The organism is Sphingomonas sp. 320_CC (assembly GCF_059691795.1).
Genome location: NZ_JCAWAE010000003.1, coordinates 513223 through 627091, shown reverse-complemented (window position 1 = coordinate 627091; position 113869 = coordinate 513223). Strand labels below are relative to the sequence as shown.

107 protein-coding genes and 1 pseudogene (2 of these 108 running past the window's edge) are annotated in these 113869 nt (G+C 65.7%); 58 read left to right on the top strand and 50 right to left on the bottom strand.

Annotated elements, in window-relative coordinates; translation table 11 throughout:
* Nucleotides 1–20: the beginning of an isochorismatase family protein gene (locus AC59GX_RS14375; protein ID WP_426281246.1), read on the bottom strand. 595 nt of this gene lie to the left of the window's left edge; only the first 20 of its 615 coding nucleotides appear in the window; the start codon lies at nt 18–20; its stop codon lies off the left edge, out of view.
* Nucleotides 21–102: 82 nt separating this feature from the next.
* On the opposite strand from AC59GX_RS14375, the gene pncB reads away from it, so the two are divergent.
* Entirely contained in the window at nt 103–1407 is a 1305-nt protein-coding gene (gene pncB / locus AC59GX_RS14370) for a nicotinate phosphoribosyltransferase (RefSeq protein ID WP_426281247.1), read from the top strand.
* A gap of 158 nt (nt 1408–1565) precedes the next feature.
* Nucleotides 1566–4490, top strand: a complete 2925-nt coding sequence (locus AC59GX_RS14365; RefSeq protein ID WP_497301949.1) for a TonB-dependent receptor plug domain-containing protein — start codon at nt 1566–1568, stop codon at nt 4488–4490.
* A 180-nt stretch (nt 4491–4670) separates the two neighbouring features.
* On the opposite strand, the gene AC59GX_RS14360 is transcribed toward AC59GX_RS14365, so the two are convergent.
* Together AC59GX_RS14360 and epsC are read right to left on the bottom strand one after the other, a co-directional pair.
* Nucleotides 4671–5009, bottom strand: coding sequence for a DUF2794 domain-containing protein (locus AC59GX_RS14360; RefSeq protein WP_426281249.1), 339 nt, complete (start codon nt 5007–5009; stop codon nt 4671–4673).
* A gap of 13 nt (nt 5010–5022) precedes the next feature.
* Nucleotides 5023–5715: a serine O-acetyltransferase EpsC gene (epsC, locus tag AC59GX_RS14355; protein WP_056057758.1), complete on the bottom strand. Its 693-nt coding sequence runs from the start codon at nt 5713–5715 to the stop codon at nt 5023–5025.
* Nucleotides 5716–5877: 162 nt separating this feature from the next.
* On the opposite strand from epsC, the gene AC59GX_RS14350 reads away from it, so the two are divergent.
* Complete coding sequence (locus tag AC59GX_RS14350) at nt 5878–6645, top strand: sulfite exporter TauE/SafE family protein (protein ID WP_056052944.1); 768 nt, start codon at nt 5878–5880, stop codon at nt 6643–6645.
* A gap of 115 nt (nt 6646–6760) precedes the next feature.
* Here AC59GX_RS14350 and ahpD read toward each other — a convergent pair whose 3' ends face one another.
* Both ahpD and AC59GX_RS14340 read right to left on the bottom strand, forming a co-directional pair.
* The gene (gene ahpD / locus AC59GX_RS14345) at nt 6761–7279 is read right to left on the bottom strand and encodes an alkylhydroperoxidase, AhpD family (RefSeq protein WP_056051403.1); all 519 of its coding nucleotides are present in this window, start codon (nt 7277–7279) and stop codon (nt 6761–6763) included.
* A gap of 128 nt (nt 7280–7407) precedes the next feature.
* A complete protein-coding gene (locus AC59GX_RS14340) occupies nt 7408–7953 on the bottom strand; it encodes a peroxiredoxin (protein ID WP_055879693.1) in 546 nt (181 codons plus the stop codon).
* 147 nt (nt 7954–8100) lie between these two features.
* On the opposite strand from AC59GX_RS14340, the gene AC59GX_RS14335 reads away from it, so the two are divergent.
* The 3 genes from AC59GX_RS14335 to AC59GX_RS14325 all read left to right on the top strand — a co-directional run bounded on the left by AC59GX_RS14335 (nt 8101) and on the right by AC59GX_RS14325 (nt 10676).
* Nucleotides 8101–9003: a hydrogen peroxide-inducible genes activator gene (locus AC59GX_RS14335; RefSeq protein ID WP_056057748.1), complete on the top strand. Its 903-nt coding sequence runs from the start codon at nt 8101–8103 to the stop codon at nt 9001–9003.
* Between the two features lie 234 nt (nt 9004–9237).
* Nucleotides 9238–9870 (top strand): fasciclin domain-containing protein, encoded by a 633-nt coding sequence (locus AC59GX_RS14330; RefSeq protein ID WP_497301945.1) that lies wholly within the window; start codon nt 9238–9240, stop codon nt 9868–9870.
* Nucleotides 9871–10004: 134 nt separating this feature from the next.
* The gene (locus AC59GX_RS14325; protein WP_497301943.1) at nt 10005–10676 is read left to right on the top strand and encodes a fasciclin domain-containing protein; all 672 of its coding nucleotides are present in this window, start codon (nt 10005–10007) and stop codon (nt 10674–10676) included.
* Between the two features lie 112 nt (nt 10677–10788).
* Here AC59GX_RS14325 and AC59GX_RS14320 read toward each other — a convergent pair whose 3' ends face one another.
* Genes AC59GX_RS14320 through pgsA form a run of 3 tightly spaced genes read right to left on the bottom strand, consistent with a single transcriptional unit; the run spans nt 10789 to nt 12046 of the window.
* A complete protein-coding gene (locus tag AC59GX_RS14320) occupies nt 10789–11238 on the bottom strand; it encodes a molybdenum cofactor biosynthesis protein MoaE (protein WP_426281252.1) in 450 nt (149 codons plus the stop codon).
* Nucleotides 11235–11492 (bottom strand): molybdopterin converting factor subunit 1, encoded by a 258-nt coding sequence (moaD, locus tag AC59GX_RS14315; protein WP_426281253.1) that lies wholly within the window; start codon nt 11490–11492, stop codon nt 11235–11237. The genes AC59GX_RS14320 and moaD overlap by 4 nt, the downstream gene beginning before the upstream one ends.
* 2 nt (nt 11493–11494) lie before the next feature.
* Nucleotides 11495–12046, bottom strand: coding sequence for a CDP-diacylglycerol--glycerol-3-phosphate 3-phosphatidyltransferase (gene pgsA, locus AC59GX_RS14310; protein ID WP_056489286.1), 552 nt, complete (start codon nt 12044–12046; stop codon nt 11495–11497).
* A 114-nt stretch (nt 12047–12160) separates the two neighbouring features.
* Here pgsA and AC59GX_RS14305 point away from each other — a divergent pair, with 114 nt between their 5' ends.
* The gene (locus tag AC59GX_RS14305) at nt 12161–13486 is read left to right on the top strand and encodes an MFS transporter (RefSeq protein WP_426281254.1); all 1326 of its coding nucleotides are present in this window, start codon (nt 12161–12163) and stop codon (nt 13484–13486) included.
* A gap of 40 nt (nt 13487–13526) precedes the next feature.
* On the opposite strand, the gene AC59GX_RS14300 is transcribed toward AC59GX_RS14305, so the two are convergent.
* Nucleotides 13527–13691: a hypothetical protein gene (locus tag AC59GX_RS14300; RefSeq protein WP_165895150.1), complete on the bottom strand. Its 165-nt coding sequence runs from the start codon at nt 13689–13691 to the stop codon at nt 13527–13529.
* 195 nt (nt 13692–13886) lie between these two features.
* On the opposite strand from AC59GX_RS14300, the gene AC59GX_RS14295 reads away from it, so the two are divergent.
* Both AC59GX_RS14295 and AC59GX_RS14290 read left to right on the top strand, forming a co-directional pair.
* The gene (locus AC59GX_RS14295) at nt 13887–15005 is read left to right on the top strand and encodes a DUF47 family protein (RefSeq protein WP_056057730.1); all 1119 of its coding nucleotides are present in this window, start codon (nt 13887–13889) and stop codon (nt 15003–15005) included.
* A 168-nt stretch (nt 15006–15173) separates the two neighbouring features.
* A complete protein-coding gene (locus AC59GX_RS14290) occupies nt 15174–16172 on the top strand; it encodes an inorganic phosphate transporter (protein ID WP_056057726.1) in 999 nt (332 codons plus the stop codon).
* A gap of 119 nt (nt 16173–16291) precedes the next feature.
* On the opposite strand, the gene AC59GX_RS14285 is transcribed toward AC59GX_RS14290, so the two are convergent.
* Nucleotides 16292–16738, bottom strand: a complete 447-nt coding sequence (locus AC59GX_RS14285) for a phasin family protein (RefSeq protein ID WP_426281255.1) — start codon at nt 16736–16738, stop codon at nt 16292–16294.
* A 131-nt stretch (nt 16739–16869) separates the two neighbouring features.
* Here AC59GX_RS14285 and AC59GX_RS14280 point away from each other — a divergent pair, with 131 nt between their 5' ends.
* The 7 genes from AC59GX_RS14280 (at nt 16870) to AC59GX_RS14250 (ending at nt 25955) form a co-directional block, all read left to right on the top strand.
* A complete protein-coding gene (locus AC59GX_RS14280) occupies nt 16870–18171 on the top strand; it encodes a UDP-glucose dehydrogenase family protein (RefSeq protein ID WP_426281256.1) in 1302 nt (433 codons plus the stop codon).
* 64 nt (nt 18172–18235) lie between these two features.
* On the top strand, nt 18236–18850 hold the full coding sequence (locus AC59GX_RS14275) for a TetR/AcrR family transcriptional regulator (protein ID WP_426281258.1): 615 nt from the start codon (nt 18236–18238) through the stop codon (nt 18848–18850).
* A 315-nt stretch (nt 18851–19165) separates the two neighbouring features.
* Complete coding sequence (locus AC59GX_RS14270) at nt 19166–19564, top strand: hypothetical protein (RefSeq protein WP_333929425.1); 399 nt, start codon at nt 19166–19168, stop codon at nt 19562–19564.
* On the top strand, nt 19561–20838 hold the full coding sequence (locus AC59GX_RS14265) for an efflux RND transporter periplasmic adaptor subunit (protein WP_426281260.1): 1278 nt from the start codon (nt 19561–19563) through the stop codon (nt 20836–20838). The genes AC59GX_RS14270 and AC59GX_RS14265 overlap by 4 nt, the downstream gene beginning before the upstream one ends.
* 147 nt (nt 20839–20985) lie before the next feature.
* On the top strand, nt 20986–24165 hold the full coding sequence (locus tag AC59GX_RS14260; RefSeq protein ID WP_426281261.1) for an efflux RND transporter permease subunit: 3180 nt from the start codon (nt 20986–20988) through the stop codon (nt 24163–24165).
* Between the two features lie 10 nt (nt 24166–24175).
* Nucleotides 24176–25588 (top strand): efflux transporter outer membrane subunit, encoded by a 1413-nt coding sequence (locus tag AC59GX_RS14255; protein WP_107953855.1) that lies wholly within the window; start codon nt 24176–24178, stop codon nt 25586–25588.
* Between the two features lie 91 nt (nt 25589–25679).
* Nucleotides 25680–25955 carry a hypothetical protein gene (locus tag AC59GX_RS14250; protein ID WP_253070794.1) on the top strand — a complete coding sequence of 92 codons (276 nt, stop codon included), beginning with the start codon at nt 25680–25682 and terminating at the stop codon, nt 25953–25955.
* Between the two features lie 21 nt (nt 25956–25976).
* Here AC59GX_RS14250 and AC59GX_RS14245 read toward each other — a convergent pair whose 3' ends face one another.
* Nucleotides 25977–26234: a hypothetical protein gene (locus AC59GX_RS14245; RefSeq protein ID WP_056489263.1), complete on the bottom strand. Its 258-nt coding sequence runs from the start codon at nt 26232–26234 to the stop codon at nt 25977–25979.
* 137 nt (nt 26235–26371) lie between these two features.
* On the opposite strand from AC59GX_RS14245, the gene AC59GX_RS14240 reads away from it, so the two are divergent.
* Nucleotides 26372–26524, top strand: coding sequence for a hypothetical protein (locus AC59GX_RS14240; protein ID WP_156362382.1), 153 nt, complete (start codon nt 26372–26374; stop codon nt 26522–26524).
* A gap of 48 nt (nt 26525–26572) precedes the next feature.
* Nucleotides 26573–27619 carry a lactonase family protein gene (locus AC59GX_RS14235; RefSeq protein ID WP_426281263.1) on the top strand — a complete coding sequence of 349 codons (1047 nt, stop codon included), beginning with the start codon at nt 26573–26575 and terminating at the stop codon, nt 27617–27619.
* Here the strand turns inward: AC59GX_RS14235 and AC59GX_RS14230 are convergent.
* The 7 genes from AC59GX_RS14230 to AC59GX_RS14200 all read right to left on the bottom strand — a co-directional run bounded on the left by AC59GX_RS14230 (nt 27616) and on the right by AC59GX_RS14200 (nt 37040).
* Complete coding sequence (locus tag AC59GX_RS14230; RefSeq protein WP_497301938.1) at nt 27616–27888, bottom strand: hypothetical protein; 273 nt, start codon at nt 27886–27888, stop codon at nt 27616–27618. The two genes, AC59GX_RS14235 and AC59GX_RS14230, sit on opposite strands and share 4 nt — an antisense overlap.
* Nucleotides 27889–28024: 136 nt before the next feature.
* Entirely contained in the window at nt 28025–29569 is a 1545-nt protein-coding gene (locus tag AC59GX_RS14225; RefSeq protein ID WP_107953850.1) for a DHA2 family efflux MFS transporter permease subunit, read from the bottom strand.
* Nucleotides 29570–29843: 274 nt separating this feature from the next.
* Entirely contained in the window at nt 29844–31007 is a 1164-nt protein-coding gene (locus AC59GX_RS14220) for an HlyD family secretion protein (RefSeq protein WP_426281267.1), read from the bottom strand.
* On the bottom strand, nt 31004–32413 hold the full coding sequence (locus tag AC59GX_RS14215) for an efflux transporter outer membrane subunit (RefSeq protein ID WP_426281268.1): 1410 nt from the start codon (nt 32411–32413) through the stop codon (nt 31004–31006). The genes AC59GX_RS14220 and AC59GX_RS14215 overlap by 4 nt, the downstream gene beginning before the upstream one ends.
* Nucleotides 32410–32880, bottom strand: coding sequence for a MarR family winged helix-turn-helix transcriptional regulator (locus AC59GX_RS14210; RefSeq protein ID WP_426281269.1), 471 nt, complete (start codon nt 32878–32880; stop codon nt 32410–32412). The genes AC59GX_RS14215 and AC59GX_RS14210 overlap by 4 nt, the downstream gene beginning before the upstream one ends.
* A 202-nt stretch (nt 32881–33082) precedes the next feature.
* Nucleotides 33083–36667: an autotransporter domain-containing protein gene (locus AC59GX_RS14205; protein WP_497301935.1), complete on the bottom strand. Its 3585-nt coding sequence runs from the start codon at nt 36665–36667 to the stop codon at nt 33083–33085.
* A gap of 172 nt (nt 36668–36839) precedes the next feature.
* A complete protein-coding gene (locus tag AC59GX_RS14200; RefSeq protein ID WP_426281271.1) occupies nt 36840–37040 on the bottom strand; it encodes a hypothetical protein in 201 nt (66 codons plus the stop codon).
* Between the two features lie 131 nt (nt 37041–37171).
* Between AC59GX_RS14200 and AC59GX_RS14195 the strand changes: the two genes are divergently transcribed.
* Together AC59GX_RS14195 and acnA are read left to right on the top strand one after the other, a co-directional pair.
* Entirely contained in the window at nt 37172–37522 is a 351-nt protein-coding gene (locus AC59GX_RS14195; RefSeq protein ID WP_426281272.1) for a hypothetical protein, read from the top strand.
* A gap of 204 nt (nt 37523–37726) precedes the next feature.
* A complete protein-coding gene (gene acnA / locus AC59GX_RS14190) occupies nt 37727–40411 on the top strand; it encodes an aconitate hydratase AcnA (RefSeq protein WP_060526615.1) in 2685 nt (894 codons plus the stop codon).
* Between the two features lie 576 nt (nt 40412–40987).
* On the opposite strand, the gene mtnP is transcribed toward acnA, so the two are convergent.
* From mtnP to AC59GX_RS14145, 9 genes are all read right to left on the bottom strand, one after another.
* Nucleotides 40988–41857, bottom strand: a complete 870-nt coding sequence (gene mtnP, locus AC59GX_RS14185) for an S-methyl-5'-thioadenosine phosphorylase (RefSeq protein WP_426281273.1) — start codon at nt 41855–41857, stop codon at nt 40988–40990.
* Nucleotides 41854–43245: an amino acid permease gene (locus AC59GX_RS14180; protein WP_426281274.1), complete on the bottom strand. Its 1392-nt coding sequence runs from the start codon at nt 43243–43245 to the stop codon at nt 41854–41856. The genes mtnP and AC59GX_RS14180 overlap by 4 nt, the downstream gene beginning before the upstream one ends.
* 306 nt (nt 43246–43551) lie before the next feature.
* Nucleotides 43552–43905 carry a HesB/IscA family protein gene (locus AC59GX_RS14175; RefSeq protein WP_056057673.1) on the bottom strand — a complete coding sequence of 118 codons (354 nt, stop codon included), beginning with the start codon at nt 43903–43905 and terminating at the stop codon, nt 43552–43554.
* Between the two features lie 111 nt (nt 43906–44016).
* Nucleotides 44017–44478, bottom strand: a complete 462-nt coding sequence (locus AC59GX_RS14170; protein ID WP_056057670.1) for an SUF system Fe-S cluster assembly protein — start codon at nt 44476–44478, stop codon at nt 44017–44019.
* On the bottom strand, nt 44475–45689 hold the full coding sequence (locus AC59GX_RS14165) for a cysteine desulfurase (protein WP_426281275.1): 1215 nt from the start codon (nt 45687–45689) through the stop codon (nt 44475–44477). The genes AC59GX_RS14170 and AC59GX_RS14165 overlap by 4 nt, the downstream gene beginning before the upstream one ends.
* Nucleotides 45686–46909, bottom strand: coding sequence for a SufB/SufD family protein (locus AC59GX_RS14160; RefSeq protein ID WP_426281277.1), 1224 nt, complete (start codon nt 46907–46909; stop codon nt 45686–45688). The genes AC59GX_RS14165 and AC59GX_RS14160 overlap by 4 nt, the downstream gene beginning before the upstream one ends.
* Nucleotides 46906–47649 carry a Fe-S cluster assembly ATPase SufC gene (gene sufC / locus AC59GX_RS14155; RefSeq protein WP_056489234.1) on the bottom strand — a complete coding sequence of 248 codons (744 nt, stop codon included), beginning with the start codon at nt 47647–47649 and terminating at the stop codon, nt 46906–46908. Before sufC ends, AC59GX_RS14160 begins: the two co-directional genes overlap by 4 nt.
* A 241-nt stretch (nt 47650–47890) precedes the next feature.
* Nucleotides 47891–49381, bottom strand: a complete 1491-nt coding sequence (sufB, locus tag AC59GX_RS14150) for a Fe-S cluster assembly protein SufB (RefSeq protein ID WP_497301932.1) — start codon at nt 49379–49381, stop codon at nt 47891–47893.
* Nucleotides 49382–49511: 130 nt separating this feature from the next.
* A complete protein-coding gene (locus AC59GX_RS14145) occupies nt 49512–49940 on the bottom strand; it encodes an SUF system Fe-S cluster assembly regulator (protein WP_060523825.1) in 429 nt (142 codons plus the stop codon).
* A 298-nt stretch (nt 49941–50238) separates the two neighbouring features.
* Between AC59GX_RS14145 and AC59GX_RS14140 the strand changes: the two genes are divergently transcribed.
* The 3 genes from AC59GX_RS14140 to AC59GX_RS14130 all read left to right on the top strand — a co-directional run bounded on the left by AC59GX_RS14140 (nt 50239) and on the right by AC59GX_RS14130 (nt 55207).
* On the top strand, nt 50239–51264 hold the full coding sequence (locus tag AC59GX_RS14140) for a quinone-dependent dihydroorotate dehydrogenase (RefSeq protein WP_426281278.1): 1026 nt from the start codon (nt 50239–50241) through the stop codon (nt 51262–51264).
* A 187-nt stretch (nt 51265–51451) separates the two neighbouring features.
* Entirely contained in the window at nt 51452–53188 is a 1737-nt protein-coding gene (ggt, locus tag AC59GX_RS14135) for a gamma-glutamyltransferase (RefSeq protein ID WP_497301929.1), read from the top strand.
* 231 nt (nt 53189–53419) lie between these two features.
* Nucleotides 53420–55207, top strand: coding sequence for an AMP-dependent synthetase/ligase (locus AC59GX_RS14130; protein WP_426281280.1), 1788 nt, complete (start codon nt 53420–53422; stop codon nt 55205–55207).
* Between the two features lie 164 nt (nt 55208–55371).
* Here AC59GX_RS14130 and AC59GX_RS14125 read toward each other — a convergent pair whose 3' ends face one another.
* Nucleotides 55372–58284, bottom strand: a complete 2913-nt coding sequence (locus AC59GX_RS14125) for a M16 family metallopeptidase (RefSeq protein WP_426281282.1) — start codon at nt 58282–58284, stop codon at nt 55372–55374.
* A 285-nt stretch (nt 58285–58569) separates the two neighbouring features.
* Between AC59GX_RS14125 and AC59GX_RS14120 the strand changes: the two genes are divergently transcribed.
* The 16 genes from AC59GX_RS14120 (at nt 58570) to AC59GX_RS14045 (ending at nt 71433) form a co-directional block, all read left to right on the top strand.
* Nucleotides 58570–59307: an aspartyl/asparaginyl beta-hydroxylase domain-containing protein gene (locus AC59GX_RS14120; protein WP_426281840.1), complete on the top strand. Its 738-nt coding sequence runs from the start codon at nt 58570–58572 to the stop codon at nt 59305–59307.
* A gap of 122 nt (nt 59308–59429) precedes the next feature.
* A complete protein-coding gene (locus tag AC59GX_RS14115; RefSeq protein WP_426281283.1) occupies nt 59430–60455 on the top strand; it encodes a patatin-like phospholipase family protein in 1026 nt (341 codons plus the stop codon).
* A gap of 151 nt (nt 60456–60606) precedes the next feature.
* Complete coding sequence (locus AC59GX_RS14110) at nt 60607–61179, top strand: NifU family protein (protein WP_093398839.1); 573 nt, start codon at nt 60607–60609, stop codon at nt 61177–61179.
* Nucleotides 61179–61772 carry a malonic semialdehyde reductase gene (locus AC59GX_RS14105; protein WP_426281284.1) on the top strand — a complete coding sequence of 198 codons (594 nt, stop codon included), beginning with the start codon at nt 61179–61181 and terminating at the stop codon, nt 61770–61772. Before AC59GX_RS14110 ends, AC59GX_RS14105 begins: the two co-directional genes overlap by 1 nt.
* Nucleotides 61773–61893: 121 nt before the next feature.
* Entirely contained in the window at nt 61894–62511 is a 618-nt protein-coding gene (gene tsaB / locus AC59GX_RS14100; RefSeq protein WP_497301926.1) for a tRNA (adenosine(37)-N6)-threonylcarbamoyltransferase complex dimerization subunit type 1 TsaB, read from the top strand.
* A complete protein-coding gene (locus tag AC59GX_RS14095; protein ID WP_056489215.1) occupies nt 62511–62999 on the top strand; it encodes a GNAT family N-acetyltransferase in 489 nt (162 codons plus the stop codon). The genes tsaB and AC59GX_RS14095 overlap by 1 nt, the downstream gene beginning before the upstream one ends.
* Nucleotides 63000–63073: 74 nt before the next feature.
* On the top strand, nt 63074–63496 hold the full coding sequence (locus tag AC59GX_RS14090) for a Fur family transcriptional regulator (protein WP_056047123.1): 423 nt from the start codon (nt 63074–63076) through the stop codon (nt 63494–63496).
* A gap of 31 nt (nt 63497–63527) precedes the next feature.
* Nucleotides 63528–64214 carry a lysophospholipid acyltransferase family protein gene (locus AC59GX_RS14085; protein ID WP_426281286.1) on the top strand — a complete coding sequence of 229 codons (687 nt, stop codon included), beginning with the start codon at nt 63528–63530 and terminating at the stop codon, nt 64212–64214.
* A 217-nt stretch (nt 64215–64431) separates the two neighbouring features.
* Entirely contained in the window at nt 64432–65748 is a 1317-nt protein-coding gene (miaB, locus tag AC59GX_RS14080) for a tRNA (N6-isopentenyl adenosine(37)-C2)-methylthiotransferase MiaB (protein ID WP_426281287.1), read from the top strand.
* A gap of 349 nt (nt 65749–66097) precedes the next feature.
* A complete protein-coding gene (locus tag AC59GX_RS14075) occupies nt 66098–67102 on the top strand; it encodes a PhoH family protein (protein ID WP_093398834.1) in 1005 nt (334 codons plus the stop codon).
* Between the two features lie 50 nt (nt 67103–67152).
* The gene (locus AC59GX_RS14070; RefSeq protein ID WP_056057611.1) at nt 67153–67407 is read left to right on the top strand and encodes a type II toxin-antitoxin system VapB family antitoxin; all 255 of its coding nucleotides are present in this window, start codon (nt 67153–67155) and stop codon (nt 67405–67407) included.
* A complete protein-coding gene (locus AC59GX_RS14065) occupies nt 67404–67799 on the top strand; it encodes a type II toxin-antitoxin system VapC family toxin (protein ID WP_426281289.1) in 396 nt (131 codons plus the stop codon). The genes AC59GX_RS14070 and AC59GX_RS14065 overlap by 4 nt, the downstream gene beginning before the upstream one ends.
* 9 nt (nt 67800–67808) lie before the next feature.
* Nucleotides 67809–68318 carry an rRNA maturation RNase YbeY gene (ybeY, locus tag AC59GX_RS14060; RefSeq protein WP_426281291.1) on the top strand — a complete coding sequence of 170 codons (510 nt, stop codon included), beginning with the start codon at nt 67809–67811 and terminating at the stop codon, nt 68316–68318.
* An 8-nt stretch (nt 68319–68326) separates the two neighbouring features.
* On the top strand, nt 68327–69223 hold the full coding sequence (locus AC59GX_RS14055; RefSeq protein WP_107953806.1) for a hemolysin family protein: 897 nt from the start codon (nt 68327–68329) through the stop codon (nt 69221–69223).
* Between the two features lie 73 nt (nt 69224–69296).
* Nucleotides 69297–69890: an outer membrane protein gene (locus AC59GX_RS14050; protein ID WP_426281292.1), complete on the top strand. Its 594-nt coding sequence runs from the start codon at nt 69297–69299 to the stop codon at nt 69888–69890.
* 214 nt (nt 69891–70104) lie between these two features.
* The gene (locus AC59GX_RS14045; RefSeq protein ID WP_497301921.1) at nt 70105–71433 is read left to right on the top strand and encodes a PQQ-dependent sugar dehydrogenase; all 1329 of its coding nucleotides are present in this window, start codon (nt 70105–70107) and stop codon (nt 71431–71433) included.
* Nucleotides 71434–71639: 206 nt separating this feature from the next.
* Here AC59GX_RS14045 and AC59GX_RS14040 read toward each other — a convergent pair whose 3' ends face one another.
* Both AC59GX_RS14040 and AC59GX_RS14035 read right to left on the bottom strand, forming a co-directional pair.
* Nucleotides 71640–71837 (bottom strand): putative signal transducing protein, encoded by a 198-nt coding sequence (locus AC59GX_RS14040; RefSeq protein WP_056047072.1) that lies wholly within the window; start codon nt 71835–71837, stop codon nt 71640–71642.
* Nucleotides 71834–72394 (bottom strand): pyridoxamine 5'-phosphate oxidase family protein, encoded by a 561-nt coding sequence (locus AC59GX_RS14035; protein WP_426281295.1) that lies wholly within the window; start codon nt 72392–72394, stop codon nt 71834–71836. Before AC59GX_RS14035 ends, AC59GX_RS14040 begins: the two co-directional genes overlap by 4 nt.
* A 49-nt stretch (nt 72395–72443) precedes the next feature.
* Between AC59GX_RS14035 and AC59GX_RS14030 the strand changes: the two genes are divergently transcribed.
* A complete protein-coding gene (locus AC59GX_RS14030; RefSeq protein ID WP_426281296.1) occupies nt 72444–72689 on the top strand; it encodes a type II toxin-antitoxin system CcdA family antitoxin in 246 nt (81 codons plus the stop codon).
* Nucleotides 72690–72980, top strand: coding sequence for a CcdB family protein (locus AC59GX_RS14025; protein WP_426281297.1), 291 nt, complete (start codon nt 72690–72692; stop codon nt 72978–72980).
* Here the strand turns inward: AC59GX_RS14025 and tldD are convergent.
* Complete coding sequence (gene tldD, locus AC59GX_RS14020) at nt 72977–74404, bottom strand: metalloprotease TldD (RefSeq protein WP_426281298.1); 1428 nt, start codon at nt 74402–74404, stop codon at nt 72977–72979. The genes AC59GX_RS14025 and tldD overlap by 4 nt on opposite strands.
* An 18-nt stretch (nt 74405–74422) precedes the next feature.
* Complete coding sequence (locus AC59GX_RS14015) at nt 74423–74656, bottom strand: zinc-finger domain-containing protein (protein ID WP_056047052.1); 234 nt, start codon at nt 74654–74656, stop codon at nt 74423–74425.
* 285 nt (nt 74657–74941) lie between these two features.
* Here AC59GX_RS14015 and AC59GX_RS14010 point away from each other — a divergent pair, with 285 nt between their 5' ends.
* The 3 genes from AC59GX_RS14010 (at nt 74942) to AC59GX_RS14000 (ending at nt 78670) form a co-directional block, all read left to right on the top strand.
* Complete coding sequence (locus AC59GX_RS14010; protein ID WP_426281299.1) at nt 74942–75865, top strand: ABC transporter ATP-binding protein; 924 nt, start codon at nt 74942–74944, stop codon at nt 75863–75865.
* Nucleotides 75862–77439 (top strand): L-aspartate oxidase, encoded by a 1578-nt coding sequence (gene nadB, locus AC59GX_RS14005; RefSeq protein ID WP_426281300.1) that lies wholly within the window; start codon nt 75862–75864, stop codon nt 77437–77439. Before AC59GX_RS14010 ends, nadB begins: the two co-directional genes overlap by 4 nt.
* A 118-nt stretch (nt 77440–77557) precedes the next feature.
* On the top strand, nt 77558–78670 hold the full coding sequence (locus tag AC59GX_RS14000; RefSeq protein WP_426281301.1) for a serine hydrolase: 1113 nt from the start codon (nt 77558–77560) through the stop codon (nt 78668–78670).
* 181 nt (nt 78671–78851) lie between these two features.
* Here the strand turns inward: AC59GX_RS14000 and AC59GX_RS13995 are convergent, their stop codons facing one another.
* The 5 genes from AC59GX_RS13995 to hflK all read right to left on the bottom strand — a co-directional run bounded on the left by AC59GX_RS13995 (nt 78852) and on the right by hflK (nt 85585).
* Nucleotides 78852–80081: a M20 metallopeptidase family protein gene (locus AC59GX_RS13995; RefSeq protein WP_426281302.1), complete on the bottom strand. Its 1230-nt coding sequence runs from the start codon at nt 80079–80081 to the stop codon at nt 78852–78854.
* Between the two features lie 81 nt (nt 80082–80162).
* Nucleotides 80163–81806 (bottom strand): helicase HerA-like domain-containing protein, encoded by a 1644-nt coding sequence (locus tag AC59GX_RS13990; RefSeq protein WP_497301917.1) that lies wholly within the window; start codon nt 81804–81806, stop codon nt 80163–80165.
* Between the two features lie 111 nt (nt 81807–81917).
* The gene (locus AC59GX_RS13985; RefSeq protein ID WP_426281304.1) at nt 81918–83474 is read right to left on the bottom strand and encodes a Do family serine endopeptidase; all 1557 of its coding nucleotides are present in this window, start codon (nt 83472–83474) and stop codon (nt 81918–81920) included.
* A 114-nt stretch (nt 83475–83588) separates the two neighbouring features.
* The gene (hflC, locus tag AC59GX_RS13980) at nt 83589–84455 is read right to left on the bottom strand and encodes a protease modulator HflC (protein ID WP_235518904.1); all 867 of its coding nucleotides are present in this window, start codon (nt 84453–84455) and stop codon (nt 83589–83591) included.
* Nucleotides 84452–85585, bottom strand: a complete 1134-nt coding sequence (gene hflK, locus AC59GX_RS13975; RefSeq protein WP_056057565.1) for a protease modulator HflK — start codon at nt 85583–85585, stop codon at nt 84452–84454. Before hflK ends, hflC begins: the two co-directional genes overlap by 4 nt.
* Before the next feature lie 70 nt (nt 85586–85655).
* Here hflK and AC59GX_RS13970 point away from each other — a divergent pair, with 70 nt between their 5' ends.
* The 4 genes from AC59GX_RS13970 to AC59GX_RS13955 all read left to right on the top strand — a co-directional run bounded on the left by AC59GX_RS13970 (nt 85656) and on the right by AC59GX_RS13955 (nt 87967).
* A complete protein-coding gene (locus tag AC59GX_RS13970) occupies nt 85656–86606 on the top strand; it encodes an Mrp/NBP35 family ATP-binding protein (protein WP_426281305.1) in 951 nt (316 codons plus the stop codon).
* Between the two features lie 99 nt (nt 86607–86705).
* Nucleotides 86706–87137 (top strand): CoA-binding protein, encoded by a 432-nt coding sequence (locus AC59GX_RS13965; protein ID WP_426281307.1) that lies wholly within the window; start codon nt 86706–86708, stop codon nt 87135–87137.
* A 55-nt stretch (nt 87138–87192) separates the two neighbouring features.
* Entirely contained in the window at nt 87193–87528 is a 336-nt protein-coding gene (locus tag AC59GX_RS13960) for a hypothetical protein (protein WP_426281308.1), read from the top strand.
* 10 nt (nt 87529–87538) lie between these two features.
* Nucleotides 87539–87967, top strand: coding sequence for a hypothetical protein (locus tag AC59GX_RS13955; protein WP_426281309.1), 429 nt, complete (start codon nt 87539–87541; stop codon nt 87965–87967).
* Between the two features lie 327 nt (nt 87968–88294).
* Here the strand turns inward: AC59GX_RS13955 and AC59GX_RS13950 are convergent, their stop codons facing one another.
* Nucleotides 88295–89584: a homoserine dehydrogenase gene (locus AC59GX_RS13950; RefSeq protein WP_426281310.1), complete on the bottom strand. Its 1290-nt coding sequence runs from the start codon at nt 89582–89584 to the stop codon at nt 88295–88297.
* A gap of 91 nt (nt 89585–89675) precedes the next feature.
* Between AC59GX_RS13950 and AC59GX_RS13945 the strand changes: the two genes are divergently transcribed.
* Nucleotides 89676–92423: a [protein-PII] uridylyltransferase gene (locus tag AC59GX_RS13945; RefSeq protein ID WP_426281312.1), complete on the top strand. Its 2748-nt coding sequence runs from the start codon at nt 89676–89678 to the stop codon at nt 92421–92423.
* 164 nt (nt 92424–92587) lie between these two features.
* On the opposite strand, the gene AC59GX_RS13940 is transcribed toward AC59GX_RS13945, so the two are convergent.
* From AC59GX_RS13940 to AC59GX_RS13925, 4 genes are all read right to left on the bottom strand, one after another.
* Nucleotides 92588–95500 (bottom strand): TonB-dependent receptor, encoded by a 2913-nt coding sequence (locus tag AC59GX_RS13940; protein WP_426281314.1) that lies wholly within the window; start codon nt 95498–95500, stop codon nt 92588–92590.
* Nucleotides 95501–96053: 553 nt separating this feature from the next.
* Nucleotides 96054–96584, bottom strand: coding sequence for a translation initiation factor IF-3 (infC, locus tag AC59GX_RS13935; protein ID WP_031396176.1), 531 nt, complete (start codon nt 96582–96584; stop codon nt 96054–96056).
* 100 nt (nt 96585–96684) lie between these two features.
* A complete protein-coding gene (gene thrS / locus AC59GX_RS13930) occupies nt 96685–98676 on the bottom strand; it encodes a threonine--tRNA ligase (RefSeq protein ID WP_426281315.1) in 1992 nt (663 codons plus the stop codon).
* Nucleotides 98677–98751: 75 nt separating this feature from the next.
* A complete protein-coding gene (locus AC59GX_RS13925) occupies nt 98752–99567 on the bottom strand; it encodes an LD-carboxypeptidase (protein ID WP_426281316.1) in 816 nt (271 codons plus the stop codon).
* 52 nt (nt 99568–99619) lie between these two features.
* On the opposite strand from AC59GX_RS13925, the gene AC59GX_RS13920 reads away from it, so the two are divergent.
* The 7 genes from AC59GX_RS13920 to AC59GX_RS13890 all read left to right on the top strand — a co-directional run bounded on the left by AC59GX_RS13920 (nt 99620) and on the right by AC59GX_RS13890 (nt 104576).
* Complete coding sequence (locus AC59GX_RS13920) at nt 99620–101014, top strand: UDP-N-acetylmuramate--L-alanine ligase (protein ID WP_426281317.1); 1395 nt, start codon at nt 99620–99622, stop codon at nt 101012–101014.
* Between the two features lie 24 nt (nt 101015–101038).
* Nucleotides 101039–101293 (top strand): DUF6356 family protein, encoded by a 255-nt coding sequence (locus tag AC59GX_RS13915; protein ID WP_120299855.1) that lies wholly within the window; start codon nt 101039–101041, stop codon nt 101291–101293.
* 201 nt (nt 101294–101494) lie between these two features.
* Nucleotides 101495–101902 (top strand): hypothetical protein, encoded by a 408-nt coding sequence (locus AC59GX_RS13910; RefSeq protein WP_056057533.1) that lies wholly within the window; start codon nt 101495–101497, stop codon nt 101900–101902.
* A complete protein-coding gene (locus AC59GX_RS13905; protein WP_426281321.1) occupies nt 101899–102102 on the top strand; it encodes a helix-turn-helix transcriptional regulator in 204 nt (67 codons plus the stop codon). The genes AC59GX_RS13910 and AC59GX_RS13905 overlap by 4 nt, the downstream gene beginning before the upstream one ends.
* 1 nt (nt 102103) lies before the next feature.
* On the top strand, nt 102104–103033 hold the full coding sequence (locus tag AC59GX_RS13900) for an alpha/beta fold hydrolase (RefSeq protein WP_426281323.1): 930 nt from the start codon (nt 102104–102106) through the stop codon (nt 103031–103033).
* 20 nt (nt 103034–103053) lie between these two features.
* Nucleotides 103054–103821, top strand: coding sequence for an alpha/beta hydrolase family protein (locus tag AC59GX_RS13895; RefSeq protein ID WP_426281324.1), 768 nt, complete (start codon nt 103054–103056; stop codon nt 103819–103821).
* Complete coding sequence (locus AC59GX_RS13890) at nt 103818–104576, top strand: tetratricopeptide repeat protein (RefSeq protein ID WP_497301912.1); 759 nt, start codon at nt 103818–103820, stop codon at nt 104574–104576. The genes AC59GX_RS13895 and AC59GX_RS13890 overlap by 4 nt, the downstream gene beginning before the upstream one ends.
* 45 nt (nt 104577–104621) lie before the next feature.
* Here the strand turns inward: AC59GX_RS13890 and AC59GX_RS13885 are convergent, their stop codons facing one another.
* A complete protein-coding gene (locus AC59GX_RS13885; protein ID WP_497302053.1) occupies nt 104622–105731 on the bottom strand; it encodes a fatty acid desaturase family protein in 1110 nt (369 codons plus the stop codon).
* A gap of 177 nt (nt 105732–105908) precedes the next feature.
* On the opposite strand from AC59GX_RS13885, the gene AC59GX_RS13880 reads away from it, so the two are divergent.
* On the top strand, nt 105909–107060 hold the full coding sequence (locus AC59GX_RS13880; RefSeq protein WP_426281326.1) for an N-acetyltransferase: 1152 nt from the start codon (nt 105909–105911) through the stop codon (nt 107058–107060).
* 123 nt (nt 107061–107183) lie between these two features.
* On the opposite strand, the gene AC59GX_RS13875 is transcribed toward AC59GX_RS13880, so the two are convergent.
* The 7 genes and pseudogenes from AC59GX_RS13875 to AC59GX_RS13845 all read right to left on the bottom strand — a co-directional run bounded on the left by AC59GX_RS13875 (nt 107184) and on the right by AC59GX_RS13845 (nt 113628).
* Entirely contained in the window at nt 107184–107510 is a 327-nt protein-coding gene (locus AC59GX_RS13875; RefSeq protein WP_426281327.1) for a hypothetical protein, read from the bottom strand.
* Nucleotides 107511–108299, bottom strand: a complete 789-nt coding sequence (locus AC59GX_RS13870; protein WP_426281328.1) for a transporter — start codon at nt 108297–108299, stop codon at nt 107511–107513. It abuts the gene before it with no gap.
* The gene (xth, locus tag AC59GX_RS13865) at nt 108296–109066 is read right to left on the bottom strand and encodes an exodeoxyribonuclease III (RefSeq protein WP_056057510.1); all 771 of its coding nucleotides are present in this window, start codon (nt 109064–109066) and stop codon (nt 108296–108298) included. Before xth ends, AC59GX_RS13870 begins: the two co-directional genes overlap by 4 nt.
* Nucleotides 109067–109073: 7 nt before the next feature.
* Nucleotides 109074–109412, bottom strand: coding sequence for an iron-sulfur cluster insertion protein ErpA (gene erpA, locus AC59GX_RS13860; protein WP_056057508.1), 339 nt, complete (start codon nt 109410–109412; stop codon nt 109074–109076).
* A 46-nt stretch (nt 109413–109458) separates the two neighbouring features.
* Nucleotides 109459–110055, bottom strand: a pseudogene (locus tag AC59GX_RS13855) (M23 family metallopeptidase); the annotation flags it as partial.
* Between the two features lie 443 nt (nt 110056–110498).
* Entirely contained in the window at nt 110499–110951 is a 453-nt protein-coding gene (locus tag AC59GX_RS13850; RefSeq protein WP_426281329.1) for a peroxiredoxin, read from the bottom strand.
* Nucleotides 110944–113628, bottom strand: coding sequence for a bifunctional [glutamine synthetase] adenylyltransferase/[glutamine synthetase]-adenylyl-L-tyrosine phosphorylase (locus AC59GX_RS13845; protein WP_426281330.1), 2685 nt, complete (start codon nt 113626–113628; stop codon nt 110944–110946). Before AC59GX_RS13845 ends, AC59GX_RS13850 begins: the two co-directional genes overlap by 8 nt.
* A 76-nt stretch (nt 113629–113704) precedes the next feature.
* Between AC59GX_RS13845 and AC59GX_RS13840 the strand changes: the two genes are divergently transcribed.
* Nucleotides 113705–113869, top strand: partial view of a hypothetical protein gene (locus tag AC59GX_RS13840; RefSeq protein WP_056057498.1) — the 5' portion only. Its footprint extends 18 nt past the window's final position; 165 of the gene's 183 nt are visible here — the first part of the coding sequence; its start codon is at nt 113705–113707; its stop codon lies beyond the right edge, outside the window.

The window sequence follows — 113869 nt, the reverse complement described above, 5'->3', positions numbered from 1 at the left end:
ACGACCACGAACCGCGCCATCGCCCATCTCCTTTGGCTGCTGCTTGACACAAACGCGTCTTCTCGGACACCCGGCCCCTACGCAACGCAGGAGCCCATGTGCATGGCCGTGACCGATATCGCCACCCGGACGTACAATCACAATTTCCGGCTCGATCCGATCGTCCGCAGCCTGCTCGATACCGATTTCTACAAGCTGTTGATGTTGCAGATGATCCGGCAGGTCTATCCCGACGTCAGCGCCACCTTCGCGCTGATCAACCGGACCAAGACCGTGCGGCTCGCGGAGATCGTCGACGAGGACGAGCTGCGCGCGCAGCTCGATCACGCGCGGACGCTGCGGTTCGCAAAGAAGGAGTTGATCTGGCTCGCGGGCAACAGCTTCTACGGCAAACAGAAGATGTTCGGGCCCGAGTTCCTCGCATGGCTCGCCGAGTTTCAATTGCCTTCGTACGACCTACGCAAGGTCGACGGGCAATATGAACTGCATTTCGAAGGGCCGTGGAGCCACACGACGATGTGGGAGATACCCGCGCTGACGATCATCAACGAGCTGAAGTCGCGTGCGGCCCTGCGCGATCGCGGTCGGTTCGCACTCGACATCGTCTACGCGCGCGCCAAGGCCAAGCTGTGGGAGAAGGTCGAGCGGTTGCGCGAACTGCCCGACCTCGTGCTGTCGGACTTCGGCACGCGGCGCCGGCACGGATTCCTGTGGCAGCGCTGGTGCGTCGAGGCGCTGAAGGAAGGGCTTGGCGACCGGTTCATCGGTACGTCCAATGTGCTGCTGGCGATGGACGCCGACCTGGAGGCAATCGGCACGAACGCGCACGAACTGCCGATGGTGACCGCCGCGCTGGCGAACAGCGACGCAGACCTCGCCGAAGCCCCGTACCGCGTGCTCGAGCATTGGCGGCAACATTATAACGGCAATCTCCTGATCGCCCTCCCCGATGCGTTCGGGACGACCGCGTTCCTGCGCAACGCGCCGCACTGGCTGGCGGAGTGGACCGGCTTCCGTCCCGACAGCGCGCCGCCGATCGCGGGCGGCGAGCAGATCATCCGCTGGTGGGAGGAGCAGGGCGTCGATCCCAAGACCAAGCTGCTGATCTTCTCCGATGGGATGGACATCGACACGATCGAGCAGACCTATCGCCATTTCCACGGCCGCGTGCGGATGAGTTTTGGCTGGGGGACCAACCTGACCAACGACTTCCGCGGCTGCGATCCCGATGGCGCGGCGGCGCTGGAGCCGATCTCGCTGGTCTGCAAGGTGATCGCTGCGAATGGCCGCCCGGCGGTAAAACTGTCCGACAATCCGGCGAAGGCGACGGGCGAACCCACGGAGATCGCGCGGTATCTGCGTGTGTTTGGGGAAGCGGATCGCGCCGCGGCACCCGTTTTAGTCTGATCACCTGCGTGTCCTGCGCGCAACACGCAGGACACATATCGCAACAAAATTGTCGCATCACGCAATCTTCCCTTGCTTCGTTACGCCCCTGAGCCATCATTCGCACACATAAGATAAGAGAGCGGATGTTTGCTGGGGCGCGGACAAGGGGAAAAATGTTGAAGCGTGGGTTCAAGACGTTCACGGGCGCGAGCAAATATGCCGGCGCCAGCGGGTTGGCATTGGTGGCGATGCTCGCAGCGATGCCGGCCTTCGCACAATCGGTGACGACACCGGCCGCGGAGGGCGTGCAGGCTGCCGACCCATCCGTAGACCAGGCTGGCGGAGACGAGATCGTCGTGACCGGATCGCGCATCCGCCGTAGTCCGCTCGACCAGCCCTCCCCCGTCGTCACGGTCGATGCACAGTCGATCCAGCGCACCGGGCTTTCGTCGGTCGCCGACGTTCTCCAGCGGCTGCCGAGCGCGGCGGGCGGGCTCAATTCGAAGGTCAACAATTCGGGTAACATCGGCAATCCGCCCGACGGCGGTGGCGTCGGTGCAGGGTCGGCCGAGATCGACCTCCGCTATCTCACCGCCAAGCGGACGCTGGTGCTGGTCGACGGTCTTCGCTTCGTCAACGGCGCATCGGCGAGCGGCATCCCCTCGACCGTCGATCTGAACACGATCCAGGTCGGCTCGATCGAGCGGATCGAAATCCTCCAGTCGGGCCAGTCGCCGCTTTACGGATCGGACGCGCTGGCCGGCGTCGTCAACATCATCACCAAATCGCAGCAAAAGGGCCTCAAGGCGTCCGCGCAGTTCGGCACGTTCCGCCAGGGCGACGGCCATACGCAGGACTATAACGTCAGCTACGGCATCCAGGCGCCGCGCACGAGCGTGGTGTTCGGCGGCAGCTACGTGAAGCAGGAGGCGGTCAGCACGCGCGATCGAAAGATTTCGCAGTTCCCCAACCCTGGCCAGACAAGTTGCTCGGACGTCATTGGTGGCTGTTCGGGCGCTACCCCCAACGGATTCTTCCAGGTCGGTGGCCGGAACCTGACGTTGAAGTCGGCGCCTATCCTCGGGCGGCCACGCTACGACGCCGCCAATCCGACCGGCCCGAACAGCGATTTCAAGGAATTCACGTCCGCCGACCGCTTCAACTTCTCGCCGTTCAACTATTTCCTGACCCCGTCGGAGCGCTACGGCTTCTTCGTCAGCGCCAAGCAGGAACTCACCGACAACGTGAACCTGCGCGTGAAGATGAACTACACGCGACGCAATTCGCAGAACCAGGCGGCGTTCCTGCCGCTCGTGATCGGGCCGGACGCTGGCAACGGCAACCTGCTCGACACGATCTCGGTCGATGCGACCAACCCCTTCAATCCGTTCGGCTACACGCTGTCGGCGGGCGGCGCGGGCAATGGTCCGGCGAACTATTCGACGGTGCGTCGACGCCTCGTCGAGGCTGGGCAGCGGACCTATTCGCAGACCGTCGACACGATGTCGGCGACCGCGACGCTCGACGGTTCGTTCAACGTCGGCAGCCACAAATTCTACTGGGACGTCAACGCCGTCCTCGGCTTCAACGATGCCAAGCAGCTGTTCACGGGCAACATCAACGCGGCCAATCTGGCCCAGGCACTAGGCCCGGTCGCGAACTGCACCGGGGCATGCGTACCGTTCAACATCTTCGGCGGTGCAGGCTCGGTTACGCCCGCGATGCTGGGCTTCATCGCGTTCGACGAGCGTGCGCGCAGTTCGCAGAGCCTGGAAGACTATACCGCCAATATCTCGGGCGACCTGTTCGACCTTCCCGCCGGCGCCGTGGGTCTCGCCGCGGGCTATGAGCACCGCGTCCAATATGGCAGCTTCACGCCCGATCCGCTGATCACCGCAGGGCTCGGTGCGGATATCCCGGCCCAACCGGCACGTGGACACTTCAACTCGGACGAAGTCTATGCCGAGCTGCGGGTACCCCTGATCCACAACACGCCGCTCATCCAGTCGCTCGAGATCGGCGGCGCGGTGCGGCATTCGAACTATTCGATCAGCGGCAGCAACACGACCTATACCGGCAGCGGCCTGTGGAAGCCGTTCAGCGACCTGCTGTTGCGCGCCTCCTATGCGCAGGGCTTCCGCGCACCGAGCATCGGCGAACTGTTCGGCGCGGCATCGCGGTCCGACGCCGCGATCGACGATCCTTGCACCAACGTCGCCGGATCGCCGTTCCAGTCGTCCGCGACCGTCCGCGCCAACTGCATCGCCAACGGCGTGCCCGCGAACGGCAGCTATCAGGAACCGAATGGCGGGCAGCTGAGCGTACTGACCGGCGGCAATGAGGCGTTGAAGCCCGAGACGTCGCGCACCTGGCTGTTCGGCGCGGTGTATGCGCCGAGCTGGGCACGGACCAGCGGGATCGCCAGCCAGTTGAGCATCGAAGGTAATTATTACGACATCAAGGTCGACGACGCGATCGCGGCGACCGACGCGACGCTGACGCTCAGCCGCTGTTCGCAGGCGGCGGACGCCCTCAGCTGTGCAGCGATCTCCCGCACGCCCAACGGGATCATCTCGCGCATCAACGCGCAATTGCAGAACATCGGCGGGATCCGCACCCGCGGCGTCGACGTCACCGCAGTCTATCGCTCGCCGCAGACGTCGGCGGGGACGTTCGGGCTATCGCTCAACGGCAACATCCTGCTGAAATACGCCGAGAGCTTCCCGGCGACGGTCGGCTTCACCACCACCAATTACCAGGGTACGACGCGTGGGTCGCCCGAGCAGTCCTATCCGAAGTTCAAGGGCAATGCGGTCGTCGACTGGGACATCGGCATGGCGCGCGCCTCGTTCACCGGCCGCTACATCAAGAGCGTGAAGGAAGCGGACGGCAAGACACTCGACAACACCTTCTACGGCGATGTCCAGGTTACCCTGTCGCCGGGCTGGCTGGAGAACCGGCTGGGGCTGACGATCGGCGTGAACAACGTCTTCAACCAGGATCCGCCGGCGTGCTTCAGCTGCACCGGGCCAAACTATGATCCGAGCACGTATGACGTGCCGGGGCAGTTCGGGTATATCCGTCTGTCGTGGGGGCTTTAATCTTATGAGATGCCTGTCCGCTCATTGTGAATGGGCAGGCTAGTCGATCCTCCCCCGCCAGGGGGAGGTGGCGCGAAGCGACGGAGGGGGAGGATACGGAACAGCGGTTTCCCTTTCCTCCCCCTCCGTCTCGCTACGCGATCCACCTCCCCCTGGCGGGGGAGGATCACAAAGTTCGGCCTAGTCTTCGACCAACTTCATGAAACGGCGCTCGACCGGGGCCAGCACTGGCCCTAGCTCATGCCCGCGTTTCACCACCGCGCCGCCCTCGCCAATCAGCGCCCACATCCCCTGCTTGTTACGCAGCGACGGGCGTTTCTCGATTCTGAACTCCGGCCGTTCGGCGGCACGTCGGAAGGCGGCAAAGACGGCCGCGTCCTTGCCCAAGTCGATCGCATAGTCGCGCCAGTGGCCCGCTGCGACCATCCGGCCGTAAAGGTCCAGGATCCGGTTCAGTTCGAGGCGTTCGAAGCCGATCTGCGTCGCCTTGGACGGTGTGGGAAAAGGTACGACGCCCATCAGTTACTCACCATCATGCGCGGTCGCGGCGGTCCTCTGGATGCTCGTCGGCAAGCAGCGCGTCGAGCCGCTTGCGCATCGTCTCCAGCTCACAGCGCATGATCTCCATCTTCTGCGTGGCGGGATCGAACATCTCGCTGCACGGCGTACCGTAAGGCACGAAGCGGGGTACCTCGGGCGCGTTGCCGCCCTCGATCGTCGTCGCGCGCGCGGGGATGCCGACCACCGTCGTGCCCGCCGGCACGTCGCGCGTGACGACTGCGTTGGCGCCGACGCGCGAGCGCTTGCCGAGCGTAATCGGGCCCAGCACCTGTGCGCCCGAGCCGATGATCGCGCCGTCGGAGATGGTCGGGTGGCGCTTGCCCTGGACGCCGTTGTCGGGGCTGGTGCCGCCGAGCGTGACGCACTGGTAGATCGTCACGTCATCGCCGATCTCCGCGGTCTCGCCGATCACCACGAAGCCGTGATCGATGAAGAAATTGCGGCCGATCGTTGCACCCGGATGGATGTCGATCGCCGTCGTGAACCGCGACCAATGGTTGACGCAGCGCGCGAGGAAATAGAGTTTCGCCTTGTACAGGCGATGCGCGATGCGGTGATAGCCGAGCGCCCAGACGCCGGGATACAGCATGATCTCGGCGCGCGAATGCGGTGCGGGATCGCGGGCGCGGATCGAATCCAGATAGGCCAGTAATCCGCTCGACATCCGCAGTCCCCTTCGCGATTTCCGTATCTAGGGTATCGAACGACCGATTTCCAGAACCGCACGCAAGGGCCGCCTCAACGCATCGGGATCGGGGTAAAGCCTATCTTTGTTGTGGGATAAGCCCGCGCGTTGCACTCTGCGCGCGATATTGAGGGGATGCCGATGTTCGACCTGACGACCTTGAGCTTCGAGACGCTGTTGCCGTTCATCCTGGTCGGGTTCGCCGCGCAGATCGTCGATGGCGCGCTGGGGATGGCGTTCGGGGTGATTTCGAACACGCTGCTGCTGTGGGTCGGCGTGCCACCGGCCGCGGCGTCGGCGGGCGTGCATACCGTCGAGACCTTCACCACCGCGGTGTCGGGGATCAGCCATGTGCTGCACAAGAACGTCAACTGGACGCTGTTCCTGCGGCTGATGATCCCGGGCGTGATCGGCGGCGTGCTGGGCGCGTACGTGCTGTCGAACATCGATGCGAGCACGGCGAAACCGTTCATTCTTGCGTATCTGACGTCGATCGGCGTGTACCTGCTGTACAGGGGCTTGCGCTATCCGCCGAAGCAGAAGGAGCCGAAGATCGTCGAGCCGCTCGGACTGGTCGGCGGGTTCCTCGACGCGGCGGGCGGGGGCGGCTGGGGCCCGGTGGTGACGTCGAATCTGCTGGTACAGGGCGCATCGCCGCGGACCACGATCGGGACGGTGAATACGGCGGAGTTTTTCCTGACCGCGACGATCTCGGCGACGTTCATCACGCAGCTCGGCTGGGCGGCGTTCACGCAGGCCACCGTGGGGCTGTTGATTGGCGGCGTGTTGGCGGCACCTTTCGGAGCGATGCTGGCGAAGCGCGTGCCGGCGAAGACACTGATGGTGCTGGTTGGGGTGATCCTGACGATCACGAGCCTCTTCGGGCTATACCGCGCGATCTGGCACTAACGGAACTCCCCTCCCGCTTGCGGGAGGGGTCGGGGGAGGGCGTGCCAAATACGACGCCGTACTTGAGGCCGGCCCCTCCCCTAACCCCTCCCGCAAGCGGGAGGGGGACAGAGGGTCACAGCGTGGCGTGGACCGTCGCGACCGCGGCCATCACCGCGCCGATCCGCACCGATGTCTGGATCGCCTCCGCGGTCACACCGGCCTTCTTCAGAATCTGCTCGTGGCTGTCGATGCACATGCCGCAGCCGTTCATCGCCGACACGGCAAGGCTGAACAGCTCGAAATCGACCTTGTCGATACCCGGCTGGCCGATCACGTTCATCCGCAGCTTGGCAGGCATGTTGCGGTATTCCTGGTTTCCGGCGAGATGCGTGAACCGGTAATAGACGTTGTTCATCGCCATCACCGCAGCGGCTGCACGCGCTGCGTTCGCGGCCTCGGGCGAGAGTTTCGGCGCGCATTCGGCCTCGGCGGCTTCGACCAGCGGCTTGTAGCCCGAGCCGTGCGCGCAGGTCAGCAGCAGGCCGTATTTGCGCTGGTCGGTGAGATGCGTCTCGTTCAGCAGCGAGCCGACGTTGAGGCGGATGTCCTTGGCGTAGTCGGGCAGCTGCCCTGCGAATTCCTTGAGCGACATGATAATTCCTTCTGCTCCCCTTCCGCCTGCGGGAGGGGTCGGGGGAGGGACTGGAGACAAAAAGAGAGGGCGGCCCGTATGGACACGCCCTCCCCCAACCCCTCCCGCGAACGGGAGGGGAGTTTCAGTTACGCAGCGAGCTGGAGGACGTCGTCGCCCTTGTTCCAGTTGCACGGGCAGAGCTCGTCGGTCTGCAGCGCGTCGAGTACGCGGAGCGTCTCGGCGGGGTTGCGGCCGACGTTCAGGCCGTTGACCTGGACCGCCTGGATGACGTTGTCCGGATCGATGATGAAGGTCGCACGGAACGCGACATGCTCGTTCTTGTCGACGATGCCGAGCGCGTCGGCGAGCTTCGCACCGTTATCCGCGAGCCACGGGAAGTCCGCAGCGGCGAGGTCCGCATCCGACTTGCGCCAGGCGAGGTGGACGTGCGCGGTGTCGGTCGACGCGCCGATCAGCACGGCGTCGCGGTCCTCGAAATCGCCGCGGATGTCGCTGTAGCCGACGATCTCGGTCGGGCACACGAACGTGAAGTCCTTCGGCCAATAGAACAGCACCTTCCACTTGCCGGGATAGGCCGTCGTGAGGTCGAGCGTCTCGCCGGCGGGCAGCGCTGCGGTGCCCTGCTGGACGGGAATGGTCATCGATGGGAACTGGTCGCCGATGGTCAACATGATGGAAGCCTCCTGGAAATAAACTTGGCTCCAGGCATCCTCAAAGGCGGCGGTTGGCCCGCTCGGGTGTTGTGCATTGCGGTATAGGGGGCTGGTGTAATCGATCCAACGCTCTATTTATCATCTGATGATCGATAGAGGCGATTAATGGCTGCGACCTACCTACCCACGTTGAAACAGTTGCAATATCTTGTTGCGCTGAAGGACCACGGCCATTTCGGACGCGCCGCGGAGGCGTGTTTCGTCACGCAATCGACGCTGTCGGCGGGCCTTCGCGAGTTGGAAACGCTGATCGGCGTGGTGCTGGTCGAGCGTACCCGGCGAGTCGTGCGGTTCACGCCGTTGGGCGACGGAATCGCCGACAAAGCGCGGCGCGTGCTGCGCGAGGCGGAGGAACTGGGCGACATGGCGCGCGCCGCCGGCCAGCCGCTGTCGGGTGACATGCGGATGAGCGTCATCCCGACGATCGCGCCGTTCATGCTGCCGAGAATCCTGCCGCGGTTGCGGAAGGACTATCCCGACCTGAAGCTGTTCCTCCGAGAGGAGCCAAGTGGTCCGGCGTGCGAGGGACTGCACAATGGCCGCACCGACTGCGTGCTGCTGGCGCTACCCTACGCATGTGGCGAAGTGACGTCCGAGACGCTGTTCGAGGATCGACTGTTCGTCGCCTATCCGTCGGGCGAGGAGCCGACCGCACTGCCCGCGATCCCCGCGTCGGCGATCGACGAGACGCGGCTACTGCTGCTCGAGGACGGGCATTGCCTGAAGGACCATGCGCTCGGCGCGTGCAACCGGCCGGAGTTGCGTGCGGAGGCGACGATGCTGGGAACGTCGCTGCACACGATCGTCCAGATGGTCGACAATGGCCTTGGCATCACGATGCTGCCGGAAATGGCGCTGAAGGCGGGGATCCTCGACAACACCAACATCACGGCGAGGCCGCTCGACGAGAAGAATGCGGTGCGGCGGATCGCGCTCGTCTGGCGCCGCGCCAGTCCGCGCGAAAAGGACTTCCGTTTGATGGCAAAGGCGCTGGCAGACGTTCAATAGACTCACTTCTGCCCCCATCCCTGAAAGGGAGGGGTTGGGGGTGGGTAGGCCGGCTCGTGTCGCCGACGTTCTCCGATGCGGAAGCCGACCCACCCCCTGCCCCTCCCTTTCAGGGATGGGAGGCCGTTGCGAACTGGGCGCGCTCGGTCTTCGCCCCATCCCGAGATCGACACGCTTGCGCAACCAACTCGGCCTTCGATCGTATGTTTCCCAGTTCCCGCTGGAGACCGAACGATGTCGAAGACGCTTCCACTGCTGCTGATGACCAGCGCGCTGGCACTCGCCGCGTGCAGCGGCAAATCCAGGGACGACGTGGCCAGCGCCTCGACGACGCCCGCCAATCCCGCACTGGCGGTACCGAACGGGCCGCCCGCAGTCGCCAATCCGACCGTCGGCGGCGTGACGATGATGGCGACGCGGACGATAGTCGATAACGCGTCCGCCGCGCCGAACCTGTCGACCCTGGTTGCCGCGGTGAAGGCCGCAGACCTGGTCGGCACGTTGTCCGGCCCCGGCCCCTTCACCGTATTCGCCCCGACCAACGATGCGTTCGGACGGCTCGCGCCCGGCATGGTCGACACCTTGCTGAAGCCCGAGAACAAGGCCTCGTTGACCAAGGTGTTGACGTATCACGTCGTGCCGGGCGTCATCACTGCCGACGATCTGCGCCAGCGCATCGCGGCCGGTGGCGGTACCGCGACGTTGACCACGGTCGAGGGTGACCCGATCACTGCGACAATGGTAGGCGCGGTCATCGCGTTGACCGACGTCAACGGTAACAAGAGTTATGTCGAGACAGCAGATGTCCGCCAGTCGAACGGCGTCGTTCACGTCGTGAATGGCGTGATCGTCCCTAAACTGAGCTAAATATGAGTTAGACAGGCTCGGTTCATCGTACCGATGCTACATCCTGTCGGTGAAATAGTTGAGATCGCCGCCTCTATCCCCAAATTCCATCGTTCGAGTTTCATCCGTCCCAATCACAATCTCTGGAGTTGCAGATGACTGTTAAGACCCACCTTATGATTGCTGCGGCAACGAGCCTGTTTATTGCCACTGGTGCGACTGCCCAGACGGCAGCGCCAATCGCGCCGCGGACTGCGGCACCGGCCGCACCACAGACGGCGATGCCAGCGACGCCATCCACTCCGGCGGCACTTGGCACGGCGGTTGCTCCGCAACAGCCCGGCGCGCCTGTCGCCCCGACTGCTGCAGCAACGACGACCATCGCCGCTGCACTGCCAACGCTGCCGAACCGCGCGACGCTGGCAAAGCTGGTGACCGCCGCGAAGTTGCAGGCGACGCTCGCAGGCCCTGGCCCGTACACGCTGTTCGCACCGAGCGACGAGGCCTTCACGCGCCTGCCCGCCGGTGCGCTCGACACGCTATTGAAGCCTGAGTCGGCACCGACGCTGGCGACGATCATCAAGTATCACGTCGTTGCCGGTGCGCTGACCGCGGACCAGTTGAAGGCGCAGATCACCGCGGGCGGTGGCAAGGCAACGCTGACGACGCTGGCAGGCCAGCCGTTGATCGCAGGGCTTGGGCCGAACGGGAACATCGAGTTGACCGACACGGCCGGTATCAAGTCGTACGTCGATACGGCGGACATCAAGGAGACGAACGGCGTCGTTCATCTCACCAACGGCATGAGCGTTCCGAAGCTCGGCTGATGCGACTGCGGGCCGCGATCCCATCCGGGAGCGCGGCCCGCACTACTTTGTTTCCCAGCGAAGGCGGGGATCCAGTCTGGGCTCCCGCCTTCGCGGGAGAACATTCTCTGGGTTAGCCCTTCGACATATCCCAGCGTGCCGCGGCGGCATGGTCTCCATCACGCGCTTCGACCCAGCTAGCTTCGACTCCGCGCGTCTCGCGCTTCCAGAACGGAGCGTCGGTCTTCAACCGATCGATCAGGTACGCGCAGGCCTCCAGTGCCGCGCCACGGTGCGCCGCCGTCGCCGCAACGAACACGATCCGCTCGCCCGGATGCATCGGTCCGACGCGGTGCACGATGATCGCCGCACTCAGCGACCAGCGCTCGATCGCACCCTCGGCAACCTTCATCAACGCAGCCTCGGTCGCGCCGGGATAATGTTCGAGTTCGAGCGTCCCCACGCCGTCGTCAGCACGCACCAGCCCAGTGAACGTCGCCACCGCGCCCGCCCCTGCCGCTTCCGCGCGCATCATCTCGGCCGCGATATCGATCGCAGACTGCTGGACCGAGATGTGGATCATCCGCCGGTCACCGGTGGGAAGATCGCGATCTCCTGCGCGCGGCCGATCGGCGTATCGAGCGGCACGAAATCCTGATCGATCGCCGCGCGCAACCGCGATCGGTTCTCGAAAGCTCCCGCATGCGCCGGGCTCGTCTCGGCCAGCCAATCGACCAGGTCCGCCACCGTCACGACGCTCGCCGGCGGCTCGACCGACTCTTCACCCGTGCCGATGCGCTCGCGCACCCAGGCGAAATACACCATTCGTAACGTCATTTTCAGTCCATGTGCTTCAGGCCGACGCGGAGATAATCCCACCCGGTCAGCAACGTAAGGACGGCTGCGCCCCACAACGCGACGATGCCGACGGTATGCACCCAGACCATCTCGGGCACCGACCCGCCAAGGATGATCCCGCCGAGCGATACGAGCTGCAACGTCGTCTTCCACTTGGCGAGCTGCGATACCGGCACCGAAACCTGTACCTGCGCCAAGAACTCGCGCAATCCCGACACCGCGATCTCACGCAGCAGGATCACCAGCGCGGCGATGACATGGATGCCGGCGATATCGCGCGTGCCGACCAAGATCAGGATCACCGCGGCGACCATGATCTTGTCGGCAATCGGATCGAGGAAGATCCCCAGCCGCGACACGGCGCCGCTCGACCGCGCGAGATACCCGTCGAAATAATCGGTGATGCCCATCAGGCAGTACAGCACGAAGGCGATGCCGTACCCAGCCTCCCAGTCGGGCCACCACAGGAACCAGACCAGCAGGGGCACCGCGACGATCCGCGACAATGTCAGGAGGTTAGGCAAGCTCAGCACCAACCACCCCTATACCGGTCGGTCGCGGGGCGAAACCGGTTTAACGTTGGCGTGCGGATGACGCTCGGCTAAGGGTTCGACACATTACCGCAACGATCAGGGCTATTTCCCGTCATGCTCAATGCCCTTGGGTTGCTGAAGCAACGTCGCTTCCTGCCCCTGTTCACCACGCAGTTTCTCGGCGCGTTCAACGATAATTTGTTCAAGACCTCGATGGTCCTGTTCGCGACCTATGCCGTCTTCAACGATCCGAAGATGGAGGCGAACTTCAACGCGCTGGCGACGGGACTCGGCATCCTGCCGTTCTTCCTGCTGTCCGCGCTCGCCGGGCAGTTAGCGGACAGCGAAGACAAGGCGCGGATCATCCGGATCGTCAAGACGGTCGAGATCGGCATCATGCTTCTGGGTGCGACCGGCTTGATGGTCGCGCGCGCGGGGCATCCGTCGCTGGGGATCGGGCTGATGCTCGGCGCGGTGCTGTGCCTCGGCGTGCATTCGACGTTCTTCGGGCCGATCAAATACGCGATCCTGCCGCAGCATCTGAAACCGTGCGACGTGCTCGGCGGCACGGGCCTCGTCGAGGCCGGGACGTATCTTGCGATCCTGCTCGGCACGGTCACCGCAGGCTGGATCCCGATCGAGGGCGCCGCCGCCAGCGTCTTGATCGTCGCGGTGATCGGCTGGTTTTCCGGCCGACAGGTACCCCCAGCCCCGCGCGAGGGACCGCCTCTCAAACTCGACTATAACCCGTTCACGGCATCGTGGCGGTTGATCAGCGCGACGCTACACATCCCCCGCCTGTTCCTGGCGATCGTCGCGATCAGCTTCTTCTGGACGATCGGCGCGGTGCTGATCATCGTCTTCCCGCCACTGGTGAAGAACGTGCTGACCGCCGACGAGCGAGTGGCGAGCTTCGTGATCGCGGTGTTCTCGGTCGGGGTGGCGATCGGCTCGGTCGTGATCAACTCGATGCTGCGCGGGCGGATTTCCGCGAAGTTCTCGCCCGCGTCGGTGATCGCGATGGGCGGCTTCGTCGTGCTGTTCTCGTTCCTGGCACGGAACTGGACGCCCGCGGCTCCGGGGCATTATTACGATTGGGCCGGCTTCATCCATCAGCCGGGTGCGATCCCCGTGCTGGCGACGCTACTGGCGATCGCGATCACCGGCGGGATGTTCGTCGTGCCGCTCTATGCGTTCCTGACGACCACCGTCGAGAAGGACCAGACTGCGCGCACCGTGGCGGCGAACAACGTCGTCAATTCGGGCGCGATGACGATCGGCTCGATCCTCGTCATCGGCATCACCGCCATGGGCGTGACGCCCGAGGACATGCTGTTCCTCGTCGCGGCGATGTGCCTCGTCTCGGCATGGCTCGCGCAGAAGCTGCACCGGGCCTGCGACGACGACGCGATCGGCTGTTTGCCGACGCCTCGAGGTTAAGTATCCTTCCCCGCTAAGGGGAGTATTACGCTGGGCTCTCTCAGAAAATGAAGCTGTAAAAGCACGTGAAGAACGCGGCGAAGCTGAGCAGGAACAGCTTCACGTCCTGATCGTCGTTCCTCGCGCTCGCGATGACCGGTGGCGGCAGCGAACGGCGCATCGGATGGCGGGCGGCTTCGTTGGTGAGGACTAGGCGTCTGGTCATGATGCAAACGTTAACGTCGCGTTTACCAATTCGACCAGTGACAAAGGTGGTTAAGGTAGCGGCGTCCGGCAATGGGACAGAAATGGACCCGCGATGACGGTCCGAAAACTCTCCGCTGCGCCGCTATCCTTACGTAAAAACCGGGTATAAGCTCCCGACTTTCCCCGCGATTTTGCGGGTGCGAGGACCCGGACCATCGAGCAGATCGGCGCCCTTCCCTATGTGATCGACGAAGCCGGCCACGCCCGCGTGATGCTGATCACCTCGCGCGATACCGGGCGCTGGGTGATCCCCAAAGGCAATCCGATCGTCGGCCTCGCCAGCCACGAGGCCGCCGCGCAGGAGGCGTACGAAGAAGCCGGTATCCGCGGCATCCCCTGCCCCTCGCCGGTCGGACAGTTCGCGTATCGCAAACGCCGCCGCACCGGCCGTTACCGCGACATGATCGTCACCGTGTTTCCGCTAGCATTCGTCGAGCAGGTCGAGGACTGGCCCGAGCGTCATCAACGCGACACACGCTGGTTTACGCTTGATCGTGCGGCGGAGGCTGTCAATGAGCCCGGCCTGAAGGCGCTGATCGCTGCTTTCCGTGAGCCGCCGATCCCGGCGTCGCTCGCGCAACGTATCTTACCCGTCGTACGCACGAGTGCGAAAAGGAGAATTCCGATGCTGGGCTGGTTCCAGTCGCTGATGCCGAAGCAGGGGCGGTTCTTCGAACTGTTCGACGCGCATGCCGCGACCCTGGTCGCCGGTGCCGATGCGCTTGCACGGCTGCTCCACGGCGAAGGCTCGATCGAGGGTCAGATTGCCGAAATCGTCAAGCGCGAGCACGAGGCCGACGATATCACGCGGGAGGTGTTGCAGGACGTCCGCCGGGTGTTCGTGACACCGTTCGACCGCAGCGCGATCACGGATTTGATCGGCGTGATGGACGACGCGATCGACCAGATGAACGGTACCGCCAACGCGATCGCGCTCTACGAGGTGACCGAGTTCTCACCGCAGATGCGCGACATGGCCGGAATCATCGTCGAGGCCGCACGGATTACGGCAGAGGCGATTCCGCTGCTGCGGTCGCTCGGCACCAACGCAGGCCGGTTGCACGACCTGACCGCGCGACTGATCCAGATCGAGGGGCATGCCGACGACATCCACGATACGGGCCTCCGCGCGCTGTTCCAGGCCTCGAAGATCAGTGCGGACCCGATGACCTTCATCATCAACCGTGAGATCTACAGCAGCCTGGAAAAGATCGTCGACCGCTTCGAGGACGTCGCGAACGAGATCCAGGGGCTGGTCATCGACCATGCTTGATGTGTCGCTTGAGTCCGCGTCCTCTCGCACAGCCCCCCCCCGGCGAAGGCCGGGCCCCAATTGGGGGACGGCAATAACGAAGGGCGGCGTTCCGTTGCTGCAACCTTTCCAATTGGACCCCGGCCTTCGCCGGGGGGGTGAAGCGGTAGCGGATAGGGCGGCAACCGCATGATCCTCTCCCTCCCCCTCCTCATCGGCCTCATCGGCATCGCGCTGCTGTTCGACTTCCTGAACGGCCTCCACGACGCGGCGAACTCGATCGCCACCGTCGTCTCCACCCGCGTCCTGAAACCCCAATACGCCGTGCTCTGGGCAGCGTTCTTCAACTTCATCGCGTTCGCGGTGTTCGGCCTCCACGTCGCGCAGACCGTCGGCACCGGCATCGTCCAGGCGCACGTCATCGACGCGCAGGTGATCTTCGCCGCGCTGATGGGCGCGATCGCGTGGAACGTCATCACCTGGGTGCTCGGCATCCCGTCGAGCAGCAGCCATGCGCTGATCGGCGGGCTGCTGGGCGCCGGCATCGCCAAGATCGGCTTCGGCGCGATCGTCTGGAGCGGCGTGATCAAGACCGTCCTCGCGATCTTCGCCTCGCCCGCGATCGGCCTGATGCTCGCGCTCGTTCTCGTGCTGATCGTCGCCTGGACGAGCCTCAAGCTCACCCCGCTCGGCGTCGACAAACGCTTCCGCAAGCTCCAGCTGATCTCCGCCGCGCTCTATTCGCTCGGCCACGGCGGCAACGACGCGCAGAAGACCATGGGGATCATCGCAGTCCTGCTGTATTCGCAGGGCCTGCTCGGCGGCGAATTTCACGTCCCGCTCTGGGTCGTGCTGTCCTGCCAGGCGGCGATGGCGCTGGGTACGCTGTCGGGGGGATGGCGGATCGTCCACACGATGGGCTCGAAGATCACCCGCCTCACCCCCGCACAAGGGTTCTGCGCGGAGACCGGCGGCGCGATCACGCTGTTCGCGGCGACGTTCTGGGGCATCCCCGTATCGTCGACGCACACCATCACCGGCTCGATCGTCGGCGTCGGCGCCGCGCGGAGGTTATCCGCGGTCCGCTGGAACGTCGCCAGCAACATCGTCGTGGCCTGGACACTGACGCTGCCCGCCGCGGGGCTGATCGGTGCAGGCACGTACTGGCTCGTCGGACTGTTCGTATAAGCAGGAAATAGTTGAGGCTGGTCCGCCGCCGCTCCGTCATAGTGTCGGAGCGGCGGCGTTCTTGCTCGTCCGTACGCCGCTCCACCTCCGAGCGGAGAGCGACGTATCGGCCGGACGGCTTACTTGATCCCGCCGCCCTGCAACGGGGCAACCGCGTCCTTGCCGAACTTCATGATCAGCTCGCCGATCTCGCGTGCCTGGCTCATGCTGCGCTGGCTCTGCTCGCGTAGGTAATCGCCCTGGATCTTCATCACCTGGGTCAGGTCGCTGGCGCTCGCCGCCTCGCGCATCGCCGCGAAGGCCTCGCGTGCGTTCTGCTCGGCCTGGTCGATCATCGCCTTGCCGATCGTCGCGCCGCCCTCGGCGATCTTGCCGCCCGACTCCTTCATCGCCTCGCCAGCGCGCCGCGCCGGATCGACGACCTTCTCCGAGAACGCATCGCGCGCTTTCTCGGCATGGTCGCGCATCGTGTCCGTCACACCCTTCGCCGCATCCGCCGCGCGGTCGGTTGCCGCCTTGCTAGCGTTCGCACCGTCATCGACTGCCTGCTTGAAGTCGTCAGCCATCGTCTCTCTCCTGTGTTGCGCTGCCATTTGGTCGAAGTTTCAACCGGTATGCTCCGCTTTGGTTGCGCCCGCCAGCTTGCACCCGCGCGCATTAGTCTCGATAGGTCGCGCGGCTTTTACGGGGAACGTCCATGCGCATCACGATGATCGGTTCTGGCTATGTCGGCCTGGTGTCCGGCGCCTGCTTTTCGGATTTCGGCCATGACGTGATCTGCGTCGACAAGGACCAGTCGAAGATCAATGCGCTGCATGCCGGCCGCATGCCGATCTTCGAGCCCGGCCTCGATCAGCTCGTCGCGTCGAACGTCGCCGCGGGACGGCTGACCTTTACCACCGATCTCGCCAGCGCGGTCGCCGGCGCCGACGCGATCTTCATCGCGGTCGGCACGCCGTCGCGGCGCGGCGATGGCCATGCCGACCTTAGCTACGTGTTCGCCGCCACCGAAGAGATCGCCGCCGCGGTCACCGGCCCGACCGTGGTCGTGACCAAGTCGACCGTCCCCGTCGGCACCGGCGACCGAGTCGAGGCTATCCTGCGCGAGAAGCGTCCCGACATCGACGTCGCGGTCGTCTCCAACCCCGAGTTCCTCCGCGAGGGCGCTGCAATCGGCGACTTCAAGCGCCCCGACCGCATCGTCATCGGCACCGAGGACGAGCGCGCCAAACAGGTCATGCGCGACGTCTACCGCCCGCTCTATCTCAACGAATCGCCGATCCTGTTCGTCGGTCGCCGCACGTCCGAGCTGATCAAATACGCGGCGAACGCGTTCCTCGCGACCAAGATCACCTTCATCAACGAGATCGCGGACCTGTGCGAAGCGGTCGGTGCCGATGTGCAGGACGTGTCGCGCGGGATCGGGCTCGACAACCGGATCGGCAAGAAATTCCTCCACGCCGGGCCGGGATATGGCGGCTCGTGCTTCCCCAAGGACACGCTGGCGCTGCTCAAGACTGCCGAGGATTACGACACGCCGGTCCACATCGTCGAAGCCGTCGTGAAGGTGAACGACAGCCGCAAGCGCGCGATGGGGCGGAAAGTCCTGCACGCGCTGGGCGAAAATCCCCGCGGCAAGACGGTCGCGCTGCTCGGCCTGACGTTCAAGCCCAACACCGACGACATGCGCGACGCCCCAAGCCTCGCGATCGCGACCGCGCTAGCCGACGCCGGTGTGACGGTCCGCACGCACGATCCCGAAGGCATGACGCCGGCGAAGGCGATGATGCCCGACCTCGTCTACTGCGCGGACGCATACGACGCCGCCGAGGGTGCCGACGCGGTCGTGATCGTGACCGAATGGGATGCCTATCGCGCACTCGATCTCGCGCGGTTGAAGCGCGTGATGGCCGGGCCGGTGATGGTCGACCTGCGCAACGTCTATCAGCGCGCCGACGTCGAGCAGGCCGGGTTCGCCTACACCGCCGTCGGTCGGTGAACGTCCCCGGCAACATATTCCAGTCACTGGACCTTTTGCGCGCTCTCACTATATACCGAACGGTATGAATAGGCTTTGCACGCTCACCGCCCCCAAGGGCCGCCCCCGCGAGTTCAATCTCGACGAAGCGCTGGCGGGTGCGTTGCGCGTGTTCTGGCGCAACGGGTACGAGGGCGCATCGATGGCGGAACTGACCGCCGAGATGAAGATCACCAAGCCCAGCCTGTACGCCGCGTTCGGCAATAAGGAGGCGCTGTTCCACAAGGCGCTCGACCTCTACGAGCGTGAGAAGCTCGCCTATATGACGTCCGCGCTCGACGCGCCGACCGCGCGTGCCGTAGCGGAAAACCTTCTGCGCGGTGCGCTGCAGATGCAGATGAGCACCTGCGATCCCAAGGGGTGCCTGAGCGTCATCAGCAGTGTCGCCTGCAGCGCCGAAGCCGAGCCGATCAAGGCCGAGGTCGCCAAGCGCCGGGCCTCCTCCGAAGCCGCGCTGATGAAGCGTTTCGACGAAGCCAAGGCCGCGGGCGAGTTCCCCGAGGGCCTCGAGTCGCATGCGCTGATGCGTTACCTCTTCGCGATCATGCAGGGGCTGTCGATTCAGGCTGGTTCGGGCGCTAGCTGCAATGAGCTACAGCAGCTCGTCGAGACCAGCATGCTTATGTGGCCAACCAAATAGACACGGTTTCTGCCGCGCCGCGGGAAAAAATACCGGCCGGTACAAAAGTCTTGTTGACTAGATGAACGCCAGGTTTATATACCGACTGGTATCGAAGCTCCCTCCTACTTCGGATGGGGCAACCGGGGACACCAACCCATGACCACGGTTCAAACCTAAGACGGCTTCGGCCTGATTTTCGAACATTCCAAGCGGGCAAGCGCGGCACGGTGATGTGCCGGCAACGACCGCGCACGCCTCGCGACCAGCTGACGTCGGTGGACCGTCCACCGACGAAGGCGAGCGCTTGCCTAAGATCAAAAGGGGGACAATCCCATGGCTTATCTCGACCTCGACAACATGTTCGCTTCGCCCGTCACCAGCCGCACGCAGACGATCGCCGCCCCTGCCCCGACCGGCTTCTCCGCGCTGGAATGGAGCGTCATCGCGCTCGCCAAGCGCGACACGTTGCGCAGCCTGTCCGGCCCGAGCCGCATGTCGCGGGCAATGGGCAGCCTGTTCGGCCTGAGCACCGCGTCGCGGCTCGCCGACCCCCGGCTCGAAGCGTTGCGCCGAATGGCTGTGTACGCCTGGCGTCGCGGCTTCGCGTTGCCGATGGCCGAGATCCAGGGCTTCCTCGCCGCGGGTTTCGCCGAGGCACAGATCGAAACGCTCGTCGAGAGCGTGACCGGCATGCGCGTCGGCATCCAGCAGAAGCGGAGCATCGCAGCGTGAACCAACTTACCACGATCACGGCCGCGAACGACGCCGACGTCGTCGCGTCGCCGCCCGCGGACCGTCACCGACGGCCGGCCTGGCAGCGCGGCGCAATGGTGCTCGTGCCGATCGCACTGCTCGGCGCGGTCGGCGTGAAGCTGTTCGACCATCCCGACGCGGCGATGGCGGCACCCCCGCCCGCCTCCGTCACGGTCGCGTCGCCGCTCGTCCGGCAGGTCAGCGAGTGGGACGATTATGTCGGCCGCTTCGCACCGAGCCGCACCGTCGAGATCCGCCCACGCGTTGCCGGCGAAGTCACCGGCATCCATTTCCGCGACGGCGAGATCGTCAGCAAGGGCCAGTTACTCTTCACGATCGATTCCCGTCCGTTCGCCGCCGCTCTGGCCGAGGCACACGCCAACGTCGCGAGCGCACGCAGCGCCTTGTCGTTGGCCCGTACCGATCTGGGTCGCGCACAGCGGCTCGTCGCTGACGAAGCCGTCTCCGCAGGCGAAGTCGACGCACTCCGCGGTCGGCTCGAAGCAGCGCAGGCCGCACTCGCCGCGGCGCAGGCTCGCGAACGCGCCCGCGCGCTCGACGTAGGCTTCACGCAGGTTCGCGCACCGATCGGCGGTCGTATCTCCGATCGCCGCGTCGATGCGGGCAACCAGGTCGCGGGGGGCGAAGGCACCGGCGGCACGGTGCTGACGACGATCAACGCGCTGGACCCGATCTACTTCACGTTCGACGGCTCCGAGGCGCTGTATCTCAAGACGCAGCGCGCGCGTCAGCCCGGCGCGACGCCGGCCGCGGTCGAGATCCAGTTGCAGGACGAGACCGAGCATCGCTGGAAGGGCAAGCTCGACTTCACCGACAACGGGCTCGACCAGCGCTCGGGCACGATCCGCGGCCGTGCAGTCCTCGCCAACCCAGGCTATTTCCTGACGCCAGGGATGTTCGGCAACATGCGCCTCGCAAGTGCGGGAACGCGGCAGGCTCTGCTGGTACCCGACGAGGCGGTGCAGACCGATCAGGCGCGGAAGGTCCTGCTGACGATCGATGCGAAGAACGTCGTGAGCCAGAAGCCGGTCGAGCTCGGGCCGGTGGTCGATGGCCTGCGCATCGTGCGCTCGGGGATCGGGCCGAACGACCGGATCATCATCCAGGGGACTCAGATGGCGATGCCCGGCGCGACTGTCGCGCCGAAGGTCGGCCGGATCGTCGTGGCGTCGGGTACGACGGCGCCGGCGTCGGTCCAGCCGATCTCGGGTGAAGCCACGCTCGCCAAGTAACATCGTTACCCCGACCAAAATTCCGTCATCCTGACGAACGTCAGGACCCAGAGTTCGAGACGTCCCGCTGAGTAACCCTGGGTCCTGACTTTCGTCAGGATGACGGGGCGTGCGCGGACGGATCGCCCCTCTACCGAGGAAATTCCCATGCGCTTCTCGCGCTTCTTCATCACCCGGCCGATCTTCGCGGGCGTGATCGCGGTGATCATCACGATCGTCGGTGCGATCGCCTACATGACGCTGCCGGTGTCGCAATATCCCGACATCGTCCCCCCCACCGTCACCGTCAGCGCGACCTATCCCGGCGCCTCCGCCGAGACGGTCGCCGAAACCGTCGCCGCGCCGATCGAGCAGGAGATCAACGGCGTCGACAACATGCTGTACCAGTCGTCGCAATCGACCGGCGACGGCAAGGTCACGATCACCGTCACCTTCAAGATCGGCACCAACCTCGACGCCGCGCAGGTGCTCGTCCAGAACCGCGTCGCGGTCGCCGTCCCGCGCCTGCCCGAAGACGTCCAGCGTCTCGGCGTGGTGACGCGCAAGACGTCGCCCGACTTCCTGATGGTGGTGAACCTCGTCTCGCCCGACAACTCGCTCGATCGCGGCTATATCTCCAACTACGCGCTGACCCAGGTCCGCGATCGCCTCAGCCGCATCGACGGCGTCGGCGACGTGCAGCTGTTCGGCGCGCGCGATTATTCGATGCGCGTCTGGATCGATCCCGGCCGTGCCGCCGCGCTCGACCTCACCGCCGGCGAGATCGTCGCCGCGTTGCGCGCGCAGAACGTCCAGGTCGCCGCCGGTACGCTCGGCCAGCCGCCCTATGACAAGGGCAACAGCGCGTTCCAGCTCAACGTCGAGACTCAGGGGCGCCTCACCGATCCCAAGCAGTTCGCCGACGTCGTCATCCGCACCGACGCACAAGGCCGCCAGGTCCGCGTCTCGGACGTCGCGCGCGTCGAACTCGGCGCGCAGGATTACGGCGCGAATACCTATCTCAGCGGCAAGCCGACGGTCATCGCCGCGGTCTTTCAGCGTCCCGGCTCGAATGCACTCGGCGCGGCGCAGGCCGTCACCGCCGAGATGGAGTCGATGTCGAAGCGCTTCCCCAAGGGCCTCGAATACAAGGTCATCTACAACCCGACCGAGTTCATCGCGCAGTCGATCGACGCGGTGAAGCACACGCTCTTCGAGGCGATGGTCCTCGTCGTGCTCGTCATCCTCGTCTTCCTGCAGAAGTGGCGCGCGGCGATCATCCCGATCGTGGCGATCCCGGTCTCGCTGATCGGCACCTTCGCGGTGCTCGCCGCCGCCGGGTACAGCCTCAACAACCTCTCGCTGTTCGGCCTCGTCCTCGCGATCGGCATCGTCGTCGATGATGCGATCGTCGTGGTCGAGAATGTCGAGCGCAACCTCGAACACGGGCTCTCCCCGCTTGAGGCGGCGCGCACGTCGATGGACGAAGTCTCGGGCGCACTGGTCGCGATCGTGCTCGTGCTGTGCGCAGTGTTCATCCCGACCGTGTTCCTCACCGGGCTGTCCGGCGCGTTCTACCGTCAGTTCGCGGTGACGATCTCGACCGCCACGATCATCTCGCTGCTGATCTCGCTGACGCTGTCGCCGGCGCTCGCCGCGATGCTGCTCAAGCCGACTGCCCCCGCCGATTCAGGCAACCGCCTGACCCGTACGGTCCGTCGCGCTGGCGATGCCTTCAACCGCGGGTTCGAGCGGATGAGCGACAGCTATGCCCGCCTCACCGCGCGCCTGGTCACCGCGCCGCGCCGGATGATGATCGCCTATGCCGCGTTGATCGCGGTCACGGTCGGCGTGTTCACGATCACCCCGTCGGGCTTCGTCCCCGCACAGGACCAGGGCTACTTCCTGACCGTCATCCAGCTTCCGCCCGGCTCGTCGGTCGAGCGCACCGACGCGGTCATGCAGAAGGTCGCGAAACGCATCCTGCCGCTCGCCGGCGTCAAGGGCGCGGTCATGCTCGCGGGCTTCGACGGCCCGTCGCAGACGCTCGCCCCCAACTCGGCCGCCGCCTACATCCCGCTAAAAAGCTTCGAGGAACGCAAGAAGCTCGGCGTTACGCTCGCGAGCATCATGGCGGAATCGCAGAAGGCGACCGGCGACATCACCGAAGCACGCCTGCTGATCGTCCCGCCACCGCTGATCCAGGGCATCGGCTCGGCCGGCGGCTACCGCCTGATGGTACAGGACCAGGGCGGGCACGGTTACGCCGACCTCGGCAAGACGAGCTACGCGCTGATCGGCCAGGCGAACCAGACCAAGGGTCTCGCGCAGATCTACACCTTCTTCGACACGGCGACCCCGCGCATCTTCGCCGACGTCGACCGCGCCAAGGCCAACCTCTTGGGCGTTCCCCCCGAGCGCGTGTTCGAGGCGTTGCAGGTCTATCTCGGCTCGGCGTTCGTCAACGACTTCAACCTGCTGGGTCGCACCTACCGCGTCACCGCGCAGGCCGACGCACCGTTCCGCAACACCACCGCAGACATCGCCAACCTGAAGACGCGCTCCAACTCGGGCCAGATGGTCCCGGTCGGCTCGGTGTCGACCTTCAAGGACAAGACCGGCCCCTACCGCGTGGTCCGCTACAACCTCTTCCCCGCGGTCGAGGTCGATGGCGACACTGCCAAGGGCTATTCGTCCGGCCAGTCGCTGGTCGCGATGGAGAAGCTCGCCGATGCGTCGCTCCCGGCCGGCTACGCGCACGAATGGACCGGCATCGCCTACCAGCAAAAGGCCGCCGGCAGCACCGCCGCTCTCGTCTTCGGCATGGCTGTGGTATTCGTCTTCCTCGTGCTCGCCGCGCAATATGAGAGCCTGACGTTGCCGCTCGCGATCATCCTGATCGTGCCGATGTGTCTGCTCGCAGCGATGACCGGCGTGAACCTGCGGGGCATGGACAACAACGTCCTCACGCAGATCGGCCTGGTCGTGCTGATTGCGCTCGCCGCGAAGAACGCGATCCTGGTGGTCGAGTTCGCCAAGCAGGCCGAGGAACAGGATGGCCTCACCCCCGTCGAGGCCGCGGTCCGCGCGGCGAAGGACCGGTTGCGGCCGATCCTGATGACGAGCTTCGCCTTCATCCTCGGCGCGGTGCCGCTGGTGATCGCGACCGGTGCCGGCGCGGAACTCCGTCAGGCACTCGGGACCGCGGTGTTCTTCGGGATGATCGGCGTGACCGGGTTCGGCCTGCTCTTCACCCCCACCTTCTATGTCGTCGCACGGGCGCTGGCGCTGCGGTTCGAACGCCGCCGTCCCGCCGCACCCGCCGCGACCCTTCAGCCAGCCGAATAGGACCAGCATCATGAAGTCCGCCCTCCTAGCGAGCCTCTCGGCGCTGACGCTCGCCGCGTGCGCCGCCGGCCCCGACTATGTCGCACCCATCACCCCACCCAAGGCGGCGGCGTCGTTCGTCACCGCGAACGCGGCCACCGTCACGACGGCGCCCGACAACGACTGGTGGCGGATGTACCGCGACCCCGTCCTAGACGGCCTCGTCGCGGATGCATTGGCAGCGAATACCGACCTCCGCGTCGCCGTCGCGCGGCTCGACAGCGCCCGGGCGTCCCTGCGCGGCGCGAAGACCGACCGCGAGCCGCAGGTGAACGCGGGCGCGAGCGGTAATTACGCGCGCACCTCGCAGCTCCAGAACCTGCCCGGCCTCGACCGCGAGCGCGCCACCTACGACGTAGGTCTCGACGTCAGCTACGAAGTCGATCTCGCCGGCCGAGTCCGCCGCAACGTCGAAGCCGCGCGCGGTGACGTCGGCGCGGCGCAGGCGGATGCGGATGCCGTCCGCGTCTCGATCGTCGCCGCCACCACCCGCGCCTATGTCGACGCAGCCTCGTCCGCCGAACGTCTCGCGGTCGCGCGGCGGATCGTCGACCTGCTCGACAAGTCGAACACGCTGACCGGCAAGCGCGTCGACGCCGGTCGCGCAGCCCGCCTCGATCAGGTCCGGATCGCCGCCCTTCGTGATCAGCGCGCCGCCAACATCCCGCAGATCGAGGCCGAGCGCCAGGCCGCGCTTTTCCGCCTTGCCACGCTCACCGGCCGCACCCCGCAGGACCTGCCTGCAACCGCCGGCGCGCGCACCACCACGCCGCGCCTCGACCAGCCGATCCCGATCGGCGACGGCGCGACGTTGCTAGCCCGCCGCCCAGATGTTCACGCTGCCGAACGTCGGCTGGCGGCGGCGACGGCGCGGATCGGCGTCCAGACCTCGCAGCTCTATCCGCAAATCTCGCTCGGCGGGTCGATCGGCTCGACCGCACTTAGTGTCGGCGACATCTTCACCGGTGGCCCGATCCGCTGGCTGCTCGGCCCTCTGCTGAACTGGTCGCTAAACCAGTCCGCCGCCCGCGCGCGCATCGCGGGCGCCGAGGCGGACTCGCGCGGCGCACTTGCCAATTTCGATGGCAGCGTCCTCACCGCGTTGGAGGAAACCGAGACCGCGCTGTCGAACTACGCCCGCGAACTCGACCGCCGCACGCAGTTGCAGTCCGCACACGACAACGCCGCCACCGCCGCGCGCATCACCCGCGCCCGCCAGCGCGAAGGCCAGATCGACTTCCTCGACGTCCTCGATGCCGAGCGCACGCTTGCCGATACGGATACGGACCTCGCCGCCGCCGACTCGCGGATCGCAGGGGCGCAGGTCGATCTGTTCCGTGCGCTGGGTGGTGGCTGGCAGGCGCCGAGCCGCCCTGCCGCATGAGGTAGATCCATCGAGAACCGATGCGATAACCGACATAATACTGTAAGGAGCAACTAAAGTAGATCAAGTCTGACGACGAACGGACCGCAGTATGACCGACGACATCGCACAGACGGATACGAACGCCGCAGCGTGGCGTGATCGTGCCACGTATCATGAAGACCGGGCTGCGCAGGAACGGGTACTTGCCGTTTCCGCGCGCTCGGACGCGGCCTATACTGCGCATCGGGTCCTGAGCGAGCGACATCTTCAACTCGCGGCGACGGCCGAACTGGTCGCCGAAATGCCGGATGCCGAACCACCGCAAAGCTCGTCGCTGGAGCAGACCGGCGACCTGATCCGCCGGAGTTACGGTGATGCCGGATAGCAGCCCATCCGACTGGGAATGTCAGGCGATGTCGGCCTTGCCCAGGTTGATCTTGTCGTAGAGCGCGAGCAACGCGGTCACTTCCTCGACGACGGTCTCCTGCTCAGCCCGCCAACGCGCGGTGGCGTCGTGCGACGGGATGCCATCCTGCCCGTCATGCAGGGTAAACCCTTGGTCTATCAGCCAGATCGCGTCGCTCGCCCGCGAACGCTGTCGTCGCAGGTGATAGACCCATTGCTCGATTATCCCCGAAGGTACCAGTCTATCCAGATCGCCCATGACGCCGCGGTAGGGCAACGCCGACGCCAATACCAGCCTTCGGAAATTTTGCCGCAACACACTCCTTCCGGGGAGGATTTCGAGATTAACCGTGTTGCGAAATCCGGCCGCAATATCGTGCGGCCAAAAGCATGGTAATGGATTTTCTCCCACACCCTTCCGTGATCGAACGCCGGATGGACGACCAGTCCGTGCTCGCGATTCAGGCACCGAACGCGATCATCGCGCGGATGCACGAAGAACTGGCGTTGCTGTACCGCGAGCAATTGGTCGCGCTGATCGAGCGCTGATCTGAATTGGGATGCGATGCAGCACCGACCGCGGTTAGAAGCCGACGGATGACCCGTCCCGACCCCCACCCCGACACCGCAAAATTCCTCTGGATCGGCACCTATGCCGGCGGAGGCGGTATGGGCCTCTATCCGCTTGATCAAATTGGCACGCTTGCCGCGCCCTACGCGGACGCACGCAACGCATCGTTCGGCACCTATTCGTCGCGGTTCGATCTTCACTACCTGGTCGACGAGCAGGACGACGGCGCGCTTGGCGTACACCGTCGCACCGCCTCGGGCTGGGTCCGGCTAGCGCATGTCCCGGTCGGTGGCGCAGCATCGTGCCACGTCGCGCTGGATCGCACGCAATCGTGCGTCTCGGTCGCGAACTATGCGAGCGGGAGCGTCTCGCTGTTCCGGCTGGATCCACGGAGTGGTCTGCCGGTCGGCCAGCCAATTGTGCACGCCAATGACGGCAGCGGCCCCGATCCCGAACGCCAGCAATCGCCGCACGCGCACTGGGTCGGCTTCGGCCTCGACAACCGGTTCCTGTATGTCGCGGATCTCGGCACCGACGAAGTGCTCGCCTTCTCGTTCGACGCGGAACGGCAGACGCTCGGCACGCCGCACGTCGCGCTCAAGGCCGTGCCCGGATCAGGGCCCCGACACATGCTGTTCCATGAGCAGCACACGCAATCGGCGTATTTAGCCTGTGAACTCGATAGCACGCTCATCGCGCTGACCGTCGAGGGCCGCGATCTGAAGCCCCGCGCGTCACTATCCACCCTCCCCGCAGGCTGGCACGGCGCGAACATCGTCGCGCACATCGGTGCCAATGCCGCGGGCGACCGGCTGTACGTCTCCAACCGCGGCCATGACAGCATCGCGGTCTTCGCGCTGAACGAACGCGGCGATCCCACCCTCCTCCAGCATATCGCCAGCGGAGGCGCATCGCCGCGCGTCTTCATGGTGTTGGAAGAGGAAAACCGGATGCTCGTCGTCCACGAACGCGATCAGCGCGTGACGATGCTTGGTATCCTGCCGGACGGGACGCTCGCCCCGACCGACTTCGCGGTGCACGTCCCCGGCGCCGCGTTCGCCTTCGTCGCTTAGCTGACGCTGGCGATCAATAGCGTCAGTTCGGTACGGACCGGGTTTTCGTCGATACGGATCGGCTTCACCGCACGGCGCTTGACGGGATAGGACGCGCGCACCGCATCGCACAGATCCTTGACCGAGACGCGCACGCACGCCCCTTCGTCGCAGACCAGGCGCGGCGTGCTGATCGACTGGATGCAGGTCGTCGGCGTACCGGCCCAGACTGGCGCCGCGCTCGACAAAAGACATGCGGCTGCGATCCGCAAAACGGTGTTCTTGGTCATCATGGTAGCTGGCCCCCCACAGGCAGTTCGTATCTGGTAAAGCGACCGTTAGGGGCCAAGTGGTTGCGATAACGTTTCAATCGGCGGGCAATCGTACGACGGCCCGCCGGTGGTAAGAAAACGACAACCTGGGCGATCAATCCGCTGCGATCGGCCCTTGCGGAGGGCTAGCACGCCGCGTGAACCAGACGATGATGACCATCGCGAGGCACAGCCAGGCCGAGATACGGAACAGGTCGGTCGACGCGAGCAGATACGCCTGCGCCACCATCTGCCGCGTGATCGCGCCTGCCGCCTGCACGTCGGTCAGCCCCATCCGCGTCAGCGCACCCTGCGCCATCTGGTAGGGCGAACCGGTCCCGATCGCTTCCGACAACCGGCTCTGGTGGAGCGTCTCGCGGCGATCCCAGGCAGTCGTGATGATCGACGCGGCGAAGCTGCCCGAGGTGATGCGCGCGAAGTTCGAGATGCCCGTCGCCGACGGCAGCCGCTCCGCCGGGATACGGTCGAGCGAGATCGTCAGCATCGCAAGGAAGAACGTGCTCATCGCGATCCCCTGCACCATCAGCGGCAGCATCAGGTCGTAGAAGCTCGCGCCCGTCGTGTAACCCGAGCGCAGGTAATAGGAGTAGCCGAACGAGGCGAATGCCACCGTGGCGAGGATGCGCGCGTCGATCTTGCCGCTCAGCCGCGCGACGAACGGCGTTAGGATCACCGCCACCGCGCCCGATGGTGCGGCGACCAGCCCCGCCCAGGTCGCGGTATACCCAAGCTGCGTCTGCAACCAGAGCGGCAGCAGCAGCGTGTTGGCGAAGAACACCGCATAGCCGAGGCAGAACGCGATCGTCCCGATCGTGAAGTTGCGGCTCTTGAACAGCGACAGGTTCACCGCCGGGTTGGCGTCGGTCAGCTCCCAGATGATCCAGCCGACAAAGCCGATCGCGGCGACGACCGCGGCGATGACGATACGGTCGGCGGCGAACCAGTCGTCGTTCTTGCCGAGATCGAGCACGATCTGCAGCGCACCGACCCAGATCACCAGCAGGATCAGCCCGACCTGGTCGATCGGCAGCTTCCGCGTCGGCGTGTCGCGCTTGCCGAGCTTGTTCCAGCACACGAACGCGCAGAACATCCCGAACGGCACGTTGATCAGAAAAATCCAGCTCCAGTGATAATTGTCGGAGATGTAGCCGCCCAGGATCGGCCCCATGATCGGCGCGACCAAAGTCGTCATCGACCAGATGCCGAGCGCGGTAGAGCGCTTGTGGACGGGAAAAATCGCGATCAGCAGCGCCTGGCTGCCCGGAATCATCGGCCCGGACACCGCGCCCTGGAGGATGCGGAAGCCGATCAGCGACGGCAGGTCCCACGCGATCCCGCACAGGAACGACGCGATCGTGAACAGGAAGACGGAAACGCAGAACGTCCGCACCACGCCGAATCGGCCCATCAGCCACCCGGTCAGCGGCACCGCGACTCCGTTGGCGACGGCGAACGCGGTGACGATCCAGGTGGAGTTATCGCTCGAGACGCCGAGATTACCGGCGATGGTGGGGAGCGAGACGTTGGCGATCGTCGTGTCGAGCACCTGCATGAAGGTGCCAAGCGCGAGCGCGAATGCGGTGAGGGCGAGCGAACCGCCGACGAGAGGGGCGGGACCGGCGCCGGAGGGGGCTGCCATCAGAGAGCGTCCCGCTTAGAGCGAACTGCTACACCGCAACCACCCCGGCGAAGGCCGGGGTCCAGTTGGGAAACGAGGCTAACGGAAGGCAGCGCGCCGTTACGACCACCTCTCCAACTGGGCCCCGGCCTCCGCCGGGGTGGTGCAGTATGAAGCGCGGTGGGCAGCGACAAGCTTGTTTCCCCGCGAAGGCGGGGACCCACACTGGACTCCCGCCTTCGCGGGAGAACAAGGAGAGCAGGACCGCACCGGAGTAATGGCCACCGCAAAACCATCACCGGTTAGCCGCGATGATCTGGCGGATCTTCGCATCGACCGCGGCATCCCCCTGCCCGGTCGCCAGCCCCTTATACGCCGCCACCGCAGGCCGCCCGACCATCGTCCCCGACTTGTCCGCGGTATCGACGATCGCATTCACCGACAGCCCGACCCGCAGCGGATTGCGCCGCAGCTCACCCTTGTCGAGCGCGATCCGCACCGGCACGCGCTGGGTGATCTTGATCCAGTTCCCGCTCGCGTTCTGCGGCGGCAGCAGCGCGAACGCGTTGCCGCTACCCGCGCCCAACCCGACGACATGGCCATGATAGACCAGGTCATCGCCGTACATGTCGGCCGTCACCGTCGCCGCCTGCCCGATCCGCAGATCACGCAGCTGCGTCTCGCGGAAGTTCGCATCGACCCAGACCCGGTCGAGCGGCACCACCGCCATCAGCGGCATCCCCGCCGACACCTGTTGCCCGAGCTGCACCGTCCGCTGCGCGACAACGCCGTCGATCGGCGCGACGACGTGCATGTGACTCCGCGTGATCGCCGCGCGACGATAGGCCGCGATCGCCGCCAGCACCGCCGGGTTGTTCGATACCGTGGTGCCGACGACACCGTTCTTCGACTGCGCCTGCTGGCTGCGCGCGAGTTGCAGCGTCGCGCTCGCGACCTTCACCTGGTCCGCGGCATGGCTGAGTTCCTCGCCCGAGATCGCGCCTTCTGCGGCCGCACCACGACGACGCGCGAGATCGTTCCGCGCCCGCGCCAGTTCAGCCTCCGCCTGCACGACCGCAGCCCCGGTCTCGTTGACCTTCGAGAAGTCCGACCGCGTCGCGCGCACCGCCCGCGCAAGTTCCGCCTCCGCCGACGCCACACCGACATCCGCGGTCGCCGCGTCGAGGTCGATGAGCGGCTGGCCCGCCTTCACGACCTGCGTGTTGTCCGCGTGGATCGCGGTCACCTGCCCCGGATCGCGCGCGGTGATCGCCACCACGTCGCCCGCGACATAGGCATCGTCGGTCTCCTGCTCAGGCGCGGCGAGCAGGAAGTGGAATACCGCCCACACGATCGCGCCGATCACGACGACCACGCCTAGGATCGTCAACGCGCGCTTGCGTGCCCGCGGATTGCCGGTCGGAGCCGCGGCGGGCGCCGGCGTTTGCGTATCGGTCATCGCATCATCCCCTGAAAATCATAACCACCACCCAGCGCCAGCACGAGCTGCACGCGCTGTTGCGCAGCATCGGCGGCGAGGTCGGCATCGGCCTGTTCGGCGGCCAGCGTGCGGACGTCGTTGTCAACGAGATCGAGCCGGCTATCGAGGCCGCTCGACACGCGGATCGCGTTCAGCCGCCCGGTCTCGGCATAGCCGCGCACCACCTCGCGTTGTCGCTGCCGGTCGGCGTCGAGCGCCCCGATCCGCGCCACCGCGTCACCTGCTTCACGCACCGCACCGATCACCCGGTCGTTGTAATCCGCGGTCGCCAGGTCGAGCGCGGCGGTCGCGCCGGCGAGGTCCGCCTTCAACCGGCCATTGTCGAAGATCGGCAGATGGACCGCCGGCCCGACGCCGACCGTGCCCGCATCGAGCGAGAACAGATTGCCGAGCCCGACCGCCTGGAACCCCGCCAGCGCCGCCAGATTGACGTTCGGATAGAACGCTTTGCGCGCAACCTGACGCCCGGCGGCCGCAGCCTCGATCCGCGCTTGCGCCGCCGCGATATCGGCACGCCGCGCGAGCAGGTCGGCCGGTACGGTCTTGGGCAACGGCAACGCCGCGTCGAGCTGCAACGCCGTCGCACCGATCGTCGCCGGATAATCCGCACCACGCCCGGCCAGTGCTGCCAGCGCATTCTTCGCGAGCACCTGCGCCGCCTGCGCGCGCAGCAACGCTTGCCGCGCCTGCGCCAACAACGTCGTCGCAGCCTGCGCGTCGAGCTTGCTCGCCAGGTTGTTGCGGATCCGCACGTTCACGAGCCGAAGCGAATTCTGGCGCGTCGCGATCGTACGCTGCGCGATCCCCGCCTGCGCCTCGGCGCGTTCGAGATCGATATACGTCTGCACGACCGCCCCCGACAGCGCCATCCGCGCCGCCGCGACGTCGAGCGAAGCCGCACGCACCGACGCCCGCGCGCCCTCGATCGCGGCCTTCTGGCGCCCGAACAGATCGAGGTTCCAGCTGAGGTTCGCCGCGGTCGACCCGACGAACCGTGTCGACCCGGCATAGGGCGGCGGGATCGTGTAGCGCCCGCTCAGTCGCGCGAGTTGCTCCTGCGCATCGAGCGTCACGTCGGGGCCATTGTCGGCACGCCGCGTCGAAAGCACCGCCTGCGCTTGCGCGACCCGTGCCAGCGCCGCATCGAGCGAGGGGCTGCCTTCGACCGCATCGCGTACCAGCCGATCGAGCTGCGGATCGCCGAACGACCGCCACCAGTCGGCTGCGATCACCGGCGCGGCGTCCGGCGCCAGCCCCAGCGCGGTGGCCGATACCGGCTCCACGACGGTCTTCGACGCCGGGATCGCGCACCCCGCGAGCAGCCCCGCCACCGTGATCGGGGCCAGGGCAGTGCCAATCTTCATGCGCGGCGTCCTTCGGTCAGAGCGTCGTCCAGCGTCGTGCGGAGTTTTTGCATCAGTTCGATCAGCTTCTCGATTTCGGCCCGGTCCCAGCCCGTCAGCAGGCTATTCCAGTATTCTATGATCTTATCGCGACACCGGATCGCAACCGCCTCGCCGTCGGCCGTCAGTTCGAGATTGAGTACCCGCCGGTCGTCGCTCGCCCGCGACCGCGTGACCCACCCGTTCTGCTCCATCGCGTCGACCAGCCGCGTCGTCGCACCCTTGTCGTGCGAAAGATCCCGCGCGAGGTCGGCACACGTCGCCGCCCGGCCTGCGAGGATGGACATGAGCGCCGACCACTGCGTCCCGGACAGACCCTCCGCCGTAAACACCGGCTCGATCAGGCTCTGCCCGATCTGATGGATCCGCCGCGCGAGGTAGCCGAGCGAACAGTCCGGCCCGAATTCCGATTTGGTGTAGAACGCCATGTCGTTGCCATGGCAACCATTGCCCAGGCAGTCAATTGCACGTTTTGCATGTTGAGGTGAGGACGGCGGACTGGTGGATGGACGCGCCTCGAAAGCGCTCAGTCCCCCGATTTTTAAGCAGGGTCGGCCACGAATACGAAAAGGGCCACCCGCATGAGCGGATGACCCTTTCGCCATTCCAACGATCTGGAACTGCCCTCGATCAGAAGCGGAACTTGATCGAACCCTTGTATGACTGGTTCGACACGTCCTTGCGCTCGACGGTGGTGTCCGCGCCGACCGAGATGTCGACGCTGTCGCCGACCAGCGTCAGCCCAGCGCTGATCTCGCCCCAGTTCTTGTCCTGCCCGGCCAGCGCGAACAGTGCGTTCGGACCGATCCCGCCGACGAAGTTCGCGCCGAACACGCCCGGCGTCGACTGGAAGTCATGGACGTAGTTCGCGGCGGCATAAGGCCGGAACGAACCACTGCCGCCGAGCACCAGCCCGGCACGACCCTGCAGGCTGTCGAAGCTGTCGCGATCGACGAACAGGGCTGGTCCGCCGCCATTCTCGATCGACTTGCCGAAGCCGATATGGCTGGCGCGCATCGACACGCGCGGGCCGACCTTGAGCATCGACAGGTCGAACGCCTTGCCGAGCCCGACCTCGCTGACGACGGTCAACGCGTTGTCGGTGCCGCGCAGACGATAGCTGGTGCCGACGAAGCCGACATTGCGATCGGTCTTGGCGACGAACGCGCCCGCGCTGAACTGCGTATCGAGGACGATCCCCGATGCGGTCTCCAGCTTGCCGTACAGCGTGCCCTGGAACAGTTCGCCCTTCGCGCGCTGCGCGATCCCGCCGGTCGTTCCGTCGGTGTTGGTGTACGAGAACGAGAAGCCGATCACGCCACCCTCGCCTGCCTGCTTTTCAAGACCGGCAGCCGCGAAGTAACCGTCGAACTTGTCATGCCCGCCGAACGGATTGGTCCCCGGCATCGACCGGCTCTTGCCGTCGATATAGCCGCCCGCGATGAAGCCGCTCATGTCGTCGGGCAGACGACCCTGCTGCAACACGGTGCCGCTCGAATCGCTCATCGTGTCCTGCCCGCCCGGCAGGTCGCTCGCCATCAGCGAGGCCACCTGGACCGGCTTGCCGATCAGCGCAAGCGTACCGCCGAGCCCGCCACGCGTATCGATCTGCGCGATGTGATCACGATAGAAGCGCGACATCGTGTCGATCGACGCGACGCCGAGGCTCGACTTGAGCGTCTCGGCTCGCGGCGCAAGGCCCTCGAGCGTCGAGCGGATCGTCGCCGCGTTCTGCAGGTCTAGCGAACCATATACCCCACTCAGCGCCGCATAGTTGGAACGATTTTGGTCGAGCAGCCCGGCATAGGCCGACTGGACCGGCGTCGCATCGACGACGTTGCGATACTGACCCGCGAGGATCCGCACCTGCACCGCGTTGGTACTGTAGACATAGCTCGGCGTCAGGATCGCGCTGAGCGGGGTCGCCGCACCGAACGCGCCGGTGATGCCGCCCTGCGCGGTCAGGATCGTGTAGAGGTCGTTATACCGCACGGTATAGCCGGCGACTGGCGCGAACCCGACGCGACCGCTGAGGCTGACGATGCCGTTGGTCGCGGCCCCTGCTGCGTTGAACGTCGTCGCCGCGAAGGCGAGCTTGTCCGAGGTGCCGTTGGGCCCGAGATCGACTAGCAAATTGGTGCTCGAGGCGAGCACGCCGTTGCCGCCGATCGTCAGCGTGCCGATCGTCCCCGTCGTGCCGGGCGCGATCATCCCGGCGACGCTGGTGAAGAACGGCGTGTTGATCCGCCCGGACCCGGTCAGCATGCCCGCCAGCATGAAGTAATCGCCCGGCGTCGAGATCACGCCGTCGTTCTGGACGACGCCCGTCACCTGGTTGATCGTCATCAGGCTGGTAAGCGACCCGGCCGACGTTACCGCCAGCTTCGCCGTGCTGCCCGAAACGGTGAACTTGTCGACCGTGACCGCGGAGTTCAGCGTGGTCGTGCCCGCCGCCGACAGCGTGACGTCGTAATAGCGTGCGCTGCGCTGCGTCGTGCGATCGGGGTCGATGTTGTTGGGCACGAAATTGCTCGCACCCGGCAGGCCGTTGGCGAGCGTCGGCGACAGAACCGCCAACGCCACGGCATCGCCACCAGCGCCGGTGGTCCCCGCCTGCGCGATGCTCTGGGCGCTACCGCCAAGCGTCGCGATATCGACGCTGGTCTTCTGCGCGATCGCCTCGACGATCTTGCCTTCGCCGACCGTACCCGGTGCGCCCGTCGACGCAACGGCAACACCAGCCGCAGCCGATGTCGTCGCGGCATTGGTCGCAACCGGCTTGCCGTCGACATAGGTGACGTTGGTCTTGATGTCTAAACAGACGTCGATGCCGAAACCGGGCTCCTGATCGCAAATCTGTCCGAACTTGTTCGCGTCTCCTGCGATCCCGGCCCCGGTCGTGGTCGGCACGCCGTTCACAAGCTTGCCGTCGACGATGATCTGGTAATTCGGATCGAGCGCCGTCACCCAATGCGACGCATCGGTCCACAGCCCGTCGCCAGTCTTCGTCTGTGCATAGCGGTAAGGATTGTTCGCCGCGATATAGTCCGAGAACAGGTATAGCGGCTGGTAAAAGCTCGCCGTGCCATAGGCGCCGAAGGGCTGTTCGTTGAAAAAGCGATTGCCGCCCGACAGCACGCCGATCACGACCTGTTTGGCGAACGTCCGATCGAGGATCAGCGGACCGCCCGAATCACCACCCGCCGTCGTGCCTTCCTTGGCCAGCGGCGCGTCCTTGAACACGTTGAAATCATACGGGCTTGCAGCGGCGGTGCCACGGCGGGGATCGTCGAAATCGAGCTGGTACAGGTTCTGCGGCATGCCATCGATGGAGCCATAGAGGAACCCGTTCAGGTCATCGAACGAGCCGAGGATACCGATCGTGTTCTCGGCGATGCGGCGGCGGTAATCGATGCCGTTGGTGTCGCCGACGAGCGTGCCGCCCTGACCGCTCCGACCATAGCCGGTGATCGTGACGTGATAGCCGGTACCGGTGGTATCGCCGATAGACGCAGGCGCGGGCAGTGCCGATAGCAGCAGCGCCCAGGTCGGCACGTTGGCGGCCGGCGTATCCAGCGTCGCGATCGCGACGTCGCCCTGCAGGAAGTTCTGCGAGAGCCCGAGCTTCAGCGAGTCGGCGTTATAGACGACCTGGTTGACGTTATAGAGGAAGTTGGCGGTGTTGGTCTTGTACTGCTGCGTGTTGACCGCGCCGGTCGCGGTGGTCGGCAGGAACCAGTCGAGCAGGGCCGGACGGTTGTTCTGCTGGAAACCGAACGCGATCGGGATGCCACCGCCCTGCGCACCATAGCCCCAGGGGTTCTGCGCGCCGGTGCCGGCGGCGTTCTCGCTCACGCAGTGCGCGGCGAAGATCACCGTGCGCGGATTGATCAGCGTCCCCGTGCACAGGCCGACGCCGCCGCCGCCCGTCGAGATCGTCATCTGGCCTACGCCGTTAACGCCGTTGCCGGGATCCTGCGCGGTCGTCGGCGTGCCGGGCGCCGAGATCACGATGTTCGGTTCGGAGACGAGGTCGGCGGGGTTCAGCGCGCTTGAATAGGCGATCGATTCGGGCCGCGGCAGGCGATCCTGCGCGGCCGCGATAGACGGCAGCGCCGCCGCGGCGAGCAACGCCGTCGAGGTCAGCAAAGCCGCGCGTGCATGGCGCGATCCGGTGCGTGCGCCGCGCGTGCGCGAGGTAGCGATAGTCGTCACATTCATCCCCTTGTCCGCGCCGCCCGCTGTGGGGCGTACGCCAATGTGACGAGGGTATGCAGACCATTTTGGGAACGCAATCAATGACTATGCTTCGTTCACGCTATTGTAATATTCCGTCGTGAACGTTGTAAAATTGTCACCGCGAGGCCGTTGTGGGCCATTCGATGTTTCACTGCACCGCGAGCGTTACTGCTACCTCGGTTGGCGCAGGATCGGGTATTGTCAGGCGCTCGCCGGAGGAGTCCGCCAGTTCGTCGAGACAATGCGCGAGCAACGCTGCCATCAGGTATCTCTGCTGACCGTCGGCGATCGTTAACGCGTTTTCGATTGCGTCACGGAGAATCTGGGTGTCGTCGGTATTGTCGCCCATGCCCTGTGTTCGGGTATGATGCGACGCCGCGCAATGTGAGAGGTTATCCTCGCCGTTACCAACCTGAGTTAGTCTCTAGAATGACATGATTTTTGCTAGCGCGTCGCAACCGCGATCTGTCATGTTAGCGTATGGCAATCGACACCGACTCGGCCCGCACTGCGGAAAACCTCCTCACGGTACGCGACATGCGCGGGGACATTTTCCCCAGCGAGATCTTCGACGAACACGCGTGGAACATGTTGTTGCGTCTGTTCGTCGCGGAAGCCAGCGATGAAGCCATTACCGCACCCGACCTGATGGAGCTCACGAACACGCCGCCAGCGGTGGGCCAGCGCTGGCTCGCCCATCTCGTCGCGGATGCGCAGATCGAGCCCTATTCGGACGGCGGTACGATAACGCTCACCCGTTCCGCGGTCGATCGCATGAACCTGTTCCTGCGACGCGCGGCCGGCGTCCACGAAAGCGATGGTCCCGCCTGACGCGCCAGCGCATTCGTTCACTCGGCAACGCGAAGGCGGAATAACCGGCCCACGGCACTCCCGCGCCCTTCCCCGATGCGCTCCCCCTTGCTAAGGCCCTCCCGGTAACAGCATTTTTCGCTCGGTCCCCGACGCGCCCGCGTGGCCTATACGGCTGCTTTCCCCTCGGCGCCCGGCGGCCCGACGCCCACGGGAAGGACCCCTATGACTGCCATTGGCCAGGATACCCTCAAGACCCGCACCAGCCTCTCCACCGGCGGCAAGTCGTACGACTATTACAGCCTCGCCAAGGCGTCCGAGCAGCTCGGCGACATCAGCCGCCTGCCGTTCTCGATGAAGGTGCTGCTCGAGAACCTGCTCCGCTTCGAGGACGGCGTGACGGTCACGCGCGAAGATATCCAGGCGATCGTCGACTGGCAGAAGGAGCGTCGCAGCGACCGCGAGATCCAGTATCGCCCGGCGCGCGTGCTGATGCAGGACTTCACCGGCGTGCCCTGCGTGGTCGACCTCGCCGCGATGCGCGACGCGATGACCAAGCTCGGCGGCAATCCCGAGAAGATCAACCCGCAGGTCCCCGTCCACCTCGTCATCGATCACTCGGTGATGGTCGACGAGTTCGGCACGCCGCAGGCGTTCCACGACAACGTCGACCTGGAGTACGAGCGCAACATCGAGCGCTACGAGTTCCTCAAGTGGGGCAGCAAGGCGCTCGACAACTTCCAGGTCGTCCCCCCCGGCACCGGCATCTGCCACCAGGTGAATCTCGAATATATCGGCCAGGCCGTCTGGTCGTCGGCCAGCTCGGGTGACCACGGCGACGGCACGATGATCGCATATCCGGATACGCTGGTCGGTACCGACAGCCACACGACGATGATCAACGGCCTGGGCGTGCTCGGCTGGGGCGTCGGCGGGATCGAGGCCGAGGCCGCGATGCTTGGTCAGCCCGTCTCGATGCTGATCCCCGAAGTCGTCGGCTTCAAGCTGCTCGGCAAGCTGAACGAAGGCATCACCGCCACCGATCTCGTGCTCACCGTCACGCAGATGCTGCGCGCCAAGGGCGTGGTCGGCCGCTTCGTCGAGTTCTTCGGCCCCGGTCTGTCGTCGATGACGCTCGCCGATCGCGCGACGATCGCCAACATGGCGCCTGAGTATGGCGCGACCTGCGGCTTCTTCCCGATCGACGACAAGACGCTCGATTACATGCGTCTCACGGCACGGTCCGATGAGAACGTCGAGCTGGTCGAGGCTTATGCCAAGGCGAACGGCTTCTGGCGTGACGAGAACGCCGAGGATCCGGTGTTCACCGACACGCTCGAACTTGACATGGGCACCGTCGTCGCCTCGCTCGCCGGCCCCAAGCGACCGCAGGACCGCGTCAGCCTCAACAAGGTCGACGAGGTGTTCAACAGCGACCTCCACAAGCTGTACCACAAGGAGCAGCCCGCGCGCGTTGCGGTCGAAGGTCGCGAGCATGACATCGGCGACGGCGACGTCGTGATCGCCGCGATCACCAGCTGCACCAACACCTCGAACCCGTCGGTGCTGGTCGCCGCCGGTCTGGTGGCCCGTAAGGCGAACGCGCTCGGCCTCAAGTCGAAGCCTTGGGTGAAGACCTCGCTCGCCCCCGGTTCGCAGGTCGTCACCGACTATCTCGACAAGGCTGGCCTCACCGCGGACCTGAACGCGCTCGGCTTCAACCTCGTCGGTTATGGCTGCACGACCTGCATCGGCAACTCGGGCCCGCTGGCCCCTGCGATCTCGGCCGCGATCAACGAGAACGACCTCGTCGCCGCGTCGGTACTCTCGGGCAACCGCAACTTCGAGGGCCGCGTCTCGCCCGACGTCCGCGCCAACTTCCTCGCCTCGCCGCCGCTCGTCGTCGCCTATGCGATCAAGGGCACCGTCACGACCGACATGATCGAGACGCCGCTGGGTCAGGGGTCGGACGGCCAGGACGTGTATCTGCGCGACATCTGGCCGACCAACGAGGAAGTCCGCACGACGATGGACGCCAACATCGACGCCGGCATGTTCGGTGCGCGCTACGGCGACGTCTATGCGGGCGACGCCAAGTGGCGCGAGATCGACGTCACGGGCTCGGACACCTACGCATGGCGCGCAGGGTCGACCTATGTCGCCAACCCGCCGTACTTCGAGGGCCTCAGCATGACGCCGTCGCCGGTGCAGGACATCATCGACGCCAAGCCGCTTGCGATCCTCGGCGATTCGATCACCACCGATCACATCTCGCCGGCCGGCTCGATCAAGGCCGACAGCCCCGCTGGTCGTTTCCTACAGGAGCATCAGGTCAGCAAGGCGGACTTCAACAGCTATGGCGCACGCCGCGGCAACCATGACGTGATGATGCGCGGCACTTTCGCCAACATCCGCATCAAGAACGAGATGGTCCCCGGCATCGAAGGCGGCATGTCGAAGTACGACGGCGAAGTCATGGCGATTTACGACGCCGCGATGCGCTTCAAGCAGGATGGCACCCCGCTGGTGATCGTCGCCGGCAAGGAATACGGCACCGGCTCGTCGCGCGACTGGGCAGCGAAGGGCACCAACCTGCTCGGCGTCCGCGCCGTGATCACCGAGAGCTTCGAGCGCATCCATCGCTCGAACCTGGTCGGCATGGGCGTGCTGCCGTTGCAGTTCGCCGAAGGCACCGATCGCAAGACGCTCGGCCTCGACGGTTCGGAGACGTTCACGATCCTCGACGTGGCGAGCATCCGCCCGCGTCAGGACGTCACGGTCAAGATGACCCGCGCCGACGGCACAAGCGAGACGTTCCAGACCAAGTGCCGGATCGATACCGTCAACGAGCTGGAATACTTCCTCAACGGCGGCATCCTCCACTACGTCCTGCGCAAACTGGCCGCGTAAAGCCTAACCCGTCCCCCTCGGAGCTATCCGGGGGGATGCTTACAGCCTCAACGCATCGATCCTCCCCCGCAAGGGGGAGGTGGCGCCGTAGGCGACGGAGGGGGAGGACACGGAACACAGGTTTCCCTTACCTCCCCCTCCGACAGGCAAGTGCCTGCCACCTCCCCCTGGCGGGGGAGGATCGATAGAGTTCCAAAATGTCAGGCTATTGCCGCGCGTCTCGCGCCGCGCCCCAGCGCGCTCCGAAACGAAAAAAGGCGGGGCGATCGCAAGGATCGCCCCGTAGTTCAGGGAGAAGACCGGGACAGGGGAGACCCGGTCAAATCGCCGTCCACAGGGGGAGAGGGAGCGGCGACGCACTCCCCTTCGCCTCGATATGTTGCAGGGATATGTCGAACGTGGCGAATGACGAACTTTTCACCTGACGGAATTCGAAGGTACACGCCCTATCGCAATCCTCCCCCGCCAGGGGGAGGTGGCAGGCGTTAGCCTGACGGAGGGGGAGGAAACGATAACGCCTGATGCATGTCCCCCCCTCCGTCACCTTCGGCGCCCCCCGGCGGGGGAGGATCGAGATCAAAATCCGAGCGCCCGCCCCGCCACGGCATCCAGCTTCGCCACCAGCACCGGATCGCGAGCCTCCCGCGCCGTAATGATCGCGCTATCCAGACAAATATCAATCGGCGATGCCGCCCGCTCCACCGGCAACACGCGCAGCAACGCCATCACCATCGCCCGAGCCTTCGCCGCATTCGCACCAAGCTGCGCCACCACTTGCGTCACATCGACGCCCGCCTCGTCCTCGCGCCAGCAATCGTAATCCGTGACCATCCCGACCAGCGCATACGGAAGCTCCGCCTCCCGCGCGAGCTTCGCCTCGGGCATCGCGGTCATCCCGATCACATCGCACCTCCATTGGCGGTAAAGCCGGCTTTCCGCCCGCGACGAAAATTGCGGGCCTTCCATCGCGAGATAGGTGCCCACGTCGTCGACCTGCGCGCCCGCCTCCCGCGCAGCGTCGGCGGCATAGCGCGACAAGCGCGGGCAGACCGGGTCCGCCATCGAAACATGCGCGACGAGGCCCGAGCCGAAGAAGCTCGACGGCCGCCCCTTGGTGCGATCGATGAACTGGTCGACCACGGTGAAACTCCCCGGCGGCCGCTGCTCGACCAACGACCCGACCGAGGACACCGCCAGCACGTCGGTCACGCCAAGCCGCTTCAACGCATCGATGTTCGCCCGCGCGTTCAGCTCCGACGGCGAGATCCGATGCCCCCGACCATGTCGCGGCAGGAACGCCACCCCGACATGCCCGACGCGCCCGGTATAGATCGCATCGGACGGCTCGCCCCAAGGCGTCTCGACCGTCTGCCAGCGCCCGTCCTCAATTCCGTCGACCGCATACAGCCCCGAGCCGCCGATGATCCCGATCGTCCAGCCCGTCATTCGGCGAGCGCTCTCGGCCGCGCATAGACGAAGTAGATCACCAGCCCGAGCAGGTTCCAAAGCCCGAAATACAGCTGCGTCTTCGAAGGCAGGCTGAAGAACAGATACAGGCACCCAAGGATACCGATCGTTCCAACCAGCGTCGCGGCAGGCGCTCGGAAGGTCCGCACTGCATCGGGCGCACGGCGACGCATCACCAGCATGCACGCACAGACCGCGACGAACGCGGCGAGCGTGCCCGCGTTGGCGAGCGCCGCGATCTCGGCGAGCGGCAACAGCCCTGCAATGACCGCAACGATCGCCGCGGTGATCCACGTGATGCGGACCGGGGCGCCGCGCCGCGACACCTTGGCGAGGCTTAGCGGGAGCAACCCGTCGCGCGCCATCGTGAAGAAGATCCGGCTCTGGCCGAACAGGAACGCGAGCAGCACCGTCGGCAAGGCGATCACGGCGGAGGCGCCGAGGAAGGTCGCGAACCCGGGTCGGCCAATCTCGCGCAGAATCAGCGCGAGCGGCTCAGCGCTGCCGGCGAACCGCGTGTAGGACAGCGCACCGACGGCCGCGACTGCGACCAGAATGTAGATCGCGATGCACGCGACCATCGACCCGACGATCCCGATCGCGAGATCGCGGCCCGGGTTCTTGGTCTCCTCCGCCGCGGTGGAGATCGCGTCGAAGCCGTAGAACGCAAAGAATATGATCGCCGCCGCCGCCATGACGCCGCGTTCGGCCCCGTCGGGCTGCACGGCCTTGGGGAAGCCGTAGGGCATGAACGGGTGGAGGTTGGCGCTGTCGAAGTAATGCAGCGCGATGAACACGAACACGGTCAGCGCGATCATCTTCACGCCGACCAGTACCGCGTTCAGCGTTGCGCTCTCACGCGTTCCAAAAGACAGAACGCCCGCCACGACCGCGATGATGAAGATCGCCGGCACGTTGAGGATGCCGCCGAGCTCGGGGCTGAGCGTCAGCGCCTCCGGAAACCCGAACGCCCCGCGCAGCAACGGCGCCGCATAGCCGGACCAGCCGACCGCGACGGTCGACACGACGAGCGAATATTCGAGGATCAGCGACCAGCCGATCACCCAGGCGATCAGCTCGCCGAGCACGACATAGCTGTAGGTATACGCGCTGCCCGACGCCGGGATCATCGTCGCCATCTCGGCATAGGCGAGCGCCGCGCAGGCACAGATCCCACCGGCAATGATGAAGGACAGGATGACCGCGGGACCAGCGAGCCCTGCGCCGACGCCGATCAGCGTGAGGATACCGGTGCCGACGATCCCGCCGACGCCCATCGCCACGAGGTGGGGCCACGACAGCGTCCGCGCTAGCTGATGCTCGGGCGGCTGCTCGGTGACGATTTTTCGGCGAAACAGACTGGCCACGGATATCCCCTCTTGTTCTGTGGGGAGTGGCACAGGACGTAACCGGGGGGCAAGGCCAGCGGCCAACCACTTACCTGAGCGACAAGATCCTCCCCGGCGGAGGCCGGGGTCCAGTTGGCAAGGTCATCGTGGCGATGCACAGCGCTATGTCAGCAGCGTCTCCCAACTGGGCCTCGGCCTTCGCCGGGGTGGTAGGAGAGGGGCCCAAATCGAACGGCAGTCCGCTCGTCCTTGTTCTCTCGCGAAGGCGGGAGCCCAGTCTGGGTCCCCGCCTTCGCGGGGAAACACGCTAACTTACGGCAACTCTCAGACCGTGAAGCTTTCCCCGCACCCGCACGCGCCCTTGGCATTCGGGTTCTGGAACACGAACCCGGCGGTGAAGTCGTCTTCAACCCAGTCCATCGTCGACCCAATCAGGTACAAAATCGACCCGCCATCGACGAACAAGGTCCCACCCGGCGTATCGATCCGCTCGTCGAAAGGCTTGGCCTCGGTGACGTAATCCACCGAATAGGCCAGGCCCGAACACCCACGCTTCGGCGTCGACAGCTTCACCCCGATCGCATCCTCCGGAGCCCGCGCCATCAAATCCGCGATGCGCGCATGCGCCGTCGCCGTGAGGTTCAGCGCCGCCGGCCGTGCTCGCAATGTCGTCGCCATCACCAATTCCTTCTGCTCCCTCCCGCCTGCGGGAGGGGTCGGGGGAGGGCTTGAACAGCAGCGTTCCGCTCTCCCCTCCCTTAACCCCTCCCGCAAGCGGGAGGGGAATTGTTACAGCATGCCCAGCTCGAGCTTCGCCTCATCCGACATCTTCTGCGGATCCCAAGGCGGATCCCAGACCAAATTCACTTCCGCAAACCCGACCCCCGGCACCGACCCGACGCGCATCTCGACTTCCGCGGGCATCGACTCCGCGACCGGGCAGTTCGGCGTCGTCAGCGTCATCGCCACCACCGCATGCCCGTCCTCGGTCACCTCGACGCCGTAGATCAGCCCCAGGTCATAGATGTTCACCGGGATTTCGGGATCGTAGATCTCCTTCAGCGCATCGATGATCGCATCGTACACTGCGCCACCGGGCTCGCCGGGCGAGTCCACCTGCGGCTTCTGCGCCAGGAAGCCCGCGAGATAATCGCGCTTCCGCTCCGCGTCGGAGTCCGTCTCCATCACGACGCGCGCCTTGGGCGGCGATGCGACGGCATCCACTTCCTCGATCTCGAACCGATCGCTCATTTGAAGATCCTCGTTACTCGCTCGATACCGCGCACCAGCGCCTCGACGTCCGCCGGCCCGTTATACACGCCGAAGCTCGCGCGTGCCGTCGCCTCGACGCCCAGCGCCTCCATCAACGGCTGCGCGCAATGATGACCGGCACGGATCGCGACGCGCTCCTCGTCCAATATGGTGCCGATGTCGTGCGGATGAACCCCCTCGATCGTGAAGCTTACGATCCCCGCCGAGTCCGCCGGGCCGTACAGGCGCACCGAATTGATCCCCGACAGCGCCTCGCGCGTCGCCGTCACCAGCGCGCTCTCATGCGCGTGGATCGCGTCGAGCCCGATGCTCTCGACATAGTCGATCGCCGCATGCAGCCCGAGCGCCCCGACTATATGTGGCGTCCCCGCCTCGAACCGTCCCGGCGGCGGCGCGTAGGTGGTCTTGGCGAACGACACCTTGTCGATCATCGATCCGCCGCCCTGGTACGGCGGCATCGCGTCGAGCAATTCCGGCTTGGCCCAGAGCACGCCGATCCCGGTCGGACCGTACAGCTTGTGCCCCGAGAACACGTAGAAATCACAGCCGATCGCCTTCACGTCGACCGTGATCCGCGGCACCGACTGGCACCCGTCGAGCAGGATCTTCGCACCAACCGAATGCGCGATCTCGGTGGCGCGCTTGGCGTCGAGCACCGAGCCGAGCACGTTCGAGACATGTCCGAGCGCGACCAGTTTGTGCGCCGGCGTGATCATCCGCTCCATGGCGTCGAGATCAATGCGGTGGTTGTGGGTCAACGGCAGCACATCGATCGCGACGCCGAGGCGTTCAGCCATCATCTGCCACGGCACGATGTTCGAGTGATGTTCGAGCATGGAGAGCAGGATGCGGTCGCCCGCCTTCAACTGCGTCCCAGCCCAGCACTGCGCAACCAGATTGATCGCCTCGGTAGCACCACGCACGAACACGATCTCATCAGGCGAACCCGCCCCGATGAACCGCGCGACGGCCTTCCGTGCGGCCTCGTAGGCTACGGTCATGTCAGCGGACCGCTGGTACACGCCGCGGTGCACGGTGGCGTAGGTCTCGCCATACGCACGCGTAATAGCGTCGACCACGACCTGCGGCTTTTGCGCGGTGGCGGCGGTATCGAGATACGCCCAGCCCTCGGGGATCGCCGGGAAATCCGACAGGCGATCCAGGGGACGAACGTCGGCGATCACACTCACAACGCCCGCTCCAGCCACGCATCGGCGTCCGCCACGAAAGCCTCGCGCACCGTCTCGTCCGCGATCTGGACGAACGCATCGCCGACAAACGCCCGCGTGAGCAGCGCCTGCGCCTTGGCATGCGGGATGCCGCGGCTCTGCATGTAGAACAGCGCGCGCTGGTCGAGTTCGCCGACCGTCGCGCCGTGCGCGCACTTCACGTCGTCCGCGAAGATCTCCAGCTCGGGCTTCAAATTCACCGTCGCGGTGCGCTGCAACAGCAACCCGCGCAACGACTGCACGCCGTCAGTCTTCTGCGCATCGCGCGCGACCTCAACCCGCGCCGCAAGGCTCGCGGTCGACTTGTCCGCAGCGACCGCACGCCAGATCTGCTTACTCTGCCCGTTCAGCGCGGCATGCCGCACCGACACCGCGCACTCCTGTCGCTGATCATTCCGCGTCAGCAGCGCGCCGCCATATTCGGCAAACGCATCGTCACCCGTCACCGTGATCGCACCATCTATCCGCGTCCCGGCATCGCCCGCGCCCAACACAGTGACGATCAGGCTCGCTTCGGCACCGACCTCGACCTCGTCGCGCAACGACACGAAGCCACCGGCCTGAAGCAACCGCACCGCGCGCGTCAGCTTGGCCCCCTTGCCAAGCATTATCCGCGTCGACCGGTTCGACCAGCCAGCCCCGACATAGGTTTCGACCACCGACGCGCTCGCGCCGGCGACGAGAACGATCTCCGCCGGCAGCTGATTGTCGCCGCCCGTCGCGATGTGGACGATCTGGATCAGTTCGGCCGTCGCATCCGCGTCGACGCGCAAGGACCAGCCCAGGCCCGTCGTCCGACGCCCAAGCGCGTGCGATCCGCCGTCGATCGGTACGATCGTGACGTGCCGCAGATCGCTGCGCCCCTCGTCGAGCACACCATCGACGAACACCGCCCGCGCACCCGGCAAGTCGAGAAACCACTCGTCAGCATCCACCGCAACGCCGCGCGGCAGCTCGGCCGCCGCCGCGATCGCCGCCGGATCACCCCAGCGCCAAGACTCCTCGCGCGTCGAAGGGAGTTCGATCCTGAAATCCTCCCCGGCACGGGGAGGGGGACCGCGACGCGTAGCGGCGGGGTGGAGGGGGGCTTCCCCAGACGCTACGCCAAGCGGAGAACCCCCTCCACCAGCTTCGCTGGTCCCCCTCCCCGTACCGGGGAGGATTTGCGACAGGCTACTCACGCGGCAATCCCCACATAGCCTTCGCTCTCGAGCTGCTTGGCAAGATCCTTCCCGCCCGAGCGGACGATCTTGCCGTCCGCCAGCACGTGCACGAAGTCCGGCTCCACGTAATCGAGCAGCCGCTGGTAGTGCGTGATCAGCAGCACCGCCTTGTCGGGCGCGCGCATGATGCGGTTGATGCCGTCGCCGACGACGCGCAGCGCATCGATGTCGAGCCCCGAATCGGTCTCGTCGAGGATCGCGAACTTCGGGTTGACGATTCCCATCTGGACCATCTCGTTGCGCTTCTTCTCGCCGCCCGAAAAGCCGACGTTCACCGGCCGCTTGAGCATGTCGTAGTCCATGCCAAGCAGATCCGCCTGCCCGCGCGCGAGCTTGAGGAACTCGCCGCCGGACAGCGGCTTCTCGTCCCGCGTCGCGCGCTGGGCGTTGAGGGCCTCACGGAGGAACTGGACGTTCGACACGCCGGGAATCTCGACCGGATACTGGAAGCCAAGGAACACGCCTGCCGCGGCGCGCTCGTGCGCCTCCAGCTCGAGCAGGTCGACACCGTCGAACGTCACCGAGCCCGCCGTGACCTCATAGCCGGGCCGCCCGCCGAGCACATAGCCCAGCGTCGACTTGCCCGCCCCGTTGGGCCCCATGATCGCGTGCACCTCGCCCGCGTTCACTTCGAGCGACAGGCCCTTGAGGATTTCCTTGCCGTCGATCTCGGCATGGAGGTTTTCAATTTTCAGCATCAAATAAAACTCACAACAAATGCAATCAACGACGTTACCGACATGACCAAAAGCACTGCAATGCCCAACCAACTCGTAACCAAGCGTATCTTGAATGCTCTAGGGTTTCTCTCGCGGGAAAACTGAACCCTAGGAAAGAAGCCTTCGATAGCTTCGCCGGTACGCATTTCTTCTAGGGTCGTCTGATATAGGTACAAAGCGCTTCCCCCTGTAAGAATACCAAAGAGGAAAAAGAACGCGTTCACCCCACCGACCCCTCAAGGCTGATCCCCAGCAGCTTCTGCGCTTCGACCGCAAACTCCATCGGCAGCTGCTGCAACACCTCCCGCGCGAAGCCATTCACAATCAGCGCGACCGCCGCCTCCTGGTCCAGCCCGCGCGACATCGCGTAGAACAGCTGGTCCTCGGAGATCTTCGACGTCGTCGCCTCATGCTCGATCTGCGCGGACGGGTTGCGGACCTCGATGTACGGCACGGTATGCGCGCCGCACTGGTCGCCGAGCAGCAGGCTGTCGCACTGCGTGAAGTTGCGCACGCCTTCCGCGGTCGGCGCGACGCGCACCAGCCCGCGATACGTGTTGTCCGAACGCCCGGCCGAAATCCCCTTCGACACGATCGTGGATCGCGTGTTCTTGCCGAGGTGGATCATCTTCGTGCCGGTATCGGCCTGCTGGCGATTGTTCGTCACCGCGACCGAATAGAACTCGCCGACCGAGCCATCGCCGAGCAGCACGCACGACGGGTATTTCCACGTGATCGCACTGCCGGTCTCGACCTGAGTCCAGCTGACCTTCGAGTTCTTCCCCTGGCACAACGCGCGCTTGGTGACGAAGTTGTAGATCCCGCCGACGCCGTTCTCGTCACCCGGATACCAGTTCTGCACGGTCGAATATTTGATCTCGGCATCGTCGAGCACGACCAGTTCGACCACGGCGGCATGCAACTGGTTCTCGTCGCGCATCGGCGCGGTGCAGCCTTCGAGATACGAGACGTACGACCCCTTGTCGGCGACGATCAGCGTGCGCTCGAACTGCCCGGTATTCTCGGCGTTGATGCGGAAATACGTCGACAGCTCCATCGGGCAGCGGACGCCCTCGGGGATGTAGACGAACGTGCCGTCGGAGAAGACCGCCGAGTTCAGCGTCGCGAAATAGTTATCGCGCTGCGGCACGACCTTGCCGAGCCACTTGCGGACGAGCTCGGGATATTCCTTGATCGCCTCGGAGATCGAACGGAAGATCACGCCGGCAGCCTCGAGCTCCTTGCGGAACGTGGTCGCGACCGAGACGCTGTCGAACACCGCATCGACCGCGACGCGACGCTTGGGCGTGCCGTCCTCGTTCAACGGATCCTCGACCACGCCCGCCAGCACCTTCTGCTCGCCGATCGGAATGCCGAGCTTTTCGTAGACGCGCAGTATCTCCGGATCGACCTCGTCGAGCGACCCGAGCTTCGGCTTCGCCTTGGGCTCCGCGTAATAATACGCGTCCTGGTAATCGATCGGCGGCACGTTGAGCTTCGACCAGTCGGGCGCCTCCATCGTCTGCCACAGTACGAACGCCTTCAGCCGCCAGTCGAGCATCCACTGCGGCTCGCCCTTCTTGGCGGAAATGAAGCGCACGGTGTCTTCCGACAGGCCCTTGGGCGCGAATTCCTGTTCGATGTCCGAGGAGAAGCCCCACTCGTACGTCTTGTTCGCGGCGGCGTATGCCTCTGCGTTCCGGGTAGCCATCATCTGTCCTCGGCCGCAAAGCGGCTCTCTAAAATCTCCACGGCTCCGCGGCTCCGCGTGAACAAACCTGATTCACGCGGAGCGGCAGAGCCGCGGAGGAAAAGGTGAAGCGCTGCGCGCGATGTGTTTTTCATGCGGGCACCTGCGAAAGGGGGGCTTGCGAGAGGCTGGCAAGCGACACGCCGGCGAGCGCACCGCGGACCGCGCCGTTGACGGCGTTCCAGTGCGGCTTCACCTTGCACGTCTGCTCGACACAGCAATCCTGCGATGCGCCATCGACGCACGAGGTCAGCGCGATCGGTCCCTCGACCGCCTCGATGATGTCGGCGAGTGAGATCATCGCGGGTGGTCGCGACAGGCGAAAGCCACCGCCAGTGCCGCGCGTGCTCTCGATCAACCCGGCCGCGGACAGCCGGCTCACCAGCTTCTGCACGGTCGGCAGCGGCACGCCGGTTTCCTCCGCGAGCAGCGTCGCGTTCAGCCGCGCGATACCGCCACAATGACGCGCCGCGGCACTCATCATCACGACCGCATAGTCGGCAAGGCTGGAAAGACGCATGGTAGCTTCGAAGTCCAATCGGACCGATACGATCCGATTGGTCAAATGGGCTTTGTGCAGTGCATCGTCAACCCGCCGAGCCGTGCTAACGACTCGCAACTGGAGCCGCGTTTTCCGCATCGCACACGACCCGAAAGCTTGACTTCCCCCCTCCCTGGAAGGGAGGGGTCGGGGGTGGGTCGGCTGCTGACGTCAGAGAGCACCAGCCAACGGACCAACCCACCCCCAGCCGCTCCCTTCCAGGGAGGGGAGCAAGAATGACCCTTCCCGACAGGTGGAAGGAGCAAGGACGACGCGCATGGCCTTCTACCACCCGATCCTGTTCCGCCTCGACGCCGAGCGCGCGCATACGCTGACCATCGCCGCGCTCGCCGCGTGGGGGAAGACCGGCGCGCCGCTCGCGCCCAGCGTACCCCGGCTCGCGACGACAGTGGCGGGAATCGCCTTCCCCAATCCGGTCGGCTTGGCGGCAGGCGTCGACAAGGACGGCCGCGCGATCGACGGCTTCTTCGGGTTGGGCTTCGGCAGCGTCGAGATCGGCACGCTCACGCCGCTCGCCCAGCTCGGCAACCCCAAACCCCGCATCTTCCGCCTTCCGCAAGATCGTGCAGTCATCAACCGCCTCGGCTTCAACAACGGCGGCCTCGATGGCGCGCTTCCCCGTGCGCAGAGCGCAAGGCGGAATGGCATCCTCGGAATCAACGTCGGCGCGAACAAGGACGCCACCGACCGCACCGCCGACTACGTCCACGGCGTCACCCGAGCCGCGCCCCACGCCGGCTACATCACCATAAACATCAGCTCCCCCAACACTCCCGGCCTGCGCGACCTCCAGCACGGTGCCGCCCTGCGCGATCTCCTCGCCGCCTGCACCGCCGCCAAGGGCACCACGCCGATCTTCCTCAAGGTCGCCCCCGACCTCGACCCCGCCGACATCGACGACATCGCCCGAGCAGCCCTCGACAACCGCATCGACGCGCTGATCGTCAACAACACGACGATCTCCCGCCCCGGCCTGCGCTCAGCCAATGCCAAGGAAACCGGCGGCCTGTCCGGCGCGCCGCTCGCTCCCCTGGCCCGCCAACGCCTGTCGGACTTCCGCAAGGCAACCGGCGCTGCGATCCCGCTGATCTCGGTCGGCGGCGTCGACAGCGGCGCCGAAGCCTATGCCCGCCTCCGCGCCGGCGCGAGCCTCGTCCAGCTCTACACCGCGCTGGTGTACGAAGGACCCGGCCTCCCCGCCCGTATCCTCCGCGAACTCGAGGCGCTGCTGACCCGCGACGGATTTGCGGCGGTCGCCGACGCAGTAGGGGTCGACGCCTAACGATCCTCCCCCGCCAGGGGGAGGTGGCTGGCTCTTGCCAGACGGAGGGGGCGGAAAAGGGCAACCTCTGTTCCGTGTCCTCCCCCTCCGTCGCCTACGGCGCCACCTCCCCCTGGCGGGGGAGGATCGCGAGGTCGACTGGCGAGACGGGTTGCCTAGTATTCGAACCACGCTACGCTCGCGCTCGATGAAGACCTCCCTCCTAGCGCTCGCCCTCCTCGTCCCCGCAGCCACCGTACAGGCGCGCCAACCCGCCCCAACGAAAGACCAGGGCATGGTCAGCGCCGCAGACCCGCGCGCAGCCGCGGCCGGCGTCGAGATCCTCCGCGCCGGCGGCAGCGCCACCGACGCCGCGATCGCAACGATGCTAGCCCTTAACGTCGTCGAACCGCAAAGCTCGGGCATCGGCGGCGGCAGCTTCTGGATCTCCCACGCGGCCGGCGGCGCGCTCAGCACGATCGACGCGCGCGAAGAGGCCCCCGCCGCCGCCGACGCACGCTGGTTCTACGCGCCCGACGGCACGCCGCTCAGCCACAGCGACGCGGTCCCCGGCGGTCGCAGCGTCGGCATCCCTGGCGCGCTCCGCGGCATGGCGCTCGCGCACCGCGCGTCGGGCAAGCTCCCCTGGTCGCAACTGTTCGCCCCCGCGATCCGGCTCGCGACCAACGGCTTCAAGGCCTCCCCCCGCCTCGTCAACGGCATGACCGCCTATGGCGACCACATCACCCCAGAGACGCGCAAGCTGTTCTCCGCCCCCGACGGCTCGCCGGTCGCGATCGGCGCGGTCATCAAGAACCCCCAGCAAGCCGCCCTCCTCCAGCGCATCGCCACCCAGGGCCCCGACAGCTTCTACGTCGGCCCCGAAGCACAGAAGATTGTCACCGCGGTCAACACCGCCGCACGGAATCCGTCGAAGATGACGCTCGGCGATCTCGCCAGCTACGACGCCAAGTCGCGCCCGCCGGTCTGCGTCAAATACCGCGTTTATCGCGTCTGCGGGATGGGCCCGCCCTCGTCCGGCGGCATCACCGTGCTGATGATCCTGAAGCAGCTCGAACGCTTCGACATGGCCAAGCTCGGCAAGGACAGCGCGCAGGCCTGGCACCTGTTCGCCGAATCCTCGCGCCTCGCCTATGCCGACCGCGATCTGTACGTCGGCGATCCCGATTTCGTCCGCGTACCGGTACAGGGCATGCTCGACGCCAAGTATCTTGCAGCGCGATCGGCGCTGATCTCGCCGGCGAAGACGATGGCAAACGTCGCTCCCGGCACGCCCCCCGGCGCCCCCGCACGCACCCGCGCACTAGTCAGCGAAGTCCCCGGCACCACCGACATCGCCACCGTCGACGCCCGCGGCAACGTCGTCGAGGTGACCACCACCGTCGAGGGCTATTTCGGCTCCGGCATCACCGTCGACGGTACGGTCCTCAACAACCAGCTCACCGACTTCGACATCGTCCCCGTCAAGGACGGCGCGCTCGTCGCCAACCGCGTCGAGGGTGGCAAGCGCCCGCGCAGCTCGATGTCTCCGACGATCGTCTACGGCCCCGACGGGAAGGTGCGCCTCGCGGTCGGCGCAGCCGGCGGCTCGACGATCATCGCGCAGGTCGCGAAGGCGATCATCGGCGTGGTCGACTGGAAACTGTCGGCACAGGACTCGATCGCGCTCGGGCTGCTCTACGCCCCCGGCCACGTCGCTGCTGCCGAAAAGGGCACGGAGCGCGAGGCGATGGTCCCCGCGTTGCAGGCGCTAGGCGAGACCGTCCAGGTGGCTGCACTCGGCCTGAAGGCAAACGCGATCGAACGCGTCGGCGGCAAATGGGTCGGCGCTGCAGACCCCCGTAGCGAGGGTGTCGCGATCGCGGAGGACGGTACCGTCACCCAGATCCAACGCGTCGGCAAACTCCAGCGTGCGCCGGAGTAACGACAAACGCCACCTCCCCGGCGGAGGCCGGGGTCCAGTTGGAAAGGTCGCAGTAACGACGCGCAAACCTCAACTAGCACCGTTTCCCAACTGGACCTCGGCCTTCGCCGGGGGGGTGCTTTGCTCGTGGCGCGGATGGGGTTGAGCCCCCGCCGGTTATGACGCACTAACCGACCAACGCCCAGCATCGCGTCGTACAAGGCGCAACGGCACAGCGCCCAGGGAGAGACAATGGCCCGCCAGCTCGAACGCTTCCCGAACCTCGTCACGATGTTCTTCACGCGCGCCACGGAGAAAGGCGACGCGCCGTTCCTCTGGACCAAGACAAGCGGCACCTGGGTCGCCACCAGTTGGGCCGAAGCCGCCCGTCAAGTCGCCAGCCTAGCCACCGCGCTAACCGCGATCGGCCTGAAACGCGGCGACCGCATCATGCTCGTCGCCGAGAACCGCCCCGAATGGTGCCTCAGCGACCTCGCGATCATGGCAGCCGGCTGCATCACCGTGCCGACCTACGTCACCAACACCGAGCGCGATCACCTCCACATCATCGAAAACGCCGGCGCCTGCGCGATCATCGTCTCGACCGCGAAACTCGCGAAGACGCTGCTCCCCGCGGTCATCCGCTCGAACCAGGCGCAGACCGTGATCGGGTTCGAGGACATGAAGGTCCCCGCCGGGATCGACTTCCACAACTGGCACGCGCTGATCGCCGCGCACCAGACCGCCCCCGAAACCGCCGCCGCCCGCGCCGACTTCGAACGCGAAGACCTCGCCTGCATCATCTACACGAGCGGCACCGGCGGCGCGCCGCGCGGCGTGATGCAGCATCACGGCGCAATCCTGCACAATTGCGCCGGGTGTGCGTCGGTCATCTCGGAGGATTTCGGCTGGGACGACGAGGTCTTCCTCTCGTTCCTGCCCTTAAGCCACGCCTATGAACACACCGGCGGCCAGCACTTCCCGATCTCGCTCGGCGGACAGATCTACTACGCCGAGGGCCTGGAAAAGCTCGCCGCCAACATCGAGGAGACGCGCCCGACGATCATGTTCGTCGTCCCCCGCCTCTTCGAAGTCCTCCGCACGCGCATCTCGAAGACGATCGAGAAACAGGGTGGCGCCTCGGCGTACCTCCTGCGCCAGGCCCTCGACATCGGCAGCAAGCGCTACGCCGGTCGCCTGCGGCTGATCGATCGGCCGATGCAGGCCGCCGTCGCCACGTTGTTCAAGCCCAAGATCTCGAAGAAGTTCGGTGGCCGGCTGAAGGCGATGATCTCCGGCGGCGCCCCGCTCAATCCCGAGGTCGGCCTGTTCTTCGAAGCGCTCGGGCTCACCTTCCTGCAAGGCTATGGCCAGACCGAAGCCGCCCCGGTCATCTCGTGCAACCGCCCCAAGGCCGGTGTCCGCATGGACTCGGTCGGCCCCGCGCTGAAGGACACCGAGGTCCGGATCGCCGAGGACGGCGAGATCCTGGTCCGCGGCGAACTCGTCATGCACGGCTATTGGCGCAACGACGCCGAGACCGCGAAGGTGCTGAAGGACGGCTGGCTCCATACCGGCGACATCGGCGAGATCGACGACCGCGGCCGGATCCGCATCACCGACCGCAAGAAGGACCTCATCATCAACGACAAGGGCGAGAACGTCGCCCCGCAGAAGGTCGAGGGGATGCTCACGCTCCAGCCCGAGATCGCGCAGGCGATGATCGCGGGCGACAAGCGCCCGTACATGGTGGCGCTGATCGTGCCTGATCCCGAGTGGACGCAGGAATGGTGCGCGGGGAATGGCGACGCCTGCAGCTTCGCGCGGCTGGCGGAGAACAGCGAGTTCCGGACGGCGATCGGGCATGCGGTCGAACGGGTGAACAAGGACCTGACGGTCACGGAGCGGGTGCGGCGGTTCGTGCTCGCGGATGGTCCGTTTACGATCGAGAACGAGCAACTGACCCCCAGCCTGAAGATCCGCCGCCACGTCCTGAAACAGGCCTACGGCGAGAGGTTGGACGCGCTGTATAAGCCTTAAAGAAAACCCCTCTCCCCCACGGGGAGAGGGAGGGCCCCACGCGCCCTTGCGCGTGGGAGGGTGAGGGGCGTGAGGCTCGCAACGCCTTCGCCAAAGCCCCTCACCCTTCCGTCGCCAAGTAGCTCCTCCCTCCCTCTCCCCCGTGGGGGAGAGGGACTAGTCGATCACTTCTTCGCGGAAGCAGCAGCTGGCACCACGGCCATCGTCCAGTCCTTCTCCGGCCGCAGATACTTCGCCGCCGTCGCCTGCAACTCCACCGGCGTCGTCGCCACCAGATCGCTCGCGATCCGCTGCGTCGCCGCGATCCGCCGCGGATCGAACGTCGCCCCGCCCAGCTGCTGCAACCAGAACTGGTTCCCGGTCGAGGCACGCAGGATATACTGCCCCATCGGCTTCTTGATCCGGTCCAGCTCGTCCGCCGCGATCGGCGTCGACACCAGTTCCGATGCGATCTGGCGGGCGATCTGGAAGAAGAACGACACCTTGTCCGGTGCGACCTGCCCGATCGCGACCATCCGGCCGCCGGTGGTCATGCCCACCGGCCACTGACTCGACACGTTGGGGCTGTAGCTTGCGCCTGCCGCCTGCCGAAGTCGCTCGAACAGTCGATCGCTGAACACCTGCGCCAGCACGTCGAGACGCCGCGCCTCGACGATGTTGTCGATCCCGCCACCGGTCGGCCACGCGATCACCGCCGCCGCCTGGTTCTCAGGCCCGGTATGCGCACGCATCACCGGCGTCGCATTATGCGAGGGGAAGCCGACCGGCGCGCCCACCGTCGACACCGCCGTCCGCGGCTTCATCGCCCCGAACGACTTGGCGACCGCCGCGATCGCGTCCTCGGTCTTCACGTCGCCGAAGATCGAGACCTCGACCGGCCCGGTCTTCAGGATCGGCTCCCAGAACGCGCGGAAGTCCTTCGCATTCAGTGCCTCGACGGTCGGCTTCGACGGCGTCCCCCAACGCGGATCGCCTGCGCGCAGCAGACCCTCGAGGTCACGCGACAACACACCGTCCGGCGACGAATCATACCCCGCAAACCCTGCCAGCGCCGCAACACGGGCACGGGCGACCGGCGCCGGATCCCACGCCGGGAACGCGAGCTTGGCCGCCATCAGCCGCAGCTGATCCGAATAATCCGCCGGCGACGTGATCGCGCTCAGCGTAAAGGCATCGTCGTCGATCCCGAAATCGAGCCCGATCCGACGCCCCGCCGTCAGCTGGTCGAGATCGCCTTGGTCGAGCTTGCCGATACCCCCTGCGACCAGCGCGAGATCACCCGCCCAAGCCGGCGTAGGCCGGTTCGACGGGATCGCGGTATAGCCGCCACCGAACCGCACGCGCACATACACGCGCCCGGTCTCGCCCGCGTTCGGGAACAGCAGCACGCGCGTGCCGTTGGCGAAGTTCACCTGCTCCATGTCGAACGCGGCAATCTTCTCGCGGCTCGCGACGACGCCCGGCTTGCCGAGCGACGGCAGCTTCGAAAAGTCGACCGCAGCCTGCGCACGCCGCTTGCCGGCAAGCCCCGATACGTCAGCCTTCAAAGCGGTCGCCAATTTGTTCGCAGCCCCCGCATCAGGCCTCTGCGTATTCACGAGAGCCCGGGTCGCGGTTCCCTCGAAGATCGCCTTGCTCGACGCGAGCAGCGTGGCGGGCGTGAACATGCCCTTCGCCTTCGCGTCCTGCAGAATCTTGTACGAGGTTTCCGGCCCGGCGACCGTCTCGCGGATATCGAGCGCGCCGACCATGTCGTCCGCCTGCTTCGAGCCCGCCTCGACCTTCGCCGTCTCGACGCTGGTCCGCATGATCGTGTCGAAATCGGCATATTCGCGGTCGACTTCGGCCTGGCTCGGCGCGTTGGTCTGCGCGTCGGCGATTACCGCGCGCACGTCCTTCAACGCCGATTCCCAGTCGGTGCCGATCGGCACGATGTTGACGCTGGTCAGGTTCGCCGAGCGCGACACGTCGTCGATCGATACGCCCGCCTGCAGGAAACTCCCGCCCGCGCGTGCCCGCGTCTCGAGCCGCCGACTGATCAGCCGCGTCGCCAGCACGTCGACCAGCCGCTTCTGGTTCATGATCGCGGTGTCGTCCTTATACTCCCAAGGCCGCACCACGCCGAGCGTCACCACCGCCGGAATCGCCGGCTCGGCGATCGTCGCGGAGACCGGCGCCTTCGGATCGGGCTTGCCGAAATCGGGCGCTGGCACGACCGGGCCGATGCCCTTCCAGTCCGCGAAGTTCTTGACGATGAGGCGCCCGAACAACGCCGGATCCATGTCGCCCGAAATGATGACGACAGTGTTCTCCGGCCGATACCAGCGATCGTGGAACGCCTTGACCGTGGCGCCAGTGGCGGCCTCCAGCGTCTTGATATTGCCGATCGGCGAACGATCCGCGAGCGGCTGTCCGGCGAAGAACGTCGCGCGGATCGCATCGCCGAACCGCACCTGCGGCCCCGGCTGTTCGCGCTGTTCCGCCAGCACGACCGGACGCTCGGCGGTGACCGACGCGTCGGTGATGACCGGCTTTTCCATCATCCCCGACATGATCTTCAGGCTCTCGTCGAGGCCAGCCTCGGTCGCCGACGGAAGATCGAGCTTGAACGTGGTCGAGGTCGGCGTCGTCTGCGCGTTGGTATCCGAGCCGAAAGTCGCCCCGAACCGCTGCCAGACGCGCTTCGCCTCGCCGTCCGGCACGTATTCCGAGCCGCGGAACGACAGATGCTCGATGAAATGCGCGAAGCCACGTTCGCTGTCCGTCTCGTTCAGCGACCCCGCGTCGATCCGCACGCGCACCGACACCTGGCCCGGTGGCACGCCGTTCTTGCGCACCGCAAAGCGCATGCCGTTGGGCAACGTGCCGAACTTCCACTCGGGATCCCGCGTAAGATCGCTGCCCTTGTAGAGCCACGCGGTCGTATCGATTCCCGGCAGCTCGGGAAGCGTCGGCGCTTCCTTTGCAGGGGTAGATACGGCCTGCTGCGTCGCCATCTGGCCGCTCGCCGGAATGGCGATGCCGAGGATGACGGGGATGAGGACGGGAGCGCGGTAAAAGCGCGAAAAGGACACCATGGTTCACCTGTAGCGGTCGCGGGCGTCGCTCGCCAGTGCCCTGCCTCCGCACCGGGCGCGCGGTGCCATCATTTCGTCCAACACTGCCGGTATATCGTGTCCGAACAAGGGGATCGGCGCCGCCGCGCGCCTGGATGCAGGGTAGAGATGACGGTCGAAGCCGAACTGGGGCACGAACTGGGGCAGTGTTCATTGTGGCGGGATTCGGGCGAACCGGCAGCACGCCGCGGCGTTCGGGTGCCCGATCTCAACGTCATATCCGGCGCGCCCAAACCCGGCGCACCAATGGTCGCCGAAGCCAACCGCCCGTTGATCATCCGCGTCGGCAAGCACCTGCGCGGCGTGTTCGACCGCATGATCGCCTCGTCCTCCCTGGTCGCCAACGATCCGGTGCTCGACGTCCGCGACTTCGCCTGGACCGCAGGCCTGCGCGAGAACTGGGCCGCGATCCGCGACGAGGCGGTCCGCGTCGCGCTGCAAGGCGAAGCGTCGCCCAGCCTCGCGACGATCTCGCCCGATCACCGCTCGATCGCCGAGGTCGACAAATGGCGCTCGTTCTTCCTCTATGGCTACGGCTATCCGATCGAGGAAAGCCTAGCCCGCTGTCCGCACACGGCCGCCGCCGTCGCACGCATTCCCGGCCTCAACAGCGCGTTCTTCTCGATCCTTGCGCCCGGCACGCACATCCCCGAACATCGCGGCGTGACCAAGGGCCTCATCACCTGCCACCTCGGCCTGATCGTGCCGCGCGACGGCGATGTCCGCATGCGCGTCCACGACCGCACCGTCCGTTGGGCGGAAGGCGAGACGCTCGTGTTCGACGACACCTATCAGCACGAGGTCTGGAACGACACGACCGGCACCCGCGTCGTGTTGCTGATCCAGTTCGAACGCCCCCTGCGCAACCCCGGCAAGTGGATCGCCGACCTGTTCCTCGGCGTCGTCCGCCGCTCCGCCTTCGTCCAGGACGCGGTCCGCAACATCGGCAACTGGAACGCCGCGGTGAAGGCAATGGACGTCTGAGTGATCCCGCGTCGGAGTCCGCGTGAGGGCCCCCGTAAGAGGTTGCACCGATCCGGACCGATCTCCGGACGTCGTTGTGATCGCCTATTGATAAGCTCGGCCCAGCAGTGGGAGAAGGCGCCGTGGACAGTGATCGTACGAAACCGAGGTTCATCCTGACGATCGATGGCGGCGGGACGCGCGGGCTGATCCCCGCGCTGATCCTCGCCGAGCTGGAGCGCCGGATCGGCCGACCACTGCACGACTGTTTCGATCTGATCGCCGGTACGTCGACCGGTGGAATCATCGCCGCCGGCCTCACCGCACCCAGCGAGGCGGATCCGAAACGGGCCGCGTGCACGGCGAGCGACCTCGTTGATCTCTACCGCAACGAGAGCAAGCGGATATTCCCGCACATCTTCGGCGTACCCCTTCGCGTACCGGGCTGGCCCTATAGCGCGCGGCCGCTCGAGCGGATCCTGGCGGCGCGGATCGGCACGCGCGTGACGACGCGCGATGCGCTGACGAATATCGTCATTCCGGCGTATGACCTTCTGGCGCGCAAGGCAGTGTTCATGGCCGGCGGCCCCGACTATAACCGGAAGCTCGGCACCCCCGAGCGAGTTTTCCCGCTGCATATCGCCGCGCGCGCGACATCGGCGGCCCCGACGTTCTTCAAGCCGGCCGCGATCGACGATCCCACCAAATTGGAGCCGGATCTGCTGATGGTCGATGGCGGCGTGTTCGCTAATGATCCGACGATCGCCGCGATCATCGAGGGGCGCAAGCTCGGCTGGCATCTCGGCGACATCGAGATCCTGTCGCTGGGTACGGGCCGGTCCGATCGCCCCTATCCCTCCGCGCGGAACTGGTCGTTCCTGGGCTGGGTGAACCCGTTCCGGGGCGTGCCGATCTTCTCGATCCTGATGCAGGCCGGTTCCAGTACGATCTCCTATCAGGCCCGGCGGCTGGACATCGCCGCATATGACCGCGCCGATTTCGCGTTGCCCTCTGGTGATGGCGGACTGGACAATTCGAGTGCCGCGTATCTCGCCGCTCTCACCACGCTGGCCAAGGACTGGATCGTCGCCAACGATGCCGTGCTCACCCGCTGGGCCGACAAGCTACGGACCAAGCAGTCGGATCCGCCGCTGCCGCTCGCAGCGTAAGTCCCTGACGCAATTTGCACGTTTCGCGTTGCCGGACAGCCAAAGCGCAGTACCGGCGCGAATGAGGTAGCCGGAATGCCCTCACCCCCCGAAAGAAACCGTTTCCCGTTCCGCGCTTGATCCCCCGCCCCCTTCGGGCCACATGCCCCTCATGCTCATCGAAACGGAATCCACTCCCAACCCGTCGACGCTGAAGTTCCTCCCGGGACGCACCGTCATGGAAGCCGGCACGCGCGACTTCGCCACCCCCGAGGAAGCCGAGGTGAGTTCGCTTGCCGACGCGATCTTCGGTCTCGGCGACGTCACCGGCGTGTTCTTCGGCCGCGATTTCGTCTCGGTCACCGCCGCGCCCGGCACCGCCTGGTCGGACCTCAAGCCCGACGTGCTCGCGATCCTGCTCGATCACTTCTCCGCCGCGATGCCGCTGTTCAAGCCCGCGCGCGCCGGCTTCTCGGTACCATCCGATGAACCCGCATTGTCGGACGATCCCGCCGATGCTGACATCGTCGCGCAGATCCGCGAGCTGATCGACACGCGCGTCCGCCCCGCGGTGGCGAACGACGGCGGCGACATCGTCTATCGCGGCTTCGACAAGGGCAAGGTGTTCCTTCAGCTCCAGGGCGCCTGCGCCGGCTGCCCGTCGTCGAGCGCCACACTCAAGAACGGCATCGAGCAGCTGCTGAAATACTACGTCCCCGAAGTCACCGAAGTGAGAGCCGTCTGATGCGTCAGAAACTCGACGACACCGTCCTCGACGCCGTCTTCCGCGATGCCCGCAGCTATAACGGCTACACAGACCAGCCGGTCGCCGAGTCCGAACTGCACGCGATCTGGGACCTGATGAAGTGGGGCCCGACCTCCGCCAACCAGCTCCCCGCGCGCCTGATCTGGGTCACCAGCGACGAGGCCAAGCAGAAGCTCGCCGATGCGTGCAGCGCGCAGAACCAGCCGAAGATCCTCAACGCCCCCGTGTCGGTGATCATCGGCATGGACACCAATTTCCACGAACATCTCCCCGAGCTGTTCCCGCACGCTGATGCGAAGTCGTGGTTCGACGGCAACGCAGAACTGCGCGAGGCGTCCGCGTTCCGCAACTCGACGTTGCAGGGGGCGTATTTCATCATCGCCGCGCGGATGCTCGGGCTCGATACCGGGCCGATGTCGGGCTTCGACGCGGGCGAGGTCGATGCGGCGTTTTTCCACGACACGCCCGCGGTGCGGACCAACTTCATCTCGACGCTCGGCCACGGCGACCCCGCGACGATCTACGCCCGCTCGCCCCGTCCCGACTTCGCGAAGTTCAACAGCATCGCTTGAGGCGGAACCTGCTCCCTCTCCCCTGCGGGGAGAGGGTTGGGGTGAGGGGCAGTTGGGAAGGGCAGCGCTCGCGGCGCCCCTCACCCTTCCCTCTCCCCCCGAGGGGAGAGGGTAAGAAGTAATGCGCACGCTAGTAATCGAAACATCCACCACCGCCTGCTCGGTCGCCCTCATCGAGTCCGGCGCCGTCATCGCCCACACGCACGAAGTCGTCGGCCGAGGCCACGCCGAGCGCCTCATCCCAATGATCGCCGAGCTGCCGGAAGGCGGCCGAGCCGACCGCATAATAGTCGATTGCGGCCCCGGCAGCTTCACCGGCGTCCGCGTCGGGATCGCCGCCGCGCGCGGTCTCGCGCTCGGCTGGAGCGCGGAAATCGCCGGCTTCTCCTCGCTTCCGCTCATCGCCGCCGCCGGTTTCGCCGCGCGACCAACCCACGATATTGCAGTGATCATGGAAGGCGGGCATGGCGAGGTCTTCATGCAAGCGTTCTCCGCCGATCTGTCGCCGCGATCCGACATGGTATCGCTGAAGCCCGACGCCGCGCTCGCCGCGTTGGCGGGACGGCGCGCGGTCGGCAACGGCGTCCGCTGGCTCGCCGCACTCGACGACAGTTTGGACCTCACCGAAGCGCTGCCCGACGCGGCCTCCGCAACCCTGCTGCCCGCGACACTGACCGCGCTCGCACCAAGCCCGATCTACGGCCGCGCGCCCGACGCCAAGCCGTCGGTCTCGAAATAATGGCCACGCGCCAGGCCGCCACGCGCACCGTCACGCTCCGCACCGGCGACGCGCGCGATCTCGCGATCGTCGACGCGCTGATGACCGAGGCGTTCGATCCGCGTTACGGCGAGGCCTGGACGCGCAGCCAGTGCCTCGGCGTGCTCGCACTGACCGGCGTCCACCTCACGATCGCGTTCGTCGATGACTTCCCCGCTGGTTTCACGATGACCCGGTCGGTCGCCGACGAGGCCGAACTCCTGCTGATCGCGGTCGCGCCCGACTATCGCCGTCGTGGCGTCGGCACGGCGCTGATCCGCGCCGCCATCGCCGATTGCTCTGTCGGTAGCATCGCAAAGCTCCACCTCGAGGTCCGCGCCGGCAACGACGCGGTGAAGATGTACGACGCGCACGGCTTCACCAAGGTCGGCGAGCGCCGCGCATACTACCGCGGCAAGACCGGCGTCGCGTATGACGCACATACATATTCGAAAGATATCAACAGCTAAGGCTTATTGCGAGTCACTATCCCTTTTCGCAACAGCGCGGAGGCCCTACATGGCACTCAACGAGGGAACGACACATGCCGCGCAAAATCGATCTGGAAGCACTCTGCAACGAGAAGGGCCTGCGCATTACCGAGCAGCGCCGCGTCATCGCGCGCGTGCTGTCCGAGGCTGACGACCATCCCGACGTCGAGAAGGTCTATGAGCGCGCGTCGCAGATCGACCCCGGCATCTCGATCGCGACGGTGTACCGCACGGTTCGCCTGTTCGAGGAAGCCGGTATCCTCGACCGCCATGATTTCGGCGACGGCCGCGCTCGCTACGAGCCTGCGCCCGAGGCCCATCACGATCACCTGATCGACGTCGAGAGCGGCAAGGTGATCGAATTCGTCGATCCCGAACTCGAGCAGTTGCAGAAGGCGATTGCGGAGAAGCTCGGCTTCCGGCTGGTCGATCACCGCATGGAACTCTACGGCGTCGCGCTCACCCGCAAGGACTGACGCGATCGGCCGAATCCGCTTTGGCGCGCGGTTGGCGGCGCTGCTGGTCGCGCTGGTCCTGGCGCTGCCGTTGCATGGGATGTGGCGGCTATTCGGGCGAAAGTCGCCATGGCCGCCTCGCTTTCTCGGGTTGGTCGCGCGGATCGTCGGGGCGCAGTTCAGGGTGGTCGGCACGCCACTCCCCCGCGACGTCGTCTTCGTTTCGAACCATCTGAGCTGGATCGACATCCTCCTCCTGTCCGGCGCGACGGGCAGCGCGTTCGTGGCGAAATCGGAACTCCGCAGCGCCCCGCTGGTCGGCTGGCTCTGCACGCTCAACCACACGATCTTCGTAAGCCGCGCCGACCGCATGGCAGTAACCGCCCAGATCGCCCAAATCCGCGACGCGTTGGCGGCCGACTGGCCCGTAACCCTTTTCCCCGAGGGAACGACGGGAGACGGCACCACCCTCCTCCCCTTCAAGGCCGCACTGCTGGCGGCCCTGGACCCGCCCCCACCCGGCGTCCGCGTGCAACCCGTCCGCATAGACTATGGCTTGGCCACGGACGAACTCGCCTGGGTCGGCGACGAGCCCGGCCAACACCACGCCGCCCACGTCCTCAAACGCCGGGGCACATTCGTCGCGACGCTGCACTTCGCCGAACCCTTCAACCCCGCAGACTATGGCGACCGAAAAGCCATAGCCGCCGAAGCCCGCCGCCGCATGGAAGCGCTGTAAGCCACGAACAAAGAATGTCCCCCCGCGAAGGCGGGGGCCCAGTCTGGACTCCCGCCTTCGCGGGAGAACAAGGGAGGGAAGCTCCACTCATCCCCAACAGGAACACCACCCCGCAAACTGAAACTCCACCCCGGCGAAGAGGTGCCCGGGAACCGTGGGAGGCAGCCCTAACAACGCCCCCTCCCCCCACGCGCACAAATTTGGTAGGGCCTCTCGCATGTCTCCCCCCAAAACCTTCCACATAAAATCCTTCGGCTGCCAGATGAACGTCTACGACGGCGAGCGCATGGCCGAGCTGATGGCCGCCCAGGGCCTTACGCAAGCCGACGCGGTCGACGCCGACGTCGTCGTCCTCAACACCTGCCACATCCGCGAACGCGCCACCGAAAAGGTCTATTCCGACATCGGCCGCCTCCGGAAGGATCAGCGCCGCAAGTCCGGCAAGACCCCCATGATCGCCGTGGCCGGCTGCGTCGCGCAGGCCGAGGGCGAGGAGATCTTCACCCGCGCCAAGGTCGACATCGTCGTCGGCCCGCAAGCCTATCACAACCTCCCCGAGCTCGTTGCGAAAGCCGCCGCCGGCACGCCCTCGCTCGACACCGACATGCCGCTGCTGTCGAAGTTCGGCGCGCTCCCCTCGCGTCGGAAGGTTGCCCCCTCGGCATTCCTCACCGTGCAGGAAGGCTGCGACAAATTCTGCACCTATTGCGTCGTCCCCTACACACGGGGGGCGGAAATCAGCCGCCCGTTCGCCGCGATCGTCGACGAAGCAAAGGCGCTGGTCGACGCCGGTGCACGCGAGATCACGCTGCTAGGCCAGAACGTCAACGCGTGGTCCGAGAACGAGCGTGGCCTGCACGACCTGATCCGCGACCTCGACCGCATCCCCGGTCTCGCGCGCATCCGCTACACCACCAGCCACCCCAACGACATGACCCAAGGCCTAATCGACGCGCACCGCGACATCGAGAGCCTGATGCCGTTCCTCCATTTGCCCGTGCAGGCCGGCAGCGACCGCGTGCTGAAGGCGATGAACCGCAGCCATACCCGCGACTCCTACCTCCGGCTGCTCGACCGTGTCCGCGAAGTCCGCCCTGACATCGCACTCTCAGGCGACTTCATCGTCGGCTTCCCCGGCGAGACCGATGCCGAGTTCGAGGACACGCTGAGCCTGGTCGACGCGGTCGGCTACGCGCAGGCGTACAGCTTCAAATACAGCCCCCGCCCCGGCACCCCTGCGGCGTCGATCGTCGAACAGGTCCCGGAATCGGTCATGGACGAACGCCTCCAGCGCCTCCAGGCCGCGCTCAACCGCGACCAGCACGCCTTCAACGCCGCCACCGTAGGCCGCACCTGCTCCGTCCTGCTGGAGCGCGCGGGGAAACTCCCCGCCCAGCTGATTGGCAAGTCTCCCTGGCTGCAATCAGTCCACGTGATCGGCAACCACGCGATCGGCGATCTAGTCGAGGTGACGCTCGCGGCGGCTGGCCCGAACTCCCTCACCGGGATCGAACGGATCGCAGAAGCAGCCTGAGCCTCCTTACGATCCTCCCCCGCCAGGGGGAGGTGGCAGGCACTTGCCTGACGGAGGGGGAGGACACGGAACAGCGGTTATCCCTTCCTCCCCCTCCGTCACCTACGGCGATCCTGAGGCATCAAAGCAATACGCGCGGCTCTCGAAACCACCCCCCGCGATTTTGCTGTCCTACATCCGGATCGCCTGTCACACTCGCTCTCGATGCAGCTTCGCCCACGCGACTCGAACCATCTCTCGGCCTGCGCTCCGGCGCGGCTTGAACGCGTCACCCGCGATACTCATCTTCCTCTCAAAGGTTACGGTTCGACGCTTCCAGGCGTAACCTTTGACACCCTGAAAGGACCGTATGAGCCGTAAACCCGTTCCCGCCCAGTCCGGTGACCGCGCCCGAGTCGAGCTGCTGTTCGACAAGCCCCAATTGCTCGTCCGGCTCTTCGGCCAGTACGACCAGAACCTGGTAGCGCTCGAAAATCGCCTCGGCGTCTACATCACCGCACGAGGGAACAAGATCGGCCTGGAGGGCACCGCCGAACAGGTCGCGAAAGCCCGCGACGTCCTCCACGATCTCTACGCCCGTATCCAGCGCGGCGAAGACGTCGATGCAGGCTTGGTCGACGCGTCGATCGCAATGGCGGACGAACCCGTGCTCGAAGGCATCATCCGCGCCGATGCCGGCGGTGGCGCCGCGCCCCCGATCATGATCCGCACGCGGAAGAAGACGATCGTCCCGCGCACGCCGGCGCAGGCGCACTACATGCGCGAGCTGGCGAACAACGACATGATCTTCGCGCTCGGGCCGGCAGGTACGGGCAAGACCTATGTCGCGGTCGCGCAGGCGGTGCAGCAGCTCATCAACGGCAGCGTCCAGCGGCTGATCCTGTCACGTCCCGCGGTCGAGGCGGGCGAACGCCTCGGATTCCTCCCCGGCGACATGAAGGAGAAGGTCGATCCGTACCTCCGCCCGCTCTACGACGCGCTCTACGACTGCCTCCCTGCCGAACAGGTCGAACGCCGCATCGCGAGCGGAGAAATCGAGGTCGCCCCGATCGCCTTCATGCGCGGCCGCACATTAGCCGACGCGTTCGTCATCCTCGACGAAGCGCAAAACACCACGCCCGCCCAGATGAAGATGTTCCTCACCCGCTTCGGCCAGAACAGCCGCATGGTGATCTGCGGCGATCCGAAGCAGGTTGACATCCCCGGCGGCGTCGCAGCGTCCGGCTTGGCGGATGCGGTCCGCCGGCTCGAAGGCGTCGAGAGCATCTCGATGTGCCGCTTCACCGTCGGCGACGTCGTCCGCCACCCGATCGTCGGCCGCGTCGTCGAGGCGTACGAAGGAACCGATGGTTGATGCTCGGGATATCCTGGAGTACATCTTCAGGATATCCCCGGAGTCGAACGATGGCATCGCTCTATATCAAGAACGCCGATACCGCCGATCTCGCGCGGGAGGTTGCTGGCCTGCTCGGCACCAGCAAGACAGCAGCCGTCCACGACGCTCTCCTGCACCGCAAGCGTATGCTCGAGACGGAAAAGCGCACGAGTATCCATGACCGGTTCGCAGCTTGGCGCGCGGCTCATCCGCTGGGCGAACCGACGGGGTTGGAAGCGGACAAGGCATTCTACGATTCCCTCAACGACGAGGATGACGATTGATCGCGTTCATGGACGCCTCCGCAATGGTCGCGATCATGACGGGCGAGCCTGAAGCCTTCTCCCTCGAGAAGCGGTACGGTCAGGCTGAAGCGGTATTGTGTTCGGCCATGTCGATATGGGAAACGGTCTGCGCCGTAGCACGCAAGCGCAACGTTGGCGTTGCCGTCGCGCATGCTGAAGTCGAGACGTTCATAGCCGACTTTGCACTCCGCCTCATCGCGATCGGCGAGAGCGAGACCCGGGAGGCCATCATGGCGCATGAACGCTATTGCAAAGGAAACCACCCCGCGAAGCTCAACATGGGCGATTGCTTCGCTTATGCCTGTGCAAAGACCAATGGCGCGGAACTTCTCTACAAGGGTAATGATTTCGCCCTCACCGATCTCGCCTGAAGGACCTGCATGCTCGAAATCGCGCTCTCTTCCGACGCCCCCTGGCCTGAGCAGGATTGGGACGCCCTCGCTCTCCGTGCGGCAACGGCAGCTATCCAGCGGACCCCGCACGGCGAACTGCTGACCAGCGCCGCGACGGTCGAGATCTCGATCCGCCTCGCATCGGACGACGAGGTCCACACCCTCAACAAGCAATACCGCCAGAAGGACAAGCCGACCAACGTCCTGTCCTTCCCGATGGTCCAGCCCGATCTGCTCGCCACGGTCAGCCAGAATTCGGATGACGGCGAGGTGCTGCTCGGCGACATCATCCTCGCGCACGGTGTCTGCGTCGCGGAAGCGGCCGAGCGCGGTATCTCGGTCGAGGATCATGCGATGCATCTGATGGTGCACGGGACGCTGCATCTGCTAGGCTATGACCATATCGACGACGACGAGGCCGAGGGCATGGAGCAGATCGAACGCGACGCGCTCGCCGCTTTGGGCCTCCACGACCCCTATCTAATAACAGAGGACTGACGACCACGATGGCCGATGGCCCCAATGCCGGTAACGGCGATAGTAGCGACAGTATCTGGCGCGGGCTCAAGGGCCTGATCTTCGGTGCTCAAGACGAATCCCTTCGCGACCAGCTCGAGGACGCGATCGACCGGCACGAGGGCGATCCTGCCCCCGATGCGAAGGGCGATCTCACCCCGCTCGAGCGCCAGATGGTCCGCAACCTGCTCCACTTCAGCGAGCGCGACGCCGGCGACGTCGGCGTGCCGCGCGCGGACATCATCGCGGTCGAGGAAGACACGCCGTTCGCCGATCTCGTCAAGCTGTTCGCCGAAGCGGGTCACAGCCGCCTGCCGGTGTACCGCGACAACCTCGATACGATCATCGGCATGGTCCACATCAAGGACGTCTTCAACATACTCGCGACCGGCGCCGAGCATCCGACGTCGATCGCTGGGCTGATCCGCGAACCTCTCTACGCGCCGATGTCGCGCGGTGCGCTCGATCTGCTTGCCGACATGCGCCAAAAGCACGTCCATTTGACGATCGTGCTCGATGAATATTCGGGCACCGAGGGTCTGGTGACGTTCGAAGACCTGATCGAGGAGATCGTCGGCGAGGTCGAGGACGAGCATGACGAGGCGCCCCAGGTACTCATGACGCCGATCGAAGGCGGCGCCTGGGATGCCGACGCCCGCGCCGAGCTGGAAGACGCCGCAGAACTGATCGACCCCCGTCTGGCGGAGGTCGATGGCGATATCGATACGCTTGGCGGTCTTGCCGCGCTGCTCGCAGGACACGTCCCACAGATCGGCGAATGCGTCGATCACCCGAGTGGCTGGAAGCTGGAAATCATCGACGCCGACGAACGCCGCATCAATCGCCTGCGCCTCCATCCGCCGAAGGTCGAATTGATCGAAGACTGATCAATCTCCTCGATCTGCAAAACCCCGTTCATTTCGATCCGGCAATGATCGTCACTCCATAGGGAGATTGGCGATGCGGTATGCAATGGGTCTGGCGATGATGACGATCGCGAATGGGGTTGCGGCACAGACTGTTGACCGTCCGTTCACCGGTCCGTCGATCGGGGTCGAAGCGGGGCTGCTCGAGCATCATTTTGCGCTCGAGTTCGAAGAATATGAGAACGATACGCTCGTCTCCCGGTACGACCGCTATTATCGTGCCAATGGCTTGGGAGGTGGCGTATTCGCCGGCTACGATATCGCTGCCTCACGTAACTGGCGACTGGGCGTCGAGATCGCGGGGACCGCTGGAGGCCGCGACAACAGGGCGACGTTCGAAGGCCTCGTCTACGACCAGAAGCCGAAGTTCGGCGTCCGGGGCACCGTGCGCGCCGGCTACGTTCTGACACCGCGCCTGATGGCATATGGCTCGGTCGGCTATGGCGCTAACAAATACCACATTCGCGACCAGATTGGGGTCGGCGATGAGTTCGCGTGGGGAAGCAGCTTCGTCGTAGGCGGTGGTGCGGAGTATCGGATCGATCGCCGCTACGGGCTGCGTATGGACGTCAAGCACGTCGACAACCAGACCTGGCAGGCGTTCGTGGGCGTGCCGATCCGGTTCTGACCTCCACAAGCTGACGTGGTCTGCAATAGTCGTAGCTGAGCAATGTCGACGTGATCTATTGCCGGTGCGTGCGTTGGCGGAGATGCATACGCCCATGATGCGAACGAGACGTCGCGGGTGCATTCGTGAAGGTCTGGAATAACGTGATCAACGCCGGCCGTTTCCCGTGCGGGGGAGGATTGCCCCGGCCCCCTCGTCCCCCTAATCTCCTCCCATGCGCAAACACATTCTCATCGTCCTCGGGCTGATCCTGCTCGTGATCGCCGCGGGCGTCACGTATCTCGCCTGGCCCGATACGGCGGAACTGTCGGTCGACCAGGTCGCCGGCAAGCTGCCCAAGATCACCGATCCCCGCATCCAGACGATCCCGACCGTCAAGGTCGCGAAGGTCGTCGGCTGGCAGAACGGCGCGATGCCGACGCCTGCCGCCGGACTGAAGGTTCAGCCGTTCGCCACGGGGCTCGATCACCCGCGCTGGATGTACCGCCTTCCCAATGGCGACGTGCTGGTCGCCGAGACGAACTCGCCACCGCGCGAGGGCGGCGGGATCACCGGCTGGGTGATGAAGATCCTGATGGGCCGCGCCGGCGCCGGCGTGCCGTCGGCCAACCGCATCACGCTGCTTCGCGACGCCAACGGCGACGGCGTGGCAGAGACGAAGTCGGTGTTCATGACCGGACTCAACTCGCCGTTCGGCATGACGCTGCTCGACGGCCAACTCTACATCGGCAACACCGACGCGCTCGTCCGCGTGCCGTACACCGATGGCGCGACGAAGATCACCGCCAAGCCGGAGCTTGTCATCAAGCTCAATCCCGGCGGCAATCACTGGGCGCGCAACGTGATCACCGCGGCGGACGGCAAGACGTTGTATGTCGGTGTGGGCTCGTCCTCGAACATCGCCGAGAACGGCATGGACGCCGAGAAATACCGCGCCAACATCCTGCAGGTCTGGCCAAAGGACAAGAACTGGCGGATCTACGCCGCCGGCCTGCGCAACCCCAACGGCATGGCGATCAATCCCAAGTCGGGCGGGCTGTGGACCGTCGTCAACGAGCGCGACATGCTCGGCTCCGACCTCGCGCCCGATTACCTGACTCAGGTCGAGTTCGGCGATCACTTCGGTTGGCCCTGGTATTATTGGGGCGGCTATCCCGACACTCGCGTCGAGCCGAAGAACCCCGCGCTCCAGCAATATGCGAAGCGCCCCGACTATGCGCTCGGACCGCACGTCGCCGCGCTCGGCCTGACCTTCTCAACCGACGCGAAGCTCGGCGCAAAGTTCGCCAACGGTGCGTTCGTCGGCGAGCACGGCTCGTGGAACCGCAAGCCGGTGTCGGGCTACAAGGTCGTCTTCGTGCCCTTCGGCGATACCGGCTTCCCGGCCGCGAACGCGAAGCCGGTCGATGTGCTAGGCGGGTTCCTAAACAAAGACGGCGACGCGCAGGGCCGCCCGGTCGGCGTCATCACCGACAGGACCGGTGGCCTGCTGGTGGCGGATGATGTCGGCAACGCGATCTGGCGGGTCAGTGCCGGGGGATGATCTTGGCGGAGGGCGTCGAAGGCCCCGCTCTCTATACCAAAGGTGTACGATCCCAACTTGTCGTCATCCCCGCGGAGGCGGGGACCCATATGCTCAAGGGCTATCGATTGACTCGCGAGCATTGCCAGTATGGGTTCCCGCCTGCGCGGAAATGACAACACGGAGGGTTAGGTAGGCAGTCTTCTATCAGCGCCTAACGCACCCGCTCACCCCGCCAAAATCCCCCGAGCCTCGTCGAGATCATCCTCGTCGACCATCACCCGGACTGGGATCAGCAACCAGCTCCCCTCCATGATCGACATCCCGCCATCGAATGCGATCGCAAGGATGCCTTCGCTCTCCAGCCGCCCGACGATGATGTGCGCCTCATTGCGTCCATACCGCCCCAGTTCGACCAGGCTCATGCGCCGACGCGGTCCGGCAGGACGGTGCCGAGCCGAACCGGCAACCCGTCGATGCTCGCGGTCGGCCCCGCCAGTTCCTCGATCCGCTGGGCGTCGGTCTGCTTCGCGTGATATTTCGACAAGGTCTGGCGTTCACGGTTCAGCGTCATGAACGGCACGCCCCATCCGCAACTCGTCTGCACCTCGTCGACCGCGATCACGAAGATCTGCCGCGTGCCCGGCAACGGCGTAAACTGCGCGTAGAGGTCAGCCCATTCCGCGTCCTGCGGCAACACCGCGCGGCCCTTGCCGTAGATGCGGAAGATCAGCGCGGGCTGGTCGAACGCGCAGAACATGATCGTGATGCGCCCGTCTGCGCCCAGATGCGCGTTCGTCTCGTTCCCAGAACCGCCGACGTCGAGATACGCGACCGTGTTCGCATCGAGCACGCGAAAGCTGTCCATGCCCTTCGGACTGAGATTGATCCGCACGTTCGCGGCAGCGGTAGCAACGAAGAATACCGGTTGCCGCATCACGAACGCGCGATGATCGTCGGTTAGCGCGGGGAAGAAGTCCATCGGTCGGCTCCGAATTGACGCGCTCTATGGACGCGCATACTCTGTGCGCATGAGACATGATCCTATCGCCACGGGCAAGCGCAAATCGGTTAATATGTCGCTCGATACCGGCATCGTAACGGCGGCACGGGAAGCAGGGCTCAACCTCTCCCAGATCAGCGAACACGCTATCAGGCACGCAACGAAAGTCGAACAGGAGCGGCGCTGGAAGGAAGAAAATCGCGAGGCGATCCAGGGCTGGAACCACTGGTACGAAAAGAACGGCGATCCGCTCGCCCATTTGCGGTCGCTCTGAATGGCACAGTTCGACGTCTACCGCGTTCGCGGCAACGTGCTGGTGATCGATTGCCAGTCTGATCTTCTGGCTGATTTGCCGACCCGCTTCGTGGTGCCTCTTCGCCCGATCGACACCGTCGCACTCAAGCGGCTGACCCCGACCTTCGTTATCGACGGCACGGCGCTGACCATGATCACGCCGCTAGCGCGCGCGATCGATGTCCGCGATATCGAAGATACCGTCACTACACTCGACGCAGCACAGTTCGAGATCAAGGCTGCGCTCGATATGTTGATCTCCGGGTTTTAAGCCGCCGTCCCCCCGACCGTAAGCCCATCGACCAGCAACGTCGGCTGCCCGACACCAGCTGGCACCGACTGTCCGCCCTTGCCGCAGATTCCGATGCCCTCGTCGAGCGCGAAGTCGTTGCCGATGCCGCGGACTTTGGTCAGCGAACTCGGGCCGTCGCCGATCAGCGTCGCGCCCTTGATCGGCGCGCCCAGCTTGCCGTCCTCGATCAGATACGCCTCGGTGCAGCTGAACACGAATTTTCCGGACACGATGTCGACCTGCCCGCCGCCAAACGCCTTGGCGAAGATACCCTTCTTCACGCGCGACAAAAGCTCCGCGGGATCGTCGTTGCCGGCCTTCATGAACGTGTTGGTCATCCGCGGCGTCGGCGCATGCGCGTAGCTCTCGCGACGGCCGTTCCCGGTCGCCTCGACGCCCATCAGGCGCGCGTTGAGGCGGTCCTGCATATAGCCCTTGAGGATGCCGTCCTCGATCAGCACGGTCTCCCGCGTCGGCGTTCCTTCGTCATCGATCGTCAGCGACCCGCGGCGGTCCTGAAGCGAACCGTCGTCGACCACGGTAACGCCCTCGGCCGCAACGCGCTCGCCGATGCGACCCGAGAAGGCCGACGTACCCTTGCGGTTGAAATCGCCTTCGAGGCCGTGGCCGATCGCCTCGTGCAGCAGGATGCCGGGCCAGCCATTGCCGAGCAACACCGTCATCTCGCCCGCAGGAGCGGCGATCGAATCGAGGTTCACCAGCGCCTGCGACAACGCCTCGTCGATCGCGCGGTTGTACGTCGCGGGCTCGAACAGGTCGTTGTAGAGATAGCGGCCTCCAATCCCGTAGCTGCCCGTCTCGCGGCGGCCATTCTGCTCGGCGACGATCGAGACGTTGAGGCGGACCAATGGCCGCACGTCGGTCGCAACAAAGCCGTCCGCGCGAACGATCTCGACCACCGACCATGTTCCCGAAAGGCTAACCGATACCTGCGCGACGCGAGGATCACGTGCACGCGCCTCAGCGTCGATTGTCTGGCACAGATTCACCTTGTCGGCGAACGGCACCAAATCGAGCGGATCGGCGGCGGTATAGCGGCGCTGGTTGGTGCCCTGCGGCGGACCGGCCTTCGCGGCAACGCCAGGTTCGATCAGCGCCATCGTCTCGGCGGCGCGCCGGATCGCGGCGGGGGTCATCTCGTTCGAATGAGCGAACGCGGTCATCTCACCCGACACCGCGCGCAGGCCGAAGCCCGAGCTCGTATCGTAGGACGCAGTTTTCAGCCGGCCGTCGTCGAACCCGAACGCCTCGGCCTTGCGGTACTGGAGATACAGCTCGCCGTCATCGGCCTCGCCGAGCGCCTTGGCGGTCAGCGCCTGCGCCTGTTCGGGGTCCAGGGTATCGCGGTAGAGGAACGAACGGGGGTCTGCTGCTATCGTCATCCGATAGATATAAGAGGCTTAGCGCCCTGCGCCATCCCCGTGATCGCGCAAAGTCGATTGGTCCGCGCCATCGGCGGCACCGCCGACCAGGATGAAGCGGCGGTCGCAATAGCCGCAATCGACGTAGCCGGTCTCGTCGATCTGCAACCAGACGCGTGGGTGGCCGAGTGCCGCACCGCCGGGAATGTCAGTGGCGCCGTCGCAGGCGACGCGGTTGTGGGTGACACGGGTGGTTTCGAGCGGCGGATGCATGAGAGCGCGATAGCAAGCGCGCGCGGGCCGGGCAATTGGTTCTTCCGTCTCCCCACGCAAGTGTGATTAATAGAAGGAATGGTTCGCGCAGAGGCGCAGAGGCGCGGAGATGGTTCGCTCGGAACGAGCGCCTGATACCTAACCCTGATACCTGACATCGTGCATTGGAATCGGAGACGCTTCGCGACGAGCGCAACATCTCCGCGCCTCTGCGCCTCTGCGCGAACCAATCTTCTTTGATCGTCGGGGGATGACCCGCCTTGCGGCCCCCGCTATGCCGCAGCCATGACCGAAGCTGCGATCGCAATCTCGAACCTTTGCAAAACCTACGCTGGTGGCAAGCGTGCCTTGGACGACGTGACGTTCGACGTCCCCCGCGGCCAGATTTTCGGGCTGCTCGGCCCCAACGGCGCAGGCAAGTCCACGCTGATCAACATCCTCGCCGGCCTCGTCAACAAGACCGACGGCAGCGCCGCGATCTGGGGGTTCGACATCGACGAGCACCCGCGCAACGCCAAGGCGTCGATCGGCATCGTCAACCAGGAGATCCTGTTCGACCCCTTCTTCTCGCCGTTCGAGACGCTGGAGATCCAGGCCGGGCTCTACGGCGTCCCCAAGGCGAAGCGCCGCACAATGGAACTGCTCCGCGCGGTGCATCTGGAGGACAAGGCGCACGCCTATGCCCGCACGCTGTCGGGCGGGATGAAGCGCCGCCTGATGGTGGCGAAAGCGATGGTCCACTCGCCGCCCGTCCTCGTCCTCGACGAGCCGACCGCGGGCGTCGACATCGAACTGCGCCAGCAACTCTGGACCTATGTCCGCAGCCTCAACCAGGCCGGCGTCACGGTCGTCCTCACCACGCATTATCTCGAAGAAGCCGAAGAACTCTGCGACCGGATCGCGATCATCAACAATGGTCGCCTGATCGCGAACGAGCCGACGCGCGAACTGGTCGGCAAGGCGCAGGAGAAGATCGTCGCCGTCACCGTCGATCGCGACGTGACCGACATCCCGGCCAACGCGTGCTTCCAGAAGATCGCGCTCAAAGGCACGCGTACGCTCGAAATCACCTACAAAAAGGATCGCGTGAACGCCGGCGAAGTCCTCGCCGCGATCCAATCCGGTGGCTTCGGCATCGTCGACGTCTCGACCAAGGAGCCCGACCTCGAGGACGTTTTCCTCAGCTTGACCCGCGCCGCCAACGCATGACGAGCGACATCCTGATCGTCGGCTCGGGCGCCGCAGGTCTCACCGCGGCGCTCAACCTCGCCGACCGCTTCAAGGTCACGGTGTTAGCGAAGGGCGCGCTCAACGAAGGCTCGACCGCCTGGGCGCAAGGCGGGATCGCCGCGGTGCTCGAACCCGGCGACACGTTCGAGAACCATGTCGAGGACACGATGGTCGCCGGCGCCGGCCTCAACGACCGAGCGATCGTCGAGATGGTCGTCGAAGGCGCCCCCGCTGCGATCGAACGCCTCACCCATCTTGGCGTGCCGTTCGAGACCGAAGGCAACGCGCTCCACCTGACTCGCGAAGGTGGCCACAGCCATCGCCGCATCGTCCACGTCGCCGACGCGACCGGCTGGGCGGTGCAGGAGGCGTTGCAGAAGGCCGCCGAAGCACACCCGAACATTACGCTCGTGCCCGACCAGATCGCGATCGACCTCGCGACCGGCCGTCACGAAGAACGCTATTCTGGCTCGGGCAACGTGTGGGGCGTCTACGCGGTCGATCGCAAGACCGAGCGCGTCGCCCTCTACACCGCCCGCGCGACGATCCTCGCGACCGGCGGCGCGGGCCGCACCTACCTGTTCTCGACCGCCCCACGCGGCGCGACCGGCGACGGCATCGCGATGGCATGGCGTGCCGGCGCGCGCGTCTCCAACATGGAGATGATGCAGTTCCACCCGACCTGCCTCTACAATCTGGAGGTCAAGAACTTCCTGATCACCGAGGCGGTCCGCGGCGAAGGCGGGCGGCTGATCAACCCGTCGACCGGCAAGCGTTTCATGACCTATTACGATCCCGCGCGGATGGAACTCGCCCCCCGCGATATCGTCGCACGCGCGATCGACGCCGAGATCAAGCGCTACGGGCTCGACTACGTCCATCTCGACATCAGCCACATGCCCGCCGAGTTCATCCGCCATCACTTCCCGAACATCCACGAGAAGCTGCTCGGTCTCGGCATTGACATGACGACGCAGCCGATCCCGGTCGTCCCCGCGCAACATTATACGTGCGGCGGCATCGTCATCGACGAACACGGCAAGACCGATCTTCCGGGCCTGTATGCGGCAGGCGAGTGCACCGAGTCCGGCCTGCACGGCGCCAACCGGCTAGCGTCAAATTCGCTGCTCGAATGCTTCGTATTCGGCGAGGCGGCGGCGGACAGCATCGCAGCCGCCTGGGACTCGCTGCCCCCGCCCCCGCCAATCCGCCCCTGGGACGAAAGCCGCGTCACCGACTCCGACGAAGAGGTCGTGATCAAGCAGACCTGGACCGAAATCCGCCGCTTCATGTGGAATTACGTCGGCATCGTCCGCACCACCAAGCGGCTCGAGCGTGCCAAGCATCGCATCGAACTGCTCAACGACGAGGTCGCGGAATATTACCAGCATTTCCGCGTCACGCCTGATCTGATCGAGCTGCGCAACCTGCTCCAGACCGCCGAGTTGATCGTCCGATCCGCGCTGCATCGGCACGAGAGCCGCGGGCTGCATTTCACGCTCGACTACCCCGAGACGCTGCCCGAGGCGGTCGATACGGTTCTCGTTCCCTAGCGTGACGGCGGCTCGGCGCATGGTCGGCGCGCTTCGTCGCAGCGAAGTGCTGCCGCAGTTTCGCGTGGCCGATCAACGGATAAGGATCGATGCTTCAGTGCAGGGCGTTCAATCCATCATGACATCGGCGAGTGCGTTCAAGCGTCTTCTGGCAACCGGCCTGTTCGGCACGGCGCTCGCCGGATGTGGATCGGCGTCGCGGCCCACCCCGCCCGCCGTTTCCCCGGTGCATCAGTCCGAGGGGTTCGTGTCGATCCCGGTGCCGCCGCCCCTGCCCCGTACGCCGCGCCCCGCGCCCGCCGGTCTCGTCAACGCGATCTCCGAACTGCAGAGCGGGTTCCAGGGCAAGGCGGGTATCGCGATACGCGCGGTCGACGATGGCTGGACGGTCGAGGCCGGCGGGCGGCAGTTGCTGCCGCAGCAGTCGGTCAGCAAACTCTGGGTCGCGATGACCGTGATGGACCTGCGCGACCAAGGCAAGATCCGCCTCGACGAGCCGATCGTCGTACGGCCCCAAGACCTGACGCTGTTCCACCAGCCGATCGCGATGCTGGTAAAGGGCGACGGCTATCGGACGACGGTCGGCGAGCTGCTGACGCGCGCGCTGACGCACAGCGATAATACGGCGAACGACCGGTTGCTCACACGTGTCGGCGGGCCGTCTGCGGTGCGGTCGATGATCGCGCGCAAGCAGTTGGGTGCAATCCGGTTCGGGCCGGGCGAGCGGCTATTGCAGAGCGGCACGGCGGGGCTGGTCTGGCAGCCGTCCTACGCGGTCAATGGTGGCTTCATGACGGCGCGCAACCGGCTGTCGCCCGCGGTGCGCGAGGCTGCGCTGAACGCGTATGTGCGCAATCCGCCCGATGGCGCCGCGCCGATCGCGATCGCCGATGCGATTGCGCGACTGGCGAAGGGTGATCTCTTGTCGGAGACCTCGACGAAGATCCTGCTCGACACGATGGGTCGCTCGGTAACCGGCCGCGCGCGCCTGCGCGCCGCGCTCCCCGGCGGCTGGGAGATCGCGCACAAGACCGGCACCGGCCAGGACCTCGGCCGCCGCAACGCAGGCTTCAACGACGTCGGCCTCCTCACCGCCCCCGATGGCCGTCGTTATGGAATCGCAGTGATGATCGGCGACACTATCCGGCCGATGCCCGAACGCCAGAAATTGATCCAGGCGGCCGCGGCGGCGGTGGCGAACTATGCCGGGACCACACGGCCGAGAGGCTGATGTTTTCGTGCTGCAGTGCAGCATAGAGTGACCGAGACCGGGTGCCAGTACGCTACTCGGACGCAGGCCCTGACACCGTCTTGGTGTGACTATATCGTAACCTTTGGGACTGCGCGGGACAGCCAACCGCGAGCGGCTCGCCCTAAACCGCTACGTCCAGCCGTTCCACACAGACCGCCGGTCAGTCGAACCCGTTCGTCAGGAACCGCTCCGCCACCGCGCAGTGCATCGCGATCCCATGCGCCATCACGCGTTCGTCGATCGTCATCTTCGTGTTGTGCAGCGGCGGGTTGGTACGCGGATCGCTGCCCTCGGGCGCGGCACCTATGAACGCCATCGCCCCGGGCAGCTTCTGGAGCACGTACGAGAAGTCCTCCGCGCCCATCATCGGCGGCATCACCTGATACGCACCCTCGCCGCCGATCGCCGTCGCGCACGCCTTCATCAGTTCGGACGCGCGTTCGTCGTTGACGGTGACCGGATAGCCTTCCTCGATCGTCGGCGTACCGACCGCGCCATGCGCCGCGGCGATGCCCTCGACCATACGGATGAACGCCGCGCGGACCTGTTCGCGCGTGCGCTCCGACAGCGTCCGCATCGTGCCGAGCATCTCGACGGTCGACGGGATGACGTTGTGCGCGCTGCCGGCGTTGAGTTTGGTGATCGACAGCACCGCGGGGTCGGTGACCGCGACCTGACGCGCGACATAGGTCTGCAGGGCCGTGACGATCTCGCAGGCGATCGGCAGCGGATCGAGGCAATCGTGCGGCATAGCCGCATGGCCCCCGCGTCCGGTGATCGTCGCACGCAGCGTATCGGTCGACGCCATCAGCGTGCCCGCGCGGCTGACGACATGACCCATCGGCATGTTCGGCGAGATGTGGAGCGCGAAGCCCGCCTCGGGGAGCGGCGAGTCGAGCAAGCCGTCGGCGATCATGTGGCGCGCGCCGTGATGCCCCTCCTCACCGGGCTGGAACATGAACACGACCGTACCGGGCAGTTCGTCGCGGCGCGCGCACAGCGCCTTCGCCGCGCCGACCAGCATCGCGGTATGCGAATCGTGCCCGCAGGCATGCATCGCGCCGTCGATCTTGGAGGCGAACGGCAGGCCGGTTTCCTCCTGCATCGGCAGCGCATCCATGTCGCCGCGGAGCAGGACGGTGCGGCCGTTGCCGCCGGCATTGCCTGCACGCCCGCCACGGAGGATCGCGACGAAGCCGGTGGTCGAAGTGCCTTCGCGGATTTCGAGCGGGAGGCCAGCGAGCGCCGCCTTCACCTTGTCCGAGGTGCGGGGGCAATGGAGGCCCACTTCTGGGTCGGCGTGGATCGCGCGCCGGAGCGTGATCGCGTCGTCGAGGCTGTCCTCGCCGACGGCGGTCCAGTCGGTGACAGATTCGAAATCGAAAGACATCTGCTATCTCCATGTCCCCGCGAAGGCGGGGACCCAGTCTGGGCACCCGCCTTCGCGGGTGAACACGCTATTGGCGGTAGTCTACCCCCGGAAGAGCCCGCCTAAAACCCCGCGCAGCACCGTGCCGACCAAGCCACCGCTCGACGACGATCGCCGCGACTTCGTTCCAAACACCTGCTTGCCGATCTCGTTGGCCACCTGCCGACCGATCGACGAGCTCACGGCCCTCGTCGCCGAAGACGCCATCTTGGTCCAGGGCGAATTTGCCGCCTCGGCATCAGCTTCACGCTGCTGCCGATCAGCCTCGCGCTGGTCCGCAACGCGAGCGCGCTCCGCCTCTTTCGCCGCCTTGGCATCGAGCTTCGCCTGCGCCGCCGCAGCCTTCTCCGCCACGGTCGTCGCCTTGGCCTCGGCCGCCGCAGCGCTCGCCTCCTGCGTCTTCGCCGCCAGCAATTCCTCGGCAGACTCCCGATCGACCAGCGTGTCATACTTCGCCCCAACCGCATCGGTCTCGATCATCACCTTCCGCTCGGCCGGCGTGATCGGGCCGACGCGTGACGCTGGCGGCTTGATCAGCGTGCGTTCGACCGGCGTCGGCGCGCCATCCGCCTGGAGTAGCGACACCAGCGCCTCGCCGACCCTCAGTTCGGTGATGATCGTCGCGACGTCGACGCCGGGGTTCGCCCGGAACGTCTCCGCCGCCGAGCGCACCGCGGCCTGATCCCGCGGGGTGAATGCACGCAACGCATGCTGGACGCGGTTGCCGAGCTGTCCTGCGACGGTGTCGGGAATGTCGATCGGGTTCTGCGTGATGAAATACACGCCAACGCCCTTCGAACGGATCAGGCGGACGACCTGTTCGATCTTCTCCAGCAGCGCCTTGGGGGCCTCGTCGAACAGCAGATGCGCCTCGTCGAAGAAGAAGCAGAGCACCGGCTTGTCGGGATCGCCGATCTCGGGGAGATGCTCGAACAGCTCGCTCATCAGCCACAGCAGGAACGTCGCATACAGTTTCGGCGAGGCCATCAGCTTGTCCGCGGCGAGGATGTTGACGATCCCCCGCCCCTTGTCGTCGACGCCGATGAAATCGTTCATCTCGAGCGCAGGCTCACCGAAGAAATTCTCCGCACCCTGCGTGCGCAACTGGAGCAGCGAGCGCTGGATCGCGCCGATCGATTGCTTCGAGACGTTGCCGTACGTCACCGTCAGTTCGTCCGCACGGCCAGCGCATTCGCTCAGCATCGCCTGCAGATCGTCGAGGTCGATCAGCAGCAACCCCTCCTTGTCAGCGACGTGGAAGGCGATCGTCAGCACGCCCTCCTGCACCTCGTTTAGGTCCATCAGCCGCGCCAGCAGCAGCGGGCCCATCTCGCTGATCGTGGTCCGGATCGGATGGCCCTGCTCGCCGAACAGGTCCCAGAACTGCACCGGGTTGTCGGCATAGGCCCAGCTATCGTCGCCGATCGCCTTGGCACGCTCGGCAAAACTCGCATGCGTCTTCGCCGTGGGCGAGCCCGCCATCGCAAGGCCTGACAGGTCGCCCTTCACGTCGGCGACGAAGCACGGCACGCCGTTCGCCGAAAAGCCCTCGATGATCCCCTGCAACGTCACCGTCTTGCCGGTGCCGGTCGCGCCCGCGATCAGGCCGTGGCGGTTCGCGCGCTTCAGTTCCAGCGTCTGCGGCTTGCCGTCCACGCTCGCGCCGATGAAGATGCCGTCGGTCATGGGTCTCGTCCTCTGTATCCGACACCGACCCTAACCCCGCGCGCCGCAAAGAAAAAGGACCGCCGCTCAGGCGAGCGACGGTCCTCTTGGATCAGTCGTGTCGGCCGTGGATTACTTGATCTTGACCGGCAGGAACGTTGCCGGGCTGCGGCCGCGCTTGACCTGCAACAGGACCTGCGGGCGACCGGCTGCCTTGGCGACGTTGACCGCGTTCTGGACGTCGACCGCGGTGCGAACGGGCGTGCCGTTGACCGAGATGATGACGTCGCCGCGCTTGAGCTTGCCATACGCATCGCTGGTCTGCGCGACCACGGCGATGACGACGCCCTGCGTGCTCGCCTCGACGCCGACCGCCTGTGCGATCGCCGGGGTCAGCGGCTGGACGCCGATGCCAAGCGCCGCGCCCGCCGTGGGTGCGGCGGGGGTAGCCGAATCGTCGCCGTCATCGCCGTCGTCGCTGCCGAAGCCCTGCGCATCGCCGCCGACCACAGCCGCCAGCTTGTCCGCGCTTGGACGCGGCACCACGACCACGTTTGCCGAAGTCGGCTTGCCGTTGCGAAGGATGTCGAGACGTGCAGTCTGACCAGGCTTCACGTTCGAGACCAGGTAGGACAGCGACTGGTCGACCGTCACCGGCTGACCGTTGACCTTGGTCACGACATCGCCTGCGCGGACGCCGGCCTTGGCCGCCGGGCCGCCTGCCGTCACGTCGTTGATCAGCTCGCCCTGGTTCTTGGGTATCCCCAGCGCCGCGGCGGTATCCTCGTTGATCGTGCCGCCCGGCTGCAGCTGGACGCCGATATAGCCGCGCTCGATCGTGCCGCCCTTCATGAAGGTCGCGATGATCGGCTTAGCGACGGCCGCGGGGATTGCGAAGCCGATGCCGATATTGCCGCCCGACTGGCTGAAAATCTGCGAATTCACGCCGATCACGTTGCCGTTGAGATCGAACATCGGGCCACCCGAGTTGCCCTGGTTGATCGACGCATCGGTCTGGATAAAGCGGTCGTACGCGCCGCCCTGTCCCGTGACGCGGTTGATCGCCGAGACGATGCCCGCCGTGACGGTACCGCCGAGCCCGAACGGCTCGCCGATCGCGACGACCCAGTCGCCGACGCGCGCGCCGTTCGAATCGCCGAACTTCACGAACGGCAGGTTCGCCGCATCGATCTTCAACAGCGCGAGATCCGATTCCTGATCCTTGCCGATGACCTTGGCGACATATTCCTTCTTGTCGCTCAGCGTCACGGTGATCGAATCGACCGTCGCGCCCTGCGCGCCCGGCGAGATCACGTGGTTATTCGTGACGACATAGCCGTCCGGCGAGATCAGGAAGCCCGAGCCGAGCGAGGCGCCTTCACGCTTCACCGGCGCGCCACCCTGGCCGCCGCCGCCCATGCCGCCGAACAGGTCGCCGAACGGCGTGCCCGCGAACGGATTGGCCTGCTGCTTCTGGACGATCGTCTGCTTGGTCGAGATGTTGACGACCGCAGGCTGGAGCCGAGCGACCATGTCGGCGAAACTCATCGGCGCGCCGGGCTTCGGCGAGACCGCCTGGATCGCACCGGGTTCGTTCTGCGCGACCTGCGCACCGCTCGGCTGGAGCGCGAGCGTCGCGGTCGCGCCGCCGAGGAGAAGAGCACTGGTAATGGCGTAGGCGTAACGCACTAGATGTTGTCCTCTCGTTTCATCAATCGAAACAGGTACCCCGTAGGGACGCCGTCCTGAATGATGCTTGAATATGGTCTTGAATATGGCTCGGCGTTCAAAGGTTCCGCAGGCTCAACGCCCGCGGCCCTCGAATTCCCTCAGGTAACTGTTGTTCGGCGACAGAATGATCGAAGTCGATCCTTCCGGTGCCGGGCCACCGTCGGCACCAAACGTGTGCCGATACGACTGCATCGCACGGTAGAAGTCGTAGAAATCCGCGTCCTTGCCAAAGCTCTCGGCATAGATCTTCGCGGAATCCGCATCCGCCTGCGCACGAACGATCTGCGCCTGCTTCTGACCCTCGGCACGGATCGTGATCGCCTCCTGCTGACGCGCGCTCGACATACGCTTGAGCGCGCTTTCGAGTGGCAGGCCGACGGGAAGATTCGCCTGCTTAATACGGACATCGACGATCTCGACACCGTATTGGCTGGCGACGCGCTGGAGACCCTTCTGGATGTTGTCCATCAACTCGGACCGCTCCGGGCTCAGCAATTCGACGAAGCGCCGCTTGCCGAGTTCGTTACGCAGCGCAGACCCGAGGATCGGACGAAGCTGATCCGGAATCCGGTCCTCGCTGCCGACCGCATTGCGCATCTTGCGCGGATCGACGATCCGGTAGCGCGCATAGGCGTCGACCTCAAGCCGGAGCTGGTCGGTCGACAGCACCAGCGTGTTGTCGAGTTCCAGATCCTGCACCCGCTTGTCGATCCAGACGATGCGGTCGACGAACGGGATACGCGCGATCAGGCCGGCGCCGGTCTGGCCGAACGGCGTGTTCGGCTGCCACGCGTTGACGGTGCGGATCGGCTGGCCGAAGCGCAGAATCACCGCCTGCTTGGTCTCGGGCACGATCGCGAACGTCGATGCGGCGAGGATCACGAGTAATAGCGCGATGATCCCGGCGACGATCGGGTTGCGGAAACTCACGGCGTTCACTGGGCAGCTCCAGGCTGGGGGGCAGCAGCCGCCGCAGCAGGCGCTGGTGTCGACTGGACAGCCTCGGGGTTCGGCAGACGCTTGGCGTTCGACAGCGGCAGATACGGCACCACCCCGCCCGGCGTCTCGACGATCGTCTTGTCGCTCTTGGCGAGGACCGCCTCCATCGTCTCATAATACATGCGGCGACGCGTCACTTCCGGCGCAAGCTTATACTGCTCGTAGACCTTGTCGAACGACGCGGCTTCGCCCTGCGCGCGCGCCACGACCTGCTGCGCATAGGAGCGCGACTGGTTGAGGTTGGCAATCGCCTCCTGCTGCGCGGCTGTGACGGCGTTGAAGTCCTCGACGATCCGTGCGGGCGCCGCGGCCTGCTTGATCGCGACGCCCTGGATACGGACGCCCGACTTATAGTCGTTGAGGATCTGCTGCGTGAGTTCAGCGACGCGCTGCTCGATGACGGTACGGCCAGTGCCGATCGCCTGATCGAGCGTCGTCGTGGCGACCACCGCGCGCATCGCGCTCTCGGCAGCGGCACGGACGGTGTCGTTCGGCTCGGCAAGCTGGAACACGTAATCGCGGGGGTCCGAGATATCCCAGCGGACCGAATACGCCAGATCGATGATGTTCTGGTCACCCGTCAGCGTCAGGTTCTCGCCGTCACCGACGGGGAAGTTGTCGGTGCGGATCTTCTGCACGTCGACCACCGTCACGTCGGCGATCGGCGCGGGCATCGTCAGGCGAACGCCCGGATCGAGCGTGCCCGCGTATTTACCGAAATAGGTGACGACACCGCGCTGCTGCGGGCCGATCTGATGGACCGAGGTAAACAGGATCCAGACCACCGCGATGATCGCGACGCCGATCGCCCAGAGCGCGCGGGCGTTGGCGCCTGACGGCAGGCCACCGAAGCCGCCAGTGCCGCCGCCGCCACCACCCGAGCCGCGCGCTTTACGCAGGAACTCGTCGAGCGCGGTCGGCTTGGCGGCAGGCTTGCGGCCACCTGGAGGTTGCGCCCAGGGATTGCGCGGGCCGCTGTTACCGTCGTCGCCCGAGCCGCCCCAGGGGCCTTTCGGTGTTTCGGTGGCGAGGATATCGGGGCGCCGGAACCAGCGCGAGAAGATCGTCATACCAACCTTTATAGGTGTGCGCTGGCGGAAAAACAGTGCCAAGCGCCCTTAGCGGCCCTATCTGGCCACGATGATCGATATCGAAGCGGTAAAGGCGGCGGTTGCCGCAGTGGCGGGCAAGCGGGCGACCGTCCGGCTCGAGGGAACCCGGGCTGGCATCATCATCGATGCGACCGGGCTCGACCCGCAGGCGCGCGACGCGCTGGAGGCGACCGTGCGGATGGCCGCGACCCAACCCGGTGTGTCTGAGGTGCGGATCGCGGTGACCGCGGAACGCTCGACCCGCCGGCTGATCGCAGTCGCCAGCGGCAAGGGTGGCGTCGGCAAATCCACGCTCGCTGCCAATCTCGCCATCGCGATGTCGCGTGCGGGGCGCCGCGTCGGGCTGGTCGACGCCGATATCTACGGCCCGTCGCAGCCACGCCTGATGAACGTCGAGGGCACGCGACCGACCGCGAAGGACAAGGTGCTCGACCCCGTCCCCACCCCGTACGGCGTACCGCTATTGTCGATGGGCCAGCTCGTCGAGCCGGGCAAGGCGATCGCGTGGCGCGGGCCGATGGCGGCGGGCGCGCTCGGCCAGCTGGTCGAGGCAGATTGGGGCGTGACCGATACGCTTGTGCTCGATCTCCCCCCCGGCACCGGCGACGTCCAGCTGACGATGGTCCAGAAATACCGCCCCGCAGGCGCGGTGATCGTCTCTACCCCACAGGATCTCGCGCTGATCGACGCACGCCGCGCGATCGACCTGTTCGAGAAGGCCGGCATCCCGATCATCGGCCTGGTCGAGAACATGGCCGGCTATGTCTGCCCACATTGCGGCGAGGCGTCGGACCCGTTCGGCAATGGCGGCGCAGAGGCGGCGGCGCGCGAGCTCGGCATCCCGTTCCTCGGCCGCGTCCCGCTGACGATCTCGATCCGCACCGCATCCGATGCCGGCACGCCGCCGGCCTCGAACCCGGACGATATGATTTTCATGCCGATCGCGGCTCAGGTCGTCGCATGGCTCGGAAAACTGTGAAACTCGGCGGCCTGATCTACGTTATCTGATTACCGGTCGTACCCGACGCGTAGAGTCGCGGTACGAGCGGACCAGGTTTCTTCTTTGCAGGAGGCATCGATGCCGTTGACCGCCGATGCCGACATCAAGTCTTTGCTCGAAAACGCCCGCACGATCGCGATGATCGGCGCCTCGGACCGCCCAGATCGCCCGTCGTACGGCGTGATGGCCAAACTGCAGGGGCATGGCTACCGCGTGATCCCGGTCAATCCGCAGATCACCGGCGAGCATGTCCATGGGGAGTTCGTTTTCCGAGACCTGTCGCAACTCGGCGACCCGATCGACATCGTCGACATCTTCCGCAACTCGGCGGCTGCTGGCGAAGCGGTCGATCAGGCGATTGCAGCAGGTGCGAAGGCCGTCTGGATGCAACTCGGCGTGGTCAACGAAGAGGCCGCGGCGCGCGCCGAAGCCGCCGGCCTCCAAGTTGTGATGGACCGCTGCCCGGCGATCGACATCCCCCGGCTCGGGGTCGCGAAGATCGGGCAATGACGCTTGCCCTCCCCGGCGATCGCGGCCAGTCTGCGTGTCTGTCCGGGAGGTGCCGATGCTCGCGATGCTGCTGTCGATACTGATCGACGACCCGCTGATGGCAACTGCCAAGGCCCGCATGGCTGCCGAGCAACCCTGCATCCAGAGCGCCGACGAGACGGACATCACCGTCTGCGGGATGCGCACCGCAGACCGATTTCGGGTGCCCTTCGTAGTACATGACGCCGGCGACCCCAAGCATGAGAGCGTCCGCAACGAACGTACTCGCCTGCTCAACCGTACGTCGCCACTCGCCGATCTCAGCCCGTTCCAGGTTGGCGGCGGGATGGCGGGCGTTACGATGACGGTAGGCGGCGAAGGCGGCACGTCGTTCCGCAAGCCCGCACCGTAAGGACCTGATCATGTTCGCCATAATCCTGTCCTCGCTGCTCCAGGCGTCCGCCACTACCGCTGCGCCTGCGGCACCGCCGGTGCCGGGGCGCTTTTCGATCCTCGTCGACCCGTGCGCTACGCAGACGAAGGACGGGAACGAAGTTGTCGTCTGCGGCAAATCCGCAACGACCACCCCACGCCTGCCAATGCGCGACGATCGCGGCCCGCCCGATCATGCGGTCGCCTCCAACCCCAACCTCACCGCCGTCCGCGCCTTGGAGTTGTCGGATACACCGTGCGCCGCGCGGCAGGGAGGATGCCAGGTCGGCTTCGGCCCACTGATCGCCCCAATCGCGAAGGCCGCGGTCGGACTGATCAAAAGCGCCCTAGCAAAGAAACCCGACAAACGCGGTCGCGTACCGATTGATCTCGACGGCCCCGTCGGCACGGTGAATTAGGCGGCAGGCAGAAGCCGTACCATTCAAGCGCGTATCGACGTGCTGGATGGAGTCGATGAAGTAAGTCGTCTCAACACGCTTCGCCGTAATCGCCCGGCCGATGTTTCCCCGCGAAGGCGGGGCCCCAGTCTGGACTCCCGCCTTCGCGGGAGAACAGGGAGGTGGTTGCCTCGCTGTCCTCCACCCCGGCGAAGGCCGGGGCCCAGTTGGGAGACGGCGCTAACGAGGCGTGCGCGTCCTTACTGCGACCTTTCCAACTGGGCCCCGGCCTCCGCCGGGGTGGTAGCCTTTAGACGGGTGTGGCAGTCATTACCGGTCGCACTCGCCTCAATCCAGAATGTGCATCCACATCGGCTGCCCCACGAGGCTCTGCGACCCCCGCAGTTTCTCCAACGCCTGCGCAATCGACCGCTCAGGGCTCTCATGCGTCACGATCGCCACCAGCACGCTGCCGTCCGCGATCGCTCCACGCTGGATCAGGCTCTCGATCGACACACCCGCATCGCGCATCGCCGCTGCGATCTCCGCCAGCACGCCGACCCGGTCCGCGACGGTGAACCGCAGATACGCGCGGCCCCGCCGCTGGCCACTGTCGGCCTTGGGCGCTGCCGTAAGCGACACCACCGGCATCGCGAACGGCGGGCCGAACTCGCCGCGCGCGATATCGATCAGGTCGGCCACTACCGCGCTCGCGGTCGGACCATCGCCCGCACCCGCACCCTGGAACAACAGGCGACCGACGAAATTGCCTTCCGCCACGACCGCGTTGAGCGAGCCGGTGACGTGCGCCAACGGGTGATCGATCGGCACCAGATGCGGATGGACGCGCTGGAACAGCCCGTCGGCCCCCGCCTCCGCCAGCCCGAGCAGTCGCACGCGATACCCCAAAGCCGCCGCCTCGGCGATGTCCGCACCCAGCAGATGCCGGATACCGCTGATCGCGACATCGTCGAACGCCGGCTGCGTCCCGAATGCGACCGCCGCCAGGATCGATAGCTTGTGCGCCGCATCGACGCCGTCGATGTCGAAACTCGGATCGGATTCCGCGAACCCCAACGCCTGCGCTTCTGCCAGCACCTCGGCGAAATCGCGCCATTCGGATTCCATCTTCGACAGGATGAAATTGCAGGTACCGTTGAGGATTCCGTAAACGCGGGCGATCTCGTTCGCCGCAGCACCTTCCCGCAGCCCCTTGATGACCGGAATGCCGCCCGCGACCGCCGCCTCGAATTTCAGCGCGACGCCTGCCCCTTCGGCTGCCTGCGCGAGTTCCAGCCCGTGATGCGCGATCATCGCCTTGTTCGCGGTGACGAAACTCCGCCCCGCCCCCAGCGTGCTTCGCGCGAGCGTCAGCGCCGGTCCGTCGGATCCCCCGATCAGCTCGACCACGACATCCGCCCCCGGCTGTTTCGCCAGCGCGGTCGTATCGTCGACCCACGCGAACCGCGACAGATCGACGCCGCGATCCTTGCCCCGATCACGTGCCGAAACCGCGACGATCTCGATCTCGCGCCCGGCCCGCCGCGCAATCAACTCGCGGTTCGCATCCAGCAATCGGATAACCCCGCCGCCAACGGTCCCCAGGCCCGCAAGGGCCACGCGCAATGGTTCGCTCATTTTCGTCCTCCACTCGCGCGTCCGGTTACGTTTCGCGGACGTTTTGCGCAATCCTGATGACGCACGCCTCCGGCGCCCCTATCTGAGCGTCATGTCCGGCCGCTTCGATCACCTCCCCAACCGTCGCACGATCATCGATCGCCGCGCCGTCGCCGAAACCATCGCCGCGTTGGAGGGCGTCGACCCGACAGCGCTCCGCCGCGACGCGACCATGCTGTTGAAGGCGGCGCTGGAGAAAGGTCGGGTCGAGGTCGAACGTCGCCTCGTCGAACACCCATCGCGCGGGTTGGAAGCATCGAGTGCACAGGCGTACCTGATCGACGCGCTGCTCCGCATCCTGTTCGATTTCACGACACAGCGGCTCTACCCCCTGCCCAATCCCACCTCGGGCGAACGCCTCACGCTCATCGCGGTCGGCGGTTACGGCCGCGCGGAAATGGCGCCGCATTCGGACGTCGACATCGGCTTCCTGACCCCCGGCAAGCAGACGCCCTGGGCCGAGCGCGTGATCGAGTCGATGCTGTACGCGCTTTGGGATCTCGGGCTGAAGCTCGGCCAGTCCAGCCGCTCGCTCGACGAGATGGTCCGCCAGGCCAAGAGCGACGTCACCGTCCGCACCGCGCTGCTCGAGGCGCGCTACGTCTGCGGCGACACCGAACTGTACGAGCAGGCGTCGCACCGCTTCAAGACCGAGGTCCAAGCCGACACCGCGCGCACCTTCATCGCCGACAAGCTCGCCGAACGCGACGCACGCCACCGCAAGATGGGCGACACGCGCTACGTCGTCGAACCCAACGTCAAGGAGGGCAAGGGCGGCCTGCGCGATCTCCACGCGTTGTTCTGGATCGGCAAATACATCTACGACGTCCAGCGCGCCGCCGAACTGGTCGAGGTCGGGCTGTTCACCAAGGCCGAATACCGGCTGTTCCACCGCGCCGACAATTTCTTCCAGGCGGTGCGCTGCCACCTCCACAGCATCACCGGCCGCGCCGAAGATAGGCTGACGTTCGACCTGCAACGCGAGATCGCCGACCGGATGCGGTTCTCCGACCGACCCGGCAAGTCGAAGGTCGAGCGCTTCATGCAGTTCTATTTCCTGCAGGCAAAGACCGTCGGCACGCTCAGCGGCGTCTTCCTCGCGCATCTCGACGAGAAGTTCGCCGCGCGGGGCCGGCGCTTCGGATTGCCGACGATCCGCCGTAGTCCGCGGAAACTCAACGGCTTCGTACTCGATCGCGGGCGGCTGGCACTGCCAAGTGACGACTTCTTCCGGGCCGACCCCGAACGCCTGATCGAGATCTTCCAGCTCGCCGACAAGCACGGCGTAGAGATCCACCCGCTCGCGATGCGCGCCGCGGCGCGGGATGCGAAGCTGGTCGACGACGTCCGCAACAGCCCGACGGCGAACGCGCTGTTCCTAGACGTTCTGACCTCGCCTCGCGATCCCGAACTCGTGCTGCGCTGGATGAACGAGGCGGGCGTATTCGGCCGGTTCGTGCCCGATTTCGCGCGCGTCGTCGCGCAGATGCAGTTCGACATGTACCACCACTACACCGTCGACGAGCACACCATCCGCGCGATCGGCCTGCTCGCGCGGATCGAGAACGGCACGCTGAAGGAGGACCATCCGCTCGCCAGTGCGATCTTCGAACAGATCGTGTCGCGACGCGCGCTGTACGTTGCGGTGCTGCTTCACGACATCGCCAAGGGCCGCGGCGGCGATCATTCGATCCTCGGCGCGGAGGTAGCGCAGCGTCTGTGCCCACGCTTCGGCCTGACGCCTGCCGAGACCGAAACCGTCGCCTGGCTCGTGCGCTGGCACCTGCTGATGTCGGCCACCGCGTTCAAGCGCGACCTCAGCGACTTCAAAACGATCCTCGATTTCTGCGACGTGGTGCAGAGCCCGGAGCGCCTCCGCCTGCTGCTCACGCTGACGATCGTCGATATCCGCGCCGTCGGGCCGGGCGTGTGGAACGGCTGGAAACGCCAGTTGCTCGGCGATCTCTACGAATCGGCTGAGGAAGTCCTACGGTTGGGTCACAAGCAAAAGGGTCGTGCCGAGCGGATCGCGGCCAAGCAGCAGCATCTGCGGGACGCGCTAGGCTGGAGCGAGGAGTCGTTCGGGACGCTCGTTCACCGGCTCCCCGAAGCCTATTGGATTGCCGAACCCGAAGACGTGCTGGCGCACAACGCCCGCTTCCTGGCGACCACGGGCGACGCGCAGCTCGCGATCGACGCACATGTCTATCCCGGGCGCGGGGCGACCTTGGTGACGATCTATGCCGCCGATCATCCCGGGTTGTTCTACCGCATCGCGGGCGCGATCCACGTCGCCGGCGGCAACATCATCGACGCGCGCATTCATACCACGCGCGACGGGATGGCCGTGGACAACTTCCTTGTGCAGGATCCGTTCGGGCGGCCGTTCGACGAGTCCGGGCAGCTTTCGCGCCTGAAGACCGCAATCGAGGACGCGCTCGCTAACCGCGGCAAGCTTGCCGACCGCCTCGTCGCGAAACCGCTGCCGCGCACTCGCGCAGAGGCCTTCGACATCGTGCCGAATGCGCTGGTCGACAACAAGGCGTCGAACCGGTTCACGGTGGTCGAGGTCAACGCGCGCGATCGGCCGGCGCTGCTGAATCAACTCGCCAACGCGCTGTTCCAGTCGAAGGTGACGATCCACTCCGCGCACGTCGCGACCTATGGCGAGCGGGCCGTGGATACCTTCTACGTCACCGACCTGACCGGCGATCGGATCACCCAGCCCGCGCGGTTAAGGACGCTGGAGCGGCGCCTGCTGGCGGCGGCGGCAGGCGAAGAGATCGATCTGGCCGCTTAGCGCGCTTCCGGTTCTCCCGCGAGGACAGGAGCCCAGGGTAACAGAGCGTAGCGCCTGTAATCCTGGGCCCCTGCGTTCGCAGGAGAACCGGGGTTTTCAGGTAGCACGAGCAAAAAAGCCGACCCGCAGCGAACTGCGGGCCGGCTTTTCATTCAGTCACCCGATCAGAAGCGCGAGCGCAGCGTCAGGCCGTAGGTGCGTGGCTCGGCGAGGAATGCCGAGTAGAGCGCGTTGCCGGTGCCACCATAGGCTGCGACGTTGGCCGAAGACCCGGCACCCTGGAACGGCGTGTTGAACGCGACCTGGATGTAGTTCTTGTTGAACACATTCTGTGCCCAGAACTCAAGCGCCCAAGCCTGGTCCTTGCCGCGCAGGCCAACGCGGGCATTCACGACGGCGAAGCCGTCCTGCTTCTTCTCCGGCGCTAGATCGGAACCGGTATTATAGTCCGACGACAGGCGGCTATCGACATAGATCAGCCCCGACATGCCGTTCGAGCCGAGATCCGGCGTCCAGGCGAACGACGTCGTGACGACGTTCTTGGGGGCGTTCGACAACTGGCTGCCCGGCAGCAGGAAGAGTGCGCGGTCAAGCGGCTCGCCGGTCGTCGAGCTGCCGATCAGGTTCTTGCGGAAATGGGTATCAGCATAGGTATAGCCGGCCGTGAACGTGACCTGCTTGATCGGCGACATCGTCGCTTCCAGCTCGACGCCCTGCGAGATCACGCCCGGCTTCTTCGAACGGTTGGTCGGGCACCCTCCCGTCTGCGCACCGGTGACCGGATTGAACCCGTTGTCGCTATCGAGGCCGCCCAGGCTGTCCTTGCACGCTTCGATGTTCTGCACGACGAAGATCGAGCCGTTGAAGGTGTTGAGCTGGAAGTCGGTGAACTCCTCGCGGAACGCGGCGACGTTGAACGTGAAGCCGCGCGTGTTGAACTTCGCCCCGAGCTCGTAATTGTTCACCTTCTCGGCGTTGAAGCGCAGGCCCGGTGCGTCGGCATTGGTCCGCGGCGTCAGCACGCCGTTTACCCCGCCGAGATCCGAACGGTCGAGGTTGTAGCCGCCCGCCTTGTAACCCTTGGCGAACGACGCGTAGGTCAGCAGCTTGGTGAACGGCTTCCACGACAGGACCGCCGTGCCGGTGAACTCGCCGTCGCCGAAGCTGTCGTTGAGGCTGAGCGCGTTCAACGCCGGGCTGGAGTTGCCGGTGCAGGTCAACGTCACGATGCCCTGCGCGAACGCCGTGGCGCCGCTCTGCGACTGCGTGAGGGGAGCGAGAGCCGCCTGCTGGATCGGGCAGACCGTGTTGTTGTTGTTGAACTTCGCGTTGAACTTCTTCGTTTCGTGCGTGTAGCGAAGACCGCCGGTCAGCGACAACGTGTCGGTCAGATGCAGGATGTTGTGTGTGAAGAACGCGTAGTTCTCGCTCTTCTGGCGGTAGATCGAGCCGGAGTCGCCAACGTTGTTGACCCCGCCACCGAGACCGACCCCACCGGTCAGGCGGTCGAGCGCCGACGTGATCAGGCCGCCAGCTGGGCCAAAGGCGCCGGCGATCGTCGCGCGTCCGGCCGCGCTCATGCAACCTGGGTTGTTCTGGTTCTGCAGCACGGCATTCGGGCTGACCGTTGCGACGAGGCGGCAGGCAGCAAACTGCCCGTATTGCGCGCCGAAGACGACGTTATCGACCAGCTTAAGCTTCTCGTTCGAGTAGAAGCCGCCGACCAGCCAGTCGAGCTTGTCGTTGAACAGCGAACCTTGGAGGCGCGCTTCCTGCGTGAAGGTCTTGAACTGGCGGTAGGCATTGCCGTCCGCCGCGCGGTGCGTGAGATCGATGTTGGTATAATCGACATCGCCCGCGTTGCCCGACTTGTACTGGCGATACGCAGTGATCGACGTCAACGTCGCGCCACCGAGATCCCAGTCGGCCTGCAGCGAGCCGCCGTAATCCTTGGTCGTATTCCGGAAGGTCTGGCCGGGCGTGATCGCGACGTCTCGGCTGAACGGATCAGGCGTGTTGCCGGCCAGCGGGAACACCGCACCCTGGCGACGCAGGATGTCGACGATGCGGTTCGTCGTGTTGTTCGCGACCGCGCCATCGGTGTTAACCGTGGCGAAGAACGGCGCGACGCCGGCTGCGGTCGGGGTGGGATCGATCGTCTCGACCTGGTTGTAATATACCGCGCCGCAGCAGCTTTCCTTGCGGTGCGAATAGTCGCCGATCAGGCGGAAGCTCAGGGTATCGGTCGGCTTGAACAGCAACTGGCCGCGGACGAAATACCGATCGCGGTCGTTGACGCGGCTCTCGCTGCCGTTGGCTGCGGCGACGTTCTTGTAGAAGCCGTTGCGATTCACGTAGACGCCGTCGACCCGGAAGGCGAGCGTGTCGGCGATCAACGGGCCGGTGATGCCGCCCGCAATCCGCTTCTGGTCGTAATTGCCGTAAGTCGCCTCGGCGTTGCCATGCCAGTCGAACTCCGGCGACCGTGTGATGATGTTAATCAGGCCCGCGGAGGCGTTGCGACCGAACAATGTGCCCTGCGGTCCGCGAAGAACTTCAACCCGGTCGATCTCGCCCAGTTCGTTAAGACCGACGCCGGTGCGGCTGCGATAGACACCGTCGATGAAGACCGCGACCGAGCTTTCGAGGCCGGGATTGTCGCCGACCGTACCGATTCCGCGAATACGCGCGGACGCGTTCGATTCGTTACCGGTCGACGAGATCAGCAACGACGGCGCAAGCTGGTTGAGCGAGCGAATGTCGCTGCCGCCCGAATTCTGCAGCGCTTCCTGACCGACCGCCGAAACCGCGATTGGCACGTTCGACAGACGCTCGGAACGGCGCGTCGCAGTGATGACGATGTCGCTGGCGTTACCCTGAATCCCGGCGTTGGCGCTCGCCGCCCGCGTGGTGTCGGCGTCCGTTGCAGCGTTGGTCTGGCCGGCAACCGATGCGTTGGCGGTACCCTGCGAGGGCGATGCCTGCGCTTCGACGGTGGACGTCGCCTGTTGCGCGAATGCCGGCGTGACGATGGCCGCAGTCGCGACGGCGGACAACAGATATGCGGTCATACGCATCGGCATTCTCTCCCTGACGTGTTCGAATGTTTTCGAACTTATGGTTTGGCCGTTAGGTAGAGATATTCCACCGTTCACGTCTAGTGATTTCCGCATACGGAAGTCTATTTTTGAACATTGTGTCTCCAAACCGCCACATAGTGACAGGCACCAAACCCTAGTTTCAAATCGCAACTGTTTCAGGAAGGGAGAGCCCAAAGATGGCTCTAGTGATTTCGATGTCGGTCGCGTCTCGCCGGCAACGCGGGCGAGATCATTTCCACGGCGATGGCCGGCCGGGGTGGGAGAAGTCGCCGCGATGACCCCATCCGCCGCCATTCTGCATTCGCAAATTTGGAGAGCAGGCCCTGTCGAGATGGCCTGCTCCAAGCCTCTAGCCACTCCGCCGATACCCATGTCGTTGCCGTCACCAAGCTGCTGGATCGTAAGAGACGGCGGACTTGAATGCGTGAGGGCGCGTCACAAACATGCCATACAAAAAAGAGGCCGGCCGATCCCTCGGGACCGACCAGCCTTCAATCTCACAAAATAGCAGCCTGAGGCTGCTCAGCCGTTACTTCGGTGCGAGCACCATCAGCATCTGGCGGCCTTCCATGCGGGGATACGCCTCGATCTTGGCGATCTCCGCAACGTCGTCCTGAACGCGCTTCAACAGGTTCATGCCGAGCTGGCCGTGGCTGAGTTCACGGCCGCGGAAGCGCAGCGTGATCTTGACCTTGTCGCCTTCGCCAATGAAGTCGTTCACCTTCTTCATCTTCGTGTCGTAGTCATGGTCGTCGATGTTCGGACGCATCTTGATCTCCTTGATCTCCTGCGTCTTCTGCGACTTGCGTGCGAGGTTCGCCTTCTTCTGCGCCTCGTACTTGAACTTGCCGACATCGAGGAACTTGGCGACGGGCGGATCGGCGTTAGGCGACACTTCGACCAGGTCGAGGCCATGCTCGGCCGCCTGCTCGATCGCTTCGCGCGTGTACATCACGCCCAGATTCTCGCCCTCGTGATCGATCACGCGGACCTTCTGGCTCTGGATGAATTCGTTGAATCGCGGGCCGTTCATTGCGGGCGTCTGCATCGGCCGGCGCATCGTGGGAGGACGTATGGGGTTTGCTCCTGAAGTTTCTGACAAAGTATTTGGGCCGGCTTATAGCGCAGAAACGCATGCACGGAAAGCCAGCCCCGTTGGATCACATATCGGGTGCGCGTGCCTCGTCCGCAAGACGCGCGATCGCTTCGTCGAGCGTCAGGATGGTCTGCGCCTGGCTGCCGAGCGTACGCAGCGCGACCTTGCCCTCCTCGGCCTCGCGCTTGCCGACGACCAGCAGGTTCGGCACCTTCGCCAGCGAATGCTCGCGCACCTTGTAGTTGATCTTCTCGTTGCGCAGGTCCGTTTCGACGCGAATGCCCGCCGCCTTCAGCTTAGCCGCAACCTCAAGTGCATAGTCGTCGGCATCCGACACGATCGTTGCCACGACCGCCTGCACCGGCGCGAGCCAGAGCGGGAAGCGGCCGGCATGATGCTCGATCAGGATGCCGATGAAACGCTCGAACGTACCGAGGATCGCGCGGTGGAGCATCACCGGGCGATGCCGCTCGCCGTCCGCGCCGACATAAGATGCGTCGAGTCGTTCGGGCAGCACGCGGTCCGACTGGATCGTGCCGACCTGCCACGTCCGGCCGATCGCGTCGGTCAAATGGAATTCGAGCTTCGGGGCATAGAAGGCGCCCTCACCCGGCAGTTCCTCGAAGTTCGCCTTGATCGTATCGCTCAGGCCGGACTGCATCACCGCCTCGCGCAATTCCGCCTCGGCCTTGTCCCACATCGCGTCGTCGCCGAACCGCTTCTCGGGGCGCAGCGCGAGCTTCACCGCATAGTCTTCGAAGCCCAGGTCCTTGTAGACGCTGTTGAGCAGCTCGCAGAACTTGCGTACTTCTTCGACCAGCTGATCCTCGCGGACGAAGATGTGCGCGTCGTCTTGCGTGAACTGGCGGACGCGCATGATGCCGTGAAGTGCGCCGTGCGGCTCGTTGCGGTGGCAGCAGCCGAACTCGGCCATCCGGATCGGCAGGTCGCGATACGACTTGATCCCCTGCTTGAAGATCAGCACGTGCGCGGGGCAGTTCATCGGCTTGAGTGCCATCAGCTCTCCCTTGCCGGACAGGACTGCGCCCTCATCCTCGCCGTTCGGGATCTCGTCGGGGACGACGAACATGTTCTCGCGGTACTTGCCCCAGTGGCCCGACTGCTCCCACTGCTTGGCGTCCATCAGCTGCGGGGTCTTGACCTCGGCATAGTCGGCAGCGTCGAGGCGACGGCGCATATACGCCTCCAGCTGGCGCCAGAGCACGAAGCCGTTGGGGTGCCAGAACACCGACCCCTGCGCCTCGGACTGGAGGTGGAACAGGTCCATCTCCGCGCCGATCTTGCGGTGATCGCGCTTGGCGGCTTCCTCGAGGCGGAAGAGATGCTGGTCGAGCTGCTTCTTGTTGAGCCAGCCGGTGCCGTAGATGCGTGACAGCATCGCGTTCTTCTGGTCGCCGCGCCAATACGCGCCCGACACGCGCGTCAGCTTGAACGCGGCCGGGTCGAGCTTCCCGGTCGACGCCATGTGCGGGCCGCGGCACATGTCGAGCCACTCGCCCTGGCGGTAGATCGTCAGTTCCTCGCCCTCGGGGAGTTCGGCGGCCCACTCGGCCTTGAAGCTCTCACCCTGCTGCGTCCAGCGGTCGATCAGTTGCTGGCGCGACCAGACCTCGCGCAGGAACGGCTCGTTCCGGGCGATGATCGCGCGCATCTCGGCTTCGATCGCCGGGAGGTCCTCCTCGGTGAACGGGCGGTCCTTCGGCGCGAAGTCGTAATAGAAGCCATCGTCGGTGGCTGGGCCGAAAGTGATCTGAGTGCCGGGGAACAGGTGCTGCACCGCTTCGGCCATGACGTGCGCGAGATCGTGGCGGACGAGTTCGAGCGCTTCGGCCTCGTCGCGCGCGGTCACCAGCGCGAGTGCGGTGTCGCCCTCGAACGGCCGGTTGAGATCGCGCACCTGCCCGTCGATCCGCGCGGCGAGCGCGGCCTTCGCGAGGCCCGGCCCGATCGCGGCGGCGACATCCGCGGGGGTAGTCCCGGGCGCAACCTCGCGGACGGAACCGTCGGGCAGCGTGATTCGGAACATGGCGGACATGGAGGACTTTCTGGTGTTGGAAGAGGCGCGGCTTATGCAGTCGCGCACCCTATATAGGCAAGCCGGCGTCGAACGTCACGCTACCCCAAAAGGGACGACGTGGTTTGCCTGCGTGTGGCCGACCTCCGCGCGACCGAGATACGGCACGCCCATGTCGCGGCTCCACCGCACCATCATGTAATCGAGCGTCTCGCCCCAGGGCGGATCGTTCTCCTGCACCGCCGTCACGGCGCCGAGGCGCAGGCCGGCGATACCCTTCAACTGCGTGGCGTTGGCGACTTTGAAGAGCATGCGGTCGATCGCGTACATTGGTTCGGACACCTCCTCGACGATCAGGACGTGGTCGGTAAGGTCGGGCAGCCACGGCGTGCCGATCAGCGAGGTGAGGATGCTGAGGTTGAACGCCGCCGACGGGTGCGCGTTCAGTCCCGGCTCCAGCCCCGCCCGATCACCTCGCACCATCCAGCCGAGCGATCGCGCGACCGTCGCTTCACCGTCGTGGCGGTTGATGTCACTGACCATTGGCCCGTGGACAGGCCGGCCGATCCGCCGGGCGTAGAGTGCGCCGAGCAGGAAGCCTACGTCCGAATAGCCGAGATAGGTCTTGTGACGAGCGGCGCGGCCGAGTTCGGGCATGACCATCGCCAGGATGCGGTTCGAGCCATAGCCGCCGCGCAGGAACCAGATCGCATCGAACGCCGGATCGTTGGCGTATCCGAGAAACGCCGCCGCCCGCCGAAAGTCGGAGCCGGCGAAGTGACCATCGGTCTCTAGGCATTGCGGGTGGAAGACGAGTTCGACCTCCGGGAACGCAGTGGCCGCGTAGGCGGTGATCTTGGCGATCGCCGCGGGATTGGTCCGGCTCGACGCGGCGAGGACACCGATGCGCATTGTTCGTGTTCCCGACCTTGCCCCGTTACCAAACCGCCCATATCGCGGGCCGATGGATATCAGCAAACCCTGTTTCTTCGTCGGCATCGGCGGCAGCGGCATGATGCCGCTCGCGATGATCCTCGCGGGCCGCGGCGCGACCGTCGCGGGTTCGGATCGCAACCTCGACCAAGGCCGCGTGCCGGCGAAGTTCGACGACCTCGCCGCCAAGGGCGTCGCACTGTTCCCGCAGGACGGCAGCGGGATCGTCTCGGCCGACCAGCTCGTCATCGCCTCGGCGGCGATCGAGGCGACCGTGCCGGACATGATCGCGGCGGATGCGCTCGGCTGCACCCGCTCGACCCGCGCTGCAATGCTGGCGTCGCTGTTCAACGACAGCCGCTTGCCGATCGGGGTGGCGGGGACGAGCGGCAAGTCGACCGTCACCGGCATGATCGGCTGGATCCTGCACGCCGCAGGGCGCGATCCGACGGTGATGAACGGGGCGGTGATGAAGAACTTCGCCACGCCTGACGCCCCGTTCGCGAGTGCGCTGGTCGGCGAAGGCGAGGCGTTCGTCAGCGAGGTCGACGAGAGCGACGGGTCGATCGCCGGGTATGCGCCGAAGATCGCGGTGCTGAACAACGTCAGTCTCGACCACAAGTCGCTGGAGGAACTGCGCCTGCTGTTCGGGGACTTCATCGCGAAGGCCGAGACGGCCGTGGTGAACGCGAACGATCCCGATGCGTCGGCGCTCGCGTCGCGGCTGCCGCGCGGTCAGGTGACGACGTTTGCGATTGATGCGTCGGCCGATCTGCGTGCCGAGAATCTGAAGCCGGAGCCGTTTGCTACCCGCTTCGACGTTGTCTCGCGCGGCGTGCGGACGCCGGTGAAGCTCGCCGTGCCTGGGCGGCATAACGTGTCGAATGCGCTCGCGGCGATCGGGGCGGCGATGGCGGCGGACGTGCCGTTGAGCGATGCGGTGAAGGCGATTGCTGGGTTCACCGGTTTGCGTCGTCGCTTCGACCTCGTGGGAGAGGCCGGAGGGGTCGCGGTGATCGATGACTTCGGGCACAACCCGGACAAGATCGCGGCGACGCTCGACACGCTCCACGCGTTCCCTGGGCGACTGCTGCTGTTCTTCCAGCCGCATGGCTATGGGCCGTTGAAGGTCATGGGGCCCGAGTTGGTCGCTACGTTCGTCGAGCGGATGGCGGAGGACGACGTGCTCGTCCTGCCGGACCCGGCCTATTACGGCGGGACGGTCGCGCGGGAGGTGACCAGCGCGGACATCGTCGGGCAGATCGTCGAGGGTGGTCGCGATGCTCGGCACATCGCCGACCGCGCCGACGCGGCCGCAGCACTGGTCGCCGAGGCACGGCCGGGCGACCGGATCGTGGTGATGGGCGCGCGCGACGACACGCTGAGCGTGCTGGCGGCGGGGATGGTCGGCGCGCTCGCCACCTGATACGGAGCAAGCAGGAGACCGCCCATGTTCCGCCGCCTGTTCCTCGACCACCCCGCCACCGTCGGGGAGAGCTATGTCGAACATTTCGGTGTCGCCGGACGCTTCGGCATGACGATGATAAAGGGCGGCCTCGGTGCGCTTGTGCATGCGTTCGTACCGGCGCTGTGCAAGACTCGCGGGAGCGAGACGGTCGCCGAGCTGCACCGCCAGATGGTGCTGAAGCGCGGCGCGGTCGCAGCCGATCAGACGCAGATGAAGACGGTCGAATTCATCATCTGACGATCTTTATGAAGCCCGCCGGCTTCCAAAGGTTAGGATAAAGTCACGCCCAGGACGCGTTCGCGGCCGGGTTGAGGGCGCGTGCCCTGCGCCATCTCGGCGCTCCCCTACCGACGATTAGGCAAGCTTGTGTAAAGCGACATTGACTCGCTCGTTATGAAATGACAAGTTTCCTTTGCTGATTCGAAAGGACACTTGACCATGCATAAGAGTCCCGCTCTCCGCCGTTACAATTACACCGTGTTGGGCCTCAGCCTCGCCTACATGGGCGCGCTGTTTGGCATCGTTGCTCTGTTCAGGACCCGTCCGCCCCACGGGGCCCTCGCGTATGCCGCCGCCATTCTGCCGGCGCTGCCACTGGTCGGAATTTTTCTGGCCTGGGGTCGCTATCTCACTGACGAGCCGGACGAATATATCCGAATGCTCACGATCCGACAGACGCTGATCGCGACTGGCTTCATGCTTTCGGCGACGACGATCTGGGGATTTCTAGAAAGCTTCGGCTTGGCTGTGCACATCCCCGCCTATGCAGCCGGTATCCTATGGTTTGCCGGACTAATGCTGGGCGGTTGTGTCAATATCTTCGCGGTGCGGACCGGCCGCTCATGAAGAACCGCCTCAAGGTGCTGCGCGCCGAGCGGGACTGGAGCCAGGGCGACCTCGCCGACCGTCTCGAAGTCTCGCGGCAGAGCGTAAACGCGATCGAGACGGGGCGCTACGATCCGTCGCTGCCGCTCGCGTTCAAGATCGCCGAACTGTTCGACCTCGCGATCGAGGATATCTTCACCAGCCCGTCGAAGGAGCCGTGACATGATTTCGCACTTCAAAGCTCGCCTTGCAGCGACCGCCGTGACGCTGATGATCGTCTTGAGTCCCGCCGCGGGCCACGCACAGGCTGCGACGGCCGCCACGCCGAAGGTCGATGCGGCCGAGACTCAAATGCCGCATATCTCGGTGCAGACGATCGGCAAGGGCACGCCGGTGATCCTCGTTCCAGGGCTGTCGTCGCCGCGCGCGGTATGGGCGGGCGTCGTTCCTACCCTAGCAAAGTCGCACCGGGTGTATGTCGTGCAGGCCAACGGCTTCGGCGGCGACGATCCGCGCGCGAACCTGTCGCCTGGCATCCTCGATGGGATCGTCGCCGACCTGCACACGCTGATCGCCCAGTCGAAGCTCGGCAAGCCGGCCATCGTCGGGCATTCGATGGGTGGGCTGGTCGCGCTGATGCTGGCCAAGGCGCATCCCGAGGACGTCGGCAAGCTGATGATCGTCGATTCGCTGCCGTATATCGGCGAGATATTCGCGCCTGGTGCGACGGTTGCGGCGCTCGAACCACAGGCCAAGGCGATGCGCGCCGGCATGGCGGCGGCGTACGGCAAGCCGGCGAACCCGGCGGCGAACGTGGCGCTAGCCGCGCGCATGGCACTGAAGCCCGCGTCGCGCGCGGCGGTTGCCGATTGGGCGGCCAACGCGGATGTGCGCGTCTCGGCGCAGGCGATGTACGAGGACCTGACGACCGACCTGCGTCCCGACATGGCGTCGATCGCAGCGCCGATTACGCTCGTCTATCCGTGGAACGCGGCGGGGCCGACCAAGCCCGTCGCCGATGCTCTCTATCGGAAGGCTTACGCGACGGCACCGCACGTGACCTTCGTCGATATCGGCGACGCGGCGCATTTCGTGATGCTGGATCAGCCTGCCGCGTTCCAGGCTGCACTCGACGCCTTTCTCCGCGACTGAGGGGCGGCTAAGGTGTCGGCATGACCGATACCGCCACCCCGCCTGCACCGACGCCGCCCGCCAAGGAGCGCCCTCGCCTCGCCTATCATCACACGCCTGCGGCCGAGGGCGTGACGGGACCGACGATCGTGTTCCTGTCAGGCTATGCATCCGACATGATGGGGACCAAGGCCGTGACGCTTGAGGCGTGGGCGAAGTCCGAGGGGCGCGCGTTCCTGCGGTTCGATTATGGTGGCTGCGGGCAGAGCGAAGGCGCGTTCGAGGATCAGACGCTGGTCGACTGGCGCGACGACGTGCTGGCGATGATCGATGCGCTGGTGGAGGATTCGGCGATCCTCGTCGGATCGTCGATGGGCGGCTGGCTGATGCTGCTGGCGGCCAAGATGCGGCCCGACCTGGTCAAGGGGCTGGTCGGGATCGCGCCGGCACCCGACTTCACCGACTGGGGCTTCACCACCGACGAAAAGATGGCGTTGCTGAGCAATGGCCGGATCGAGCGCAAGAACCCGTATGGCCCTGAGCCGACGGTCTATACGCGGCCGTTCTGGTCGTCGGGCGAGGCTAATCGGCTAATGTTCGGCGAGATCGCGTTCGATGGTCCGGTCCGGCTGGTCCAGGGGCAGCGCGATCCGGACGTGCCGTGGCATCGTACCGCGCGCCTTGCCGAGCTGTTGCGTTCAGCCGACGTGCAGACGTGGCTGGTCAAGGACGGCGACCACCGCCTGTCGCGCGATAGCGACATTTCCCTTATCATCCGGGCGGTCGAGGATGTGATCGCCGCCTTATGATCCTGATAATGTTGCTTGCCGCTGCGCAGGCCGCCGCCCCCAATGCCACCACCGGTCCCGTCGATGCGCAGGGCGATCGGTTCGCCCGGTGCGTCGCCCTGACACAGAGCGATCCCGCCGCTGCACGCGCCGAGGCGGGCCGCTGGCGGATCAGCGGGGGACGGTATTTCGCGCGGCAATGCGCCGGGCTCGCCTTCGCCGCCGAAAAGAATTGGCCGTCGGCAGCAGCCGAATTCGAGGAAGCGGCGCGGGAGGCTCAGATCGCGAAGGACACGCGCGCAGCCAATTATTGGGCACAGGCGGGCAATGCTTGGCTCGCCTCGGGGCAGCCCGCCAAGGCGCGTGTCGCGCTCGATTCGGCGCTTACCGCCGGGTCGCTGACCGGACTGCCGCTGGGTGAAGCGCAACTCGATCATGCGCGCGCGCTGGTCGCGGCGGGCGAGCTTGATGCGGCGCGGAGCGATCTCGATCTGGCGCTGACCACCGCCGGCGCCGACCCGCTCGCGTGGCTGTTGTCGGCGACGCTAGCCCGTCGGATGAGCAACATTCCGCGCGCCAAAGCAGATATCGCACAGGCGTTGAAGCGCTCGGCCGACGATGCGTCGGTTCAGTTGGAAGCGGGGAACATTGCGGCGTCGGCTGGCGACGAAGCGGCTGCGCGGGAGGCATGGGGAACGGCTGCGAAATTGTCGCCGACGAGCGATGTCGGACGCAACGCGGTCATGGCGCTCAAGCAGCTCGACGCTGCGAAATAATCTCGACGGTTGGGCCGGTCGTTCGCGACCGGCCCGGCATTCTGATCAGCGGCGGACCATCGTGCTGCGTGCGATCTTACTCACCAGATCGGGCAGACCGGGATAGCTCGCCTTGTGATACGGCGAGAGCGCGTCGAGTTCGGCGGTAATCCGCCGGTGAGCCTCGCCGAGTGCGTGGTAGGGTAGACCCGGCAACAGGTGATGCAGCGCGTGGTAGCGCAGACCCACAGGTGCCCAGAGCGCGGGCAGCAACGCCGGCGGCGGGACGTTGACCGTGTCGAGATACTGCGCGGTCACCGTCATCGGCTCGCCGTCATTCTCCCAAAGATGCGCGACCAGCGTGCGGACCTGGTTAAGCACCGCGAACGCCGATGCGACCGCGAAGATCGTCACGAACGCGCGCAGGGGCAAAACGCCGGTCACAGTGATCGCGATCAGCGTGATCGCCCACAGGCTCGCGGCGATCTCGAGCCGATCCCAATATACCTTCGCCTCGCCTTCGGGCGCGCGACGGCGGAACTGCGGGTTGATCGCAAGCGCCGAATAGCGCTCGACGATCATCGTCCGCAGCTTGGGCGACAGCAGCGAGATCGGCGACAGGATTGCGAACCGGATCAGCAGCGCGATCGGTGCGAGCGCCGACACGACGATGAACAGGGGCAGCGTCCACGGCTTCATGAGCGCGAGCGGCAAATATTCGGGATCCTCGACCGTGCCGTAGCGAGTCTTGGCGTGATGGAGGTTGTGGACGCCCTCGTACATGAAGGACGGGGTCAACAGCGGAATGCCGACCAGAACGTTCCAGCCGAGCCGGAAGTTCGGGACGGACGCATGCTTCATGTGGCTGACTTCGTGGATGAAGCTCAAACCACGGTAGAGCCCTAGCATCGCCACGATGCCGGCAACGATCACCACTGGCGTCGACGTCGAGGTGGCCGCCACTGCCAGTGCACCGTAGCCGACCACCATCGATGCGATCAGGTCGGCCCAGTAAATCGCCGGGCGCGGCTTCACCAGATCGCGCGTCAGGTCTGCGGCTGCACGCAGCATCGCCTTGTCGTCGGCAACGCGCTCCACCCCTCCGACACGGGGCGAACCCGCGGGAGTGGAAGCTGGAGCGGCCGTGCCGCGAGCGAGGCTGAGCGATGTGTCCATGGGCATATCCATTGCCCGAAGATAGTGGCGGTACCGTGGCATTTACAGGCCGCACGGATGCCGCCGTGGCGGAGGAAACCCGATCACTCTGACAGGGTCTTGCGATGACGCACGTGTCACTCGCCTTTATTCGCTTCGCTGGGTAGACACGCGCAACTGCGTATTTGGGAACACGACATGGCCAAGCTCATCATTCGACCGGTCGAGACCAAGAAGGACCGCAAGATCTTCATCGATCTGCCGTTCCGTCTCTATGCCGACGATCCCAATTGGGTGCCGCCCTTGAAGTCGGAAGCGCTGGGACTGATCACGCCCGAGAAGAACGGCTGGTTCAGCCATGCCAAGGCGCAGTTGTTCCTTGCAGAAGAGGACGGTCGCGTGGTCGGGCGGATCTCGGCGCATATCGATACACTCGCGCTGACGATGCCGCCCGAGCAGGGGTTCGGGCCTGGTGTCGGCCAATGGGGGCTGATGGAAGCGGAGCGGCAGGACGTGTTCCAGGCGCTGCTGGAGCGCGCCGAAACGTGGCTGCGCGAGCAGGGCATGACGCGGGCGCTCGGGCCGATCAGCATGTCGATCTGGGAGGAGCCGGGCCTGCTGATCGACGGATACGACCATCCGCCGACGATCATGATGGGCCACGCCAAGCGCGAATATCGCGGCTGGATCGAATGGGCGCAGTACCGCCCGATCAAGCAGCTGATGACCTATGAGGTCGACGTTACCAAGCAGTTCCCGCCGATCGTCCAGCGCATCATCAAATCGGGCGAGAAGAACCCGCGGATCAGCGTGCGCAACGTCGACAAGGCCAAGTTCGAGGAGGAGGCGGCGATCATCCTGTCGATCCTCAACGACGCGTGGCGCGACAATTGGGGTTTCGTGCCGCTGACCCCGCCGGAGATCAAGGACGTCGGCGTGAAGCTGAAGCCGATCGTGTTCAACGACCTGATCCGGATCGCCGAGCTGGACGGCAGGCCGGTCGCGTTCATGATCACGCTGCCGGACCTCAACGAGGCCATCAAGCCGCTGAACGGCAGCCTGTTGCCGTTCGGTTGGGCGAAGCTGTTGTGGTGGCTGCGCAAACCCAAGGTGCGGACGGTGCGCGTGCCGCTGATGGGGGTGGTGAAGGAGTTGCAGGCGTCGCGCATGGCGAGCCAGCTGGCCTTCATGATGATCGAATATATCCGCCGTGCCTCGGTCGAGAATTACGGGGCGCAGCGGGCTGAAATCGGCTGGATTCTCGACGACAACCAAGGGATGCGGTCGATCGCCGAGACGATCGAGAGCCGGGTGAACAAGGTGTACCAGGTGTACGAGCGGGCGCTTTAGGGCAGGGCGGCGACATTCTTTCACCGAAAAACAGGGTGTTTCCCCGCGAAGGCGGGGATCCAGACTGGGCTCCCGCCTTCGCGGGAGAACAAGGAGGCTGGACCCGACGGTTGTTGCTGCCCCCTACTCCCGTTTCCCATTGCCGAACGGAAGCTTGAGGGTGACTGCAGCCCCCTGCCCGCTTGCGCCGGGTAGCTGCGTTCGGATCGCGTGGACATTCCCCTTGCCGCCACCCGGCAGCCGGAACGACAGCGGGTCACCCCGCGGCGGCTGGACCGGTTCGGGAAGCGTCGCCAGCCTTTGGTCGGGCGAACGTGCGCAGACGACGATTTCGCCATCGGGATCGATCTGGACCGGACACGGCATCGTCGGCTTAATAGTCCGCTTGCGCAATTCAGGTGGAAGCGGCGGCCCGGCTACCGCTTGGAGCAGGAGCAGGCCGGCCAGCATCTAGAAGCGCCGGGATATGCCGGCGTAGACCCGCGCATCCGGGGTGTTCCCGTTCAACCCCGCTGCGCCGAATAGGTCGAACTGGAGATTGTCGTTCGCCATCCATGCGAGCGACAGGGCCGCGACGGCTTGCGTCTCATGCTCCTGCGGATCGTCGTCGCGGAGCGCCTGCATTTCGCCGGTCAGCGTGAAGGCCTTGTCGAGTTTCACCGCAAGGCCAGCCGTCGAACTGTACGCGAGATGCCGGCCGTTGCCGTCCTGATCGACCGCCGCGTCGATCTCCGGCGTCAGGTCGAGCGAGACCGTGTCGGAGATTTCGTAGGTCACGGGAACGAGGAACCCTGCACCCCAATCACCCGCGCCGATCGACGAGCGGCCGACCGGCAGCGTCACGAACGGCAGCACCGATACCGACAAGCCGGCGCCGTCGGGATTGTGGAGGTTCGCCTTCATCCCAAGCGACACGTCACCGACCCCGTTGACCGAATCCACGCCGGTCGAATCACGCATCCGGTCGTGCCCGAACGGCGTCCAGCCGATCCGCGCCTCGATCGAGTCGCTGACGCCGACGCGAACCAGCGTGTCGCCGAACAGGATATTATCCTCGCGCGAGCCGGGCTGGTCGTCGCGCGTCCAGTCCGCGATCGACGTCTCGACCGAGATCTTGCCCGGCGCGATCGTGCAGGCCGGCGTGTCGATGCCAGGACGATCGGGGCAATATTCGCGGTCCTGCGCCATCGCCGCGCCGGACAGGCTCGCCAAGGCGATAACGAGAAGCAGGCGCCTCATCGCAGGCGGACCCAGGTCGGCGCGTGATCGCTGGCCTTTTCGCGCCCGCGATAGGCCTTGTCGACGCCGGCATCGATCATCCGGTCGGCGGCCTGCGGGCTCAGCAGCAGGTGATCGATCCGGAACCCGGCGTCGCGCTGCCAAGCACCCGCTTGGTAGTCCCAGAACGTCCAGACGCCGCCCTTGGGGAATTGCGTGCGGAGCGCGTCGGTCCAGCCCTGTGCGACGAGCGCGCGGTAATGCTCGCGGCTTTCGGGCTGCATGAGCGCGTCGTCCTGCATCGCGCGAACCGAGAAGGTATCGTCGTCGTTGGCGATAACGTTGTAGTCGCCGGCGAGGATGGCCGGCTTTTCCTCCGCGAGCAGGACGCGCGCGCGAGCCGCGAGGCGGTCCATCCAGCGGAGTTTATAGTCGAACTTCGGGCCGGGTTGCGGGTTGCCGTTGGGCAGATAGAGCGCGGCGACGATCAGGCCGTCGATCTCCGCCTCGATATAACGGCTGTGCTCGTCCTCTGGTTCGCCTTCGAGACCGCGCTGGCGGACGACGGGCGTGCCGCTCTTCGCGAGGATCGCGACGCCGTTCCAGGCCTTCTGGCCATGCCAGACCGCGCCGTAGCCGGCGGCCTCGATGTCGGCGATCGGGAAGGTGTCGTCGCTCGACTTGAGTTCCTGGAGACAGACGATGTCGGGCTGATCTTCGGTGAGATACTCGATCAGCCGCGGCAACCGCGCCTTGATGCCGTTGACGTTGTACGTGACGATCTTCATGGCAGTCTCAAACCGAGAAGCTGGAGCCGCAGCCGCAACCCGATGCGGCGTTGGGGTTCTCGACCTTGAATGCGGCACCGGCGAGCGACTCGACGTAGTCAACCGCGCAACCACGCACGAGATCGATGCTGACGCTGTCGACGACGAGCTTCACGCCATCATGCTCGGCGATCACGTCGTCGGACTCGACCGAATCGGCGAACCCGAACTTGTACTGAAACCCGGAACAGCCGCCGCCGTCGACCGAGAGACGCAGGATCGCCGGCTTCCCCTGCTTGACGGCGATCGCCGCGACGCGCGCCGCAGCGGAGGGGGTTAGGATGATGTCTTGAACCAGCGTTGCCATGCTGTGGAGATAGGAGGTTGCGGAACCTGCGGCAACCTTGGGTTGATCAGTCCTGCGCGGCGGGGCCACCGGTGGAGACCGGGATCGCGTTTACCGAGCGATCCTGTGCGGCGAGGAGGTAATCCGCGGTCGTCAGGAACGGCACCGGGTTGACCGCGTGGCCGTCGATGCGGACTTCATAGTGAAGGTGCGAGCCGGTCGAGCGGCCGGTGGAGCCCATCAGTGCGATCAGCTGGCCGCGAACGACGCGGGCGTTGTCGCCGACGAGGATCTTCGACAGATGGCCGTAGCGCGTCGCGATGCCCTTGCCGTGGCTGATCTCGACCATGTTGCCGTAGCCGCCCTGGCGACCGGCGTGCGCGATGATGCCGTCGGCGGTGGCGTAGATCGGCGTGCCGACCGGGCCGGGAATGTCGACGCCGGCATGCATCGCCGCGGTGCCGCGAAACGGATCGGAGCGAATGCCGAAATTGCTGGTGAACGAAAGTGAGTGGACCGGCTGAACCGACGGGATCGCGATCACACCCTGCTGCGTCGCGTCGAGCTTCTTCCAGGTCTGGAACAGCGTGCGGAACTGCGCATCGGCGCGGAGATCGGCGGTGGCTTCCTCAGTATTCGCGGCGATCATCGGACCACCGGTTGCAGCGACGTGGTGCGCTATTTTGGAAGCGACGACCTGAGCCTGGGCGGTCGTGCCGACCGTGGTCATCCCCATCATGGTTGCGGCGATCGCCAACCGGCGGAACGTGAACGACTTGGACACCATCGACACGGCCTTGAGGCGCGTCACGATGGCTGCTGCGGTAAATTCGACCATTGGTCCCCGACACAAAAATGCAGGGCCGTTCGCTTCAAGGCGGACGGCTCCGAAACTCTGTCCTGACTCGCAGCCCCTCCGCGCACCAGACACTCTGGGTTAGGCCGGATACCGCCGTTCCGGGCAATAGCCCCGCACGGTCGGCGCGGCGGAGCGGCAGGTTGATGCGGCGAGTTGATGCGAATTGGGACGATTGCGAGGGAACAGGAAGCCAACGACGACATCGGACGTGAAATGTCGGCGAATCTCCAAACGTTACTGCGGGCTGTTCAGAGCGCCTTGGCGGCGGCCAGAACCGCCTCGGCATGCCCCGCCACACGGACCTTGTGCCAAGCCTTGGCCAGCGTGCCGTCGGCGCCGAACAGGAACGTCGCGCGCTCGATGCCCATGTACTTGCGGCCGTACATCGCCTTCTCGACCCACACGCCGAAAGCCTCGCAGGCAACACCTTCGACATCGCTGGCAAGCTGGACCGCAAGTCCATGTTTTGCGGTGAATTTTGCGTGCGATGCGGCACTGTCTTTCGATACGCCGACGACGGTTACGCCCGCCGTTTCGAACGCGTCGGAAAGTGCAGAAAAGTCCTTCGCTTCAGTGGTACAACCGGCTGTGTCGTTCTTCGGATAGAAGTACACCACCAGCGGCGTGCCGAGGCTTGCCAGCGAAACCACCGCGTCATCGATCGTCACCGACACGTCAGGGATCTTCGATCCTTCATCCATCCTGCTCTCCCGTCACCTGTGCCCAGAACTGGCGGACCTCCTGCCGCCTCGTTTCGAGCGTGGCAACCACCGCCGGCCAGTCCGCCACCCCGATCGCGCGGGCGATGAGATCCTCCGTGGCATGCCCTGGCGGCGCGGCATCGGGTGCGACGAGCCGCAACGTCACGAGCAAACGCGTGAGGACGTCGTGCGCCGGTCGAAGTGACGGCGGGACCAGCCCTTCCCGGATCAACGCATCGATCGCGCAGCCTAGATTGGGATCGAAGCCGGCCTTGTTTACAAGCTGAACCACGTGGGTGGCGAATTCGAGATCGACGAGGCCACCGGGGAGCAGCTTGGCGTCGAGCGCGCCCTGGGGCGGCTTGTGCGCGGCCATGTCGTTGCGCATCGTCCGCGCGTCGGCGATCACGTCGCGCGCCGGTCGATCGCCTTCGAGCACGCCGCGGACGATCGCCGCCACAGCATCCCGAGCGTTGGCCGATCCGAACACCGGGCGGGCGCGAGTGAGCGCCATGTGCTCCCAGGTCCAGGCATCCTCGCGCTGGTAGCGGGCGAAGCTGTCGAGCGTGACGACCAGCGGCCCCTGCCCGCCCGATGGCCGCAACCGGGTGTCGATCTGGTACAGCGGGCCCGCGGCGGTCGCGACCGACAGCGCGCCGGTCAGCCTCTGTGCGAGACGATTGTAATAGAGCGTTGCGCCAAGCGGCTTCGGGCCGTCGGACTCGGCTGCGAAATCGCCCGTAAACAGATAGATGAGATCGAGATCGGACGCGTGGGTGAGCATCGCGCCGCCCATCCGACCTAGCGCCAGCACGACGAGTTCGCTCTCCGGCACGCGGCCATGGACCTTGGCGAATTCGTCGATCGTCGCGGTTGCAAGGACGCCGATTGCCGCCTCCGCGACGCGTGCATAGCCTGCCGCGACGTCGAGCGGATCGGACGCACCGGCGACAATCTGTGCCCCGAGCGCGAATCGCAGCTCGCCGACGACGCGCCGGACATGGTCGAGCCGGGACTGATAGTCGCCGCCCGCCTCGCCCGCGCGCATGATCGCTTCGAGCGCCGCGACATCGCCGACCCGCTCGAACGCCGTCGCATCGATCAGCCCGTCGAGCAGATCGGGGCGGCGGCCGAGATCGTCCGCGAGCGTGGGCGCATGGCTCAGGATGGCGGCAAGCAACGTTGCCAAGCCCGGACGCGCCTCCAACAAGCGGAAGATGTTGATCGCGCTAGGCAAGCGTTCGAGCAGCGCATCGAGCCGGAGCAGCGCCGCCTGCGGAACGGGCGCAGTCGCCAGCGCGGGGACGAGCGTGGGCAATACCGCCTCCAGTGCTTCACGCGCGGCCGGACTGCGCAGCGCAGGATAGGCGCCCCCTCGCCATGCCTCGATCCGCCGACGTGCCGACTCGGGCTCATCGAAGCCCGCTTCGGCTAGGTCGGCTTCCAGCGTTACAGCGTCATGCGAGAATGCGGGGCGGACGGTGTCGTCGAGCGCGTCGTAGATCCGGCCGGTCGCCGTGACACGCGGTTCGAGCAGAGCCAACAGGGCGCCCGAATCGTCCAGCCCGTGCAGTTTCGCCACGCGGTCGAGCGCGTCGCCGGTCGGCAAGGCGTGCGTCTGGCGATCGTCGATCATCTGGACGCGGTGCTCGATCGTTCGGAGCAGCGTGTAGCCGTCGATCAACGCAGTCGATTCATCCGTGCCGATCCAGCCTGCTTCGGCCAGCCGGGATAGAGCATCGCGGGTGGCGGGCGCACGCAGGGCGGGATCGCGACCGCCGTGGATCAGCTGGCGGATCTGCGCGAAGAACTCGGCCTCACGGATGCCGCCGCGCCCACGCTTGAGATCATAGCCGGGGCCGAATGCCTGGCCTTGCGAATGATGATCGCGGATCCGGGCGGAAATACCGCGGATTTCGCCGATCGCGCCGAAATCGAGCGCGCGACGCCAGACGAACGGACGGATCGCGTCGAGAAATCGCTGGCCTAGCGCGATGTCCCCTGCCGCCGCACGTGCGCGAATGAAGGCAGCACGCTCCCATGGCAGCGCCTGCGCCTCGTAATAGCCGATCGCTGCATCGACCGGCAGCGCGATCGGCGTGATCTCGGGCGAGGGTCGCAGGCGGAGGTCCACGCGCAGGACGTAACCGTCGCCATCGCGCGCCTGGAGCAGTTCGACGACGCGCTTGCCAATCCGGACCGCCGCCTCTTCCGGTTCCTCGCGCGGACGTCGGGGCAGCGTCGCCGGGTCGAACAACAGGATCGGATCGATGTCCGACGAGTAGTTGAGTTCGCTGCTGCCCTGCTTGCCCAGTGCGATCGCGACGAAGCCGCGTGGTTCGGCGCCGGGGGTCCGCTCCTCGATCGCGGTGCGGATTGCGGTGTCGAGCGCATAGTCGGCAAAGCGGGTCAGCGCGCCGGTCACTGCGGTAAGGTCGAGAACGCCTGCCAGATCGCCGATCGCGACGTTAAGCGCCATTGCGCGCCGTTCGATCCGTAGGCGACGCGCGACCGGCATGTCGGCTTCGGCACTCGACAAGGAGAGGTCCAGCTTTCCGGCTGCCAGCGATCGCGCCAAGTCCGGCTCACGGTTGAGGACCATCGCCAGGAATGGGGACCAAAGTCTTGCGCGGTCCAGCGCGGCGTTTATCGCCAGTTCAGGTGAGACTAAAGCCATGCGACATCGCTATAATCCGCTGCCGACGCGTGTCACGACAAAGCAACGAAAACGCTATTGGCCCGTTGTAGCGAACATGACTTACGCATTCCTCACGATCAGGCGCGAAGAGAACGGCCAACAGGTCGTGCGCCGCCCCCGCGCGACCGACGTGATCGGTCACGCGCTGCGTGGCGCGTTCGACGACACGCACTCGGTACCCGATGATATGATGATGATGTTGCGCCGTCTGGACGCCATG

Bases quoted from the DNA above. Each gene is read 5' to 3' on its own strand.
- pncB (WP_426281247.1), top strand. From the start codon at position 103: ATGGCCGTGACCGATATCGCCACCCGGACGTACAATCACAATTTCCGG.
- AC59GX_RS14360 (WP_426281249.1), bottom strand. From the start codon at position 5,009: ATGGGCGTCGTACCTTTTCCCACACCGTCCAAGGCGACGCAGATCGGC.
- epsC (WP_056057758.1), bottom strand. From the start codon at position 5,715: ATGTCGAGCGGATTACTGGCCTATCTGGATTCGATCCGCGCCCGCGAT.
- AC59GX_RS14350 (WP_056052944.1), top strand. From the start codon at position 5,878: ATGTTCGACCTGACGACCTTGAGCTTCGAGACGCTGTTGCCGTTCATC.
- ahpD (WP_056051403.1), bottom strand. From the start codon at position 7,279: ATGTCGCTCAAGGAATTCGCAGGGCAGCTGCCCGACTACGCCAAGGAC.
- AC59GX_RS14340 (WP_055879693.1), bottom strand. From the start codon at position 7,953: ATGTTGACCATCGGCGACCAGTTCCCATCGATGACCATTCCCGTCCAG.
- AC59GX_RS14335 (WP_056057748.1), top strand. From the start codon at position 8,101: ATGGCTGCGACCTACCTACCCACGTTGAAACAGTTGCAATATCTTGTT.
- AC59GX_RS14330 (WP_497301945.1), top strand. From the start codon at position 9,238: ATGTCGAAGACGCTTCCACTGCTGCTGATGACCAGCGCGCTGGCACTC.
- AC59GX_RS14325 (WP_497301943.1), top strand. From the start codon at position 10,005: ATGACTGTTAAGACCCACCTTATGATTGCTGCGGCAACGAGCCTGTTT.
- AC59GX_RS14320 (WP_426281252.1), bottom strand. From the start codon at position 11,238: ATGATCCACATCTCGGTCCAGCAGTCTGCGATCGATATCGCGGCCGAG.
- moaD (WP_426281253.1), bottom strand. From the start codon at position 11,492: ATGACGTTACGAATGGTGTATTTCGCCTGGGTGCGCGAGCGCATCGGC.
- AC59GX_RS14305 (WP_426281254.1), top strand. From the start codon at position 12,161: ATGCTCAATGCCCTTGGGTTGCTGAAGCAACGTCGCTTCCTGCCCCTG.
- AC59GX_RS14300 (WP_165895150.1), bottom strand. From the start codon at position 13,691: ATGACCAGACGCCTAGTCCTCACCAACGAAGCCGCCCGCCATCCGATG.
- AC59GX_RS14290 (WP_056057726.1), top strand. From the start codon at position 15,174: ATGATCCTCTCCCTCCCCCTCCTCATCGGCCTCATCGGCATCGCGCTG.
- AC59GX_RS14285 (WP_426281255.1), bottom strand. From the start codon at position 16,738: ATGGCTGACGACTTCAAGCAGGCAGTCGATGACGGTGCGAACGCTAGC.
- AC59GX_RS14280 (WP_426281256.1), top strand. From the start codon at position 16,870: ATGCGCATCACGATGATCGGTTCTGGCTATGTCGGCCTGGTGTCCGGC.
- AC59GX_RS14275 (WP_426281258.1), top strand. From the start codon at position 18,236: ATGAATAGGCTTTGCACGCTCACCGCCCCCAAGGGCCGCCCCCGCGAG.
- AC59GX_RS14270 (WP_333929425.1), top strand. From the start codon at position 19,166: ATGGCTTATCTCGACCTCGACAACATGTTCGCTTCGCCCGTCACCAGC.
- AC59GX_RS14260 (WP_426281261.1), top strand. From the start codon at position 20,986: ATGCGCTTCTCGCGCTTCTTCATCACCCGGCCGATCTTCGCGGGCGTG.
- AC59GX_RS14255 (WP_107953855.1), top strand. From the start codon at position 24,176: ATGAAGTCCGCCCTCCTAGCGAGCCTCTCGGCGCTGACGCTCGCCGCG.
- AC59GX_RS14250 (WP_253070794.1), top strand. From the start codon at position 25,680: ATGACCGACGACATCGCACAGACGGATACGAACGCCGCAGCGTGGCGT.
- AC59GX_RS14245 (WP_056489263.1), bottom strand. From the start codon at position 26,234: ATGGGCGATCTGGATAGACTGGTACCTTCGGGGATAATCGAGCAATGG.
- AC59GX_RS14240 (WP_156362382.1), top strand. From the start codon at position 26,372: ATGGATTTTCTCCCACACCCTTCCGTGATCGAACGCCGGATGGACGAC.
- AC59GX_RS14235 (WP_426281263.1), top strand. From the start codon at position 26,573: ATGACCCGTCCCGACCCCCACCCCGACACCGCAAAATTCCTCTGGATC.
- AC59GX_RS14230 (WP_497301938.1), bottom strand. From the start codon at position 27,888: ATGACCAAGAACACCGTTTTGCGGATCGCAGCCGCATGTCTTTTGTCG.
- AC59GX_RS14225 (WP_107953850.1), bottom strand. From the start codon at position 29,569: ATGGCAGCCCCCTCCGGCGCCGGTCCCGCCCCTCTCGTCGGCGGTTCG.
- AC59GX_RS14220 (WP_426281267.1), bottom strand. From the start codon at position 31,007: ATGACCGATACGCAAACGCCGGCGCCCGCCGCGGCTCCGACCGGCAAT.
- AC59GX_RS14215 (WP_426281268.1), bottom strand. From the start codon at position 32,413: ATGAAGATTGGCACTGCCCTGGCCCCGATCACGGTGGCGGGGCTGCTC.
- AC59GX_RS14210 (WP_426281269.1), bottom strand. From the start codon at position 32,880: ATGGCGTTCTACACCAAATCGGAATTCGGGCCGGACTGTTCGCTCGGC.
- AC59GX_RS14200 (WP_426281271.1), bottom strand. From the start codon at position 37,040: ATGGGCGACAATACCGACGACACCCAGATTCTCCGTGACGCAATCGAA.
- AC59GX_RS14195 (WP_426281272.1), top strand. From the start codon at position 37,172: ATGGCAATCGACACCGACTCGGCCCGCACTGCGGAAAACCTCCTCACG.
- acnA (WP_060526615.1), top strand. From the start codon at position 37,727: ATGACTGCCATTGGCCAGGATACCCTCAAGACCCGCACCAGCCTCTCC.
- mtnP (WP_426281273.1), bottom strand. From the start codon at position 41,857: ATGACGGGCTGGACGATCGGGATCATCGGCGGCTCGGGGCTGTATGCG.
- AC59GX_RS14175 (WP_056057673.1), bottom strand. From the start codon at position 43,905: ATGGCGACGACATTGCGAGCACGGCCGGCGGCGCTGAACCTCACGGCG.
- AC59GX_RS14170 (WP_056057670.1), bottom strand. From the start codon at position 44,478: ATGAGCGATCGGTTCGAGATCGAGGAAGTGGATGCCGTCGCATCGCCG.
- sufC (WP_056489234.1), bottom strand. From the start codon at position 47,649: ATGCTGAAAATTGAAAACCTCCATGCCGAGATCGACGGCAAGGAAATC.
- sufB (WP_497301932.1), bottom strand. From the start codon at position 49,381: ATGGCTACCCGGAACGCAGAGGCATACGCCGCCGCGAACAAGACGTAC.
- AC59GX_RS14145 (WP_060523825.1), bottom strand. From the start codon at position 49,940: ATGCGTCTTTCCAGCCTTGCCGACTATGCGGTCGTGATGATGAGTGCC.
- AC59GX_RS14140 (WP_426281278.1), top strand. From the start codon at position 50,239: ATGGCCTTCTACCACCCGATCCTGTTCCGCCTCGACGCCGAGCGCGCG.
- ggt (WP_497301929.1), top strand. From the start codon at position 51,452: ATGAAGACCTCCCTCCTAGCGCTCGCCCTCCTCGTCCCCGCAGCCACC.
- AC59GX_RS14130 (WP_426281280.1), top strand. From the start codon at position 53,420: ATGGCCCGCCAGCTCGAACGCTTCCCGAACCTCGTCACGATGTTCTTC.
- AC59GX_RS14125 (WP_426281282.1), bottom strand. From the start codon at position 58,284: ATGGTGTCCTTTTCGCGCTTTTACCGCGCTCCCGTCCTCATCCCCGTC.
- AC59GX_RS14120 (WP_426281840.1), top strand. From the start codon at position 58,570: ATGGTCGCCGAAGCCAACCGCCCGTTGATCATCCGCGTCGGCAAGCAC.
- AC59GX_RS14110 (WP_093398839.1), top strand. From the start codon at position 60,607: ATGCTCATCGAAACGGAATCCACTCCCAACCCGTCGACGCTGAAGTTC.
- AC59GX_RS14105 (WP_426281284.1), top strand. From the start codon at position 61,179: ATGCGTCAGAAACTCGACGACACCGTCCTCGACGCCGTCTTCCGCGAT.
- tsaB (WP_497301926.1), top strand. From the start codon at position 61,894: ATGCGCACGCTAGTAATCGAAACATCCACCACCGCCTGCTCGGTCGCC.
- AC59GX_RS14095 (WP_056489215.1), top strand. From the start codon at position 62,511: ATGGCCACGCGCCAGGCCGCCACGCGCACCGTCACGCTCCGCACCGGC.
- AC59GX_RS14090 (WP_056047123.1), top strand. From the start codon at position 63,074: ATGCCGCGCAAAATCGATCTGGAAGCACTCTGCAACGAGAAGGGCCTG.
- miaB (WP_426281287.1), top strand. From the start codon at position 64,432: ATGTCTCCCCCCAAAACCTTCCACATAAAATCCTTCGGCTGCCAGATG.
- AC59GX_RS14075 (WP_093398834.1), top strand. From the start codon at position 66,098: ATGAGCCGTAAACCCGTTCCCGCCCAGTCCGGTGACCGCGCCCGAGTC.
- AC59GX_RS14070 (WP_056057611.1), top strand. From the start codon at position 67,153: ATGGCATCGCTCTATATCAAGAACGCCGATACCGCCGATCTCGCGCGG.
- ybeY (WP_426281291.1), top strand. From the start codon at position 67,809: ATGCTCGAAATCGCGCTCTCTTCCGACGCCCCCTGGCCTGAGCAGGAT.
- AC59GX_RS14055 (WP_107953806.1), top strand. From the start codon at position 68,327: ATGGCCGATGGCCCCAATGCCGGTAACGGCGATAGTAGCGACAGTATC.
- AC59GX_RS14050 (WP_426281292.1), top strand. From the start codon at position 69,297: ATGCGGTATGCAATGGGTCTGGCGATGATGACGATCGCGAATGGGGTT.
- AC59GX_RS14045 (WP_497301921.1), top strand. From the start codon at position 70,105: ATGCGCAAACACATTCTCATCGTCCTCGGGCTGATCCTGCTCGTGATC.
- AC59GX_RS14040 (WP_056047072.1), bottom strand. From the start codon at position 71,837: ATGAGCCTGGTCGAACTGGGGCGGTATGGACGCAATGAGGCGCACATC.
- AC59GX_RS14035 (WP_426281295.1), bottom strand. From the start codon at position 72,394: ATGGACTTCTTCCCCGCGCTAACCGACGATCATCGCGCGTTCGTGATG.
- AC59GX_RS14030 (WP_426281296.1), top strand. From the start codon at position 72,444: ATGAGACATGATCCTATCGCCACGGGCAAGCGCAAATCGGTTAATATG.
- AC59GX_RS14025 (WP_426281297.1), top strand. From the start codon at position 72,690: ATGGCACAGTTCGACGTCTACCGCGTTCGCGGCAACGTGCTGGTGATC.
- tldD (WP_426281298.1), bottom strand. From the start codon at position 74,404: ATGACGATAGCAGCAGACCCCCGTTCGTTCCTCTACCGCGATACCCTG.
- AC59GX_RS14015 (WP_056047052.1), bottom strand. From the start codon at position 74,656: ATGCATCCGCCGCTCGAAACCACCCGTGTCACCCACAACCGCGTCGCC.
- AC59GX_RS14010 (WP_426281299.1), top strand. From the start codon at position 74,942: ATGACCGAAGCTGCGATCGCAATCTCGAACCTTTGCAAAACCTACGCT.
- nadB (WP_426281300.1), top strand. From the start codon at position 75,862: ATGACGAGCGACATCCTGATCGTCGGCTCGGGCGCCGCAGGTCTCACC.
- AC59GX_RS14000 (WP_426281301.1), top strand. From the start codon at position 77,558: ATGACATCGGCGAGTGCGTTCAAGCGTCTTCTGGCAACCGGCCTGTTC.
- AC59GX_RS13995 (WP_426281302.1), bottom strand. From the start codon at position 80,081: ATGTCTTTCGATTTCGAATCTGTCACCGACTGGACCGCCGTCGGCGAG.
- AC59GX_RS13990 (WP_497301917.1), bottom strand. From the start codon at position 81,806: ATGACCGACGGCATCTTCATCGGCGCGAGCGTGGACGGCAAGCCGCAG.
- hflK (WP_056057565.1), bottom strand. From the start codon at position 85,585: ATGACGATCTTCTCGCGCTGGTTCCGGCGCCCCGATATCCTCGCCACC.
- AC59GX_RS13970 (WP_426281305.1), top strand. From the start codon at position 85,656: ATGATCGATATCGAAGCGGTAAAGGCGGCGGTTGCCGCAGTGGCGGGC.
- AC59GX_RS13965 (WP_426281307.1), top strand. From the start codon at position 86,706: ATGCCGTTGACCGCCGATGCCGACATCAAGTCTTTGCTCGAAAACGCC.
- AC59GX_RS13960 (WP_426281308.1), top strand. From the start codon at position 87,193: ATGCTCGCGATGCTGCTGTCGATACTGATCGACGACCCGCTGATGGCA.
- AC59GX_RS13955 (WP_426281309.1), top strand. From the start codon at position 87,539: ATGTTCGCCATAATCCTGTCCTCGCTGCTCCAGGCGTCCGCCACTACC.
- AC59GX_RS13950 (WP_426281310.1), bottom strand. From the start codon at position 89,584: ATGAGCGAACCATTGCGCGTGGCCCTTGCGGGCCTGGGGACCGTTGGC.
- AC59GX_RS13945 (WP_426281312.1), top strand. From the start codon at position 89,676: ATGTCCGGCCGCTTCGATCACCTCCCCAACCGTCGCACGATCATCGAT.
- AC59GX_RS13940 (WP_426281314.1), bottom strand. From the start codon at position 95,500: ATGCGTATGACCGCATATCTGTTGTCCGCCGTCGCGACTGCGGCCATC.
- infC (WP_031396176.1), bottom strand. From the start codon at position 96,584: ATGCGCCGGCCGATGCAGACGCCCGCAATGAACGGCCCGCGATTCAAC.
- thrS (WP_426281315.1), bottom strand. From the start codon at position 98,676: ATGTCCGCCATGTTCCGAATCACGCTGCCCGACGGTTCCGTCCGCGAG.
- AC59GX_RS13925 (WP_426281316.1), bottom strand. From the start codon at position 99,567: ATGCGCATCGGTGTCCTCGCCGCGTCGAGCCGGACCAATCCCGCGGCG.
- AC59GX_RS13920 (WP_426281317.1), top strand. From the start codon at position 99,620: ATGGATATCAGCAAACCCTGTTTCTTCGTCGGCATCGGCGGCAGCGGC.
- AC59GX_RS13915 (WP_120299855.1), top strand. From the start codon at position 101,039: ATGTTCCGCCGCCTGTTCCTCGACCACCCCGCCACCGTCGGGGAGAGC.
- AC59GX_RS13910 (WP_056057533.1), top strand. From the start codon at position 101,495: ATGCATAAGAGTCCCGCTCTCCGCCGTTACAATTACACCGTGTTGGGC.
- AC59GX_RS13905 (WP_426281321.1), top strand. From the start codon at position 101,899: ATGAAGAACCGCCTCAAGGTGCTGCGCGCCGAGCGGGACTGGAGCCAG.
- AC59GX_RS13900 (WP_426281323.1), top strand. From the start codon at position 102,104: ATGATTTCGCACTTCAAAGCTCGCCTTGCAGCGACCGCCGTGACGCTG.
- AC59GX_RS13895 (WP_426281324.1), top strand. From the start codon at position 103,054: ATGACCGATACCGCCACCCCGCCTGCACCGACGCCGCCCGCCAAGGAG.
- AC59GX_RS13890 (WP_497301912.1), top strand. From the start codon at position 103,818: ATGATCCTGATAATGTTGCTTGCCGCTGCGCAGGCCGCCGCCCCCAAT.
- AC59GX_RS13885 (WP_497302053.1), bottom strand. From the start codon at position 105,731: ATGGACACATCGCTCAGCCTCGCTCGCGGCACGGCCGCTCCAGCTTCC.
- AC59GX_RS13880 (WP_426281326.1), top strand. From the start codon at position 105,909: ATGGCCAAGCTCATCATTCGACCGGTCGAGACCAAGAAGGACCGCAAG.
- AC59GX_RS13875 (WP_426281327.1), bottom strand. From the start codon at position 107,510: ATGCTGGCCGGCCTGCTCCTGCTCCAAGCGGTAGCCGGGCCGCCGCTT.
- AC59GX_RS13870 (WP_426281328.1), bottom strand. From the start codon at position 108,299: ATGAGGCGCCTGCTTCTCGTTATCGCCTTGGCGAGCCTGTCCGGCGCG.
- xth (WP_056057510.1), bottom strand. From the start codon at position 109,066: ATGAAGATCGTCACGTACAACGTCAACGGCATCAAGGCGCGGTTGCCG.
- erpA (WP_056057508.1), bottom strand. From the start codon at position 109,412: ATGGCAACGCTGGTTCAAGACATCATCCTAACCCCCTCCGCTGCGGCG.
- AC59GX_RS13850 (WP_426281329.1), bottom strand. From the start codon at position 110,951: ATGGATGAAGGATCGAAGATCCCTGACGTGTCGGTGACGATCGATGAC.
- AC59GX_RS13845 (WP_426281330.1), bottom strand. From the start codon at position 113,628: ATGGCTTTAGTCTCACCTGAACTGGCGATAAACGCCGCGCTGGACCGC.